General features: G+C 58.7%; 103 protein-coding genes, 1 tRNA gene, 1 pseudogene and 2 riboswitches (1 of these 107 running past the window's edge). Of the genes and pseudogenes, 34 read left to right on the forward strand and 71 right to left on the reverse strand.

Annotation, left to right across the window (positions count from 1 at the left end; all coding sequences use genetic code 11):
• The first annotated feature begins 265 nt into the window (after positions 1-265).
• Positions 266-1,225, forward strand: coding sequence for an integron integrase (locus tag G7W63_RS02690; protein ID WP_166252794.1), 960 nt, complete (start codon positions 266-268; stop codon positions 1,223-1,225).
• Positions 1,226-1,236: 11 nt separating this feature from the next.
• Here the strand turns inward: G7W63_RS02690 and G7W63_RS02695 are convergent, their stop codons facing one another.
• Positions 1,237-1,440, reverse strand: coding sequence for a hypothetical protein (locus tag G7W63_RS02695; protein WP_166252797.1), 204 nt, complete (start codon positions 1,438-1,440; stop codon positions 1,237-1,239).
• A gap of 168 nt (positions 1,441-1,608) precedes the next feature.
• Positions 1,609-2,505 carry a DMT family transporter gene (locus G7W63_RS02700; RefSeq protein WP_166252800.1) on the reverse strand — a complete coding sequence of 299 codons (897 nt, stop codon included), beginning with the start codon at positions 2,503-2,505 and terminating at the stop codon, positions 1,609-1,611.
• Positions 2,506-2,687: 182 nt separating this feature from the next.
• Between G7W63_RS02700 and yghU the strand changes: the two genes are divergently transcribed.
• The gene (yghU, locus tag G7W63_RS02705; RefSeq protein WP_166252803.1) at positions 2,688-3,566 is read left to right on the forward strand and encodes a glutathione-dependent disulfide-bond oxidoreductase; all 879 of its coding nucleotides are present in this window, start codon (positions 2,688-2,690) and stop codon (positions 3,564-3,566) included.
• 54 nt (positions 3,567-3,620) lie between these two features.
• Here the strand turns inward: yghU and G7W63_RS02710 are convergent, their stop codons facing one another.
• From G7W63_RS02710 to G7W63_RS02720, 3 genes are all read right to left on the reverse strand, one after another.
• Positions 3,621-4,190 carry a CPBP family glutamic-type intramembrane protease gene (locus G7W63_RS02710; protein ID WP_166252805.1) on the reverse strand — a complete coding sequence of 190 codons (570 nt, stop codon included), beginning with the start codon at positions 4,188-4,190 and terminating at the stop codon, positions 3,621-3,623.
• A 233-nt stretch (positions 4,191-4,423) separates the two neighbouring features.
• Entirely contained in the window at positions 4,424-5,485 is a 1,062-nt protein-coding gene (locus tag G7W63_RS02715; RefSeq protein WP_166252810.1) for a ribonucleotide-diphosphate reductase subunit beta, read from the reverse strand.
• 420 nt (positions 5,486-5,905) lie between these two features.
• Entirely contained in the window at positions 5,906-8,689 is a 2,784-nt protein-coding gene (locus tag G7W63_RS02720; RefSeq protein WP_166252813.1) for a ribonucleoside-diphosphate reductase subunit alpha, read from the reverse strand.
• Between the two features lie 167 nt (positions 8,690-8,856).
• Positions 8,857-9,053: riboswitch (cobalamin riboswitch) on the reverse strand.
• A gap of 180 nt (positions 9,054-9,233) precedes the next feature.
• Here G7W63_RS02720 and G7W63_RS02725 point away from each other — a divergent pair.
• A complete protein-coding gene (locus tag G7W63_RS02725) occupies positions 9,234-9,959 on the forward strand; it encodes a DUF3047 domain-containing protein (RefSeq protein ID WP_166252816.1) in 726 nt (241 codons plus the stop codon).
• Positions 9,960-9,986: 27 nt separating this feature from the next.
• On the opposite strand, the gene G7W63_RS02730 is transcribed toward G7W63_RS02725, so the two are convergent.
• Complete coding sequence (locus tag G7W63_RS02730) at positions 9,987-10,820, reverse strand: substrate-binding periplasmic protein (RefSeq protein ID WP_166252819.1); 834 nt, start codon at positions 10,818-10,820, stop codon at positions 9,987-9,989.
• 204 nt (positions 10,821-11,024) lie between these two features.
• Between G7W63_RS02730 and G7W63_RS02735 the strand changes: the two genes are divergently transcribed.
• Entirely contained in the window at positions 11,025-11,936 is a 912-nt protein-coding gene (locus G7W63_RS02735) for an esterase/lipase family protein (RefSeq protein ID WP_166252824.1), read from the forward strand.
• The gene (locus G7W63_RS02740; protein ID WP_166252827.1) at positions 11,933-12,229 is read left to right on the forward strand and encodes a hypothetical protein; all 297 of its coding nucleotides are present in this window, start codon (positions 11,933-11,935) and stop codon (positions 12,227-12,229) included. The genes G7W63_RS02735 and G7W63_RS02740 overlap by 4 nt, the downstream gene beginning before the upstream one ends.
• On the opposite strand, the gene nhaB is transcribed toward G7W63_RS02740, so the two are convergent.
• From nhaB to G7W63_RS02850, 22 genes are all read right to left on the reverse strand, one after another.
• A complete protein-coding gene (nhaB, locus tag G7W63_RS02745) occupies positions 12,222-13,727 on the reverse strand; it encodes a sodium/proton antiporter NhaB (protein WP_166252830.1) in 1,506 nt (501 codons plus the stop codon). The genes G7W63_RS02740 and nhaB overlap by 8 nt on opposite strands.
• Positions 13,728-14,403: 676 nt before the next feature.
• A complete protein-coding gene (locus G7W63_RS02750; protein ID WP_166252833.1) occupies positions 14,404-15,675 on the reverse strand; it encodes a D-amino acid dehydrogenase in 1,272 nt (423 codons plus the stop codon).
• A gap of 162 nt (positions 15,676-15,837) precedes the next feature.
• Positions 15,838-15,935, reverse strand: a riboswitch (glycine riboswitch).
• A gap of 141 nt (positions 15,936-16,076) precedes the next feature.
• Positions 16,077-16,541 carry a hypothetical protein gene (locus G7W63_RS02755; RefSeq protein ID WP_166252836.1) on the reverse strand — a complete coding sequence of 155 codons (465 nt, stop codon included), beginning with the start codon at positions 16,539-16,541 and terminating at the stop codon, positions 16,077-16,079.
• Positions 16,542-16,758: 217 nt separating this feature from the next.
• Positions 16,759-18,591, reverse strand: a complete 1,833-nt coding sequence (glmS, locus tag G7W63_RS02760; protein ID WP_166252839.1) for a glutamine--fructose-6-phosphate transaminase (isomerizing) — start codon at positions 18,589-18,591, stop codon at positions 16,759-16,761.
• Positions 18,592-18,656: 65 nt separating this feature from the next.
• Complete coding sequence (gene glmU, locus G7W63_RS02765; protein ID WP_166252842.1) at positions 18,657-20,024, reverse strand: bifunctional UDP-N-acetylglucosamine diphosphorylase/glucosamine-1-phosphate N-acetyltransferase GlmU; 1,368 nt, start codon at positions 20,022-20,024, stop codon at positions 18,657-18,659.
• A gap of 145 nt (positions 20,025-20,169) precedes the next feature.
• The gene (locus tag G7W63_RS02770) at positions 20,170-20,592 is read right to left on the reverse strand and encodes a F0F1 ATP synthase subunit epsilon (protein ID WP_166252845.1); all 423 of its coding nucleotides are present in this window, start codon (positions 20,590-20,592) and stop codon (positions 20,170-20,172) included.
• Between the two features lie 35 nt (positions 20,593-20,627).
• Positions 20,628-22,019, reverse strand: coding sequence for a F0F1 ATP synthase subunit beta (gene atpD, locus G7W63_RS02775; protein WP_166252848.1), 1,392 nt, complete (start codon positions 22,017-22,019; stop codon positions 20,628-20,630).
• A 55-nt stretch (positions 22,020-22,074) separates the two neighbouring features.
• Positions 22,075-22,935 (reverse strand): F0F1 ATP synthase subunit gamma, encoded by an 861-nt coding sequence (atpG, locus tag G7W63_RS02780; RefSeq protein ID WP_166252851.1) that lies wholly within the window; start codon positions 22,933-22,935, stop codon positions 22,075-22,077.
• A 68-nt stretch (positions 22,936-23,003) separates the two neighbouring features.
• Positions 23,004-24,548, reverse strand: a complete 1,545-nt coding sequence (gene atpA, locus G7W63_RS02785; RefSeq protein ID WP_166252854.1) for a F0F1 ATP synthase subunit alpha — start codon at positions 24,546-24,548, stop codon at positions 23,004-23,006.
• 28 nt (positions 24,549-24,576) lie between these two features.
• Positions 24,577-25,113: a F0F1 ATP synthase subunit delta gene (locus G7W63_RS02790; protein WP_166252857.1), complete on the reverse strand. Its 537-nt coding sequence runs from the start codon at positions 25,111-25,113 to the stop codon at positions 24,577-24,579.
• 12 nt (positions 25,114-25,125) lie between these two features.
• Positions 25,126-25,596 (reverse strand): F0F1 ATP synthase subunit B, encoded by a 471-nt coding sequence (locus tag G7W63_RS02795; protein ID WP_166252860.1) that lies wholly within the window; start codon positions 25,594-25,596, stop codon positions 25,126-25,128.
• 80 nt (positions 25,597-25,676) lie between these two features.
• Positions 25,677-25,904, reverse strand: coding sequence for a F0F1 ATP synthase subunit C (atpE, locus tag G7W63_RS02800; protein WP_166252863.1), 228 nt, complete (start codon positions 25,902-25,904; stop codon positions 25,677-25,679).
• A gap of 42 nt (positions 25,905-25,946) precedes the next feature.
• Positions 25,947-26,813: a F0F1 ATP synthase subunit A gene (atpB, locus tag G7W63_RS02805; protein ID WP_166252864.1), complete on the reverse strand. Its 867-nt coding sequence runs from the start codon at positions 26,811-26,813 to the stop codon at positions 25,947-25,949.
• A 15-nt stretch (positions 26,814-26,828) separates the two neighbouring features.
• A complete protein-coding gene (locus tag G7W63_RS02810) occupies positions 26,829-27,221 on the reverse strand; it encodes an ATP synthase subunit I (protein ID WP_166252865.1) in 393 nt (130 codons plus the stop codon).
• 260 nt (positions 27,222-27,481) lie between these two features.
• Positions 27,482-28,360 carry a ParB/RepB/Spo0J family partition protein gene (locus G7W63_RS02815; protein WP_166252866.1) on the reverse strand — a complete coding sequence of 293 codons (879 nt, stop codon included), beginning with the start codon at positions 28,358-28,360 and terminating at the stop codon, positions 27,482-27,484.
• A gap of 58 nt (positions 28,361-28,418) precedes the next feature.
• Positions 28,419-29,213 carry a ParA family protein gene (locus G7W63_RS02820; protein WP_166252867.1) on the reverse strand — a complete coding sequence of 265 codons (795 nt, stop codon included), beginning with the start codon at positions 29,211-29,213 and terminating at the stop codon, positions 28,419-28,421.
• 2 nt (positions 29,214-29,215) lie between these two features.
• A complete protein-coding gene (gene rsmG / locus G7W63_RS02825; RefSeq protein WP_166252868.1) occupies positions 29,216-29,863 on the reverse strand; it encodes a 16S rRNA (guanine(527)-N(7))-methyltransferase RsmG in 648 nt (215 codons plus the stop codon).
• Between the two features lie 4 nt (positions 29,864-29,867).
• The gene (gene mnmG / locus G7W63_RS02830; protein WP_166252869.1) at positions 29,868-31,754 is read right to left on the reverse strand and encodes a tRNA uridine-5-carboxymethylaminomethyl(34) synthesis enzyme MnmG; all 1,887 of its coding nucleotides are present in this window, start codon (positions 31,752-31,754) and stop codon (positions 29,868-29,870) included.
• A gap of 387 nt (positions 31,755-32,141) precedes the next feature.
• Entirely contained in the window at positions 32,142-34,019 is a 1,878-nt protein-coding gene (locus G7W63_RS02835; protein ID WP_166252870.1) for an MFS transporter, read from the reverse strand.
• Between the two features lie 164 nt (positions 34,020-34,183).
• Positions 34,184-37,330, reverse strand: a complete 3,147-nt coding sequence (locus G7W63_RS02840; protein WP_166252871.1) for an efflux RND transporter permease subunit — start codon at positions 37,328-37,330, stop codon at positions 34,184-34,186.
• Between the two features lie 3 nt (positions 37,331-37,333).
• Positions 37,334-38,431, reverse strand: a complete 1,098-nt coding sequence (locus tag G7W63_RS02845) for an efflux RND transporter periplasmic adaptor subunit (RefSeq protein ID WP_166252872.1) — start codon at positions 38,429-38,431, stop codon at positions 37,334-37,336.
• Positions 38,432-38,546: 115 nt separating this feature from the next.
• A complete protein-coding gene (locus tag G7W63_RS02850; protein WP_242634302.1) occupies positions 38,547-39,047 on the reverse strand; it encodes a DUF3833 domain-containing protein in 501 nt (166 codons plus the stop codon).
• Positions 39,048-39,354: 307 nt separating this feature from the next.
• On the opposite strand from G7W63_RS02850, the gene G7W63_RS02855 reads away from it, so the two are divergent.
• Both G7W63_RS02855 and thpD read left to right on the forward strand, forming a co-directional pair.
• The gene (locus G7W63_RS02855; RefSeq protein ID WP_166252875.1) at positions 39,355-41,175 is read left to right on the forward strand and encodes an acyl-CoA dehydrogenase C-terminal domain-containing protein; all 1,821 of its coding nucleotides are present in this window, start codon (positions 39,355-39,357) and stop codon (positions 41,173-41,175) included.
• Positions 41,176-41,329: 154 nt separating this feature from the next.
• On the forward strand, positions 41,330-42,265 hold the full coding sequence (gene thpD, locus G7W63_RS02860) for an ectoine hydroxylase (protein WP_166252877.1): 936 nt from the start codon (positions 41,330-41,332) through the stop codon (positions 42,263-42,265).
• A 151-nt stretch (positions 42,266-42,416) separates the two neighbouring features.
• Here thpD and G7W63_RS02865 read toward each other — a convergent pair whose 3' ends face one another.
• Positions 42,417-43,052 (reverse strand): DUF2959 domain-containing protein, encoded by a 636-nt coding sequence (locus G7W63_RS02865; RefSeq protein ID WP_207308869.1) that lies wholly within the window; start codon positions 43,050-43,052, stop codon positions 42,417-42,419.
• Positions 43,053-43,273: 221 nt separating this feature from the next.
• Between G7W63_RS02865 and G7W63_RS19925 the strand changes: the two are divergent.
• Positions 43,274-43,411: pseudogene (locus G7W63_RS19925) on the forward strand (universal stress protein); the annotation flags it as partial.
• An 11-nt stretch (positions 43,412-43,422) separates the two neighbouring features.
• Here the strand turns inward: G7W63_RS19925 and G7W63_RS02875 are convergent.
• The 9 genes from G7W63_RS02875 to rpmH form a co-directional block, all read right to left on the reverse strand.
• On the reverse strand, positions 43,423-43,893 hold the full coding sequence (locus tag G7W63_RS02875; protein WP_166252881.1) for a cytochrome c: 471 nt from the start codon (positions 43,891-43,893) through the stop codon (positions 43,423-43,425).
• A 50-nt stretch (positions 43,894-43,943) separates the two neighbouring features.
• A complete protein-coding gene (locus G7W63_RS02880) occupies positions 43,944-47,045 on the reverse strand; it encodes an efflux RND transporter permease subunit (protein ID WP_166252883.1) in 3,102 nt (1,033 codons plus the stop codon).
• Entirely contained in the window at positions 47,042-48,415 is a 1,374-nt protein-coding gene (locus G7W63_RS02885; RefSeq protein ID WP_166252885.1) for an efflux RND transporter periplasmic adaptor subunit, read from the reverse strand. The genes G7W63_RS02880 and G7W63_RS02885 overlap by 4 nt, the downstream gene beginning before the upstream one ends.
• A complete protein-coding gene (locus tag G7W63_RS02890) occupies positions 48,399-49,037 on the reverse strand; it encodes a TetR/AcrR family transcriptional regulator (RefSeq protein ID WP_166252887.1) in 639 nt (212 codons plus the stop codon). Before G7W63_RS02890 ends, G7W63_RS02885 begins: the two co-directional genes overlap by 17 nt.
• Positions 49,038-49,380: 343 nt before the next feature.
• Positions 49,381-50,745: a tRNA uridine-5-carboxymethylaminomethyl(34) synthesis GTPase MnmE gene (gene mnmE, locus G7W63_RS02895; RefSeq protein WP_166252889.1), complete on the reverse strand. Its 1,365-nt coding sequence runs from the start codon at positions 50,743-50,745 to the stop codon at positions 49,381-49,383.
• Positions 50,746-50,816: 71 nt separating this feature from the next.
• A complete protein-coding gene (gene yidC / locus G7W63_RS02900; RefSeq protein ID WP_166252891.1) occupies positions 50,817-52,538 on the reverse strand; it encodes a membrane protein insertase YidC in 1,722 nt (573 codons plus the stop codon).
• Between the two features lie 4 nt (positions 52,539-52,542).
• Complete coding sequence (gene yidD / locus G7W63_RS02905) at positions 52,543-52,842, reverse strand: membrane protein insertion efficiency factor YidD (RefSeq protein WP_207308870.1); 300 nt, start codon at positions 52,840-52,842, stop codon at positions 52,543-52,545.
• On the reverse strand, positions 52,842-53,246 hold the full coding sequence (gene rnpA / locus G7W63_RS02910) for a ribonuclease P protein component (protein ID WP_166252895.1): 405 nt from the start codon (positions 53,244-53,246) through the stop codon (positions 52,842-52,844). The genes yidD and rnpA overlap by 1 nt, the downstream gene beginning before the upstream one ends.
• A 13-nt stretch (positions 53,247-53,259) precedes the next feature.
• Positions 53,260-53,394: a 50S ribosomal protein L34 gene (gene rpmH, locus G7W63_RS02915; protein ID WP_026224022.1), complete on the reverse strand. Its 135-nt coding sequence runs from the start codon at positions 53,392-53,394 to the stop codon at positions 53,260-53,262.
• 648 nt (positions 53,395-54,042) lie between these two features.
• Here rpmH and dnaA point away from each other — a divergent pair.
• The 5 genes from dnaA to gyrB all read left to right on the forward strand — a co-directional run bounded on the left by dnaA (position 54,043) and on the right by gyrB (position 61,762).
• Positions 54,043-55,494 carry a chromosomal replication initiator protein DnaA gene (gene dnaA / locus G7W63_RS02920; RefSeq protein WP_166252897.1) on the forward strand — a complete coding sequence of 484 codons (1,452 nt, stop codon included), beginning with the start codon at positions 54,043-54,045 and terminating at the stop codon, positions 55,492-55,494.
• A gap of 59 nt (positions 55,495-55,553) precedes the next feature.
• Positions 55,554-56,657, forward strand: coding sequence for a DNA polymerase III subunit beta (gene dnaN, locus G7W63_RS02925; RefSeq protein ID WP_166252900.1), 1,104 nt, complete (start codon positions 55,554-55,556; stop codon positions 56,655-56,657).
• 99 nt (positions 56,658-56,756) lie between these two features.
• Positions 56,757-58,028, forward strand: a complete 1,272-nt coding sequence (locus tag G7W63_RS02930; protein WP_166253268.1) for an ABC1 kinase family protein — start codon at positions 56,757-56,759, stop codon at positions 58,026-58,028.
• A 127-nt stretch (positions 58,029-58,155) separates the two neighbouring features.
• Positions 58,156-59,319 carry a DNA replication/repair protein RecF gene (gene recF / locus G7W63_RS02935; protein WP_166252903.1) on the forward strand — a complete coding sequence of 388 codons (1,164 nt, stop codon included), beginning with the start codon at positions 58,156-58,158 and terminating at the stop codon, positions 59,317-59,319.
• A gap of 22 nt (positions 59,320-59,341) precedes the next feature.
• On the forward strand, positions 59,342-61,762 hold the full coding sequence (gene gyrB, locus G7W63_RS02940; protein ID WP_242634287.1) for a DNA topoisomerase (ATP-hydrolyzing) subunit B: 2,421 nt from the start codon (positions 59,342-59,344) through the stop codon (positions 61,760-61,762).
• A gap of 77 nt (positions 61,763-61,839) precedes the next feature.
• Here the strand turns inward: gyrB and G7W63_RS02945 are convergent, their stop codons facing one another.
• The 22 genes from G7W63_RS02945 to def all read right to left on the reverse strand — a co-directional run bounded on the left by G7W63_RS02945 (position 61,840) and on the right by def (position 86,226).
• Positions 61,840-62,586: a VC0807 family protein gene (locus tag G7W63_RS02945; RefSeq protein WP_166252906.1), complete on the reverse strand. Its 747-nt coding sequence runs from the start codon at positions 62,584-62,586 to the stop codon at positions 61,840-61,842.
• Between the two features lie 162 nt (positions 62,587-62,748).
• Positions 62,749-64,182 carry an NADH-quinone oxidoreductase subunit NuoN gene (gene nuoN / locus G7W63_RS02950; RefSeq protein WP_166252909.1) on the reverse strand — a complete coding sequence of 478 codons (1,434 nt, stop codon included), beginning with the start codon at positions 64,180-64,182 and terminating at the stop codon, positions 62,749-62,751.
• Positions 64,179-65,720 (reverse strand): NADH-quinone oxidoreductase subunit M, encoded by a 1,542-nt coding sequence (nuoM, locus tag G7W63_RS02955; RefSeq protein WP_166252912.1) that lies wholly within the window; start codon positions 65,718-65,720, stop codon positions 64,179-64,181. Before nuoM ends, nuoN begins: the two co-directional genes overlap by 4 nt.
• Positions 65,721-65,829: 109 nt before the next feature.
• Positions 65,830-67,701, reverse strand: a complete 1,872-nt coding sequence (gene nuoL / locus G7W63_RS02960) for an NADH-quinone oxidoreductase subunit L (RefSeq protein ID WP_166252915.1) — start codon at positions 67,699-67,701, stop codon at positions 65,830-65,832.
• A gap of 24 nt (positions 67,702-67,725) precedes the next feature.
• Positions 67,726-68,034, reverse strand: coding sequence for an NADH-quinone oxidoreductase subunit NuoK (gene nuoK, locus G7W63_RS02965; RefSeq protein WP_166252918.1), 309 nt, complete (start codon positions 68,032-68,034; stop codon positions 67,726-67,728).
• Positions 68,031-68,573, reverse strand: a complete 543-nt coding sequence (nuoJ, locus tag G7W63_RS02970; RefSeq protein ID WP_166252921.1) for an NADH-quinone oxidoreductase subunit J — start codon at positions 68,571-68,573, stop codon at positions 68,031-68,033. Before nuoJ ends, nuoK begins: the two co-directional genes overlap by 4 nt.
• A gap of 82 nt (positions 68,574-68,655) precedes the next feature.
• Complete coding sequence (nuoI, locus tag G7W63_RS02975) at positions 68,656-69,195, reverse strand: NADH-quinone oxidoreductase subunit NuoI (RefSeq protein ID WP_166252924.1); 540 nt, start codon at positions 69,193-69,195, stop codon at positions 68,656-68,658.
• Between the two features lie 46 nt (positions 69,196-69,241).
• Positions 69,242-70,219 carry an NADH-quinone oxidoreductase subunit NuoH gene (gene nuoH / locus G7W63_RS02980; RefSeq protein ID WP_166252927.1) on the reverse strand — a complete coding sequence of 326 codons (978 nt, stop codon included), beginning with the start codon at positions 70,217-70,219 and terminating at the stop codon, positions 69,242-69,244.
• Positions 70,207-72,978 (reverse strand): NADH-quinone oxidoreductase subunit NuoG, encoded by a 2,772-nt coding sequence (gene nuoG / locus G7W63_RS02985; RefSeq protein WP_166252930.1) that lies wholly within the window; start codon positions 72,976-72,978, stop codon positions 70,207-70,209. The genes nuoH and nuoG overlap by 13 nt, the downstream gene beginning before the upstream one ends.
• A gap of 19 nt (positions 72,979-72,997) precedes the next feature.
• Positions 72,998-74,365, reverse strand: coding sequence for an NADH-quinone oxidoreductase subunit NuoF (gene nuoF / locus G7W63_RS02990; RefSeq protein ID WP_166252933.1), 1,368 nt, complete (start codon positions 74,363-74,365; stop codon positions 72,998-73,000).
• Entirely contained in the window at positions 74,362-74,883 is a 522-nt protein-coding gene (nuoE, locus tag G7W63_RS02995; RefSeq protein WP_166252936.1) for an NADH-quinone oxidoreductase subunit NuoE, read from the reverse strand. Before nuoE ends, nuoF begins: the two co-directional genes overlap by 4 nt.
• The gene (gene nuoC, locus G7W63_RS03000) at positions 74,880-76,655 is read right to left on the reverse strand and encodes an NADH-quinone oxidoreductase subunit C/D (RefSeq protein ID WP_166252939.1); all 1,776 of its coding nucleotides are present in this window, start codon (positions 76,653-76,655) and stop codon (positions 74,880-74,882) included. The genes nuoE and nuoC overlap by 4 nt, the downstream gene beginning before the upstream one ends.
• 86 nt (positions 76,656-76,741) lie before the next feature.
• Positions 76,742-77,422, reverse strand: coding sequence for a NuoB/complex I 20 kDa subunit family protein (locus G7W63_RS03005; RefSeq protein WP_166252942.1), 681 nt, complete (start codon positions 77,420-77,422; stop codon positions 76,742-76,744).
• 79 nt (positions 77,423-77,501) lie between these two features.
• Positions 77,502-77,912 (reverse strand): NADH-quinone oxidoreductase subunit A, encoded by a 411-nt coding sequence (gene ndhC / locus G7W63_RS03010; RefSeq protein ID WP_166252945.1) that lies wholly within the window; start codon positions 77,910-77,912, stop codon positions 77,502-77,504.
• Positions 77,913-78,041: 129 nt separating this feature from the next.
• Positions 78,042-78,118 (reverse strand) — tRNA-Pro (locus G7W63_RS03015).
• 70 nt (positions 78,119-78,188) lie between these two features.
• Positions 78,189-78,740, reverse strand: coding sequence for a D-glycero-beta-D-manno-heptose 1,7-bisphosphate 7-phosphatase (gmhB, locus tag G7W63_RS03020; RefSeq protein ID WP_166252948.1), 552 nt, complete (start codon positions 78,738-78,740; stop codon positions 78,189-78,191).
• 8 nt (positions 78,741-78,748) lie between these two features.
• On the reverse strand, positions 78,749-80,830 hold the full coding sequence (glyS, locus tag G7W63_RS03025) for a glycine--tRNA ligase subunit beta (protein WP_166252951.1): 2,082 nt from the start codon (positions 80,828-80,830) through the stop codon (positions 78,749-78,751).
• Between the two features lie 2 nt (positions 80,831-80,832).
• A complete protein-coding gene (gene glyQ, locus G7W63_RS03030; protein ID WP_166252954.1) occupies positions 80,833-81,810 on the reverse strand; it encodes a glycine--tRNA ligase subunit alpha in 978 nt (325 codons plus the stop codon).
• Positions 81,811-81,933: 123 nt separating this feature from the next.
• Entirely contained in the window at positions 81,934-83,307 is a 1,374-nt protein-coding gene (trkA, locus tag G7W63_RS03035; protein ID WP_166252957.1) for a Trk system potassium transporter TrkA, read from the reverse strand.
• Positions 83,308-83,322: 15 nt separating this feature from the next.
• A complete protein-coding gene (gene rsmB, locus G7W63_RS03040; RefSeq protein WP_166252960.1) occupies positions 83,323-84,672 on the reverse strand; it encodes a 16S rRNA (cytosine(967)-C(5))-methyltransferase RsmB in 1,350 nt (449 codons plus the stop codon).
• Positions 84,673-85,608 (reverse strand): methionyl-tRNA formyltransferase, encoded by a 936-nt coding sequence (gene fmt, locus G7W63_RS03045; protein ID WP_166252963.1) that lies wholly within the window; start codon positions 85,606-85,608, stop codon positions 84,673-84,675.
• 114 nt (positions 85,609-85,722) lie between these two features.
• The gene (gene def / locus G7W63_RS03050; RefSeq protein ID WP_166252966.1) at positions 85,723-86,226 is read right to left on the reverse strand and encodes a peptide deformylase; all 504 of its coding nucleotides are present in this window, start codon (positions 86,224-86,226) and stop codon (positions 85,723-85,725) included.
• A 332-nt stretch (positions 86,227-86,558) separates the two neighbouring features.
• Between def and G7W63_RS03055 the strand changes: the two genes are divergently transcribed.
• From G7W63_RS03055 to G7W63_RS03090, 8 genes are all read left to right on the forward strand, one after another.
• Complete coding sequence (locus G7W63_RS03055; RefSeq protein ID WP_166252969.1) at positions 86,559-87,578, forward strand: LysM peptidoglycan-binding domain-containing protein; 1,020 nt, start codon at positions 86,559-86,561, stop codon at positions 87,576-87,578.
• A 123-nt stretch (positions 87,579-87,701) separates the two neighbouring features.
• The gene (gene dprA, locus G7W63_RS03060; RefSeq protein WP_166252972.1) at positions 87,702-88,922 is read left to right on the forward strand and encodes a DNA-processing protein DprA; all 1,221 of its coding nucleotides are present in this window, start codon (positions 87,702-87,704) and stop codon (positions 88,920-88,922) included.
• A 28-nt stretch (positions 88,923-88,950) separates the two neighbouring features.
• Positions 88,951-89,526: an L-threonylcarbamoyladenylate synthase type 1 TsaC gene (gene tsaC, locus G7W63_RS03065; RefSeq protein ID WP_166252975.1), complete on the forward strand. Its 576-nt coding sequence runs from the start codon at positions 88,951-88,953 to the stop codon at positions 89,524-89,526.
• A gap of 8 nt (positions 89,527-89,534) precedes the next feature.
• Entirely contained in the window at positions 89,535-90,458 is a 924-nt protein-coding gene (hemF, locus tag G7W63_RS03070) for an oxygen-dependent coproporphyrinogen oxidase (RefSeq protein WP_166252978.1), read from the forward strand.
• Positions 90,451-91,284, forward strand: a complete 834-nt coding sequence (gene aroE, locus G7W63_RS03075) for a shikimate dehydrogenase (RefSeq protein ID WP_166252981.1) — start codon at positions 90,451-90,453, stop codon at positions 91,282-91,284. The genes hemF and aroE overlap by 8 nt, the downstream gene beginning before the upstream one ends.
• Before the next feature lie 107 nt (positions 91,285-91,391).
• Complete coding sequence (locus tag G7W63_RS03080) at positions 91,392-92,165, forward strand: motility protein A (RefSeq protein ID WP_166252984.1); 774 nt, start codon at positions 91,392-91,394, stop codon at positions 92,163-92,165.
• A gap of 3 nt (positions 92,166-92,168) precedes the next feature.
• A complete protein-coding gene (locus tag G7W63_RS03085) occupies positions 92,169-92,999 on the forward strand; it encodes a flagellar motor protein MotB (protein WP_166252987.1) in 831 nt (276 codons plus the stop codon).
• A gap of 111 nt (positions 93,000-93,110) precedes the next feature.
• Positions 93,111-93,431: a PA4642 family protein gene (locus tag G7W63_RS03090; RefSeq protein ID WP_166252990.1), complete on the forward strand. Its 321-nt coding sequence runs from the start codon at positions 93,111-93,113 to the stop codon at positions 93,429-93,431.
• A gap of 38 nt (positions 93,432-93,469) precedes the next feature.
• On the opposite strand, the gene G7W63_RS03095 is transcribed toward G7W63_RS03090, so the two are convergent.
• A complete protein-coding gene (locus G7W63_RS03095) occupies positions 93,470-93,925 on the reverse strand; it encodes an Hsp20/alpha crystallin family protein (protein WP_166252993.1) in 456 nt (151 codons plus the stop codon).
• Positions 93,926-94,133: 208 nt separating this feature from the next.
• A complete protein-coding gene (locus G7W63_RS03100) occupies positions 94,134-94,664 on the reverse strand; it encodes a gamma carbonic anhydrase family protein (RefSeq protein ID WP_166252996.1) in 531 nt (176 codons plus the stop codon).
• A gap of 87 nt (positions 94,665-94,751) precedes the next feature.
• Here G7W63_RS03100 and prlC point away from each other — a divergent pair, with 87 nt between their 5' ends.
• Both prlC and G7W63_RS03110 read left to right on the forward strand, forming a co-directional pair.
• A complete protein-coding gene (gene prlC, locus G7W63_RS03105) occupies positions 94,752-96,797 on the forward strand; it encodes an oligopeptidase A (RefSeq protein WP_166252999.1) in 2,046 nt (681 codons plus the stop codon).
• Positions 96,798-96,856: 59 nt separating this feature from the next.
• Positions 96,857-97,171: a YheV family putative zinc ribbon protein gene (locus G7W63_RS03110; protein WP_166253002.1), complete on the forward strand. Its 315-nt coding sequence runs from the start codon at positions 96,857-96,859 to the stop codon at positions 97,169-97,171.
• A 12-nt stretch (positions 97,172-97,183) separates the two neighbouring features.
• Here G7W63_RS03110 and G7W63_RS03115 read toward each other — a convergent pair whose 3' ends face one another.
• From G7W63_RS03115 to G7W63_RS03150, 8 genes are all read right to left on the reverse strand, one after another.
• Positions 97,184-97,414: a DUF1653 domain-containing protein gene (locus G7W63_RS03115; protein ID WP_166253274.1), complete on the reverse strand. Its 231-nt coding sequence runs from the start codon at positions 97,412-97,414 to the stop codon at positions 97,184-97,186.
• Positions 97,415-97,485: 71 nt separating this feature from the next.
• On the reverse strand, positions 97,486-97,872 hold the full coding sequence (locus G7W63_RS03120; protein WP_166253005.1) for a DoxX family protein: 387 nt from the start codon (positions 97,870-97,872) through the stop codon (positions 97,486-97,488).
• Positions 97,873-97,989: 117 nt separating this feature from the next.
• Complete coding sequence (locus G7W63_RS03125; RefSeq protein ID WP_166253008.1) at positions 97,990-98,439, reverse strand: group I truncated hemoglobin; 450 nt, start codon at positions 98,437-98,439, stop codon at positions 97,990-97,992.
• Between the two features lie 17 nt (positions 98,440-98,456).
• On the reverse strand, positions 98,457-99,320 hold the full coding sequence (locus tag G7W63_RS03130; RefSeq protein ID WP_166253011.1) for a DUF3034 family protein: 864 nt from the start codon (positions 99,318-99,320) through the stop codon (positions 98,457-98,459).
• Positions 99,317-101,698: a putative bifunctional diguanylate cyclase/phosphodiesterase gene (locus G7W63_RS03135; protein WP_166253014.1), complete on the reverse strand. Its 2,382-nt coding sequence runs from the start codon at positions 101,696-101,698 to the stop codon at positions 99,317-99,319. The genes G7W63_RS03130 and G7W63_RS03135 overlap by 4 nt, the downstream gene beginning before the upstream one ends.
• Complete coding sequence (locus G7W63_RS03140; RefSeq protein ID WP_166253017.1) at positions 101,698-102,390, reverse strand: cupredoxin domain-containing protein; 693 nt, start codon at positions 102,388-102,390, stop codon at positions 101,698-101,700. Before G7W63_RS03140 ends, G7W63_RS03135 begins: the two co-directional genes overlap by 1 nt.
• Before the next feature lie 43 nt (positions 102,391-102,433).
• Entirely contained in the window at positions 102,434-103,087 is a 654-nt protein-coding gene (locus G7W63_RS03145) for a hypothetical protein (protein ID WP_166253020.1), read from the reverse strand.
• A gap of 157 nt (positions 103,088-103,244) precedes the next feature.
• Positions 103,245-104,576, reverse strand: coding sequence for an MATE family efflux transporter (locus tag G7W63_RS03150; RefSeq protein ID WP_242634288.1), 1,332 nt, complete (start codon positions 104,574-104,576; stop codon positions 103,245-103,247).
• A 344-nt stretch (positions 104,577-104,920) separates the two neighbouring features.
• Here G7W63_RS03150 and coxB point away from each other — a divergent pair, with 344 nt between their 5' ends.
• From coxB to G7W63_RS03170, 4 genes are all read left to right on the forward strand, one after another.
• Entirely contained in the window at positions 104,921-106,045 is a 1,125-nt protein-coding gene (coxB, locus tag G7W63_RS03155; protein ID WP_166253023.1) for a cytochrome c oxidase subunit II, read from the forward strand.
• Between the two features lie 93 nt (positions 106,046-106,138).
• A complete protein-coding gene (gene ctaD, locus G7W63_RS03160) occupies positions 106,139-107,725 on the forward strand; it encodes a cytochrome c oxidase subunit I (protein WP_166253025.1) in 1,587 nt (528 codons plus the stop codon).
• Positions 107,726-107,752: 27 nt separating this feature from the next.
• Positions 107,753-108,334, forward strand: a complete 582-nt coding sequence (locus tag G7W63_RS03165) for a cytochrome c oxidase assembly protein (RefSeq protein ID WP_166253028.1) — start codon at positions 107,753-107,755, stop codon at positions 108,332-108,334.
• A 16-nt stretch (positions 108,335-108,350) separates the two neighbouring features.
• Complete coding sequence (locus tag G7W63_RS03170; protein ID WP_166253031.1) at positions 108,351-109,241, forward strand: cytochrome c oxidase subunit 3; 891 nt, start codon at positions 108,351-108,353, stop codon at positions 109,239-109,241.
• Positions 109,242-109,265: 24 nt separating this feature from the next.
• On the opposite strand, the gene G7W63_RS03175 is transcribed toward G7W63_RS03170, so the two are convergent.
• A complete protein-coding gene (locus tag G7W63_RS03175) occupies positions 109,266-109,472 on the reverse strand; it encodes a twin transmembrane helix small protein (protein WP_166253034.1) in 207 nt (68 codons plus the stop codon).
• A 58-nt stretch (positions 109,473-109,530) separates the two neighbouring features.
• Here G7W63_RS03175 and G7W63_RS03180 point away from each other — a divergent pair, with 58 nt between their 5' ends.
• The 7 genes from G7W63_RS03180 to hrpB all read left to right on the forward strand — a co-directional run.
• Positions 109,531-110,256: an SURF1 family protein gene (locus G7W63_RS03180; protein WP_166253037.1), complete on the forward strand. Its 726-nt coding sequence runs from the start codon at positions 109,531-109,533 to the stop codon at positions 110,254-110,256.
• Positions 110,257-110,264: 8 nt separating this feature from the next.
• On the forward strand, positions 110,265-110,888 hold the full coding sequence (locus tag G7W63_RS03185; protein ID WP_242634289.1) for a hypothetical protein: 624 nt from the start codon (positions 110,265-110,267) through the stop codon (positions 110,886-110,888).
• Positions 110,889-110,951: 63 nt separating this feature from the next.
• Positions 110,952-111,992: a COX15/CtaA family protein gene (locus G7W63_RS03190; RefSeq protein ID WP_166253280.1), complete on the forward strand. Its 1,041-nt coding sequence runs from the start codon at positions 110,952-110,954 to the stop codon at positions 111,990-111,992.
• A complete protein-coding gene (gene cyoE / locus G7W63_RS03195) occupies positions 111,989-112,900 on the forward strand; it encodes a heme o synthase (RefSeq protein WP_166253043.1) in 912 nt (303 codons plus the stop codon). The genes G7W63_RS03190 and cyoE overlap by 4 nt, the downstream gene beginning before the upstream one ends.
• Positions 112,901-112,926: 26 nt before the next feature.
• The gene (locus G7W63_RS03200; protein ID WP_166253046.1) at positions 112,927-113,592 is read left to right on the forward strand and encodes an SCO family protein; all 666 of its coding nucleotides are present in this window, start codon (positions 112,927-112,929) and stop codon (positions 113,590-113,592) included.
• A 91-nt stretch (positions 113,593-113,683) separates the two neighbouring features.
• Entirely contained in the window at positions 113,684-114,913 is a 1,230-nt protein-coding gene (locus G7W63_RS03205; protein ID WP_166253049.1) for a YbfB/YjiJ family MFS transporter, read from the forward strand.
• Positions 114,906-115,343: the start of an ATP-dependent helicase HrpB gene (gene hrpB / locus G7W63_RS03210; RefSeq protein WP_166253052.1), read on the forward strand. 2,052 nt of this gene lie beyond the right edge of the window; only the first 438 of its 2,490 coding nucleotides appear in the window; the start codon lies at positions 114,906-114,908; its stop codon lies off the right edge, out of view. Before G7W63_RS03205 ends, hrpB begins: the two co-directional genes overlap by 8 nt.

Genomic DNA, 115,343 nt, shown 5'->3' on the forward strand with positions numbered 1-115,343 from the left:
TCACCTGATCTCGCGGGAAATCCCCCGGTCCGCTCGCTACCGCGAAGCGGTTTAGTTCAACAGCAACTAGATAGACCGCACCAATATTGCAAAAACGCGACCGTTTCGTTATTGCGTTTTTGGCACTCCATATCGGGCAGCCTAAGAATTGGAAAAACAAAAGCTTAGCCCACCGCTAACATGAATTCCATGTAATCATTTGACATCTGTGATCCACGCCCTGAATAATACTGTATGCATATACAGCATTGGCAGGAGCCACATTATGGAAGGGAAGCAACCGCGCTTGCGGGATCAGGTTCGCGCTGTTATCCGGGTGAATCACTACAGTATTCGAACGGAGAAGAGCTACTGGTATTGGATTCGCTATTTCATCCGTTTTCATAAGATGAAGCACCCGCAGGAACTGGGCCCGGGTGAAGTGAATGAATTCCTTACCTGGCTGGCGGTTCACCGAAATGTTGCTGCGTCCACCCAGGCCCAGGCTCTCAACGCTTTGGTCTTTTTGTACGATAAAGTGCTGGGCATGCCGCTTGGTGAGCTAGGTACCGTTACTCGCACCAGGAAACCTCGCAAGTTACCGGTGGTGTTAACCCATGAGGAGGCCATGAGGATTATTGACCGGCTCAGCCCGCCGAATAAGCTGATTGCATCCCTGCTTTACGGCGCCGGGTTAAGGGTTACTGAGGCCTGTCGACTGCGCGTGAAAGATGTGGATTTCAGCCTGCAAGTCATAACGGTTCGTGATGGAAAGGGTGCAAAAGACCGAACTACTCTTTTGCCTGGTACTTTGGTCAGCCCGTTACAGGACCACGTAGCCTCCCTCACACAAGCCTGGAAGCATAACAATGAAGCCTTTGTTCACCCGGTAAGTCTGCCCTATGCATTGGCGCGCAAATATCCCCGTGCCGGGCACTCCCTGGAGTGGCAATGGCTGTTCTCCTCGCCTGCTCTAACCACAGACTACCTGGGCAATGTCACCCGCCATCACCGCCACGTTTCATCGGTTCAGCGTGCGGTCCGCCAGGCAGTCGGGGAGGCGGGGGTAGGCAAACCCGCGGGTTGTCATACCTTCCGACACACCTTTGCTACAGAACTTCTTAGGCGAGGCACCGATATCCGTACGGTTCAGGACCTACTTGGCCATTCAGACCTGAGAACCACCCAGGTGTACACTCATGTGCTGGGCCAGGGCTTCGCGGGTGTTCGCAGCCCCCTGGGTTAAACCAGCCCGCCTCAACGAACAAACTTCGGCACAAACAGCAGAATCACGCCCAGAGTTAACAACGGAAGGGTTGCAGTTGTCAGGTACGGCAGCACGAGCAGTCCCAGGCCTGTATAGAGCCATACCCGTTTGCCGGGGCGGCGGCCATAGACCAGGTAGGCGATACCGATTGAGCCGAAAACCAGTGCCAGGAGCAGGGGCGTTGTCTCTGCCATGTGGTATACCTTCGGTTGTAGGTGGCTCAGCCGGAAGCCGGTTCGCCGCAGTGCTTTGCTGAAATAATAGGCAGAGGTCACCGATTTTCACAGGCACGAGCTATCACTTCTGCAGGGAAGCAGGCTGTTTTCCTGCGGTTTGAGGTTAGGTTTGGGCTTGCAGAAGAACTAACGGGCCGGGCCGGAGGCTGCGGGGACGCCAGCAGGCGCCTTCCGAAATAGCACGTAATTGCCCAGCAGGGCCAGGGCGGCACCTGCGATGGCTGTGCCGCTCCACAAGAAGCCTTCCAGCCAGGTCGAGACGCTGAGCGCGACCACGGGGAACAGCACCGTGGCATAGCCTGCCTTGTCGGCGCCCAGGGTGCGGATGACGGTGATGTAGCTGTAAAAGGCAATGATGGAGCCCGGAATTGCCAGGAACAGGGCGGCGCCCCAGAACACGCTGCTGTCGGGTACGGCCCAGCTGACGCCACTTACCAGGCACCATAGCCCCAGAAACACCGCGCCGTAGAACATGGCCCAGGCGTTGCCCGCCAGCAGGGGGATGTCGGCGGTGCGAACTTTCAGGCTGACCAGGTTACCCAGGGAAAACCAGAAGGTGCCGGCGGCGGCGAACAGCATGCCAGCGGCGGAGGCATTGCCGATCTGCAGATCGTGCCAGAACAGCAGGGTGACGCCGCTGATGCCCAGCAGTACCGCGGGGTAGATCCGGGGGCTGGGCCGGATGCCCATAAACAGGCGGCCGTTGAAGGCGTTGAACAACGCCGCCAACGAGAACACCACCGCCAGCAGGCCACTGGTCATATGTTCTGCCGCCCGGTAGATGAGCAGGAAGTTGACGCTGTAGAGGGTCAGCCCCTGCAGGATCAGCCAGCGATGCTGCCCCGGGCTGAAGCGGGGCAGCCGCCGCAATAACGCCAGGCCGCCCAGCGCCACCAGCGAGGCCAGAACAAAACGGTAGAATACCGAGATGTCCACCGGAGCCACTTCCACCTGCAGCCGAATGGCCGTCCAGGTCAGGCCCCAGATCAGCACGGTCAGGGCATAGTGGACACTGATGGGCATGGCGCTCACTCCGCAAACACAGGAAAAGGGGAATGAGAGCATAGTCGAAATCCGGAGCCCGCGCCGGGCCTTGCCAAAGCTGGTGGTCAGCAGTGGCCTGGTTCTGGTAGAACAGGGGGCAGGATGTGGCCCACCGCAATGGCGGTTGAACCACTGCGAACCAACTCAGCAAAGGTGCATACATGAGCGAATCAGAAGGCTATACCCCACCCCGAGTCTGGACCTGGGACCAGGAAAGCGGCGGGCGGTTCGCCAAGATCAACCGGCCGATTGCAGGCCCCACCCATGACAAGGAACTGCCGGTCGGCAAGCACCCGTTTCAGCTCTATTCGCTCGCCACGCCCAACGGCGTCAAGGCCACCATCATGCTGGAAGAGCTCCTGGCCATGGGCCATAAGGAGGCGGAGTACGATGCCTGGCTGATCGACATCTCCGAGGGCAACCAATTCTCCAGCGGCTTTGTGAAGATCAACCCCAATTCCAAGATTCCAGCGATGGTGGACCACAGCACCGATACCCCCACCCGGGTGTTCGAATCCGGCTCCATTCTGCTGTACCTGGCGGAAAAATTCGGTGCGCTGCTGCCAACAGAACACCACAAGCGCACCGAAGCCATGAACTGGCTGTTCTGGCAGATGGGAAGTGCGCCCTTCCTCGGCGGCGGCTTCGGGCATTTCTACGCCTATGCACCGGAAAAGATGGAATACCCCATCAACCGCTTCGCCATGGAGGTCAAACGCCAGCTGGACGTGCTCAACCGTCATCTTGCGGACAACGAGTACATGGCCGGCGACGAATACTCCATCGCCGATGTGGCGATCTACCCCTGGTACGGCGCCCTGGTGAAAGGCGTGCTCTATGAAGCCGCCGAGTTCCTGTCCGTGCACGAGTACACCCATGTGGTCCGCTGGGCCGAACAGGTGCTTGAACGCCCTGCTGTTCGTCGAGGCCAGATGGTCAATCGCGCCTGGGGCGAGCCTGCCCGGCAATTGCATGAGCGTCACGATGCTGATGATTTCAATACCCAGACCCAGGACAAGATCGGGGAGAGCCCGGAGTAATCCTACATCATGCATGAGGTAGCGGTGAGCGGTGGGGCTCCATGGAGCCACTGCTTACCGGTTGCCGGTGAGCCCGAGACCATCCAGCACTGTGTTGTGTCCGCCAAACAGAAAAACCCAGACCACCACCGTCATCCAGTGGATCAGGATTGGCCCCCAAAGTGATTTTGAGACGGCATAATTGTGACCGCAGGTGATGCCGAGCAGGGTCACAATGGCAAGAAAGGCCGGGGCCAGGAACAAACGGCGCTCTTGGGTCTCTGTCATCAGGGCAGTCAGAGGGTGCCAGAGCACATACAGAACCGTGCTCCCGGCAATGGCCAGGCCTGTCCAGAACAGACCGGATTCCCGGATCTGCCGGGGAATCAGCAGCCCGCGAAACAACCCTTCCTCCAGCAGCGAAGGGAAAACCAGCAGAGCCAGCAGCATCACCGGCGCCCAGGCCGTCAGCATCGGCTCCCAGCGCAGAAGCCCGCTGCCAAGACCGATGGCAAGGGCAACCGCAGCGTAAGCTGGCAACAGCACCCACGCCCGGGCGGAGGCCTGGAACGGCGAGGTCAGAAGCCCCGCCGCCAGGTTCCGGCGCAGATAGGCCCTAAAGCCCGATAATAGGCTGGCTGACATGCCTGTTCCCCTGCCCGGGCCACAGCCGGGCCTTCATGACTTCTGCCTGTGCTCGGCCATGAAGTGGTCATTCTCGTCATGCTCTTTTCGGAGTCGGTCCCATGCGGTAGTCCCTGCCATGAGAATCTCCCTGTTCAGTCGGGTTGGTTTCCGATGCAGCCTCGGCTACTTGTCAGGCCGCAAGTCCACCTTAACGCGACAAAACAGGAAAATCTGCCCTTGGATTGGGGAGCTCACCACTCCAGCTGTGCCCCGGTCTGGTACTCGATGACCCGGGTCTCGAAGAAGTTCTTTTCCTTCCTCATGGTGGCCTGCTCGTCCAGCCAGGGTGATACATTCTTTGCCCCCGGGAAGGGCTCCTCCATGCCGACGGTCCGGGCCCTGCGGTTGGCCACGAAACGAAACTGTTCGGTGTGGTATTCCGCCGAATAGCCCAGGATGGGGTCCCGCAGAATATAGCCAGCGTAGGCCTTTTCGGCGGCTTCGGCTTCTTCCCACATGGTCTGCACCGCCCTTGGGTCGAGGGTGATGTTTTCCTCTTCCAGAATCTGGTTTACCACCTTGAGGCCGAAGGAGAAGTGCATGGCTTCGTCCCGCAGGATGTACTGCAGCTGTTCGCCGGTGCCCCGCATCAGGCCTCGGCGCTGCAGGGCGAAGATCGGGCTGAAACCGTTGTAGAACCAGGTGCCTTCAAACACCGCCGCGAAGAACAGGTAGGACATCACGAATTCCTGCAGGTCATCGGCGTTACGCAGGTTCATGCCCGGGCGCATGGCCGCGTCCAGGCGGCGGTTGGCCAGCTGGATCTTGCCATTGATTTCCGGCACCACCCGGTAGCGGTTGTAGATTTCGCTCTGGTCGAGGTTGAGGGTTTCAATGCAGTGCTGATAGGCCCAGGTGTGCATGGCTTCCTCGTACACCTGGCGGGCCTGGTAGATCTGCAGCTCGGGGGCGCTCATCTTCTCCATCACCGCCAGCCCGATGTTGCGCATGGCCAGGATGTCCGAGGTGGTCAGGTAAGCCAGCACGTTTTCATAGACGTGTTTTTCCGGGGCGGTCAGCCGGTGGTGGTAGTCGTGGATGTCCTGGGCCATGTTCACGTCCAGGGGCGTCCAGTGGTTCTTGTTGGCGTTCATGAAGTACTCCCAGGCCCAGGGGTACTTGAACGGCGCCAGCTGGTTGATATCCGTGGTGCCGTTGACCACGCGCTTGTCGTCCACGTTTACCGGACGGGGCGCCTGGTTCTCTGCAGGTTCGGCCTGTTGGCTCTGGGGTTCGTCGTCGAAATTGAGCATTGTTGGGTCCTTTAATTTTTTGGTTGAGCTTTTTGTCCAGCCTGCTGACGTAGGTGGAGGAACCGAAGTGGGTACATTTTCCGGGACACGCCACGCAAGTACTTCCCTGTAGGGCTCGGCTGTGGCCATCCCTGGCCACAGACGGTCCCGGAAAATGTACCCACTCCGCTTCCTAGGGCTGCGGAGCTATCGCCTCCTGAAAAACCTGCTTCAGTGATTTTCTGAACGTTTTTCGCGGCAAACACCTCTCAAGCCTGCAGCGCCGGGCGGTGATGCCCTGTTCAGGACCGCCTGCAGCCAGGGATGGCTGCAGCCGAGCCCTACAGGGACGTATTCACGGGCGTGTCCTGAACAGGGCATCACCGCCCGGCACACCCGGGAACCTAAAGCCAGGAACAGGCCGCGGAGTACAAAACCGTCCTACTGGCAGGCCTCACAGTCAGGCTCATCAATGGAACACACCTGCGGTGCAGGTGCCGCCACGGGCACGGATTTTTCCGCTCCGGTCGCCCCCAGTGACCGCAGGTAATAGGTGGTTTTCAGCCCCCGCTCCCAGGCCAGCTGGTACAGGGCATCCAGCTTCTTGCCACTGGCTTCGGCCATGTACAGGTTCAGGCTCTGGGCCTGGTCGAGCCATTTCTGACGCCGGGCGGCGGCCTCCACCAGCCAGCGGGAGTCGATCTCGAAAGCAGTGGCATAGCGGGCCTTGATGTCGGCGGGTACACGGTCGATCTGCTGCACCGAGCCGTCGAAGTACTTGAGGTCGTTCACCATTACGTTGTCCCACAGGCCCAGGGCTTTGAGGTCCCGGACCAGGGCCGGGTTGACCACCGTGAACTCGCCGGAGAGGTTCGATTTGACGAATAGGTTCTGGTACGCCGGCTCTATGGACTGGGACACACCCACAATATTGGAGATGGTCGCGGTCGGGGCGATGGCCATCAGGTTGGAGTTGCGCATGCCGTGGGCCCGGACCAGCTCGCGGATGGGCGTCCAGTCGAGGCGGGCGTCGGTATTCAGGGTCAGGTCGCCGTCTTTGCGGGCGGCCTGGAGGTTGGCGATGGAATCGATGGGCAGTATGCCCTGGCTCCACAGCGAGCCGTCATAGCTCGGGTAGGCGCCCCGCTCGGCCGCCAGCCGGGCGGACGCGGCGATGGCGAGGTAGCTGATCTGCTCCATGGTGACGTCCGCAAACTCCACAGCCTCGGCGCTGGCGTAGGGCAGCTTCAGCTTGTACAGGGCGTCCTGGAAGCCCATCAGACCGAGGCCCACGGGCCGGTGGCGCAGGTTGGACTCACGGGCCTGGGGAACGGCGTAGTAATTGATGTCGATGACGTTATCGAGCATGCGCACGGCGGTGTTGATCGTGTCTTGCAGCCGGCTGACGTCCAGCTCGCCGTTGTGTATGTGGGCCGCCAGGTTGATGGAACCCAGGTTGCACACGGCGATTTCCTCCGAGCTGGTGTTCAGGGTGATTTCCGTACACAGGTTGGACGAATGCACCACGCCCTGGTGCTGTTGGGGCGAACGCAGGTTGCTCGGGTCCTTGAAGGTGATCCAGGGGTGGCCGGTCTCGAACAGCACGGTCAGCATCTTGCGCCACAGCTGCTTGGCAGGCACGGTCTTGAACAGACTGATCTCGCCCCGGGCGGCCATGGCCTCATAGGTTTCATAGCGGGCGCGGAACTCGTTGCCATAGAGATCATGAAGGTCGGGCACGTCGTTCGGGGAGAACAGGGTCCAGTCACGGTCGTTGCGCATGCGCTCCATGAGCAGGTCCGGCACCCAGTTGGCGGTGTTCATGTCGTGGGTGCGGCGGCGCTCGTCGCCGGTGTTCTTACGCAGCTCCAGGAATTCTTCAATGTCCAGGTGCCAGCTTTCCAAGTAGGCACAGACCGCGCCCTTGCGCTTGCCGCCCTGGTTGACCGCCACGGCGGTGTCGTTCACCACTTTCAGGAAGGGCACCACGCCCTGGCTCTTGCCATTGGTGCCTTTGATGTGGGCGCCCATGGCCCGCACCGGGGTCCAGTCATTACCCAGGCCGCCGGCCCATTTCGACAGCAGCGCGTTGTCCCGTACCGAGCCATAGATGCTGCCGAGATCATCCGCCACCGTGGTGAGGTAGCAGGAGGACAGCTGGGAATGCCGGGTACCGCTGTTGAACAGGGTGGGCGTGGACGACATGTAATCGAACGACGACAGCAGGTTATAGAACTCTACTGCACGGGCGTTGGGGTCGTCTTCGCCCAGGGCGAGACCCATGGCCACCCGCATGAAGAAGACCTGGGGCAGCTCCAGCCGGTGGCCGTTCCAATGGATGAAATAGCGGTCATACAGAGTCTGCAGGCCCAGGAAGCCGAACTGCAGGTCCTGCTCTGGCTTCAAGGCCTCGCCCAGGTGGGCCAGGTCAAATTCTGCCAGTGCCGGGTCCAGCAGTTCATGACCAATGCCGGTTTCGATATAGCTGGCCAAGGCTTGTGGGTAAAGCTCTGCCAGGGGCTGGTGCAGGGGCAACCCAAGCGCCAGGCTGGCCTCCAGTTTCAGTTGCTCAAGCAGCAGGCGGGCGGTAACGGCGCTGTAGTCCGGCTCCCGCTCGATCCGGCCCCGGGCGGTCATGATCAGTGCCGAGAGCACATCCTTTTCGGGAATGCCGTCATAAAGATTGCGCAGGGTGTCATCCACCAGGGTGTCGGGGTCGACGCCGTCCAGGTTGGCACAGGCCTGCTCGACCTGGTATTTCATCAGGCCCAGGTCCAGGGGCACGATCTGGCCGCCGGTTTCGGTCACCGTCAGAGTGGGGTGGGATTCCAGCGGTGCCAGCCGGGCCCGCTCCTGGGCGTGGGCCTCCCGGTAGAGCACGTAAGCCCGGGCCACCTTGTGTTCTTCCGCCCGCATCAGGGCCAGCTCCACCTGATCCTGCAGGTCTTCGATGTGGATCTTGCCACCGGCGTTCAGCCGCCGGCTTACCGCCTGCACCACCTGGGCCGTGACCTGCGCCACGCTGTGATGAATACGGGCGGAGCCTTCGGACTGCTCCCCTTCCACCGCCAGGAAGGCCTTGGTGACGGCAACACTGATCTTGGACGGGTTGAAACCCACCAGGGTACCGCTGCGCTTGATCACCTGCAGGGCAGATGTCTGGCTTGGGGAGTGAGGCTGTGAGGGGGAAGCGGAAGAAAGCGCTGCTGAAGCGGCGACGGACATCGGGTGTTCTCCTGAATACGCGTTAGGTTTCAAGCCTTCGCGTACGCAGGACGGATCGGTAGCGCAGAGCCAAAACAGCACGGCCACCCAACCGTTTGCTGCTCACCTTGAGGGCCCGGGGGCGCCATACGCGAAGGTGCAGTCGCACTGTTCCGCCAAAACGGCGTTCGAACAGCACCTCCCTGGCAGGTCTTCGGACTCAGGAGCATGGGCTTTTGCCCGGCCTTGCGTAACGACTTCCCGGCCTGAACCAGTGTCTCTTGTTACGCTCGTTCTCCAATACCGCTGCGCGTCAGTTCCGGATTCTCACCGGATTCCCGATACCTTTCTGTAGCGTCACCCAATCAGGGAACCACTACATTTGGTACCTAACCAAGGATGAACGCACTATATAGGGCAAATCACTCCGTCACAACACTTGCGGGAAAACTTTGGCCCTGGCTTTTGACGGGCTTTTTCCGGTCTCCATGTTACGCTCGTTACTGCCGTACAAGGCTTCAAAGAAGGCGCCTGTTTCCATCCGTTTCTATTGGACGTTTACCCTATGACTGGCTTCACTACTCGCTTCCTTCCATTACTTTGCTCACTGCTCGTTATAGCAGGCCCCGCGCAGGGGGAGGTCATACCCCAGTTTTCGGCTATTGATGACCTCAACGATGGCTGGGAAGCGCTGGAGTTTCCGGAAATCGAGCGCCACAGCAGCTATGAGCTGGTGACAGAGGATGGGGTTCAGGTGGTGAAAGCCCGGACCGATGACAGCGCCTCCGGCCTGATCACCATGATTCGGGTAGAGCCAGCTGAGCGCCCGGTGCTCAGCTGGCGCTGGAAAGTGAGCGGGGTCTACGAGCGTGGCAGTGCCCTGCGCAAGAACGGCGATGACTACCCGGCCCGCATCTACGTGGCGTTCGAGTTTGAGCCTGACAAGGCGGGCTGGTTTGAGCGCATGAAGCGCAAGGCGGTCTCCGCCCTGTTTGATGCCGAGCTACCCGGCAAATCCCTCAACTATATCTGGGCAAACCGGCTTGAGGTGGGAGACATCGTTCAGAACCCGTTCAGCGAGGCCACCCAGATGATCGCGGTTAACTCGGGTAATGAAAAGGCCGGCACCTGGGTCTCCGTGGAGCGCAACATAGTCGAGGATTACCGGGCAGCCTTCGGGGAGGAGCCACCGGCCATTGTGGGCATTGGCATCATGTCTGACTCGGACAACACCGGAGCGTCGGCAACCGCCTGGTATGGCGACATTAACCTGCGGCCAGCGCAAAACTGAAGGGCGGCGTCAGTGCTGGCCTGTGCGCTAGTCGGTTAGATCGATCGGGTAACCCGGGAGGGTATCGACAGGGGGGAAGTTAATGTTATGAATGACTTCCCCCCGTTCCACCAGCCGCCAGTAGGCGGTATCGAAATCAGCTTTCACATGATGCACATCCGGCTGCTTGAGGGAAAACAGCCAGGATCCATAGCGCTTACGGACGGGCGTCTGGGTCAGTCCGGAATGTTCGGAGTCGCCTTTCAACACCTCCTCAACGGGCGGCTTGTAATCCAGCAGGTAATCCCCCCGCCCGCGCCTGAGCATATTGATGGCCGCGCCATGACTGGGGGCCTCCGTTAGCCTGATGCTGGGATCTTCACGCAGGACATCGATCAAACCACCATAACTGTAGCCGGCTATGAGTATCAGCACTTTGTTCTGGAAGTCACTGAATTGCGCCGGCGGTGGCGTACTCTGGCGCGACCAGGCACTGAGCTGGACCTGGATGGGCTTGATCGAACTCTCGACTATCGAACCCTGCAGCAAATGAATGTTCGTCAGGCCCGGAAACATGTCCACGGCGCCACGCTGCAGGTAAAAGTAAACCCGACTGATGGGTACATAGATGAAACGCAACCCGTACCCGGCCTCGTCAGCAACCTTTCGGGTGAGGTCGATAAACTCACCTGCCGGGTCCCCGTTCTCATCCCGGTACTCAAATGGAGGGAATTCGACATAGCCCACCTTCAGCACCCTTTTGGACTCTTCCGAGCCCAGAACAGCACCGGCCCAGAATGAAACCAGAAGTAACAGAATCAAGGTTTTGAACGGGATCAAAATCGCTGCCAGCCGGTGTTTAGTCAGTGTTAATGTTGTCATTATCAACCAATGCCAGAAAACCCTACCTTACAATCAGGGTAACAGAGTTGTGACAGAATGCATTGCACACAATAACCAGGGCCATACAGTTTAGGAACGCTCGTAGCGCGGTATTGGTTCCCATGCCGGGAACGAACTTACCCGCAGCCAATTGTTTGTAATAAATACGGGCTACACTGATGAAAGGACTCGACAGGTAACGTTATGAATACGATCCCCAGGCACCCCGTACGTTGGCAGGACCACGCCTCTGCCATTCTCAGTGGCTTTCTTGGCGACTGGCTTGAACATCGGGCCAATCCTCTTGCGGTCGAGCTTCAGATGATGTTCGAGGGCCAGCCCCTAGATCCCGCTCAGCCGCAACTTGCCCAGCCGAGACGTACCCTGGTACTGATGGTACACGGATTGACCGAGCTGGAATCGATCTGGGATTACCCGGGCCAACCAGGGGTCAATTATGGCTCGGAACTGGCGGAAGTTTTGGGGGCCACGCCCCTTGGCCTGCGCTACAACTCGGGCCGGCCGATTTATCGCAATGGCGAGGATCTGGCCGAAGCCCTGGAAACCCTGGTCGCCGAATGGCCGGTGCCGGTCGAAAACCTGATCCTCATTGGCCACAGCATGGGTGGGCTGCTGATCCGCAGTGCCTGCCAGGCGGGGCTTGGTTCAGGCCATACTTGGACCGGACTGGTGGAGAGCTGCGTCTACCTGGGCGCGCCCCACGAAGGCTCCTGGTTGGCAAAGGCGGCCCACGGCGCAGCCGGCTTCATGCACAAAGTTCCCCGGGACTACCTGAAGGTCATTGGCGAGGTACTGGATGTCCGCAGTGCCGGTATTCGCAACCTGTCCAGGGGTGATATTCTTGAAGAAAGCGGTGCCCTGGCTCCTCTGCTCCCCAACGCCAGGCATTTTGCCATCTCCGGGTTACTGGCCCGCCAGCATGGCAATCCGGTGAACGTTCTGTTTGGTGATGCCCTGGTGCAGGAAGGTAGCGCCCGAGGTGCCAACCAGGCGGATTGGGAGCTGACGGACTACGCCTGTTTCCCTGGCATCGACCACATACGCCTGACTCATCACCCCAAAGTGTACGAAAAACTGAAGGAATGGCTTGAATGAAGAGTAACGGCCCGATTCAAACACTGGAAGATAACCGGACCGCCAGCCTCAAATGGTGGTTGGGGGCGGCGGACATCGTCGCCGTCGGCGTGGCTGAAGGCGCTTCCCGCATTGGTCGGGCTCACATTGCCATTGCCGACGAGAGCTTTAATATACTGGCGCGCTTTGAGGTTACCCGTCCGGTCAGTGAGTCTGTCCGGGTCGTTCACCACGGCATATCACGGCTGTGCTATGGCTCGGTAGGCCTGGCGGCACGGGCAGCCCAGAGGGCAACCGGCCACAAGCCTAGATAAAGTTCACCACGCACCACAGTCCCACCGAACCCATCACCACCGTGTATGGCAGCGCCATGAAGACCATGCGGCCATAAGACAACCGAACCAGCGGAGCAATCGCCGAGGTCAGCAGGAACAGGAACGCCGCCTGGCCGTTGGGTGTGGCGACACTGGGCAGGTTGGTGCCGGTGTTAATGGCAATCGCAAGCCGCTCGAAATGCGCCTGATCAATAGTGCCTGCATCCAGCGCCTGTTTGATTTCGCTGATATAGACCGTCGCCACAAACACGTTATCGCTGATCATCGAGAGCACACCGTTGGCGATAAAGAACATGCCAGGCTGCTGATCGATGGGCAATGACAGTACCAGGTTGATGATCGGGGTAAACAGGTGCTGCTCGTGAATAACCGCAACAATGGCAAAGAACACCACCAGCAACGAGGTAAACGGCAGGGCTTCCTGGAAAGCCTTGCCGATCTGGTGTTCGTCGGTAATGCCGGTAAATGAAGTGATAAGGATGATTACCAGCAGGCCGATCATGCCTACTTCTGCCAGATGAAGGGCCAGCCCCACAACCAGCACTACGGCGGCCATGGCCTGAATCCAGAGAGCGGCCTGGTCCGCCGGTGTACGTTTCTTGCGCTCGTTGTCGGCAAACTCTTCCAGCACCCGTCTGACCTTTCTGGGTAGTCGCGTGCCATAACCGAACCAGCGCAGTTTCTCGAGCAGCCAGCAGGTGGTGAGACCGGCTACCAGAACGGGCAGGCTCACCGGCAGCATGTGGGTAAAGAAGGTTGCGAAATCCCAGCCCGCGACTTTGGCAATTAGGAGGTTCTGGGGCTCGCCGACCATGGTGGCAACCCCGCCCAGGGCCGTGCCCACCGCCCCATGCATCAGTAGGCTTCGCAGGAAGGACCGGAAATTATGCAGGTCACTGCGATGCAGCTCGACCACTTCCTGGTCGCTGTTGGCGTTGTGATCCGTGTGGTGGTGCCCCTTGCCGGAGGCCACCTTGTGGTAGACCGAATAAAAACCAACGGCGACACTGATGATGACCGCAGTCACTGTCAGGGCATCAAGAAAGGCCGACAGCAGCGCCGCGGCTGCGCAGAATAGCAGGGACAGCGCCGATTTCGACCGGACCCCCACCAGAATCTGGGTGAAGGTCACCAGCAGCAGTTCCTTCATGAAATAAATACCCGCCACCATGAACAGCAGCAGCATGATCACCGGCAGGTTGGTCAGTACTTCATGGTAGACGGCGTCCGGCGTGGTCATACCGATCAGCAGGGCCTCGATGGCAATCAGACCGCCGGGCTGGAGCGGGTAGCACTTGAGCGCCATGGCTAGGGTGAAAATGAACTCGCCGACCAGCAGCCAGCCCGTGAACACAGGCCCGAACAGCCAGAGCAGAATCGGATTCGCTAACAGAAACAGCAGGATAACCTGCTTGTACCAGTTGGGGGAATTGCCAAGGAAATTGTGGGTAAAGCCGGACAACACGCTAGTGGGCATTACAGCATTCTTCTGAGTGAACGGGCGGACAACAGTGTGTGGCAACGGGCCCGAATCTTCCTTGATATTTGTGTACCTGTTTATGCTTCAAAGGTAACGGGTGAGTGCAGAGTCGGTCTTACACACAACAAGGAGGGGTGAACCGAGGACCACGCCATGAGGCTGCAGGATATTACTGAAAAACAGTGTAAGGAGCGACCAAAATTAGTCGGTGTCGGAAGGGTTTACAGGGAGGGTTCACTTACACAGGTTATAATATAACATTCGTCAGCGGGTCACTTCCGCATTTTCGTGTAATGCGTGGTCGCCGAGCAACTGGCCCTGCGCATGGCGGATCTGGAGCCCGACCAGGCCGTAGCCATCCGGGGCCGGTATATTCCGTGTCGGGTTGCCGGCCCGGTGGCTGTCTGACGATTCAGGCCTGCCAGTACGGGTTCTGCCGGCCCCGGGGAGCGGTGTTTGCGGACCTTGCCATCTCCCTCAGCCAGGCCGGCCTGTCCTGTTTCAATGGCCATGCGCTCCCGACCAGCCGGTAAGTCAGTCGGCCCACTCTTCACTACGACATACCTAGTTTTTGCTATGGCCCCGGTCGCCCCTGGCAGCACGGCAGCATTGCCCGGATCGGCCATCACCATGGCCTGGTTATTAGACTACGATCGTCCCGGCGACCCTGCCCTCAAGGAGCCTCGCTGGCAGTAGATTCTGAGCTGACTTTGTTGACGGTTTGGCTGGCCGACCCGGTTACCACGGCATCAGCCACCAACTCAGCAGTAATCGCCGACAGGGTCCAGCCCAGATGACCATGGCCGGTGTTATAGAACACCGTGGGCAGGCGTCCGGGTCCTACTCTTGGCATCATGTTGGGCAACATCGGACGCAATCCCGCCCAGGGCACGACGCGGCGTGTGCACACCCCGGGGAAACACTGCTCGACCCAGCGGGTAAGCGGCCGGATGCGGTCATCCCGGATATCGCGGTTGTAGCCGCTGAACTCTGCTGTGCCAGCGATCCGGAAACGGTCGTCCCCCAATCGGCTGGTCACGATCTTGGTGGCATCGTCCAGCAGGCTGACCGTGGGGGCCGCCTCCCGGGAGGCGTCGTCATCCAGCTGCACGGTGATGGAATAGCCCTTGACCGGGTAGATGTTAACCCGATCTCCCAGTTTCGTCGCCAGCGCCCGGCTGCCCACGCCGGCACAAACCACCACGCCGTCGAAGGTGTCACGGGTTTGCTGTTCACCGTCGTGGGCGGTTATCCAGGCATGGCTATCGTCGGCGCTGAGCTCGGTCACAGAGTGGCCGTAGCAGGTCTTGACCCCCAAGCGTATCATCGCGTCTGCCAGGCCATTGGTAAATTTGTGAATGTCACCGGTGGAGTCGCTCTCGGTAAAGAAGCCGCCGTAATAGGTGCCGGCCAGCGTGGGCTCGATGGTGCGCATCTCTTCGGGTGTCACCGGCCGGCGTTCAAGTCCTCCGGCGGCCAGAAGTCTTGAGACCCTGGCGGCGTGGTCGAAACCGGCCTTATCCCGATAGATATGCAGGATGCCCTGCTTCTTCAGATCAAAATCAATGCCTTCCTCTTGCGCCCAGGCAAACAGGTAGTCGCGGGCGGCGATGGCCAGTCGGGCTGTTTCGGTGGTGTTTTTCTCATACTGGGGAATGGCTGCGATAAACTCGGCAAACCAGCTTAGCTTATGCCAGGAGGGCTTGGGGTTGACCAGAAGGGGCGCATCACGGCGGAACATCCACTTCATACCCTTCATTACGGTCTGCCAGTTGTTCCAGACCTCGGCGTTGGAGGCTGACAACTGACCACCGTTGGCAAAGGAGGTTTCCATTGCCGCGTAACGGTGTTTCTCATAAACGGTGACATCCAGGCCCCGCTTGGCCAGGGTGTAGGCGGTGGTAATACCGGTGATGCCGCCACCAATAACTGCGATGCGCTTCATAGAGCTCTCCAGGGCGTCCAGGGTTACCTTTCTGCGCAAAATGGCAGAAAGCACCCCTTCCGTCTCTGGACCTGAGAGATTCACGCGCCACCTCAACGGAGACAGCCGCTTGCTCCTTCGGTGTGCCAACTGACGCAGCGGTCGGCAGCTCTTCGGAAAGTCTTCATGTCAGCGGTCCTTTTGCCTGAGAGTTTCCGGGGCAGTTGCTCCTTCGGCGCCGATCGCAGGGCATGCGATACAGTCTCTCCCGATGACATGTCTGGTCTGCAAGGAAACCAGCCTTCAGCAAACAATAGCAAAGATCGCTTGTTTTCGACACCGACCCCGGAACACTAAACGAGACCCAAGGGGGCAATGTCTGATAGATACCGAATGCAGCTTTACCCCGATCACCTGAAGGGTCAGTGAAGTACCCTGACACAGGCCCAACCTCCCCGTGCTGCAGGTAGCGAAGGCCAGTTCAGATAGTGCTCGAAAAACCCGTGCTGGTGAGAGCCGTCCAGCAAAGCGCTTATACATTGCTCCAGAACAGGTTGCTCCCTGGCGCAGGAGGACTCGGCTGCCTGCAAAGAGGCCAGTGCCTGAAATATCACCCGCTCTGTTCCGGTGCGATCTCCCATGTCCGCCAGCACCCGTGAAACCAGAATGGCAGCCAGGGTAAGCTCAACGTGCATGCAAAGCTTTTCATTTTCTCCGGGGAGGCAGGCGAGATCGAAGGCACTGCCAGCCAGGGAGATAACGTCGCGCCACTGCCCCTGCTCACAGCTGGCGTAGGCGTTTTCCATCCAGAACTGCCAGAGATCTTTCCGCTCTTCCAGGGGAAGCTCACTAAATTGCTTGCGATGAGTGGGGCACAGGAATTCCATGGACGCTCTCCTTGTTGGTTGCTCAAATGATAGTAATTATCATTTGCGTTAAAAACAAGGAAAAGCGATTCCGGAAAACGGCGGAGCGTGACCTCGTTACCGGTTCATGGCAAAAAGAACGCCCCCTGCCAGACTATAAGCAGAGGGCTTCTTGAGCATTGTCATGGAGCGGGGCGCAAACGGCCCGCATAAATCCTGTTACCGTTGCTGGGTAGCGTTACTCCACCGTCACACTCTTGGCCAGGTTTCGGGGCTGGTCCACATCCGTGCCCTTGAGCACCGCAACATGGTACGAAAGCAGCTGCAGCGGAATCGTATACACGATGGGCGCTGTCACGGGATGCACCTCAGCAATGTGTACAACGTGCACGCCTTCTTCGTTTTTCAATGCCGACTGGCCATCGGCAAACACAAAGAGCTGGCCACCCCGGGCCCGGACTTCCTCCAGGTTGGACTTTAGCTTCTCGAGCATGTCGTTGTTTGGCGCGACGGTGACCACCGGCATTTCGCTGTCTACCAGGGCCAGCGGCCCATGCTTGAGCTCACCCGCCGGGTAGGCCTCGGCGTGTATGTAGGAAATTTCCTTCAGCTTCAACGCGCCTTCCAGCGCGACCGGGAACAGAGTGCCGCGGCCCAGGAACAGGCTGTGGTGCTTGTCCATGAACTCACGGCTGAGCTCCGCGATTTCTTTATCCAGGGCCAGGGCTGCTGATACCTGCCCGGGCAGCAGGCGCATGGCGGTTACCAGCTCGGCTTCCCGCTCGCTGGACAGGCCGTTATGACGGGCAAGGGCAATGGAGAACAGCAACAGAGCGGTCAATTGGGTGGTGAACGCCTTGGTGGAGGCCACCCCGATCTCCGGTCCTGCCTGGGTCATGATAACAAGGTCGGATTCCCTCACCAGGGAGCTGCCGGCCACGTTACAGATCGCAAGGGCGGCCCGGAAACCGGCTTTTTTGGCCTGGCGCAGCGCCGCCAGGGTGTCAGCAGTCTCACCTGACTGGGAAATGCACAGGAACAGGGTGTCTGGCTGGATCACATGCTTGCGGTAGCGGAACTCGGACGCCACCTCAACCGAACAGGGCACCCCTGCCAGGTCCTCGATCCAGTACCGGGCCACCATGCCGGCGTGGTAGCTGGTGCCGCAGGCAATGATCTGTACGTGCCTTACATTCTCCAGCAGTTTGCCTGCCTCGGTACCCAGGGCCTGTTCCAGCACCCGGGTATCGGTAATTCGGCCTTCCATGGTGGCCTTGATCACCGTCGGCTGCTCGTAGATTTCCTTCAGCATGAAGTGACGGTATTCGCCTTTGTCGGCGGCATCCGCCGCATGTTCAAAGCGTGATGTCGGGCGATCGACGACGTTGTCGTCGCGATCCCATATCGTGATCTTGTCTTTACGGATATCGGCAATATCACCTTCGTCCAGAAACATGAAACGATCGGTGACCGGCAGCAGGGCCAGCTGGTCCGAGGCTATGAAGTTCTCGCCAATACCCACCCCGATTACCAGCGGGCTACCCTCCCGGCACACAATCAGCCTGTCGGGCTCATCCGCATGGACCACGGCAAGGGCATAAGCCCCGCGCAGACGACCGGTGGCCTGTTTTACCGCTGAGGTCAGGTCAGCGGTGGCACGGTAAAGCTGTTCGATGAGATGGGCGACTACCTCGGTGTCGGTCTGGGAGGTGAACTCGAACCCGGCGGACTTCAGTTCGTCCCGAAGCTCCTGGTAGTTCTCGATGATGCCGTTATGAACCAGTGCCAGCCGATCACCTGACATATGGGGATGGGCATTCAGCCGGGAAGGCTCGCCGTGGGTGGCCCAGCGAGTATGGGCGATGCCGACGTGACCCTTGGGCGGGGCTGACTCGATCAGCTCCGCCAGGGCGGCGACCTTTCCCAGCTCCCTGACCCTGTTAACGGTGCCATCCTGGCTCAGAATAGCCATTCCGGCCGAATCGTAGCCCCGGTATTCCAGCCGCCTCAGGCCTTCCAGGAGAATCCCTTGAACATCCCGTTCTGATACTGCACCTACGATCCCGCACATGAGTCTTTCTTCCTGTAATTCGTTAAATTCTTTGGTTTAGCCGTGCCCGATGCCCGAGCATCGGCTCAGGACTTTTTCCTGGGCTTCTGCCAGTCCGGAATATTGTGCTGCCGGCCACGGGCGACGGCCAGTTCGTCCGCTGATACGTCCCGGGTAATAGTTGAGCCCGCGCCGATGGTGGCCCCTTTCGCCACCGTGACCGGGGCTACCAGCGCCGTATTGGAGCCCACAAAAACGCCGTCTTCCAGCACGGTCTGGTACTTGTTGACGCCATCGTAATTGCAGGTGATGGTGCCCGCGCCCACGTTGACACCGGCACCCAGGGTGGCATCACCCACGTAACTGAGGTGGTTGATCTTGCTGCCCTCGCCGACCACCGCCTTTTTGGTTTCTACAAAGTTGCCCACTTTGGTGTGCGCCGCCAATACGGTACCCGGACGTAATCTGGCAAAAGGGCCTACCTGGGCATCGGCCCCAACCTCGGCACCGTCAATGATAGAGTGGGCATGAACCACTGCGCCCTTTGCTATGCGTGCATCCCTGATGATGCAGCCGGGCCCGATGGAAACCCCGTCCGCCAGCTCAACACGCCCCTCGAACACGACATTGACATCAATTATCACGTCCGAACCGACGGTGAGTTGCCCGCGTACGTCCAGCCGTGCCGGATCCATCAGGGTGGCGCCGGCGGTCATAAGTTCGATGGCCTGCTGACGCTGGTACCAGCGTTCCAGCTCGGCCAGCTGGACACGGTTATTGACGCCCTGGACCTCAAAGTCCGTCACCGGATGAGCAACCTCGACCTTCAGCCCTTCTGTTACCGCCATGGCGATAATATCGGTGAGGTAGTATTCGCCCTGCGCGTTGCTGTTGGATAGGCGCGGCAGCCAGGCCTTAAGGTGTTTGCCAGCTATGGAAAGAATACCGGTGTTAACCTCACGGATGGCTTTCTGTTCTTCCGTGGCATCTTTCTGTTCAACAATGGACTGGACCTCGCCGGCGCTGTTGCGAACGATACGACCGTAACCGTCAGGATTGTCCAGATGCACTGTCAGGATTGACAGGATGTCGTCCCGGTCGGAGACAAGTTTGGCGAGCGTGTCCGAGCGGGTCAGCGGAACATCGCCATAAAGCACCAGTACCTGGGCCTCGTCAGGAATGTTCGGTAGCGCTTGAGCGACGGCATGGCCGGTTCCGAGCTGTTCGGACTGCAAAGCCCATTGGATATCTTCAGCCGGGGTGGTAGCCCGCACCTGTTCAGCGCCGTGGCCGATGACCCCATGGATACCCGCCGCATTCAGGGTGCGGGCGGTATCGATCACGTGGTGCAACATAGGCTTGCCGGCTACCCCGTGCAGGACTTTAGGCTGGTGGGATTTCATCCTGGAACCCTGACCAGCAGCCAGAATAACGACGTGTAGAGGTAATGCCATAAGGGTAAAAGCTCCTTTCTTAAAACCCATAACAGAAAAAGCCGCACCTTCCTGACGGTTAAATCCGGATATCGGATCCAGGATTTCATTACCGTCAGTTCAGGGTGCGGCTTTAGCGATCAGCTGATGCCTGAGATCCCGGAACCTAGCGCATTTTCTTGCGCAGATTCTGGATCGTACGCAACTGAGCAGCGGCTTCCGCCAGTTCTGCCGCAGCCCGGGAGTATTCAAACTCGCCGGTCCTGTTGGCCAGGGCTTTCTCGGCTTCACGCTGGGCTTCGACAGCCGCGGCTTCGTTTAGATCCTTGGCGCGCGTCGCCGTATCAGCCATGAGAGTGACGAGATTAGGCTGGACCTCAAGGTATCCACCGGATACGTAGAGGATCTCCTCTTCTCCGCCCTGCTTAACGATCCTTACTGTACCAGGCTTGAGCTGAGTCAGCAGTGGAGCGTGGCCATACTGAACACCCAGTTCACCCTCGCTCCCGGTTGCCACCAGCATTTCAACCAGGCCAGAGAAGATCTTCCTTTCGGCACTTACCACGTCACAATGCACGGTTATACCCATTCTATTAGCCTCTATGGTCGGTCAGGAAACATGCCTTACTTCGCCTTGGCTTTCATTTCCTTCGCCTTCTCAACTGCTTCTTCAATGGTGCCTACCATGTAGAATGCCTGCTCAGGCATGTCGTCATAGTCGCCGTTGATGATTCCCTTGAAGCTGCTGATAGTCTCTTTCAGAGACACGTATTTACCCGGTGAGCCGGTGAAAACCTCGGCCACGTGAAACGGCTGGGACAGAAAGCGTTCAATCTTACGGGCCCGGGCAACGGTCAGCCTGTCTTCTTCAGACAGTTCGTCCATGCCGAGGATCGCAATGATGTCTTTCAGCTCCTTGTAGCGCTGGAGGTTGGTCTGAACGCCCCGCGCCACTTCGTAGTGCTCTTCACCGATGACCAGCGGGTCCAGCTGACGGGAGGTCGAATCCAGCGGATCGATCGCCGGGTAGATACCCTTGGAAGCGATGTCACGGCTCAGTACCACGGTCGCGTCAAGGTGCGAGAAGGTGGTTGCTGGCGACGGGTCAGTCAGGTCGTCCGCCGGTACGTATACCGCCTGGATGGACGTGATGGAACCGGTCTTGGTGGAGGTAATCCGCTCCTGCAGCTCACCCATTTCCTGGGCCAGCGTGGGCTGGTAACCTACCGCGGAAGGCATACGACCCAGCAGTGCCGATACTTCGGTACCCGCCAGGGTGTAACGGTAGATGTTGTCTACGAACAACAGTACGTCGCGTCCTTCGTCACGGAACTTCTCGGCAATAGTCAGGCCGGTCAGGGCTACACGCAGACGGTTGCCCGGGGGCTCGTTCATCTGGCCATAAACCATCGCTACCTTATCAAGGACATTGGAGTCCTTCATTTCATAGTAGAAGTCGTTACCTTCCCGGGTCCGCTCACCAACACCGGCGAATACAGACAGACCGGAATGCTCTTTGGCGATGTTGTTGATCAGCTCCATCATGTTGACGGTCTTACCAACACCCGCACCACCGAACAGACCGACTTTACCGCCCTTGGCGAACGGGCAGATCAGGTCGATTACCTTGATGCCGGTTTCCAGCAGGTCTGCAGACGCTGCCTGGTCGGCATAGCCCGGTGCCTTGCGGTGGATCGCCCAGCGCTCTTCTTCACCAATATCGCCCTGCTCATCAATGGGACGACCCAGAACGTCCATAATCCGGCCCAGGGTCTTGATACCGACCGGGACGGAAATGGGTGCGTTGGTATTTTCTGCCTTCAGGCCCCGCTTGAGGCCTTCGGTGCTGCCCATGGCGATGGTACGTACAATGCCGTCGCCCAGCTGCTGCTGGACTTCCAGGGTTGTGTCACCACCTTCAAGCAGCAGTGCGTCATACACTTTGGGAACGGAGTCACGTGGAAATTCCACGTCGATAACCGCGCCAATGATCTGAACGATGTGTCCGCTACTCATGCTCGGTTCCTCGTTATCTCTATAGTCAACAAAACCAGTAGGATCGTGGGCAGGATCAGACCGAAGCCGCGCCGCTCACAATCTCCGATATCTCTTGGGTAATGGCTGCCTGACGGGCCTTGTTATAGGCCAGTTGGAGCTCGTCGATGATGCTGCCAGCGTTATCAGTCGCGCTCTTCATGGCAATCATCCGAGCAGCCTGCTCGCAAGCCAGATTTTCCACCACTCCCTGATAAACCTGGGATTCAATGTAACGTGGCAGAAGACCGTCCAGAATGGGACGGGCGTCCGGCTCGTAGATGTAATCCCACTGGTGACCAATCTCGTCGTCTTCGCTTTCGGGCAGGGGCAGAAGCTGCTCCACCTTGGGGCGCTGAGTCATGGTGTTCACAAACTCGTTGCTCACCAGGTACAGGCGGTCGATCGTGCCTTCCTCGAAAGCGTTGAGCATGACGGTGACGTTACCGATCAGCTTCTCGGCGCTGGGGTCATCACCCAGATGCGTCAGGGCCGCCACCACATTCCCGCCATAGCTGCGAAAGAAGGAGGCACCTTTCTGACCAATCGCACAGAGATCAATGCCGACACCTTTGTTTTTCCAGTCACGCATTTCACGCACGAGCGCCTTGAACACGTTGGCGTTCAGACCACCGCAGAGTCCCCGGTCCGAGGAAATTACGATGTAGCCTACCCGCTTGACTTCGCGGTCCTGCATGAAAGGATGACGGTAATCCTGGTTTGCCTTGGCAATATGCCCGATTACCTGGCGCATCTTTTCAGCGTACGGGCGTGTAGCCTGCATGCGTTCCTGAGCTTTGCGCATCTTGCTCGCAGCCACCATTTCCATGGCGCTGGTGATCTTCTGCGTACTCTTGATGCTTCCGATCTGGTTGCGTATTTCTTTTCCGATGGCCATATGTCACTGCCTTTTCAAGTTAGACACTCATGTGGACCAAGGGGCCTGCCCGGTGCAGGCCCCTTGCCTTACCAACTCTGAGTGGTCTTGAATTTCTCCAGAGCAGCTTTCAGACCGGCAGCAATTTCATCGTTGAAATCGCCTTTCTCGTTGATCTTGGCCAGAAGCTCGGACTGCTCCGAACGCATCCAGTCCAGCAGTTGTGCTTCGAACTTCACAACCTTTTCCACCTCAACGTCGTCCAGGAAGCCTTCGTTGGCTGCAAACAGAACGGTACCCATCTCGGCAACGCTCATCGGGCTGTACTGATTCTGCTTCATCAGCTCGGTAACCCGCTGACCGTGCTCCAGCTGCTGACGAGTCGCTTCGTCCAGGTCAGACGCGAACTGGGCGAAAGCCGCCAATTCACGATACTGGGCCAGGGCCAGACGAATGTTACCGCCCAGCTTCTTCATGATCTTGGTCTGGGCAGAACCACCGACCCGTGAAACCGATACACCTGCGTTCATTGCCGGACGGATACCGGAGTTGAACAGGTTGGTCTCAAGGAAGATCTGACCGTCAGTGATGGAGATAACGTTGGTCGGTACGAATGCCGATACGTCACCCGCCTGGGTCTCAATCAGCGGCAGCGCTGTCAGGGAACCAGTCTTGCCTTTGACTTCGCCGTTGGTGAATTCTTCCACGTAGGCCGCGTTTACACGGGAGGCACGCTCCAGCAGGCGGGAGTGCAGATAGAACACGTCACCCGGATATGCTTCCCGACCCGGTGGCCGACGCAGCAACAGGGAGATCTGGCGATAGGCCACGGCCTGCTTACTGAGATCGTCATACACGATCAGGGCGTTCTCGCCGCGGTCGCGGAAGTACTCACCCATGGATGTACCGGAGTAAGGTGCCAGGAACTGCATGGCGGCAGGATCTGCAGCGCCGGCAGCGACCACAATTGTGTGGTCCATGGCGCCGTGTTCTTCAAGCTTACGGACAACCGCAGCAATGGAGGACTGCTTCTGGCCGATAGCAACGTAGATACACTTGATGCCACTGTTCTTCTGGTTGATGATCGCGTCGATGGCGACGGCGGTCTTACCAATCTGACGGTCGCCAATAATCAGCTCACGCTGGCCACGGCCGATAGGCACCATGGTGTCGATTGCCTTGAGGCCAGTCTGAACCGGCTCATCAACGGACTGACGGGCGATTACGCCCGGCGCCACTTTCTCGATGGGGGCGGTCAGGCTGGTGCCCAGGTCACCCTTCCCGTCGATGGCGTTACCCAGACCGTCCACAACACGGCCCAACAGTTCCGGACCAATCGGCACTTCCAGGATGCGACCGGTACAGCGAACTTTCTGGCCTTCAGCCAGCTCTTCGTAGTCGCCCAGAACAACCGCACCTACAGAATCACGCTCAAGGTTGAGCGCCATGCCGAAGGTACCGTTTTCGAACTCGATCATCTCGCCGTACATAACATCGGCAAGACCGTGGATCAGCACGATACCGTCAGATACCGACAGAATCGTACCTTCGTTTTTTGCTTCCGAAGAGATATCGAGTTTTTCGATTCGCTTCTTGATGATGTCACTGATCTCGGATGGATTCAGTTGCTGCATGCCATTTTCCTCAAACCTTGTGCTGAAATCAGGAGCCCAGAGCCTTGGCCATTTTGGCCAGCTTGCCGCGAACAGAAGCGTCTATCACCAGGTCACCCGTGCGAACAATTGCACCGCCAATCAGGGACTGATCGACCGAGGTTTCCAGATCTATCTTGCGCTCCAGTTTTCTGGACAATGCGTCAACGAGCTTTTTCTGCTGCTCTTCCGTCATTTCGAACGCTGAACTCACCTCTAGTCTGACGGTGCGCTCAAGATCAGCACGGAAAAGGGTGAACAGTGCCGATACTTCTGGCAGCAGGACCAACCGCTTATTTTCAGCAAGAATTAACAGGAAATTCCTGAGCGCTTCCGGCAGTGCTTGCTCGAAGCAGTCAACGAAGAGTTCAGCCTTGCGTTGCTCGGATAGCCCGGGGTTGTTCAGGATCCTTCGTATCTCTTTGTCGGCCGCAACCTGACCAGCAAACGCCAATGCCTGGTCCCAGGCATCGACGCTGTCATGATCCTTGGCTGCATCAAAAACGGCCTTCGCATAGGGTCGGGCTAACGTCGTCAGTTCTGCCATGATGACCCTCGCTTAGAGTTCTGCCGCCAGCTTGTCCAGCATCTCGCTGTGAGCTTTGGCGTCGACAGAGGTTTCCAGAATCTTCTCGGCACCGGCAACGGCAAGTGCTGCCACTTCTGCCCTGAGTGCGTCGCGAGCCTGAACACGCTCCTGTTGAATTTCAGCTCTGGCCTGCTCAATCAGCTTCTCGCCTTCCGTCCGTGCGTCAGCCTTGGAGGCTTCCACAATCTGGGCGGCGCGCTTGTTGGCCTGATCGACCAGGGCTGCAGCATCTTCTTTCGCCTTCCGCATTTCCTTGGAAGCTTTTTCTTTTGCAAGCTCCAGGTCGCGGTCTGCGCGGTCTGCGGCTGAAAGACCGTCGGCTATCTTCTTCTGGCGTGCGCTCATGGCCGCAGTAATCGGCGGCCATACATACTTGACACAGAACCAGACGAAAATAGCGAAGGCGATCGACTGCCCTATTAACGTAAGGTTGATATTCACGGCGATATACCTCTTGCTATTCGTTGCATCCCGGTGACCGGAAAATCGGACGCATCAAAAGCGCCCGCTCTTTCGGCTGATTAACCAGCGACAACGAAAATCAGGTACATAGCGATACCAACACCGATCATAGGAACAGCGTCAAGCAGACCGGCCATGATGAAGGTTTTGGTTTGCAGCTGGTTTGCCATTTCTGGCTGACGGGCTGTGGATTCCAGCAGTTTGCCGCCCAGAAGGCCAAAGCCAATGCCGGTCGCCAGAGCGCCAAGGCCGAGAATAATCGACGCTGCAATCATTACCATTTCCATTGAATACTCCTCAGTTTTCTCAGATAGTTAAGGGTTTGTGAATTAGGTTAATGTTCCGTGGTCTTCATGTGCCGCACTGAGGTAGACCACAGCCAGCGTAGTAAAGATAAAGGCCTGCAATGTTACCACAAGGATGTGGAATATGGCCCAGGGTACGCTCAGCGTCCACTGTATCCATAGTGGCAGGATGGCGATCAGGATGAATACCACTTCACCGGCGTACATGTTACCGAACAGACGCAGCGCCAGGCTGATGGGCTTCACGATAAGCACCAGCAGCTCCAGGAACAGGTTGAACGGCACCAGTGACCAGTGATTGAAAGGCGTGAACGACAGTTCGTGCAGGAAACCACCAGCGCCCTTCACCTTGAAGCTGTAGAAAATGATCAGCAGGAAGACCCCGATGGAAATACCAAAGGTACCGTTGGGATCCGTAGTCGGAACAATCTTGAAATACTCCAGCCCCATGGCGTGTGCAATGGACGGAATATAGTCGACCGGAATGAGTTTCAGGCTGTTCATCAGGAAGATCCAGACGAACATCGTCAGTGCCAGGGGCGCAATCAGCGGGTTACGACCGTTAAAACCATCGCGCACTATGCCTTCGACGAACTCGAATACCATTTCAACGAAATTCTGCAGGCGGCCGGGATTGCCACTGGTGGCACGCGTCGCTACGAAGCGGAACAGGCCCAGAAACAGCACGCCCATGGCGATAGACCAGCCAAGAGTATCCACGTGGAATGCCATGAACCCCATATCGGATGCTTCAGCTGCAGTTCTGGCGAAGGTCCAGGTGGACTCGTCCAGAACGGCGCCGTCAGCGCGCTCATAACCTTCCGGAAGCTTGCCGTAGGTCAGGTTCTGTAGGTGGTGCTTTATATATTCTACTGGGGTTTCAGCTGCCATACTGCTCTCGTCCAGTCATCGCTGTGGTTTGGAGCGTAGGAACCAGCGCAGGGCCGGACTTATCGCAACCATCACAGCAAAAGTGAATAACAGAGCCGGCACATGTACTGGCTCCATCAAGATGAAAACGGCCGCAAAAAATACTGCGGTAAGGGCAAGTTTTATACTTTCTGCCCTGAACAAGTCGCCAACCATCAGGCTGGCATTGCGAGCGCCCTGATGGCGAAATACCCGGTGTGCAAAATAAGCGCTTGGTATGACAAAAATGAGACCGCCAATGAGTGCGGAATAACCTGCCAAGCGGCTTTCCAGGCTCCATAAAAGGCTGATAACCAGTACGACCGAGCCTTCTGCTGTCAGCCACCGGACCAGTGGCAATCGGATAAGTCCAGTTCTGGTCTTGGTCATCGGAGCCACCTTTTGTCAGTACGCTGAGTCAGTACCGGCTTCCGGATGCCAGACATCGCTTGCTGTAACAGCAAGCGCGCAAAATTATATGTGTTAACGCCTGGCTGTTCAACACAACTGGTTTCAAAACCTGCCGGTGTTTTAACCAGTTTCTATAATCCAATGACGCAAACCATACAAGTTGTGTCCATCGCTACCGGTTATTACCACATGTGGTATGTCGGGACGAAACACGACTTTAGACTATAGGATCAAGGTTTCTATTTGATGTGTTCCAGGATGCCGTCAAGTTCGTCCAGTGAACCGTATTCGATCACCAGCTTGCCTTTCCCGCGCTGACCATGATCTATGGAGACCCGGGCGCCCAGGCGCTCTGCCAGATTATCCTGGAGGGCACGTATGTTAGGGTCCAGGGCGCCGGAACGGCTTGTGGCTTTACTGCTGCCCGCTTCCTGCTGGATTCGCCGAACCAGCGCTTCGGTCTGTCGGACCGAAAGGGATTTAGCCACTACCTGACGCGCTACCTGCATCTGCTGCTCCGGGGGCAGGGTGAGCATGGCGCGGCCGTGGCCCATTTCCAGGTCGCCATGTTCCAGCATCACCCGGACGTCTTCGGTCAGGCTGATCAGTCGCAGCAGATTGGTGATGGTCGTGCGCGACTTGCCTACAGCCTCCGCCACCTGGGCCTGGGTCAGGCCAAACTCTTCCTGTAACCGATGCAGGGCGAAAGCTTCTTCAATGGGGTTGAGGTTTTCCCGCTGGATGTTTTCAATCAGGGACATGGCGACGGCGGCTTCGTCGGTCACGTCCCGGATGATGGCCGGAATCCGGTCAAGTTCGGCCAGTTGGGTCGCTCGCCAGCGCCGTTCACCGGCGATCAGCTCGTAGCGTCCCTCGCTGACCGGACGCAAAACCACCGGCTGCATGACACCCTGCTGGCGAATGGAGTCAGCCAGTTCCTGCAGCGCGGCGGGGTCCATGTCCCGCCGGGGCTGGTAACGACCACGCTGGATAAGATCCACCGGGACTTCCCGGAGCTCGCCGTCATGTTCGCTCAGGTCGCGGTCCAGATTGACCTTGGAGCCTGCCAGAAGAGCTCCCAAGCCACGCTCACCCAATCCTCGTTTTTTCGCCGCCATGGTGTCCGTCATTTGGTTCGATGAAATTCAGTCAGTGATGTATGGAAAGCGCACCATCTTACACGGGTAGAGCGGTGGTTGTCTTTTGTGTGCCGTGCCGGCGCACCATTTCACCCGCCAGGGCGAGATAGGCCACCGCGCCTTTGGACACGCGATCATACTTCAGAGCCGGAATGCCATAGCTCGGGGCCTCTGCGAGGCGTACGTTGCGGGGGATCACTGCCCGGTAGACCTTGTCACCGAAAAACTCGCTAAGCTGTGAGGACACATCCAGGGTGAGGCTGTTGCGAGGGTCGTACATGGTCCGCAGGATGCCTTCCACCTTGAGCTCAGGATTCACGGTCTCCTGAATCTGCTCGATGGTATTCATCAGGGCAGCCAGGCCCTCTAGGGCGTAGTATTCGCACTGCATGGGTATAAGCACGGTATCGGCTGCTGACAGGGCGTTGACGGTGAGCAGGTTCAGGGACGGCGGGCAGTCGATCAGCACGTAGTCGTAACGGTCACGAACGCTGTTGATGGCCAGGCGCAGACGGTGCTCCCGACCGATCTCGTTCATCAGTGCCACTTCCGCGGCGGTCAGGTCGCCGTTGGACGGTAGGATATCGAATCCGGAGGCATCAGCAGGAATAATCACTTCCGCCGCCGTGGCGCGCTTGGTCAGCAGGTCATACCCGGACAGGGCAAGGGCGTTCTTGTCGATCCCGCTGCCCATGGTGGCATTGCCCTGGGGGTCCATATCGACCAGCAGGACCCGGCGCTTGGTGGCTGCCAGGGACGCGGCCAGATTGACGCAGGTCGTGGTTTTGCCGACGCCGCCTTTCTGGTTGGTGACTGCTATGACACGCGCCATGGCTAACCTCCTGTGTTTGGATCACGATCGATAATAAGCAGGTGGCGTTCGCCGGCACAGCCGGGCACCTGCAGGGGATGGTGGGCCTTCACGCGCCAGTCCGCGGGCAGCGCTGCCACTTCATCATCCGGAAACTGGCCTTTCATGGCAAGGAACTCCCCATCCACCGCCAGCAGATTCCCGCACCAGGCCACCATGTTGTCGAGGGCCGTGAAGGCACGACTGCTGATCTGAGTGTAGCGGATGGATGGGTCGCAAGCCTCGGCGCGACCGTGAATTATATCAACATTGTCCAGTTTGAGCTCCAGCACACACTGTGTCAGGAACCGGGTCTTCTTGCTGTTGCTGTCCAGCAGGCTGAAGCGTTGCTCCGGCAAGGCCACTGCCAGGGGTATGCCGGGCAGCCCGCCGCCGGCACCTACATCCAGCAGGTGCGGGGCGGTGACGAACGGCAGCAGGCTCAGGCTGTCCAGCAACTGGCGCGACACCATTTCCCCGGGGTCCCTTACAGCGGTGAGGTTATAGGCCTTGTTCCACTTGGCCAGCAGGCCGAGGAAAGCCACCAGTTGCTCCACCTGCTCCGGTGATAGACGGATATCCATGGGCTCCAGCCCCTGACTGAGCTGACTGCGCCAGAGTGTCTCGCTCATGTGCTCAGGCCGACTGCTTGCGTAACAGGTCGCGCTTTTTCAGGTGCACCAGCAACTGGGATACCGCAGCGGGCGTGACGCCCTGGATCCGGGAGGCCTGGGCAATGGTTTCGGGCCGCACCGTCTTCAGCTTCTGGCGGATCTCGTTGGACAGCCCACCAATGGCGTCGAAATCCATATCCACCGGCAAGGTGGTGTTTTCGTTACGGCGCAGGCGCTCGATTTCGTCAGTCTGGCGCGAAATGTAGCCCTCGTACTTGATCTCGATCTCGACCTGCTCGGCAACATTGGGATCGTCAGCCTGATCCCCGCCGATGGCGGCAATATGACTGTAGACAATCTCAGGCCTTCGCAGCAGTTCAGCCAGGGAGTGTTCCCGGCCCATAGGACGCTGCAAGTGAGTATCTGCGATAGCGGCACCTTCAGTGCCAGGGTGCACGAACGTGGTATTCAGGCGCTGGCGCTCGATGGCGATAGCGTCACGCTTGGCGTTGAAACGACTCCAGCGCTCTTCGTTGACCAGGCCCAGTTTATAACCGGTTTCGGTCAACCGCAGATCGGCATTGTCTTCGCGCAGGATCAGGCGGTACTCGGCACGGCTGGTAAACATGCGATAGGGCTCGGACGTACCCATGGTGATCAGGTCGTCCACCAGCACCCCAAGATAGGCCTCGTCGCGACGGGGATACCAGGCATCCTTGTCCTGGGCCTGCAGGGCGGCGTTGATTCCCGCCAGCAGGCCCTGGGCGCCGGCTTCTTCATATCCGGTCGTGCCGTTGATCTGGCCGGCAAAATAGAGTCCACCGATGAACTTGGTTTCCAGGGTATGGCGCAGATCCTGGGGGTTCAGGTAGTCGTACTCGATGGCATAGCCAGGGCGCGTAATATGGGCATGCTCGAACCCAGGAATGGTCCGTACCGCCGCCAGCTGGATATCGAATGGCAGGCTGGTGGAAATACCGTTGGGATAGAGTTCGTGGGTGGTCAGGCCTTCCGGCTCAACGAAAATCTGGTGCGAGTTCTTGTCCGCAAACCGGTTGACCTTGTCCTCTATGGAAGGGCAATAGCGCGGGCCGATGCCTTCGATATTGCCGACAAACATGGGCGAGCGGTCAAAACCGCTGCGAATGATGTCGTGGGTTTCCTCGGTGGTGCGGGTGATGTAGCAGCACACCTGCTCCGGGTGGTCGGCACGGGAGCCCAGGAACGACATCACCGGCGTCGGATCATCCCCCCATTGGGTCTGCATGACGGAAAAATCCACGCTACGGGCATCGATGCGCGGTGGTGTGCCGGTCTTCAGGCGACCGACGTTGAACGGCAGTTCCCGCAGGCGCTGGGCCAGGGCATTGGCCGGCGCATCGCCGGCTCGACCACCGGAGTGGTTCTGCATGCCGATGTGGATAACCCCGCCGAGGAAAGTGCCTGTGGTCAGAACCACGGTCCGGGCGTGAAAGCGGATACCGGTCTGGGTGACCACGCCGGTGACCCGGTCGTTTTCCACAATCAGGTCATCCGCCGCCTGCTGGAACAGGGTCAGATTGGGCTGGTTCTCCAGCACGCTACGAATGGCCGCTTTGTACAATACCCGGTCAGCCTGGGCACGGGTGGCACGCACGGCAGGCCCCTTGCGGGAATTGAGCGTGCGGAACTGGATGCCGGCCAGGTCGGTGGCCTGGGCCATCGCACCGCCCATGGCGTCGATCTCCTTGACCAGGTGGCTCTTGCCGATGCCGCCTATGGCCGGGTTGCAGGACATCTGACCCAGGGTTTCAATGTTGTGGGTCAGCAGCAGGGTGGCAGACCCCATGCGCGCGGCGGCCAGGGCGGCTTCGGTACCGGCATGACCACCACCAATCACAATCACATCGAAACGGCTCGGAAAATCCACTCAACACCTCAGGAAAGACAAAAAGGGAAACAAAAAATTCGGGCGGAAGAGTATAACGTGTCGGGGCGTCCATTGCAGTGTAAATGCGCACTTTTTAACCAAATCCGCCAGTCCGGGCCTGCCGGCCCGTTGCAAACAAGTCCCCGGCCACGGATCCTGCCTTGAAAAGCCGACGTGACTGCAGGTTAATGATGGAAACACTCTTGCTAAATCATACGCTTGGCTGAGTGACTTAATAAAATGTTTCAATAAAGTTATCCACATTTTTCACCCCCTTTGAGCAACATCAAAAACCGGGTTAAGTTATTGTTAAATTTAGTCATATTAAAAGTTACCCAGAATTTATACTGAGGTTGTTCAACAGTTTATCCACAGGCCGGGCCGGGCTTAGAGCGTTGTACCCCTCAGCTCACGCACCCGTTCTTCCAGAGCTTGGGCAGTGACATTCTCTGGTGCTACCGGCTGGCCAGCCCTCAGTTCGATACGGGACCAGAAACGGCGGGGCCAGTGTCGCATTGCCTGGCCGCCGGCATGACTGAAAAAGCTGCCCCAAAGGCCTTTCAGCGCCATTGGCACCACCACCACCGGATAACGCTGCACGATCGCCTCAACGCCGCTCCGGAAACGGTCTATTTCACCGTCTTCGGTCAGGTGACCCTCCGGGAAAATACAGACAACCTGGCCATCCCGAAGCTGCTTGTCGATAGCATCGAAAGCGCGCTCGTGAATGTCTGGCGCCTGGTTCCGGGGCGCGATGGGAATGGTCCGGGCCAGCCGGAAGACAGCCCCCAGAATCGGTGTGCGGAAAATCCGGTAATCCATGACAAAACGCACCGGTCGCCTCACCGCACCGGCAAGCACCAGAGCATCCATGTAAGTAACGTGGTTGCAGACCAGCAGTACCGGGCCTTCTTCCGGGATCTGCTCCAGTCCCTCATGGCGTACCCGGTAAATAGTATGGGACAGCATCCAGACAATGAACCTGAGGGCAAAATCCGGCATCTGCTGGTAGACGAACCCGGCTACCAGCAGGTTCATGATGGCCAGCACCAGGAAAAACTCGGGAATACTGAGGCCAAGGACACCCAGCATGACAATGCCGGCCAGGGCACTTACCACCATAAACAGAGCATTGAATACGTTCAGGGCGGCAATGATTCGGGCGCGCTTGTCGGCGGGGGTCTCATGCTGCACATAGGCATAGAGCGGTACAATGAACAGCCCGCCGGATATGCCGATACCCAGCAGGTCCAGAACGACTCGAATATACTGGCTCTCGCCCAGCATCAGCCACCAGTCGGTGGGCCCTGGGTTGGCCGGCATGTTCATGTAGAGGTCGAATCCGAACAGGCTCAGGCCGACAGAGCCAATGGGCACGATGCCCAGCTCAATTTTGTGGCCAGATAGCCGCTCACACAGCATCGAGCCTACAGCAATGCCCACCGTGAACACCGCCAGCAGCAGGGTAACGACCGTTTCGTCCCCCTGCAGATCGACTTTGGCAAAGTTGGGGAATTGGGTCAGGTAGGCCGCGCCCAGGAACCAGAACCAGGAAATGGCCATGATGCTTAACAGCACGTTGCGCCGCTCGGCGGCGATGGCAAACAGCCGCCAGGTTTCCCGCAGGGGCTGCAGCCGGATATCCAGGCCGGCGGATCCGGCAGGGGTTGCGGGAATTTTCATCGCCACCAGATAACCCACCAGGGCCATCAGCACCACACCCACCGCGGCGATACGTGCGGCCGAGTCGAAGCCCATAATGATGCCGGCCGCAATGGTTCCTAGAAGTATAGAAACAAAGGTGCCCATGCCCACCAGGGCGTTGCCCCCGACAAGCTCATCGTCATCAAGTACCTGTGGGAGGATGGCGTATTTGACGGGTCCGAAAAATGTGGATTGGGTACCCATCAGGAAGAGCAGCAGCAGTAACAGCTCATACCAGCCAAACCAGAGGCCCACCGCAGCAGCCAGCATGATGGCCACTTCCAGCAGTTTGACCCGGCGGATGACAAGGGATTTCTCGTACTTATCCGCCACCTGGCCGGCTATGCCGGAAAACAGGAAGAACGGCAAAATAAAAAGGAAAGCGGCAAGATTAACCACCACGTTGGTGGGCAGGCCAAGCAGTCCACCGGCTGTGTAGGTCACCAGCAGCAGGAGTGCATTCTTGAACAGGTTATCGTTGAATGCGCCCGCAAACTGGGTCAGGAAGAAAGGCAGGAATCGACGTTCTGTAAACAGCCGGAACTGACTCTGATCGGCCATCCAACAGGCTCCCTGGTTAGTCACTGCGATCTGGCACCTGCTGGGCCAGAACCCCTGTGCCGACTTGGCAAGAGTTCTGGGCAACCATGCGACAAACACCGGTCAGGGGCAACCGAAAGTTTCCTGGACCGCGCTATCAGGCGGGAGGATACACGCCCAGGTTCCTAGTCAGGACTATGGCGCTGCTGGGGCGCTGCGCCCAGGGTTCCTGCCGAGCCCTCGTCTCGGGCCTGCTGTTCCAGGGTTTTTTCCACATAATTGGCCGACCTGGCAAAGCGGGCAATCAGGTTGTACAGCACCGGGATAATGAACAGTGTCAGAGTGGTGGCAAAAAGAAGCCCGCCCAGCACCACCACCCCGATGGCGGCCCGGCTTTCCGCGCCGGCACCAGTGGCCAGCACCAGGGGAACCGCGCCAAAGATCGTGGAAATGGTGGTCATAAGCACCGGCCGGAAACGCAGGATGGCGCCTTCGAGAATGGCGTCATGGACGTTATAGCCCTTGTCCCTGAGCTGGTTGGCAAACTCCACGATCAATATGCCGTTCTTCGCCATCAGCCCCAGCAACATGATGATGCCGATCTGGCTGTATATGTTCATGCTGATACCGGAGAGCAGCAGGGCAATCAGGGCGCCGGTCACCGCCAGCGGTACCGAGAGCATGATGATCATCGGGTGTATCCAGCTTTCGAACTGGGCAGCCAGAACCAGAAACACGATCAGGAATGCCAGGCCGAAGGTGATGTAGATGGCCGCAGAGGATTCCTCGAACTCCCGGCTTAGCCCCTTGTAGCTTACCCGGGCCTCCGCCGGCAGGTAGTCCACCGCCAGGCCGCTGAGGTAATCCAGGGCAGACCCCAGGTCATAGCCCGGCGCCAGGGAGCCGCTGATCACCACGGCGGGCAGCCGGTCAATTCTTCTCAAATCCGGGTTGGCGCCGATTTCTGTCACATCCACCAGGGCCTGCAAAGGAATGAGTTCGCCCCCCTGCCTAGGCCTCAGGTAGATTTTCCCGAGATCTTCCGGCGAGGCCCGGTCTGCGTCGCCGGCCTGCAGGATCACATCGTATTCCCGGCCCCGGTCCAGGTAAGTAGTTACCTGGCGAGAGGCCAGCATGGTCTGCAGAGTGAGGCCCACGTCTTCCACGGTCACGTCCAGATCGGCGGCGCGCTGGCGATCAATGTTGACCCGGAGCTCGGGCCGGGTCAGCTCGAAATCGGTTTCCAGATTCTGCAGGTTCGGGTTTTCGCTGGCGCGCTCGATGATTTCCTGGCTCCAGCGCTGCACCGTCTCGTAGTCAGGCCCGCCAATGACAAACTCCACCGGCTGATTGAAGCCCCGCTGGCCCAGCCCCGGCGGGTTGATCGCTATCGACCGGACCCCAGGCACTTGTGCCAGCTTGGGAAAGAGCTCCGCCGAGATAGCCTGCTGCTTGATGTCACGCTCTTCCCAGGGCACCAGCCCCATGATCATGAAGGCTCGGTCACCCTCGCCCCGGAAGCCCACAATGGACAGCAGTCGGTTCGACACCCCTGATTCGAGGTAGGGAAGCAGACGCTCTTCGATCTTGCGAACGTGATGGTCGGTGTATTCCACGGTTGAACCCCGGGGCGCGCTGGTAGGCATGATGATGATGCCGCGGTCCTCCGTCGGGGCCAGTTCCTGGGGCAGGCGGGGGAAGATCACCACCGCGATCAGGATTCCCACCACACCCAGGCCCAGTAACAGACCAGGCTGGCGCAGGGAGAAGCGCAACATGCGCTCATAGCCGCGATTCAGTCCATTCAGCACCCGCTCGCTGAAGGCCCAGAGCCGGTGGCCTTCGGCAGTTTTAGGGCTGGGGCGCAACCATTTGGAACACAGCATGGGCGCCAGGGTCAGCGCCACGATACTGGACACCACCACGGCGGTGGCCAGGGTGAAGCCGAACTCGCTGAACAGGCGCCCGACGTTGCCCCCCATGAACGAGATAGGCACAAACACCGCGACCAGCGTCAGGGTGGTGGCAATAACCGCAAACGCCACCTGCTTGGCGCCCCGGAAGGAAGCCAGCAGAGGCGGCTCACCGTCATCAATCCGGCGCTGAATATTCTCCAGCATCACGATGGCGTCATCCACGACCAGGCCGATGGCAAGGATGATCGCCAGCAGGGTCAGCACGTTGATGGAGAAACCCAGGGCGCCCAGGCCGGTAAACGCGCCGATGATGGCGACGGGTATGGTGACCGCGGGAATCAGCGTGGCCCGCCAGGATCTCAGGAACAGGAAAATCACCAGGATGACCAGGGTGACCGATATGGCCAGGGTGATCATGACTTCCCGAATCGAGGCCCGGATGAAAATGGACTCGTCGTAGCTTTCGGCAATGGTCACTTCTGGTGGCAGGGTCTCGCGGATGTTGGCCAGCTCCGCCTGAACCGCATCGGAGACAGCCACGGTATTGGATTTGGACTGCCTGATAATGCCCATTCCAATGGCCGTCTCACCATTGGCTCGCAGCCGGCTGGTGTCGGACTCCACCCCCATCTGCACGTTGGCCACTTCACCAAGACGCAGCAGGTCGTTGCCACTGCGGCGGACCACCAGATTGCGGAACTCCTCAACAGTGGTGAGACGCCCTTCAGCGCGTACCGTAAAGTCCCGGGTTGAGGACTCGATTGAGCCCGCCGGCAGTTCCACGTTATTGGAGCGCAGTGCCTGCTCCACCTCGGCCACGGTGATATTCCGCGAGGCCAGTCGTTCCTGGTCCAGCCAGACTCGTATGGCGTACCGGCGCTCGCCGCCGATGGTGACATCCGCCACACCATCAAGAACGGACAAGCGGTCTGACAGCACCCGTTCGGCAAAGTCACTCAGCTCGGCGCTGTCCCAGACATCGCTGCGCAGGGTCACCCACATCATGGGCCGGGCGTCGGAATCTGCCTTCTGGATTGTGGGCGGGTCGGCCTCGTCGGGCAGCTGGTTGAGCACCCGGGACACCGCATCCCGGACGTCATTGGCGGCGATATCCACATCCCGGGAGGTATTGAATTCGATGGAGGTGCGCGATTCCCCCTGCTCGGTACTCGACTCGATGGAGCGGATGCCCTCGACGCCACTGATGGCACCTTCGATCACCTGGGTGATCTGAGTGTCCACCACTTCGGCGGCAGCGCCAATGTAGTCGGTGGAAATGGAGACTTCGGGGGGATCAATGTCCGGGTATTCCCGCACTGGCAATCCCATGAGCGCGGCCAGGCCGAACACCACGATCAGCAGGCTCAGAACCGTGGCGAACACGGGCCTCTTGATGGATACATCGGAAAGGAACATGGGCTACTGCCAGTGCTTCAGCGGAAAGGCATCGCTGCTGACAAGCGCATTGTCGTCTTCAACCACGGTCACTTTGTCGCCACTGCTGAGACGATCCTGACCGGTGATCACGACGGAGTCCTCTGCATTCAGGCCAGCCAGTACTTCCACCTGCCCCGGCTCCCGTGCCCCCAGCTGGACTTCCGTGCGCCGGGCCTGCTCACCATCGGTGGTGAACACGAAGGCCTTGTCTCCCTGCACCAGTACTGCCTGCTCCGGAATCACCAGCGCTTGCCGCTCCCTGAGGGTCAGGCTTACGGACATGAACTGTCCCGGGCGCAAACGCAACTCAGGGTTGTCTATCCAGGCCTTTACCGGCAGCGACCGGCTCAGGTCACTCAGCCTTGAACCAAGCTCGGCCAGGGTGCCTTCAAAGACCTCGTCGGGAAATGCTGCGGTTCGGGCAGTCAGTCCCTGCCCCTGGCTGATCTGCCCAATATAACGCTCGGGCACGGAAAAGGTCAGTTCCATGCGATCGGTGGCATCAAGGGTGGCAATGGACTCGCCAGTAGTTACATAGGCTCCAACGCTCAGGTCCACAAGACCCACAATACCGGCAAAGGGCGCCTCGATCCGGTGGTCCTCCAATCGGGTCTGGGCAGCTACCCGCTGGGATTCCAGCACAGCCATTGCCGTGCTGAGTTCATCCACCTGGGCCTGGGATATGCTGTTGTTGGAACGCAGACTCTGTGCCCGCTCATACTGTCGCCTGGCGTCGGCAAGCTGGGCTTCAACTACTTTCAGGTCCACCTGGGCCTGACGGTCGTCTAGCCGCACCAGCAGCTGGCCTTTGGCAACTTTCTCTCCCGGCCTGAAATTCAGCGCCACCACCCGGCCATTAACCTCGGAGGTCAGCTCAACCGCTTCCCGCGCCCGGAGGGTTCCCACCGCAGCCACCTTATCCCGCACCACGGCCGATGCCGGCAGCACTACATTGACCGGGCTGACGCGCTTCTGGCGTCTTTCCTGAGCGGCTTCTTCGGGTTCAAGATAAAGGAAGGCCCCGGCCCCCAGGATAGCGACTACGATGATCACCATGGCGATCAGCCACTGCTTAGCCATACTCGTTCCCAATGTTCGCCTGTGCCCGGAACCAGCCACGGGGAGGCTCAGGTTTAGTTCTAGTTTTGTGGGGCCCGATCTGGAGCCCGGCGCTCTTGTCAGCCTCCCTGGCGGCTTACTTGTCCAGCTTCTGGATCACCAGTACCAGTTCCCCGACGTCCACACCCCACTTACTCATCGTAGTCTGGTTGATCAGGGTGTCCGGCGTTACCAGGAACATCCAGTCGTCCATTCGCACGTCCAGGGTGTTATCGCCGTAGGCCAGGCGCAGCACATAGTTCATATGGATGGCATTGCCACGCCACTGCATGTGGCCGGGCTCGACCACGTCACCGGCGGTAGCCCGGTAGCCACCGTCTTCGGGGGTGAGCGTCCAGGTCCGAGTCTGGCGTTCGCCGTCATCGAAGCGGAAGACTTCGTCCAGTGTTCCCACGCCCTCGGCGTCCCAACTCGCTGAAATATCAGCATCAAAAGTTCGGATCACTTCGCCGGACCAGTCTTTGACGATACCACGGGCCATTAGTTCACCCTCAAAGAAGTCCGACGGCACCAGTGCCGGCTCGTGATCTTTATAGTCGTCCAGCCCGGGGCCGGCGCAGCCGCTCAGCCACAGCATGAGTAGTGCCAGCGTAATGATACGTCCCAACCGCGACGGTGAAACGACAAAGGCTCGTGTTTGCATGATTTTTACACTCGTCCAGGGGGCTTGAGAACACCGTACTTTATTGCTCAGATTACGCTTGAGGCGGTCACTTAGACCAACAGGACGGATTCATCCGGGCGATATTTCGGCCAGTTGTCTTTTTTGACCGCTGCCCAGGCGCTTTTCGTCAATGGAACAACGGAAGGATTGTCGTACAACTTGACTTATCCAATGAGCAGCCACTGCTGTTTCTACTGAATCCAAGCTTGCTGAGGTCGTTATGCCGGTTTACAGAGCCCCCTTGCGTGACATGAAATTCCTGCTCAACGAAGTCTTCGATTACCCGAGCCACTACGCCGGTCTGAACCAGGGGGAAAACGCAACATCGGATATAGTCGATGCCATTCTGACCGAGTGTGCACGTTTCTGCGAGGAAGTACTCAGCCCGCTATATCTGTCAGGCGATGAAGAGGGCTGTCACCTTGAGAATGGCGAAGTCCGGACCCCCGCCGGATACAAGGAGGCCTATGACCAATACGTGCAGGGCGGCTGGCAGGGGCTTTCAAGCCTGGAAGAGTTCGGTGGCCAGGGCCTGCCTGCCTCCATGGGGCTGCTGAAACAGGAAATGATGGGCACCGCCAACTGGCCTTTCAGCATGTACCCCGGGCTCTCCCTTGGCGCCATGAATACCCTGCAGCTCCATGGCAGTGAGGCCCAGCAGCAGCAATACCTCGGGCCCCTGACCGAAGGGCGATGGGCCGGTACCATGTGTCTTACCGAACCCCAATGCGGCACCGACCTGGGCCAGGTGAAAACCCGGGCTGAACTCAATCCAGACGGCTCTTACGCGTTGACCGGCACCAAGATATTCATTTCCTCCGGCGACCACGATCTGACCGAGAACATTGTCCACATCGTACTGGCCCGCCTGCCGGACGCGCCCAAGGGTACCCGCGGCATTTCCCTGTTCATCGTGCCGAAATTCCTGCCCAACGACGATGGCAGTCTTGGCGAACGCAACGGCGTCACCTGCGGCAGCCTGGAAAAGAAAATGGGGATCAAGGCCTCTGCCACCTGCGTGCTGAATTTCGACGGTGCCAGGGGGTTTTTGATCGGTGAGCCCAACGAAGGCCTGAACTGCATGTTCACCTTCATGAATACGGCTCGCATCGGTACCGCCATTCAGGGGGTGGGTCCTGCCGAGCTGTCTTACCAGTGGTCCCTGGCCTATGCCCGAGACCGGCGCTCCATGCGCGCGCTCTCTGGCAAGAAAGAGCCGGACCAGGTGGCGGACAGCCTGATTCATCACGCCGATGTCCGGCGCATGCTACTGACCCAGAAAGCCATTGCCGAGGGCGGCCGTGCAATGCTCTATTACGCCGCGCGGCTGGCCGACCACATGGTGGCCGGTCACCTGGAAAACGACCAGAAAAAGGTCGACAAGTACGACGACAAACTTGGCTTCCTGACCCCCATTCTCAAGGGCTTTCTCACCGAGCTGGGCAATGAAGCAGCCAACCTGGGCATGCAGGTATTCGGGGGCCACGGCTACATTCGAGAACACGGGATGGAGCAGATTGTCCGGGACACCCGTATTGCCACTCTGTATGAGGGGACCACCGGTATCCAGGCCCTGGACCTGCTGGGTCGCAAAGTACTGCTGATGACCCAGGGCGGGGCGGTGCGCGCCTTCACCCTCAAGATCAGCAATTTTGCCCGCAAGCATGTCAGCAACAAGGCCATGCGACCTTTTGCCTGGGATCTGCTCAAGCTGTCGGGCCAGTGGAACCTGCTTACCGTCCGGCTCATGCTGATTGCCCGCAAGGACCGGGATATCGTAGGTTCAGCGGCTAACGATTTCCTGATGTTCAGTGGCTACGTCACCATGGCCTTCATGTGGGCCCGCATGGCCGCAGTGGCCCTGGACAAGCTGGAACACGGCGGGGCGGAGTCTGAAGCCTTCTACAAGGCCAAACTGGCCACCGCCGAATTCTATTATGAGCGCCTGCTGCCCCGGGCCCAGACCCATGCCGCCAGCATGCTCAGCCCGAGCAGGAACCTGATGCAGCTGGACGCGGATCATATGGCCTTCACCGACTGAGAAGCCGGTGATTTCTGTCCCGGGCCTAGCCCGGGTTCTTTTTCCTTTGCGGCCCTTGAAAACTCCGCTTTTAACCCTAAATTTTCCTTGCTACGGCAACACAACCCAACTGACTGAAGACAGGACATATTTTTGTAAAAGTGGGAGGTACGACATGGACATTCGCACTGACGACTTCTATCCAACCCGCCTTGAGCGACCGACATCCAGTTTTGAACGCCTTGACCCGGTGGTTCACAGCACCGGCAAGCAGCGTAGTGACGGACCCCTGAGTGAAACCGGCCTGGCCCAGTACGAACGGGATGGTTTCCTGGTATTCAACCAGTTCCTTGACCAGACAATCGTCGAACGCTTCCGTGACGATCTGAGAGCCTATGAACAGGACGACGGCATCCTGCGTTCCGAGGGCACGATCACCGAGCCCGGAAAGCAGGAAATCCGTTCGATCTTCGGCATTCATGAGCTGTCCGATCGCTTCGACCGCCTCACCCGGGACCCGAAAATTCTTGCCATGGTGCATCAGTTGCTGGGTAGTGATGCCTACATCCACCAGTCCCGGATCAACTTCAAGCCGGGCTTCCATGGCAAGGGTTTTGACTGGCATTCGGACTTTGAAACCTGGCACGCAGAGGACGGTATGCCCCGCATGCGCGCGGTCAGTTTCTCGATCACTCTGACCGAAAATATGCCCTTCAACGGCCCGTTAATGCTGGTTCCCGGGTCCCACAAGACGTTTATTCCCTGTGTCGGCCGTACCCCGGAGGACAACTACCAGTCGTCCCTTAAAAAGCAGGAACTCGGAGTTCCAAACGATACCGACCTGGACCGGATGATCGAGCGTGGCGGCATCAAGGCACCCACAGGCCCGGCCGGCTCATTGATCATTTTTGAATGCAATACGCTCCATGCCTCCAACGCCAACATGTCACCCTGGCCCAGGAGCAACCTGTTCTTTGTCTATAACAGCGTGGAGAACCAGCTGGCCCAGCCATTCTGCGGCAATAAGCCACGTCCCGAGTTCCTTGGCAATCGTACCAATACCACGGCGTTGCAGGCGGCAGGCCCTCGGGAGTCGCGCCGCACAGGCTGAAGTAACAGATGGCCCAGTAAAAAGGGAAGCCCTGAGGCTTCCCTTTTTCGTTAACCCGGCGGCGGGCTTGGAGGTCTTGTCTGTGCCCGGCATAAACCCTGGCCATCTGTACCCAGCTTATTGCTCAGCCAACGACAGCCCTGGTTACCGGTCAGTCGTCTTCCCGAAACCGTTTAATAAAGGCTTCAGATTCGGCAACGGACTCCTCCATGTTCTTGATCAGGCTGTCCACATCCTGGCGTATGCGCCCAAGCTCGCTTTCCAGCGACCCGATGGCCTGGGCATTGAGGTTGTGCTTGAGAAACAACATCTGGTCCTCGAAAGCCTGCAGGACCGGTTCCATACGCTTTTCGGCCTGGTGCATGCGGGTGATCAGCTGCTCGTACTGTTGGCGGGTTTCTTTTAGCCTGCGTTCGCTACTCTGACGCAGGGAAGCGCTTTCGTAACGGTCCAGTTCGTCCTCCCATTCGTCGAACAGGTCGTCTGAAACATCCTCCACCTTATCAATACGCTCACGGACCTTTTCGGCAACAGCTTCGCTGTCCTCGTAAGCCGACCGGATCTCTTCGTATTTTTCTTTCAGCTCGGTATCCGGTGTCTCGACCGTGTTCTGGAAACGCTCGAGGGACGAACGGAAGGTCTCCTGGGCTTCGCTCTGGGAATCCCGGGCGTCTTCGACCCGATCCACCAGAATATCCCGCTTCTCGATACCGAACTTTTCCATAGTGCCGTAATAGATGGAACTGCACCCTCCCAGAACCAGGAAGGCAACCAGTAAAAACCCCATCCGGGAGCTCTGTACTGTTCGAGTCGGCGGTCTACATTTGTTCTTGGACATGGTGGAGGCTCCGTGCGTTGAGGTTCATTTCCCTATGGAATGTTGAGACGTTACTACGATATTGCTCGACGTGCATTTCTTCCGGGCCTTACACAGGTATTTTATTATTTATAGTTCTAGGAAGTTTTAACTAGAAACATCAGCGAAACCAAGCAGGCACTGCATCCCGGCACGTCTACCAGGAAGAGCACGGCATCGATGTGCTGATCATGGGCGCCTATGGCCATTTTAGAATTCGTCGTTTCCTGGTGGGTGGCACCACCACGAGAATGTTGCAAACGGCGGAAAGACCATGGGTGACACTTCGCTGGCTATTTGATCAGTTCTTGCCTGGGTTAACCGCGGGGAAACGGTCAGAAACGTATTTCCCATGGCATTCTATGCAAGTGCGCGTCATTTCATCGTAGAGATGGCGCTGCTTCTTTGTATTTTCATTTACGCCTGCTTCTGCCAGTGCTGCTGCGAGTTTATGAAACTCCTTGTCGAGCTTGATAAATCCCTTGGGGACTGCCGACATCAGGTCTTTGCGATCCTGCTCGGTCAGTTCCTGCTGCAGGATGAAGCTGTCGTGAATCTGTTGGGCATTCTCGGCAACACTCTCATGCTGCCCCATGACCATGGCGGAATGAATGGAGGCCATGCCCCCCTGCACCGCCCTCATCTCCTTCTGCAGCAGCTGGCTCAGTTTGTCCGTGAGTTTCGGAGTGACAGGTTCCGCCGCCATTGAGCTGGTTGACACTGTCAGGCCCAACAATACGGTTGCCAGCAATTTTTCGGTTCTAGCTTTCATTGTAATGATTCATTTTGTTTGCAGGTTTAAAAAACAACATAGCAGTGATGTTACTGCCTGTCAGAGCTGGGCGCTCTCGTCCAGCCAAGATCCTCGAGAATTGCGTACAGTGCCGGCAGTGCCACCAGTATCACGACAGTGGATACCAGCAGGCCAAATACCACGGATATCACCAGTGGAATAACGGCCATGGCCTGGGTGCTGGTTTCAGCCAGTAGGGGCAGCAGGCCGGCCACGGTGGTGCTGGTGGTAATCAGGATGGCCCGGAAGCGGGCCCGGCTGGCAGCACCGGCGGCTTCCCCGGCACTCATGCCCTGTTGCCGGTAGCTCTTGATGAACTGCACCAGCAGAATGGCGTTGTTGACCACAATACCCGCCAGAGAAGCCGCGCCGATCAGTGAGGGCATGGACAGGTTATAGCCCATCAGCAGGTGGCCCCACACGGCTCCCATAAAGGCCACCGGGATTGCCATCATGACAATGATCGGCTCCAGGTAACTGCGGAACTGGAACGACAGGATCAGGAAGATCCCCAGCAGCCCGATCAACAGCCCCCGGGTGATGGACTGGCCGGTTTCCCGGGAGCGGGCGATCTGGCCTTCCACTTCCAGACTGATCTCTGGCCATCGATCACGCAGCTCCGGGAACGTCCGTTCCTGCAGGTCAGTGGCAATGGCACCGGCGTTGGTTATCCGTCCGTTTACGTCGGCCGATACCGTGACGGTGCGCAGGCCGTCAATGCGGGTGATCTGTGACCATTGCCGGTCCTCGGTGATCGCGGCCACCTCCCGCAACGGAACCATCTTGCCCTCGCCGGTGGTAATTACGGTATCTTCCAGGAACCGACGGGTGTTGCGTTCAGCGCTGGTCTGGCGCACCAGGATTTCAATGTGCTGGTCACCGATCTGGACCGTATCCACGATATCTCCCAGTAGGCCGGTGCGAATCTGGCTGGCGACTTCGGCGGCATTCAGGCCAAGGGACAGGGCACTGTCTTTCAGCGTCAGGATTCGCTGGGGCTTGCCAGGGCGGAGATCATCCAGCACGTTGAACGTGCCGTTGTAGCTGGCGATGTCCTCCCCCAGAAAACGGGCCGCGGCTTTAAGTTCGTCCAGATCGGTGCCCTGCAGGCGGATTTCGATGGGAATTCCCGCCGGACCAAAACCGGGTTCCTGTATGTTCAGGGCAATCAATCCCGTAATTTCGCCAATTTCCTGGTACCAGCGATCGGTCAGGGTGGCCAGATCCACGGTGCGTTGCTCTGCGGTCAGCAAATCGGCCATGACGGTTGCCACGTGGGCACCTTTTTCGCCGGCCCCGGCGTGCTCGTTGAAGCGGGTCTGAATGTTCTGTACCAGAGCCTGCTGGTCGGGCTGTTCCGGCGTGTATTCTTCATTGAGGGTGTGCATGGCTGAAGTAATGCGGTCGGCGATGGCCCGCGTCTGGTGAAGGGGGGTGCCCTGGGGCATCAGTACCCTGGCTTCCAGCACATCGCCCTCAATCTCCGGCATGGCTTCCATGCGCACCTGGCCGCCGGCCATCAGCCCGGCTGAACCCAGGATTATCAGCATTATGGCTGCCAATACCAGGTAGCGGAAACGGATAGCCCTGTCCGCCAGTTGCCCGACTTTTTCACGGACCGTTTCAAAGCCGTTGTCGAACGCCGTGCGGAAGCGCGAAGGCGCGTGCTCGCGCTTTTTGCCCAGACCACTTTTGAGGTGGTGGGGCAGTATTAAGAAGGCTTCGATCAGCGAGGCTGCCAGGGCGGCAATCAGAACCACCGGCAGAACCTCCAGCACCGCCCCAAGTTCCCCGGAAAGAAACGCCAGCGGGATGAACACGGAAACCGTCGTCAGAAATGACGACAGCACCCCGGGCAGGATTTGCTGCGTGCCTTTGACCGCTGCTTCCAGCGGGCTGCAGCCCTGGGTTGAGCTCTGGATGATATTGTCGGTGATTACCACGGAGTCGTCCATGACGATACCAATGGCCATGAGCAGAGCCACCAGGGTGATCATGTTCAGGGACAGCCCGGTGAGGGCCATCATTACGAAGGCGCCGGCAAAGGCAGAGGGAAGCCCGAACAGGGCCCAGAACGCAAGGCGGGGGCGGAAGAACAGGGCCATCACCAGGCCCACCAGCAGCAAGCCGGTGATGCCGTTGCCCACCAGCATCTGCAAGCGGTCCCGGACGATGGATGTCATGTTCTGGGTAATCTCCAGTTCCACGGTGCCACCACGGCGGGTCTTTTCGTCATCAACAAAGGCCCTTAGCGAATCCATTGCCCGCAGGGCGTCGTCGTGCCGGTTCTTGTGGATTTCCAGAATAATTGCCCGCTGGCCGTTGAATTCCACCCGTTCCTCTTCCCGTTCATGGGCTTCGGTAATGGTGGCGAGATCGCCCAGGGTGAGCACGGCACCGGCTTCGCCGCCGATAATGGGGATATCGGCCAGGGCTTGCAGTGAGCGCCGTTCATCCACAAACCGCAGCTGGATGTTCTGGCGATCGGTTTCGATGTTGCCCAGCGGCATGTCCAGGTTCTGGCTGGAGATGGCGCGGGCAATGTCGCGCACCCCCAGGCCGTACTGACGCAGCAGATCCCGGGAGACCTCGATGTGCCATTGCCGCTGGGACAGGCCAACGGGGACGACATCGGCAACGCTATCCATGGCGAAAAGACGGTCTTCCAGCTCGTGGGTGTAAGCCTCCAGATGGGAAAAACTCATAGGCCCGTAAACCGCGATAGCAGCTACCAGGCTGGTGCGGTAAAGCTCGCGGATAATCGGGTCTTCGGCTTCCTCGGGCAGATCGGTCAGGGCTTCGATTTCGGTGCGGATGTCATCCAGGAATCGGCCCATATCGCCCTGGGGCGCCATGCTGGCAATAGTCCGGGCCTGGTTGTCTCGTGCAGTGCAGGAGATTTCCTCCATGTAGTCCACACGCTGCAATGCTTCGCCAAGGCGCTGGCAGATGCCTTCTTCCACATCTGCTGCGGTGGCACCCCGGTATTCCATGGTAATACTGACTTCCGGTGGCAGGTAGTCGGGGAATGTTTCCCGGGTCAGGTTGGGCGCGGCAAACAGACCCATCGCCAGAATCAGAATCAGCAGCAGGTTGCCCGCGGTAGGGTGGCCGGCAAACCAGCGGATCATGGCTGGTCTCCTGCGGCTGTTTTCTCCAGCCATTGACGGCTTTGTTCGTCGGCCCGGGGGCTCAGTAGCATGCCCTCAATGGCAGGAATCAGGTCGTCCAGTATCAGCCGGTCACCAGGTTCCAGTCCGCCGCTGACCACAGCAAGCTCACCCTGTTGCCAGGCCAGAGTGACCGGTTGTCGTTGCAGGCGGTTATCGTCGTCGGCCAGATATACCACGCCCTGATGAACGGCGCTGGCTGGCACTACCAGCACCGGTTCGGGCGTCGGCGCAGTGATCGTCGCCTGAACAAACATGTTTCGTACCAGCGGTGGCCGTGCCGGGGGGTCGGCTTCGCGGTATGGCTCTTCCACCGTGATCACGGCCTGAACGGTGCGTGTGGCCGGATCAAGGCTGCCGGTAACACGGGTCAGCTTACCGGGCCAGTGGCTGTCAGGTGCACCGGTAGGCTGTACCGAGACAGTCAGTGACGCCAGGGGCAATTGCTGGTGGAAGTCGGTAAAGCCCGCAGCAGCCCGGTTGTGATCTGGCAGATCAGGAACGCCTGGTAGCTGGAACAGCACGTTGCGAAACTCGGCTATCTCCAGCTGTACGGTGGCTTCGGCTGCGGTGATATCGTCTGCCACGAACAGGGTCTGGCCAGGATTTACCTGTTGGCCGGTTTCGATGTCGGACTGGTGAACCCGCATATCCCAGGGGGCTTCGAAACGGGTGTCTTCAAGGTCTTCCCGGGCATTGGCGAGGGCGGATTCACTGCGGGCCAGGCGGGCGTCCAGGGTATCCTTGCGAACGGGGATCAGGTTGAGCTGGTTTTGCAGGGACTGCACCGCCTGCTGTTGCTGCAGGGTGGCCCGCTGTTGTTCATCCAGCCGGGTTTCCGACAGGGCGCCACGACTCACCAGGATTCTGGCCCGTTCCAGTTCCCGCTGGGCCAGGTCCAGCCGACGGTTTTCCAGCGCCAGCAGCTCCCGCGTATTCCGCTGTTCCTGATCCAGTTGCCGCAGTTCCGCTTCAAGGCCGGCGATATCGGCTTTGGCCGCGGCCTCGGCCAGTTGGTAACGGGTAGTGTCAATCTGCAGCAGGTGGGTACCTGCGGCGATCAGGTTGCCGCTCTCCAGATCCGGGTGCCTCCTGGTTATGCGGCCGCCCACATTGGCCACAGCCTTCCAGCTCCGTGCGGGTAAGACCTGACCATAGCCACGGGCTTCGGTGCGGACGGTGAGGGGTGTGACTTCAAGGATCCTGGCCGGGGTTGTTGTAGCCTGTTCATCTGAGCGCTCCGGCGGTTGCTTCAGCTTTACCATTATCACCACGAAGGCGATGCCGGCGATCAGCGTCAGGGCGAGCGTAAATTTATTCTTTCGGGTCATGGCTGGTCTCCCGGAAGCTGGCGCTGAACAGCTTGAAAATTCGGGGCGCCGACTGTTCAATAGAGGCAATGTCATCACTCACCATGGCCTGTACCACCAGGCCCTGGATGGCGCCAATGTAGAGCACCGCAGCGGCTTCGATGTCGATCGACGGGCTGATACGTTTCTGTTCAATACCCAGGTGCAGTAGCGAAATCACTTTCTGCCGGTAGAAGGCCAGAGTCTGGCGGATGATGCGCTTGGCGGGTTGGTTGCCCGGTTTCTGCAGCTCACCGAGCATGAGTCTGGGGATGCCCGGATGGCGGGCAATGAAACCAATATGTGCCAGGAACATGGCTTCCAGAGCTTTGTCGGCCTGTTCGTATTGGTCTGCAACACTGAATACCCGCGTTGTCAGCTGGCCCGCTACCCACCCAGCTACTGACTCCCACAGGCTGCTCTTGTTGGGAAAGTGCTTGAAAAGAGCTCCTTGCGACACTCCCACCTTTTGAGCAATGCGGGCCGTGGTCAGGCTGGATGGGTCCTGCTCCGCACACAGATGCACCACGGCCTCAATGGTCTCGGACTGGCGTTGTTCAGTGCTTTGGTAAGTTCTTTTTACTGATTTTGAAGAAGGTATCATCTGCTCTATGCCATAAAAGAAAGTAATTAATTACTTTATATTAAACGGCACAACTTGTTTTGCAAGTTTGGCGGCATAAGTATTTTTCGTGAAAAAGGTAAAGTTCTTACCGGTTACGAAAAAGTGAGCTTATGCAGCGCAGTGACATTACGGTAATGTCCAAACATGGCTCACGTGTACAAACATTTTCTGGCAAAGGTAGAGGTCGATCAGGTCATTGTGGACAAGGAGGAGACTGAGTTCAGTCTTATTACTGAGGAGACGCCGAAAGTCAGCGATTGAATGGTTCGGTTTAGGAAAGACGGCAGGTGGGCTTTTTGATGTTAATGCAATACACCTAGTTCTACTTCCCTATACAGAAACTGCTGAATATCTTGCCCAGCAGATCGTCCGGGGTCATGGCACCGGTAATTTCCCCGAGAGCATCCTGGGCCGCGCGAAGGTCTTCCGCCAATAGCTCGCCGGCGCCATAGCCGATCAGTTGTCCTGCACCCTGGGCCAGTTGATCTCGGGCCTTCTCCAGCGCATCAAGATGTCGACGACGGGCCAGGAAACCGCCCTCAGTGGAGTTGGCGTAGCCCATGCACTCTTTCAGATGATCCCGCAGCAGTTCCAGCCCTTCGGCCGATCGCGCGGCCAGCCTGATAACAGGGCTACCAGACTCCTCCGAAACACCGACTGGTTCCCCGGACAGATCCACCTTGTTGCGAATGACCGTCAGTGGCGCCCCGGCCGGTAACTGGTGGATAAAGTCCGGCCAGATCAGGCCCGGTTCGGTTTCTGTAGTGGTGGTGGCATCAACCATAAGAAGGATGCGGTCAGCCTGGCGAATTTCATCCCAGGCCCTGGCTATACCAATACGCTCGACCTCATCCGGGCTGTCCCGTAGGCCGGCGGTATCAATCACATGCAAGGGCATGCCATCGATCTGTATATGTTCGCGAAGTACATCCCGGGTTGTTCCCTCAATGGCCGTTACGATGGCAGCCTCACGCCCGGCCAGGGCATTCAGCAGACTGGATTTACCGGCATTGGGCCTGCCGGCGATGACCACTCTCATGCCATCTCTGAGAATGGTCCCTTGCTGGGCTTCTGCCAGTATCTGTTCGAGCTCTTCACGGATGGCTTTCAGGTCCCCGGCGACCTTGCCGTCAGCCAGGAAATCTATCTCCTCTTCCGGAAAATCAATGGCCGCTTCAACGTATATGCGCAGGTGGGTCAGGCGCTCAACAAGGCTGTCGATCTGCCGTGAAAATGCACCCTGAAGGGAGCGTACTGCACAGCGGGCTGCCTGTTCGGAGCTGCTTTCAATCAGATCCGCTATGGCCTCTGCCTGAGCCAGGTCCAGCTTGTCATTCAGGAAGGCCCGTTCCGAGAATTCCCCCGGCCGGGCCAGTCTGGCGCCCATGGCACATACCAGGCGTAAAAGCATGCCAAGAATGACTGTGCCGCCATGGCCCTGGAGCTCGAACACATCCTCGCCAGTGAAGGAGTGCGGGTTGGGAAAATACAGCCCGATACCTTCATCAATGGCGGAGCCGTCGAGATCCCGGAAGGGGCCAAAATGAGCATAGCGCGGTTTCGGCGCAAAGCCGAGGATCGTTTCTGCCAGCGTCAGGGCCAGGGGTCCGGACACACGCACGATGCCAACCCCTGCCTGGCCGGGGGCGGTGGCAATAGCCGCTATGGTGTCACCGGTCTGACTCATGACTGGCCTCCTGGACGAACTCTTCATAAAAAAGGGCCCCGGAAGGAGCCCTTTAGCAACTACGGCCAGGGTCAGTGTTTTCTGCTGGCCACGTCTGCTTCGATCTTGCGGGTAATGTACCACTGCTGGGCAATGGACAACACGTTGTTGGTCAGCCAGTACAGAACCAGACCAGCCGGGAACCAGAGGAAGAAGACGGTAAAGATCACCGGCATCATCTTCATGACCTTCGCCTGCATAGGGTCCGGCGGGGTCGGATTCAGGCTCATCTGGATGAACATGCTGGCGCCCATCAGGATCGGCAGGATGAAATAAGGGTCCATGACCGAGAGATCCTGAATCCACAGCATGAAGGGCGCATGCCGAAGCTGCACACTTTCAAACAGGACCCAGTACAGGGCAATGAATACCGGCATCTGCACAAGTATGGGCAGACAGCCCCCGAGAGGGTTGATCTTCTCCTTTTTGTACAACGCCATCATTTCCTGGGACATGCGCTGACGGTCGTCCCCATACAGCTCTTTCAGGCGAGTCAGTTGCGGTGCCACTGCCCGCATTCGTGCCATGGAGCGGTAGCTGGTAGCCGAGAGCTTGAAGAACAGAGCCTTGACCACCACTGTCAGCAGGATAATCGCCACACCCCAGTTACCAACCAGGCCGTGGAGCCAGTCCAGGAGTAAAAACAAGGGGTAGGCAATAAAGAACAGGAAGCCGAAATCCACCGTCCGGTCCAGGTTCGGCGCTATGTCTTCCAGACGCTCAATGATCTTCGGACCAATATAGGCACGGGCATGGGTTTCGCCAGTCTGGCCGGGCTCAACCACGGTCGCCGGACTGACAAAGCCCATGACATAGAGACTGTCACGCCGGTTGGTCTGGAACTGGTGTGTCTGGTCCTGCTGGGGAATCCAGGCGCTCAGAAAGTAATGCTGCAGGAAGGCCAGCCAGCCACCGTTGACGTTCATCTTGATAGGATCTTCCCGAAGATCATCAAAATCATACTTTTCATAGGGATCTTCGGGAGTGCTGACAACCAGGCCCAGGAATGACTGGATACCCATCGAGTTCTGGGCGGTTTGATCGGGACTCTGATCCCTGATGATCTTGCCGGTAAAATTGCCCTGCCAGGTGCTGTCGGATTGGTTGTCTATCTGGTACCGGACATCGATTTCATAACTGTTCCGGTTCAACACGTACTGTTTGGTGACCGCCACGCCGGAGTCGCTGGTGAAGGAAAGATTGAGGGTCAGGGTGTCCTGGCCATCCTCCAGCCGGAAGCTGTCTGTTTCTGCCGTGTACACAGGCGTTGGTCCGACCCGGCGACTGTCAAAGCCGTCGCGGCCTATCAGTCCGCTCTCCATGACATAGGTGCGATTCTGGGTATTCTGAAGCAGCCTCAGGGGCTCTTCGCTGTCCAGAGTGCGGTCGTGCTTGAGCATTGCTGCTTCAACAATATGTCCGCCAATACGATCGACTTTCAGTTCCAGAACGTCGGTGGTAACCGTGATGATGCGGTTGTCTACCTGTGACCGGTCAGAGGCGGTCGCAGCGTCCGAGACGCCGGTATCAGCTGTCGCCTCTGGCGTGGAAAATTCCTCATCATCGACGGTATCCGCAGATGGTTCGCCACGGCCATCGGTTTCAGACCCGTTCCCGTTTCCATTGACGGTCTCTGCCCGTTGTTCTGTGACCTGTGATGGTCTGGGTTGGTTGTAGTCTTCATTCCAGGCCAGAACCATCATGTAACTTACGATGGCCAGACCAGCAAACAATATGATTCGTTGAATGTCCATAAACTCAGGGCGTCGTCTGGTTGGTAGCGTTTTGGGTAGCGTTTTTCCGGGTGGAGCAATGACAGTCTGTACAGGCGTTGCGAAGTTTCACAGAATCGGGAACGGGATCATAGCCCCCTTCAGCCCAGGGATGGCAACGCAACAGGCGTTTCAGCGTCAGAATAAGGCCCTTCAGTCCGCCGTGACGCTCGATGGCTTCGATGGCGTAGGCTGAGCAGGTGGGATAGTGCCGGCAATGACTGGCCATCATCGGGCTTAGGGCGTAACGATAAAAACGGATTGGCATTAGCAGAAGCTTGCGCATCAACCGTTTCCCTTGTTTGCGGCGACTGAGGACTGGTCAGTTTGCTGACTTTGCGCTGACTTCCGTATCAATCGTTGCCAGATGTCTTCCAGCATCCTGCTTACGTCGGTGTTGGCTATGTCTACCAGGCCCTGACGGCTAAGAACGACAATGTCGACAGCGGGCAACCCAGGCTGGTGCCTGAAGGTCTCGCGTACCTGCCGCTTGATGCGATTGCGCTGGACTGCGAGTTTCAGATTCTTCTTTGAGAAAACCAGGCCCACTCTGGGGTGCCCCAGATCATTGGGTGTGGCAAGAATCAGAAAATGACGATGGGGTACGCGTATCCGCACATCGTCGAAGACGCCGCTGTAATCGCGAGGGGTAAGTAACCTGGACGATTTTGGAAAGCCGGACGTCTTCACGAATCAGCGAAGATTATGCGGACAGACGTGCACGGCCTTTGGCACGACGACGGGCCAGCACCTTGCGGCCGTTAGCAGTGGCCATACGGGCACGGAAGCCGTGGACGCGCTTACGCTTCAGGACGCTGGGTTGAAACGTTCTTTTCATGGGATGCTCTCACGTGTCGAAATTGAATATCAGATATTGGCTGTAAAATGAACAGCGAAATAGGAGCGGCATTCTAGACAATGTGGCGTTCAAATTCAATGGGTAAGTATTCAGCAGTTTCAGGTAGGGCCAGGGGCAGGCTGAATGATCAGACCGGCTCCGTGTAATTACATCATTAGGTTTTCTTAAATCTTTAAGTCTTTTCTACTACTACTGTTATTACTGAGCCTGTTTTCTGTGGATAACCGTTTTTATCGCTTACTAGTCATAGACTTGGGTTAATGGCAAGCCGGTGCATGAGTGGCCTTGAGGCCTGTGGGTAACTGCCTCACGGTTTGTGGACAACTTCAGGTTCGGCTTGGCTGAAGGTTATTCATGGTTCCGTCCCGGGGTTACACACAGGGTCGGGGCCCCTTCGCGCACAGGTGCCTGTTAGTAAGTTTCTGAATGTTGTTTTCTGTACACAAGCCTGTAGGTAAGTCTGTAACATAATGAAAAATAATATTAAAAATTTCCACAGGCTGTTTATTAACTACGTTTAGGGCTTTTACTTGGGGGTGGCGGAGAGTAGAATTCTGGGTCATCTCAACTACAGGTTCGGGTAGCACCGTTCCGTGACTATTCCCACCGCATCGGAGGCAGGCTGTCGTGCCGCAAAGAATTTGGCATCAATGTCTTGAAGTGCTCAGGGATGAGTTTCCTGCCCAGCAGTTCAATACCTGGTTAAGGCCTTTGCAGTCGGATCATCGCGAAGGCCAGTTGATGCTGTTTGCGCCAAACCGGTTTGTTATGGACTGGGTTAACGAGAAGTACCTGCACCGTATTGAAGAAGTCCTCAAGGACATTGAGGGCGGTCAGGCTCCGCGGGTGAACATGAAAGTGGGTTCGGCTCCAAGGGCCGGAGAACTGGTATCTTCCTCGGAGTCCGAGAAAGTCAGGCGGTCGGTGGTGCCAGACGAAGCTGGTACCGTCAATGCTGAAGAACAGGGAATAGCGGCGAGCTCTGTGGATCGGGCGTTTCGTGCAAGCAATCAGCAGAGTGATCGTCGCTCTGTTCAGGTTGAGGGGGGAATCAAACACCAGAGCTTTCTCAACGAAGGTTTCACCTTTGACACCTTTGTGGAAGGCAAGTCGAACCAGCTGGCCCGGGCTGCCTCGATGCAGGTGGCGGAAAACCCCGGCGGTGCCTATAACCCGCTGTTTCTTTATGGCGGTGTCGGTCTGGGTAAAACCCACCTGATGCACGCTATCGGAAACGAGATCGTACGTCGGACACCTGGCGCCAAGGTGGCCTATCTCAGGTCCGAACGTTTCGTGGCAGACATGGTCAAGGCCCTTCAGCTGAACGCCATCAACGAGTTCAAACGTTATTATCGTTCGGTGGATGCGTTGCTGATAGACGACATCCAGTTCTTTGCCCGCAAGGAACGTTCCCAGGAAGAGTTTTTTCACACCTTCAATGCGTTGCTTGAAGGTGGCCAGCAAGTGATCGTGACCTGCGACCGGTTTCCAAAGGAAATCGTTGATATGGAAGAGCGCCTCAAGTCCCGTTTTGGGTGGGGCCTCCAGGTGATGGTTGAGCCGCCAGAACTGGAGACCCGGGTCGCGATCCTGATGAAAAAGGCGGAACAGGTAAACGTTCGTTTGAGCAGTGAAGCGGCCTTTTTTATTGCCCAGAAGATACGCTCGAACGTCCGAGAGCTAGAAGGAGCGCTTCGTCTGGTGATAGCGAACGCTCACTTCACCGGCTCTGAAATTACGCCGCCTTTTATTCGCGAGAGCCTGAAAGACCTGTTGGCCCTGCATGAGAAGCAGGTCAGTATTGATAATATACAGCGCACGGTGGCGGAGTATTACAAGATCAAGGTTGCCGATCTGCTGTCCAAGCGCCGGACCCGGGTGGTGACGCGACCGCGGCAGGTCGCCATGTCCCTGGCCAAGGAATTGACCAATCACAGCCTCCCGGAAATCGGCGACGCGTTCGGCGGTAGGGACCACACAACGGTTCTTCATGCCTGTAAGAAGATTGTGGAATTGCAGGGGACGGATCCCAATATAAGAGAAGACTACCAGAACTTTATGCGGCTGCTGACAACCTGATTTTCGGGCTCTGTCACATCCGGTGAACCTTCAACTCCTATATAAGAATGCTGAGTGCCATGAAACTGACGATCAGCCGAGAATCCCTGTTAACGCCCCTGCAATCCATTGCAGGTGTGGTGGAGCGCAAGCAGACCATGCCGGTGCTTTCCAATGTTCTGCTGGTCGCTGAGGAAAACCACCTCACCCTGACCGGTACCAACATGGAAGTGGAACTGATCGGTCGGGTGACGCCGGTTCATGTGGACCAGCCCGGTCGTATTACCGTTCCGGCCAGGAAGCTTTCCGATATTTGCCGGGCGCTGGGTGATGAGTCGCCCATTGAGCTGGCGCTGGAAGGCGACCGGCTGCACCTTCGTTGTGGGGCGAGTCATTTTACCCTGTCTACCCTGCCGGCCGAGCACTTTCCCAATGTGGAGGACGAGCCCGAGAGTTTCCGGCTTGAGCTGGCCCAGCGAGACCTGGGCAAAATGCTCGATGCCACCGCCTTCGCCATGGCCCAGCAGGACGTTCGCTATTACCTGAACGGGCTGCTGCTCGAAGTAGACAAGGATCACGTACGCACCGTCGCCACCGATGGCCATCGTCTTGCCATGTCCCATCTGGACATGCAGACAGGTTGCCCGGAATTGCGCCAGGTAATCGTACCCCGCAAAGGTGTGCTGGAATTGGCCAGACTGCTGGATGAAGTTGAAACACCGGTTACCCTGGTCATCGGCGATAACCATCTCAGGGCCACTGTGGGCAGCTATACCTTTACCTCTAAGCTGATCGAAGGCAAGTTCCCTGACTACAACCGTGTTATCCCCCGTGGTGGCGATAAGATCGTCCTGGCTGACCGGTCGACCCTGAAAAATATGCTGCAGCGGGCCGGTATTCTGTCCCACGAAAACATCCGTGGCGTCCGGCTGAACCTGGCACCCAATGAACTCCAGGTGTTCGCCAACAATCCGGATCAGGAACAGGCTGAGGATGCCCTGGCGGTTGAGTACCAGGGTGAACCGCTGCAGATTGGTTTTAACGTCGGCTACCTTGTCGATGTGCTGAATGCCCTGGACGATGATCAGGTCAAGCTTACGCTGGCGAACCCGAACAGCAGTGCCCTGATCGAATCCCAGAGTGATACCAGTTGTCTTTATGTCGTTATGCCGATGCGGCTATAGAGGGTCGCGGAAGTCGGTCTGGTGTTTCTCTGGCCGGGCCGGCTTCATTTATCAGTAGAAAACCAGAGCGATAAAATGGACGAACAAGGGAGTAGCCTTATGGGCTCAGTGAGCAATGGAATAAAGGGAGCGCTTCGGGTAGGGCAAACCGCAACGGTACTGGGCCGTACCGGTGTTAACTGGCTCCGCGGGGACCGTCCCCCTACCCCGCGACTGTTACGTCAGACTTTTGAGTCACTGGGTGCCACCTACATCAAACTCGGCCAGTTTATTGCCAGCTCACCGACATTTTTCCCCAAGGATTACGTGGACGAATTCCAGCAATGCCTGGACCGCACCCCGAGCCTTCCCTTTGGTGTCATGAAGCGGATTATCCGGGAAGAACTGGGCCGACCCATAGAAGAGGTCTATGCCGAGATTGATCCGGTGCCTTTGGCCTCGGCCTCCATTGCCCAGGTGCATGCTGCGAGGTTGCACAGCGGCGAGGACGTGGTTATCAAAATCCAGAAACCGGGCGTGGAAACCATCCTGTTAACGGATCTGAATTTCCTCTATCTGTCCTCCCGAATTCTGGAAACCCTGGCACCGAAGATTTCCTGGACTTCGCTCTCCGGTATTGTGGAAGAGATACAACGCACCATGATGGAAGAGTGCGATTTTATAAAGGAAGCGAACAACCTCAAGGTATTCCGGGATTTCCTTCACGACACCCATAACGAAGACGCCGCTGTGCCGCGGGTTTACGAGCACTGCAGTACCCGGCGGATCCTGACCATGGAACGCTTCCATGGGGTGCCGCTGACTGATCTCGAAAGCATTCGCGGTTACGCCAAGGACCCCGAGCGCACGCTGATTACGGCGATGAATACCTGGTTTGCAAGTCTGACCCAATGTGAATTCTTTCACGCCGACGTACATGCCGGCAACCTGATGGTACTGAAGGATGGCCGCGTAGGTTTTATCGACTTCGGGATCGTGGGCCGTATAAAACCGGATACCTGGCAGGCCGTGTCCGATTTTATTTCATCCGTGATGGTAGGCAACTTCGAAGGTATGGCGGATGCCATGATCCGAATCGGTATAACCCGTGAATCGGTCAGTTCGGAAGCACTGGCAGCCGACCTGCAACGACTCTACAAGCAGATGGACCGGATGGTCCCGGATGAAGTTCCCTACCGGCCTGATCAGGCCGAAGACGATGTGAACAATATTCTGATGGACATGGTACGGATCGGCGAAGGTCACGGGCTGCACTTCCCCCGTGAGTTCGCGTTGCTGCTGAAACAGTTTCTCTACTTCGACCGGTATGTCCATATTCTAGCGCCCGAGATGGATGTGTTCATGGATGAACGGCTGAATATGCTTCATTGAGTATTCTCAACGGTCGTGCTCGTACCACTCCGGGAAATTCAAGCGGGTCGCCACTGGCGGCCCGTTTTTGTAGACTGTTGCGGTTCGCCCGCTGTTTCTGTTTCTCCGGTTTGAGACGTTTTCACCTATGGCGCTGGTAAAGCTGCAAACGGATAACTTTCGGAATCTGATTAGCGCCCCGGCTTTCTTTTCCCCTTCCATGAACCTTCTGTATGGAGAAAACGGTAGCGGCAAAACCAGTTATCTCGAAGCCATTGGATACCTGGGACTTGGGCGCTCATTCAGGGTTAACCGTCATCAGGCCGTCTGTCGGCATGGCGAGGATCAGTTTGTGGTGTTTGGCGGTCTCGATCCGGGAGTGGCTGTTGATCGGGGTGAGGCTTCGAAACCGGTTTTTGAGTTGGGGGCGTCATCCCCGGAGCCACAAGACTTTGCCCATCGCCTGGGGATATCCCGTAACATAGTCTCGAAAGAAACCTCTCTTAAAGTGGATGGTCAGGCAGTCAGAAGTCTTTCTACGCTTGCCAAACATCTTCCCGTCTCAGTGATCGACCCCGGTGTATTTGATATTGTTGCAGGCAGCCCGGGGAAACGCCGGCAATTCCTGGACTGGGCAGTGTTCCACGTGGAACCTTCCTTTGCGTCGGCGTGGCAGCAATGCCAAAGAGTGACATCACAGCGGAATCAAACGCTCAGAAATGGTAGACTAGACGATTCACTGCTCAAGGTTTGGGACAGCCAGTATTCGGCCATAGCGGCCGCGGTCACCTCGGCTCGAAAATCGACATTTGGGTTGTTCAAGGATGCCTTTGACGTTCTGTTGGCTGAAGTTGAAGTGCCGTGGTTGTCTGGACTCAAGCTGGAATTGTATCCCGGCTGGGATTCAGCCCGGCCTCTTGAAGAGGTCCTCCGGGAGCATCGTGACCAGGAATTAAAAATGGGCCATACACTTTACGGGCCCAATCGAGCGGACATCAGGCTGAAATTCCAGGGCAGGCCCGTTGCTGAAACCTTTTCCCGGGGCCAGCAAAAAACGTTAGTGATTCTGATGAAGATTGCCCAGGGCGTGGTTCTTAGTCGAATGGGCAAACAGGTCACCTTTCTACTGGACGATATTAATGCGGAGTTGGATGGCGAGCATCGTGCCATGCTCGCCGAAAAGCTTCGCGAGTTGAAATGTCAGGTTTTTATCACCTCTATAGAACAGCCGCAGCCCGAGTCGTTGTGGCGTAAGACAATGCCCGATTTCAAAGTGTTCCACGTGGAACATGGCGGATTAACGGAAGAATGATCAGCGCTTCAGGAGCGTCCGAATGACAGTGACAGCATCGAGTTATAACTCCTCCAGTATCAAAGTCCTTAAAGGGCTTGATGCCGTTCGCAAACGGCCCGGTATGTACATCGGCGACACAGACGACGGTACAGGCCTGCACCACATGGTGTTCGAATTGGTGGACAACTCCATTGATGAAGCGCTAGCGGGCCATTGCTCCGAGATCGGTGTAGTCATCCACCCTGATGAGTCAGTGACTGTAAGGGATAACGGTCGCGGTATTCCCGTAGACATCCATGAAGAAGAGGGTGTCTCTGCTGCGCAGGTCATTATGACTGTGCTGCATGCCGGCGGTAAGTTCGATGACAACAGCTACAAGGTGTCTGGTGGTCTGCACGGGGTTGGCGTGTCTGTAGTGAATGCGCTGTCTGCCAAGCTGAAACTGACTATACGCCGTGAAAATAAGGTGTATGAGCAGCTATACACCCATGGCGTACCCAATACGCCCCTCGAAGAAGTTGGCGATACCGATCGAAGCGGCACCGATGTGCATTTCATACCGTCGCCTGAGACCTTCACACACATTGAATTTCACTACGACATCCTTGCTCGCCGGCTCCGGGAGCTTGCCTTTCTGAACAGCGGCGTCCGCATACGGTTGCATGACGAGCGTAGCGGTAAACAGGAAATCTTCGAATATGAGGGTGGCCTTCGGGCGTTCGTCGAGCACTTGAATAGCAACAAGACGCCCATCAACCGGGTATTCCACTTTATTAAAGAACGGGAAGATGGCATTACCGTTGAAATTGCCATGCAGTGGAACGACGCCTTTCAGGAAAATCTCTATTGCTTCACCAACAATATCCCCCAGCGGGACGGTGGTACTCACCTGGCAGGCTTTCGGGCTGCCCTGACACGGTCCCTTAACAACTACATCGAACACGAAGGCATTGGCAAGAAGGCCAAGGTCAGCACTTCCGGTGACGATGCTCGTGAGGGCCTGACGGCCATCGTGAGCGTGAAGGTACCTGACCCGAAATTCTCTTCCCAGACCAAGGACAAGCTGGTTTCGTCCGAGGTCAAGACAGCGGTAGAACAGGAGCTGTATCAGGCCTTTGCTGATTTTCTCCAGGAGCAGCCAAGCGAGGCACGGCTGATCGTCAACAAGATGATCGAAGCGGCCCGTGCGCGGGAAGCTGCGCGCAAGGCACGGGACATGACCCGGCGCAAGGGCGCTCTGGACATCGCTGGCTTACCTGGAAAACTGGCGGACTGTCAGGAGAAGGATCCGGCCCTCTCCGAACTGTTCATAGTGGAGGGTGACTCGGCCGGTGGCAGCGCCAAACAAGGCCGGGACCGGAAGACCCAGGCGATACTTCCGCTCAAGGGCAAAATACTGAACGTCGAGAAGGCACGCTTCGACAAGATGCTGTCTTCAGTGGAAGTTGGCACCCTGATCACAGCACTTGGCTGCGGCATCGGCCGGGAAGAATTCAACGCTGACAAGCTTCGCTATCACTCCATCATCATCATGACGGACGCTGATGTGGACGGCTCACACATCCGTACCCTGCTCCTCACCTTCCTGTTCAGGCAGATGCGGGAGATCATAGAGCGCGGTCATGTGTTTATTGCCATGCCTCCCCTTTACAAAGTCAAGCGGGGCAAGCAGGAGCAATACCTGAAGGATGAGAAAGCCAAGGAGGCCTACTTGACCCAGACCGCCCTGGAAGGTGCTCAGCTGTACGTTAATCCAGACGCCCCGGCCTTGAAGGACTCAGCCCTGGAAACCATGGTCAAGGACTACCAGGCGGTTATGGCCATGATCGACCGCCTGTCACGGGCCTACCCAGCCAAAGTATTGCAGCAGATGCTGGACAACGTAACCCTGAGCCGTGAAGACCTTGTCCATGAGGAAGTAGTTGCCCGCTGGGTGGCGAGACTCGGTGACGGGCTTGATCTGGACACCAGGACGGGTACCAAGTACACCTTCTCAGTGGAAAAGGATACCGAGCGAAACCTCTATCTGCCCAAGGTGGTCATCTATGTCCATGGTATTCCCCATACCCACGTGTTCAGCCATGATTTCTTCGAGTCATCCTCCTACGGGGCTATTGCCCGTCTTGGGGAAACTCTGGATGGCCTGATCGAGGAAGGGGCTTTTGTCCAGCGTGGCGAACGCAAACAGGCGGTGCTCAGTTTCGCCGGCGCCCTGGACTGGCTGATGAAAGAAGCCTCCCGCGGCCTCAATATCCAGCGCTACAAGGGCCTGGGTGAAATGAACCCGGACCAGTTGTGGGATACCACCATGGACCCGGAAACCCGCCGTATGATGAAAGTCACCATCGAAGACGCTTTCGCCGCGGACCAGATTTTCACCACCCTGATGGGCGATGATGTCGAGCCCCGCCGGGCATTTATCCAGTCTAATGCTCTGCAGGTAACCAACCTGGACGTATAGCCTGGTTGAAAGAGAAAGAGATATAAAAAAAGCGGCCAGACGGCCGCTTTTTTTATATCTATCAAATACTTAAACCATCAATTGGAGTTTTCTTTGGAGTCTTTCGGATGAGGTTCAATCTTAGTTGATAAAACCTCTTCAAGGGTATAGCCGGTCAAGCGCCGAATACTGCGCCAGAGGTAGTAGAATATGGCAATCATCATCACCATCGACGGTATGGCAATCATGGGGTAGCTCACCAGGGTCATCTGGCCCAGCTCTTCATTGAATGCAGTGGTGCCCGAAGGGCTGGTAACAATCCACTTGGCCAGAATATAGTTCATGATGGACGAGAACAGAAAAGTACCCGCGAACAGATAGCTGGCTTTCAGCAGGCGGGCCTCGAACACGTCCTCTGTGCCCCTCTCCACCAGCGTGCGATGGATCTTGTCCACATCGAGGACCGCTGGATTGTAAAGTAGCGTCCTTACCAGCGGATACTTGGTCCGGGTTGAAGCGAGCACGGCCAGACCAATGACCGCTGGCACGGCAGCCTCCTTGATCGCGAGCCACTGGGCATCCAGCGCCAGCAGGCCGATGCCTCCGGTCAGGCCAACGCTGATAACCCCGAGCACGGCGATAAAGTTGTATTTGCGGTATTTGATCAGTTCAAACAGCCCCCAGCCCAAAGGAAAGGCCAGACCGATGAGCAGTGCCCAGGTTGCACCAAGGTAGTCGTTACCACTGAGCTTCATGAGGATTACTGACGGGATGATGATACTGACCAGCAAGTCCACCCAAGGCCGGGGCTTGTGGGTAGGTATTTCGGTATTACTCGTGGACATAGGCAACCTGCAGTAGGGCCGGGACACCAAGTCTGGTGAAGATTACCCGGGCAATGAAACGAGGGGTTAGTATACGACGAAGCCAACCGGCACTATAACCCCGAGGTTCAATCTATAAGCCTATACTCCCCGGCTCTCCCAACCTGTCCTTAAAACTGGCCCTCACAGCCCGGCGGTCCAGTTTATAAGCGGCGTTGGGTAAAGCCCAAGCACCACCACCAGGAACGCGAGGCCGATAACCACCAGACCGCCGGCCTGCAGGCCCCAGTTCGGAGTAGCGTCCCGATGCCGCATACCCGGCTCAACCAGGAACAGCGTGACCATAACCCGGAGGTAGTAAAACAGACCAATGGCGCTGGCCGCGATTATCCCGCCCACCAGCCACCAGCGGGCGCCTTCCACCGCCAGGGCAAGAATATAGAACTTGCCGATGAAACCGGCGGTAAAGGGAATCCCGGCAAGGGAGAGCATACTCACAGTGAGAACGGCTGATAGATAGGGCCGGCGCCAGAACAGCCCCCGATAATTATGGAGCGCGGCGGCGTCCTCTCCCTGGTAGGGGCTCGACACCAGGGTAACGACCCCGAAAGCTGCGAGGGTGGCGACCAGATAAGTCACCAGATAGACCCCGGCGGTTTCTACTGCCAGGTTACTGGTGACCACCAGGGATACCAGCAGATAGCCGAAATGGGCAATGGACGAATAACCCAGCAGCCGCTTGAGGTTTGACTGTTGCAGGGCCAGGAGATTGCCGACCAGCATGGTCACCAGCGCCAGCACCGCCAGGAGCTCGCGAATCCAGTCGCCCTGGAACGCCGGCGCTGATATCACCAGCCTGAGCAGTACTACAAACACGGCAAGCTTGCTGACCGATGCCAGGAACAGGGTGGCCGGCCCCGGGCCGCCCTCATAGACATCCGGCGTCCAGAGGTGAAACGGCACGATCGATAGCTTGAAGCCAAGACCCACCAGCATCATGACGGTTCCAGTCAGCCCGATGATGCCGCCTTCGACGCCAAAGCCGGCGGCTGCCAGTCCTGGAAGATCCAGTCTCCCGGTCTGGGCATAGAGAAAGGCCATGCCAAAGAGCAGAAACGCCGTGCCCGCCGCCGAAAGCACCAGGTATTTGACCCCCGCCTCAAGGGAGCGGCGCTCCCTGAAACTGTAAGCCAGCATGCCATAGAGGGGCATCGACAGTAGTTCCAGGCCAAAGAACAGGGTCGCCAGGTGGCGGCTGGCGACCAGCACCATGGCACCTGCGGTTGCCGTCAGTAGCAGAAGGTAGAACTCTTCCTTTGGACCCTTATAGCCTTCGAGGTAGGCGTGGGCCATAGTGCCACAGGCCAGGCTCGAAACCAGGATCAGCACCCAGGAAAACAGCGTTAACGAGTCAATGGTCAGCAGCGGTGTGTCGACGGGCTCGTTGCCCAGCGCAAAGATGACAAGGATCAGTGCCAGATTAAGCCCGATGGCCGTGCCCAGAGCGCTCCCGCCGTGGTTGCGGCGCCAGGCAATCCCCAACATGACGGCGATGGCCGATGCGCTGATCAGGATCACCGGCAGCAGGGCCTGCAGATGGCTGAGGGTTAGAGTCATGGACTATCCTCCCCGCCAAGGCTGTCCGCTGGCGGACCGGCTTCCAGGAAGAGCACCTCGACCTGGGCCATTACACTGCCGGTGGTATCCAGCAGGGGTTGAGGATAAAGGCCGAAGAACAGCACCAGTGCCAGAATGCTCAGCATCATGCCGTATTCACGCCGGTCCAGCCCCGCCAGCGGCTCCGAAGCCTGGCTGGGTCCGTAGTGAACCCGCTGCATCAGTATCAGCGAATAGATGGCGGCCAGCACCAGGCCGCCGCTGGCAATCACCACCACCACTGGAGCAACGGGGAAAGTGCCGAACAGAATCATGAACTCGCCAACAAAGTTGGCGGTCCCCGGCATGCCCAGGGAGGCAACCACAAAGCACAGGGTAAAGCCGGGCAGGCTGCCCAGGCGCCCCCAGAGCCCACCCATCAGACGCATGTCCCGGGTATGCAGCCTTTCGTACAGCTGTCCGCTGAGAATGAACAGGCCGGCGGAGGAGAAGGCATGGGCCAGCATCAACACCACGGCGCCCTGTAGCGCAAGCTCTGAGCCCGAGTAGATGGCAATCAGCACAAAACCCATGTGGGAAATACTGGTGTAGGCAATCAGGCGCTTGATGTCATGTTGACCGCAGGCCAGGACCGCACCATAGAAAATACCCACCAGGCCGAGCGTCATGGCTATGGGCGCAAATTCAGCGGACGCCTCCGGAAAGAACGGCAGTGCAAAGCGCAGCATCCCGTAGGCTGCGGTCTTGAGAAGTATGCCGGCAAGATCCACGCTGCCGGCGGTGGGCGCCTGGGCGTGGGCATCCGGCAGCCAGCCGTGGAGCGGGACCACAGGGAGTTTGACCGCAAACGCGATGAAAAAGCCCAGCATCAGCCAGGTCGATGCAGTTTCAGAAAGCTCGGTCTGGCGAAGGGCTTCATAGGCGAAGGACCAGTTGCCGGTATTGGCCTGGTTGATAAAGGCCAGCGCCAGAATGGCCGCCAGCATCAGCAGCCCGCTGGCCTGGGTATAGATAAAGAACTTGGTCGCGGCGCGGATACGGGTCTTACCTTCCGACCCGCTGTGACCCCACAGCGCTATCAGAAAATACATGGGCACCAGCATCATTTCCCAGAACACGAAGAACAGGAACAGATCCAGGGCCAGGAAGACACCCACGACACCGCCAAGGATCCATAGCAGGTTCAGGTGAAAGAAGCCGACCCGACGCACGATTTCCTGCCAGGAGCAAAGCACCGCCAGCACCCCCAGAAATCCGGTCAGAGCGATGAGCACAAGCGACAGGCCGTCCAACGCCAGATGAATCTCGATCCCAAAGCGGGGTATCCAGGGCACGCGCCATTCGTAAGCCCATTGCCCGGGCTCGGTCACGGTCGTCAGGGTAAAGTCACCCACCCACCATAGCCCCAGACTGATGACCAGTACAAAGGCCATGGTTGCCAGGGCAATCCAGCGAGGAGCCTGGGGCCCCCAGCGCTCTGCCTGCCAGCACAGCAGCCCCCCCAGAAAGGGGATGAGGATCAGCCACACCAGTATCATGGGCATCCTCCGTCAATGCAGGAGAGGCTGCCGGGTTGTCCCGGCGTCCGATGTCGGGCGGTCATGGAGATTGCATCCTTATACGTGGGTCTGTTGCAGAGATGTCTCGTCATGGGCCCACCCCCCAGGTAAAGGCGAGTGTGGCAAGAATCAGCACGGTGCCCAGGGCCATGGCGCTGGCATAGTGCCTTATACGGCCATTCTGTGTTCGGCTGAGGCCCGCATTCAGAACGACCGCCAGGGCAGCGGGAAGCCTGACGACGGCATCAATAAGGTCGTTGCGCAGCCAGCGGACCAGTGTGCGGAAAGGCATGACCAGCGTCGCCGCGAAGAGTGAATCGAAATACCAGGACCGGTGCCAAAGCGCCCAAAGGTGCAGGCCGGCTCCCTCCTGGGTATGGCGCTCAAGCCACTGACGGCGCTTCAGGAAAAGCCAGAGGGCGATACCGAGTCCGATCAGGACCACCGCGCTGGCCACAAGCTCCAGGGCTGTATGACCCGCGTCACTGCCTTCACCGGGGCCTGCCGGTAGGACTCCGCCGAGCCCCGGGTAAACCCACGCCCCCAGCAGGGTCGACAGCAGAGCCAGCACTATCAGAGGCAGGTTATGGGCCAGGCCCCGGCCGGCGTGGGCAGTTCGTGCCTTGTCACTGCCTGGCTGGCCATGGAAAGTGCCAATGATCAGACGAACCGTATAAAGAGCGGTCAGGAAGGCCCCGAGCAGCCCGGCAATAACCAGCCCGTGGCGGTCCGCGGCCAAGGCCTGCCACAGAATCTCATCTTTGCTGTAGAAGCCAGCGCTGACCAATGGCAGGGCCACCAGCGCGGCACCGCCAATCACAAAGCCGCCATAAGCCAGTGGCAGCCGTCGCCAGAGGCCGCCCAGGCGTTTCATGTCCTGCTCGTGGTGGCAGCTCACGATGACAGCGCCGGCGGACAGGAACAGTAGGGCCTTGAAGAAGGCGTGGGTGACCAGATGAAAGATGGCAGCATCATAGGCTCCGACGCCCAGGGCGAGGAACATATAGCCAATCTGGCTCATGGTGGAATAGGCCAGCACTCGCTTGATGTCGGTTTGTGCGAGAGCGGCGAAGCCCGCCAGCAGCAGCGAGGCGGCGCCAATGATGCCAACTAGCAAGAGCACGTCTGGCGCCAGTTCGAACACGCCGTGCATGCGGGCGATCAGGTAGACCCCGGCGGTAACCATGGTGGCGGCGTGAATCAGGGCAGAGACCGGCGTGGGGCCTGCCATGGCATCGGGCAGCCAGGTATGAAGCGGCACCTGGGCGGATTTGCCAATGGCCCCGCCGAGGATCAGTAATGCTGCCAATTCAGCATTGGTGCTGCCCTGCTGCCAGACCTCAGGAGCTGTGGCAAGAATCTCCTGGATATTGAGGGTTCCCATGTCCCGGAACAGCAGGAACAGGCCAATGGCCAGAAAGACATCCCCTATGCGGGTAACCAGAAAAGCCTTGAACGCGGCTCGGCCATTGGCGCTGTTCTGGTAGTAGTAACCGATCAACAGGTAACTGCAGAGCCCTACCCCTTCCCAGCCGAGGAAAAGCAGCAGCAGGTTGTCCCCGAGTACCAGCAGCAGCATGCTGAACACAAACAGGTTCATGTAAGCAAAAAAGCGGGTACTGCCGGCGTCCCCTTCCAGGTACCAGCCGGCAAACAGGTGAATCAGAAAGCCCACCCAGGTTATAACCGCCATCATCACCAGCGCCAGCCCATCCGCCGCCAGGCCCATGGTGGGTTCAAAGTCACCGACGCGAATCCAGGTCCACAGGGTAAGGTTGACGGCCTCCCCGTTTCCCACGGTGAAGCCGTAAAGCACCAGCGCTGTAACCAGGGCCGCCAGGCCTATACTGACAGTTCCTACCCAGGCGCTGGCCCGGGGCCCCAGGCGCCCCCCCGAAAAGGCCAGGATGAGCGTGCCCGCCAGGGGTAACAGGAAACTCAGCGGTAGTAACTGGGTCATGGGAGCTCCGTCATCATGGTTCCGTTATCCTCGCATCCGACTGGCGGCATCGATATCCAGGGTCTTGAACCGGCGTTGCAGCTGAATCAACAGGGCAAGCCCGACGCTGGCCTCCGCCGCCGCCAGAGTGATTACCAGCAGGAACATGGCCTGGCCCTCGGGCTGGCCCCAGGCGGTACCGGCAACGATGAAGGCAAGGCCGGCGGCGTTCAGCATGATCTCCAGGCTCATCAGCACGAACAGCATGTTGCGTCGAATCATCAGCCCCGCCAGACCCAGAACAAACAGGGTAGCCGCCAGTATCAGCCCGTGCTCCATGGGTATGCCGTTCATGACCGCCCTCCGTTTTCGCTGATTTTCGAGCCGGTCTGGGCCTTCGCTGACGTTACCTTACCCACGTGGGAGGCGGTGACCAGCGCCGCCAGAAGCAGCATGGCGGCCAGTTCCACCACCATCAGCCAGGGCCCGAACAGAATCAGGGCTACAGCCTTGGCGGTCAGGAGCTCACCGGCAATTACCCGGCCCGGCTCGTCACCCATCAGGCCGGCAAGCAGCAGACCCAGCAGTACAGTCGCCAGTACCGAGGGTCCGATCCAGGTTACGGGCCGCAGCCATTGCCGCTCCTGGGCCTGGGCGTCGCGGCCCAGGTTAAGCATCATCACCACGAACACAAACAGCACCATGATGGCGCCGGCGTAGACGATGATTTCCAGCACCCCGGCAAAGGGCGCCCCCAGGGCGAAGAACACCATGGCCACCGCAATCAGGGAGATGATCAGGTAAAGCACCGCATGGGCCGGGCTGGTGCCGGTAATAACGCCCAGAGTCGCCAGTACCGCCACCAGGCCGCTGATGTAGAAAGCGATTTCCATAACACGATTCCTTCGTCGGTTGTCGCCTGTTCAGGCCCTCTGCCCTGTGCGGCCCTTTTAAGGGCGATGTTAAAGGCAGAGCCTAGGGCAACAGGGTCTTGACGTCTTTGGGCTCCTGCTCGTTCTGGGCCCTGCCCTTGTCCTTGCCACCAATAGCCATACCGGCCACTTTGTAAAAGTGATAGTCATGATCCTTGCCGGGCCCGTTGATCAGCAGGTCCTCTTTTTCGTAGACCAGTTCCTGGCGCCGGTATTCACTCATTTCGAAATCCGGTGTCAGCTGAATAGCCGACGTTGGGCAGGCCTCCTCGCACATGCCGCAGTAGATGCAGCGGGAAAAATTGATGCGGAAGAACTCCGGATACCAGCGGCCGTCTTCCTGCTCGCCTTTTTGCAGCGAAATGCAGTCCACCGGACAGGCGACCGCGCACAGATTGCAGGCCACACAACGCTCCTCGCCGTCCGGGTCCCGGGTCAGGATAATCCGGCCCCGGTAGCGGGGCGGCAGGTAGACTTCCTCGTCCGGGTAGTTGACGGTTTCCCGTTTGCGAAAGCTGTGCATGAACACCAGCCCCATGGTGCGTAATTGGGACCAGGTGCCGGTTATCAGCCACTTGAGCATAGTGTCCTCCTCCAGTTCAGTGCCCTTGCCCCGCCCATCGCTTGTCTCAGCCCGGAACGAGCAACACCACCGCCCCGGTCACCAACAGGTTCACCAGGGTCAGTGGCAGGCAGACTTTCCATCCGAAGCTCATGACGCGGTCGTAGCGAGGCCGCGGTAACGAGCCCCTAAGCAATATGAAGAAGATCAGGAAAAACCCGGTTTTGAGGGCAAACCAGACCACGGGCGGCAGCCAGGGACCGTGCCAGCCGCCAAAGAACAGGGTCACGATCAGCGCCGATACCAGCACCATGCCCACGTACTCACCGATAAAGAACATGCCGAACTTCATGCTGGAATATTCCACATGGTAGCCATCGGCCAGTTCCTGCTCGGCTTCCGGCTGGTCGAAAGGATGCCGGTGGGTAACTGCGATGCCCGCGATAAGGAACGTACAGAAGCCAAAGAACTGCGGCACGATGAACCACAGGTCAGCCTGGGCGTTGACGATCTCGCGCATGTTGAACGAGCCGGTGATGGCCACCACGCCCATGAGCGCCAGGCCCATGAACACCTCATAGGACAGGGTCTGGGCGGACGCCCGCATGGCGCCGATCAGGGCGTACTTGTTGCCGCTGGCCCAGCCCCCGAAGAGCACCGCGTAGACGTTGATACCGGCCATGGCGAAAAAGAACAGCAAGCCGATATGAAGATCTGCGATACCCCAGCCGGGGGTGATGGGAATAATAATGAACGACAGCAGCAGGGAGGCCATGGCGATGGCCGGCGACAATACAAACAGGGTGCGATCGGCGAACGGAGGTATCCAGTCCTCCTTGAAGAAGATCTTGATCATGTCGGCGACCAGCTGCAGAGAGCCAAAGGGCCCCACCCGGTTGGGGCCGTAGCGGTCCTGCCAGAGGCCCAGCAGTCGGCGCTCAATCACGGTAAGCACGGCCCCGAGCAGGACAGCGCCCAGCAGGATGACCAGGGCCTGACCCATAGCCAGCAGGTTGGCTTGCCACTGGGGCGTCAACCATTCCATGGGCGTGCCTCCCCGGCTCCGGCAGGCCTGTTATGCCGGTTGCCAGCCGGTACCAGCTCAACCATGAAACCGTTGGCCCAGCCCCCACCAATACCTCCAGACAGGCCAGCCAGACCATCGGGCCAGCCCGGGTCGACGTGAACCGGCAGGACCACTTCACCGACGTCCGCCGTGATCCCCACAGGAAGGCCCTCACTGACCCCAAGCCGCTCGGCATCCCGTTCCGACAGTGTAAGGTGCGCCGGTTCAGCCCGTTCCTGCATCGGTTCCGCCCTGCTGGAGGTTTCGTCACCGCCAAACAGGCGGGCCATCATGACCAGCTGCCAGCGGTCCGGTTGGCGTTGGAATGCGTCCGGCAAGTTCCCGGCATAGTCATGGTGGCCCGGTATCAGGGGCATGACTTTGGCGCCTGGGTCTCCGCCCCTCAGGTGGCCGCCCACTTCGTCTGTGAACTTGTTCCAGGCCTGGGGCGAATTCCAGCCCGGGGCCCAGGCAAAAGGCACCTGCTGACGGGGCCGGCCGTGTCCACTGTAACCCTCCATGGAGAAGCTAAATGGCGTGTCCGGGTCCTGCAAGGGTCTGGGTTCGGCAACGGCCTGGTCAGCCCGCATGGAGGTCCTGCCGCTGTAACGGTGGGGTTCCCGGGCGAGGCGCAGGCCTTCGATGCGGAAGTTGGCACCGGGTGCAGCCTCAACTATGCCCGCGAGCATGGGGTGGGCTTCGGCGCACCCATGGGTGACGTCATCAAGGGTGATGTCTGACGCGGGTCTACGGTGCAGACTGGCCCCCAGGGCGTGCAGCCAGCGCCAGCTTTCATGAATCCGCGATTGCGGCCGAATGTAGCGAGGGTCATAGACCTGGAAAAATCGTTGTGCCCGACCCTCAAGGTTGACCAGAGTACCGTCACCTTCGGCGAAACTGGCCGACGGCAGCGCCAGGTGGGCCCGGGCCAGAGTGCGGGTATATTGGTGGTCCAGAACCACAAGGGTCTGGACCTTGGCCAGGGCCTGATCCACCCGGTCGCGGGGCGCCCGGTCATAAAGATCGTTCTCCACGACCACCACGGCATCTGCAGACTGCCCGGTAAGCTCATCCAGTGCCCACTCGAGACTGTGCCCGCCCATCAAAGCCAGGCCGGTGCTGTTGGCTTCCGGCCTGACCAGCATGAGCCCTCCTCGGGCTGCCCGCCGGGCCAGGGCGCGGGCGATATTGCCAGCGGCGTCCAGAACCGAGGTGGAACCCAGGGAAGCGCCACTGATTATCAGTGGTCGGCTGGCGGCTTTAAGGGCCTGGGCTATGGTCCGGGCGGCCTCGGCCATGTCACTGTCAAGGTCGTCTACCGCAGGGGCGGCCGGGTCTATGGCATGGGCAACCGCAAAGCCGAGCCGGGCAATGTCGTTCGGGGCCAGGGCATGGCGCCGGACGGCGACCGGATCAAGCCCGGTAGCTGACGGGTAAGCTATGAACAGGGGATGGAGCCGGTCCTGGCCGTGGGTTTTTACGGCGTCGGTGTTCCAGGTGGGGATGCCCAATTTGCTTGCCAGGTCATGACGCCGGGCTAGGGTCGCCTGGCGGACCGACAGCCCGAGCCTGGCAGCGCTCTGGATCAGGTCTTCGCCCAGTACGAATATAGCATCGTGAGCCTCCACATCCCGCAACGATGGCGTGGGCAGGCCACAGGTACGGTTCAGCTCGGTCATCCGCTCAAGGCCGGCCTGCTCCGGGGCACTGATGCCGGTTGAGAAGTTGTCCGCCCCGACCAGCTCCCTTAACTGATGGTTGCTCTCAAGGCTGGCCCGTGGCGACCCAATGCCGATGATACGCCGGGCAGCCCGCAAGGCGGACCCGCCATGCCCGAGAGCGGCGTCCACATCCAGCTCGACAGGGTCGTCCTTGCTCTGACTCCGCCAGGCTGGTACCCGGGGCCGGTCGGTCCGGTTAACATAGCCATAGCCGAAACGGCCGCGGTCACAGAGAAAGTGACCGTTCACTTCGCCATGGTAGCGGTTCTCTATGCGGCGGATTTCACCATAACGTTCGCCGGGGCTGATGTTGCAGCCCACAGAGCACTGGTGGCAGATACTGGGGGCGAATTGCAGATCCCACTTGCGGGTGTAGTGGTCAGAGTGGGTCTGGTCGGTGAAGACGCCCGTTGGGCAGACTTCGGTCAGATTGCCGGCGAATTCGTTCTCCAGCACGCCGTCCTGGTGGCGTCCGAAGTAAATGTTGTCGTTGGCACCAAAGGCTCCGAGATCCTCGCCGCCGGCGTATTCATTGTAGAACCGGACACATCGGTAGCAGGTGATGCAGCGGTTCATTTCGTGGGCAATGAATGGGCCCAGATACTGGTTGCGGTGGGTGCGCTTGCGAAATCGGTAGCGGCGGCGGTCATGGCCGGTCATGACCGTCATGTCCTGAAGGTGACAATGGCCGCCTTCCTCACAGACCGGGCAGTCGTGGGGATGGTTGATCATCAGCCATTCCACCACACTGGCGCGGAATTCCCGGGCCTCGTCATCCTCAATGGAGATACGGGTCCTGTCGGCGGCCGGGGTCATACAGGACATCACCAGCATGCCCTTGTCGTCGTCCTCATCCTTGTACTGGCGCACCGCGCACTGACGGCAGGCCCCGACGCTACCCATGGCCGGATGCCAGCAGAAGTACGGAATGTCGAGCCCCAGGGACAGGCAGGCCTGCAGCAGGTTGTCAGCGCCATTGACCTCGTAGGCCTTGCCATCCACGTGAATCGTCGCCATGACCTCTCTCGCTCCTTGCTTAGATTTCCCCGACCGGAATCGGATCGGCGTGGGCGGCCCTTCGGGGATGGCGGATACCCTGCTCGAACTCGTGCCGGAAGTGCTTGAGGGCGGTTTCCAGCGGCATGGCCGCCCCCGGGGCGTGGGCACAGAACGTCAGGCCGGGACCGTTGTCCTTCGCCAGTTTGGCCAGCATTTCGATGTCGCCTTCCTCGCCTTCCCCGCATTCCAGCGCCTGCAGCAGCTTGACCACCCAGGGCAGGCCATCCCGGCAGGGGGTGCACCAGCCGCAGGACTCCCGGGCAAAGAACTGCTCCAGGTTACGCATCACCGACACCATGCTCTGATCCTCAGTGACGACCGTCAGCAGTCCCGTACCCAGCCGGCTGCCCTCCTTGCCCACGGTGTCGAAATCCAGCGGCAGTTCCAGATGCTCGGGTATCAGAAAGCCGGTACTGGCGCCTCCGGGCAGCCAGGCTTTCAGTTTGCGTCCGTTCCTGACACCGCCGGCCAGCTCCAGTATTTCCTGACCCGTGGTGCCCATGGGCAGCTCCCATAGGCCGGGCCTTTGCACGGGCCCCGAAACCCCATAAAGCTTGGTGCCACCGTCGTCGGTACGGTCGCCGGAAAGTTGCTGGTACCAGTCAGACCCCTTGAGCATGACCGCCGGCACGTTACACAGGGTCTCGACGTTATTGACCACCGTAGGCTTGCCCCAGGCTCCGGATTGACCGGGAAACGGCGGTTTGGCACGGGGGTTGGCGCGCTTGCCTTCAAGTGAGCTGATCAGGGCGGTTTCCTCGCCACAGATATAGCGACCGGCCCCGCTATGGAGCACGATGTCGAAGTCGAAACCGCTGCCGGCGATGTCCGTTCCCAGCCAGCCCGCTTCACGGGCTTCGGCAAGGGCCTGATTCAGGACGTGGGCGCATTCCACATACTCTCCCCGCAGGAAGATATAGCCCATTTTGGAGTTGTTGGCGTAGGCACCGATGATCATGCCTTCGATCAGCAGGTGGGGTTGCTGTTCCATCACCAGCCGGTCCTTGAAGGTGCCCGGCTCCATTTCGTCGGCATTACATACCAGGTAGCCCCGGGGCATATCGCCACCCTGCAGGGTGAGGCTCCATTTCAGGCCCGCCGAGAAACCGGCGCCGCCCCGGCCGCGTACATTGGCCTCTTTCATCGCGGCGATGACAGCCTTGGGGTCTCCCTTCAGAACCGCCTCCAGCGCTTCATAACCTTCCTGGGCCCGATAATCCTCGAGGTTCACCACGCGCCCGTCATCATGCAGTCGCCAGGTCAGGGGGTGGGTTTCGGGCCTGCGTTCGTCTTCGGACTGCAGGATACGGCTACGGTATCTCAGGGCCTTTCGGCGATCGCTCATGGGTAGGCCTCCAGCAAGTCGTTCAGGTCCTTGGGCAAAACCGGGCCATAGGTATCCTGATCAATCATCAGAGCCGGACCTCCGTCACAGGCGCCCAGGCAACAGACCGGCAGCAGGGTGAAGCGGCCGTCTTCAGTGGTCTGACCAAACTCAACGCCAAGCTGATCAACAAGCCCCTGGCGCAGCTCATCGAAACCGGTGAGAAAACAGGAACTGCTGTCGCAGACCAGGATCACGTGGCGACCCACCGGCTGGCGGAAGATCAGGCTGTAAAAGGTGGCCACACCTTCGATGGTAGCCGGGCCCAGGCCAAGGGCATCGGCTATGGCGGGAATGGCACCGTCCGGTACCCAGCCCTCCCGGCGCTGTACGATCTTCAGAGCCTCCACGCAGGCAGCCTGGGGCTGCTCAAAATGATGGAGCTCGCCCCTGATGGCCTCAAGGTCATCGGGATGAAGGCTGAACCCGTCGCCATCGGTGGCAATGGTTCTGGGGGGCATGGAGTTGGAAGGGTTCATCGGTCTACGTCCGCCATAACGAAATCAATGCTGCCCAGGTGGGCGATCAGGTCCGGTACGAATCCGCCGCGCATGAGCGCTGGTATCTGCTGCAGATGCGGGAAGCTCGGCGTCCGGATACGGGTCCGGTAGCTCATGGTGTTGCCGTCGCTGGTCAGGTAATAGCTATTGATGCCCTTGGTGGCCTCCACCATCTGCATGGACTCGTTGGGCGGCAGCACCGGCCCCCAAGACACCTGCAGAAAGTGGGTAATCAGGGTTTCAATGTGCTGCAGCATCCGTTCCCTGGGCGGTGGCGTGGTCAGGGGATGGTCGGCCTTGTAGTCGCCGGCGGGCATGTTGTTGACGCACTGCTGGATGATCCTCAGGCTCTGGCGCATCTCCTCGATACGGATCTGGCCGCGGTCGAAGACATCGCCGTTGGCTGCCAGGGGCACCTCGAACTCAAAGTTGTCATAGCCTGAATAGGGGCGCTGCTTGCGCAGGTCGAAGTTGCATCCGGTGGCCCGCAGATTGGGTCCGGTAACGCCCCACTCGATGGCTTCGCGGGTATTGAAAGGCGCAACATTGCGGGTACGCTCAAGGAAGATGGTGTTCTCCATCATGGTGCGTTCGTATTCCCGCAAACGCTTGGGCATCCAGTCGAGAAAACCCTGGACCAGCTTTTCCCAGCCGGTGGGCAGGTCCTGCATGACGCCACCAATCCTGAACCAGGCCGGGTGCATGCGGAAACCGGTGATACCCTCGATCACCTCGTAGGCCTTCTGCCGGTCAGTGAATGTGAAGAACACTGGCGTCATGGCGCCGAGATCCTGCAGGTAGGTGCCCAGGAACAGCAGGTGACTGCTGATGCGGAACATTTCGGCCATCATCACCCGGATGGTCTCAACCCGCGCTGGCACCTGGATGCCGGCGAGTTTCTCCACCGCCAGTATGTAGGGCAGGTTATTCATCACCCCGCCGGTGTAGTCGATCCGGTCAGTATAGGGAATGAAACTGTGCCAGGACTGGCGCTCGGCCATCTTCTCAGCGCCCCGGTGGTGGTAGCCGATGTCGGGCACGCAATCGATGATTTCCTCACCGTCCAGTTGCAGCACGATGCGGAACGCGCCGTGGGCGGACGGATGGTTGGGCCCCAGATTGAGGAACATGAACTCGCTCTCGCCCCGCTCCCGTTCCATGCCCCAGTCCTCCGGCTCGAACTTCAGGGCCTCCTGGTCCGCCTGCTGGCTCTCTAGGGTCATGGTGTAGGGGTCGAACTCGGTGGCACGGGCCGGATAATCGCGCCGCAGCGGATGGCCGGACCAGTTGGGCGGCATGAGTATGCGGGTCAGGTGGGGGTGGCCGGTGAATTCGACACCGAACATGTCCCACACCTCTCGCTCGTACCAGTTGGCGCAGGGAAATACCGAAACGCAGCTGGGCAGACGCAGACTGTCTTTGTCGAGTGCCACCTTGAGCATGATGTCGGCATTACGATCAATGGACATCAACTGGTAGAAAACCGTGAAATCGGAAGCGGGCAGACCCTGGCGATTATTCCGCAGGCGCTCATCGACGGCAGACAGGTCGAATAGCAGGTTGAAGGGGGCGGACATGTCACGCAGGAACTGGAGCGAGCCGATCAGGCGCTCGGCGGTTACCCATACCACCGGCATACCGGTGCGGGTGTCCTGACGCACAAAATGCTCATCGCCAAAGCGCTGGGCCAGGGCGGAGTAGATGTCGTAACCGGTATTTGCCGGTGGTGTGACAGTCGTTGCTTCATCCATGATTACGTGGCTCAACTTCTGATAAATCAGCAGCGGAACGACGGGTACTGCGTTATCCCCTCGGCGTTATCCCTCGGCTCGGGCCTTCAAAGTTTGTCCGGTGTTCGCAGTTCTGTGGTCTGAATGCGCCTGGCCCGGTGCTTCTCCCGCTGGGATGGCATGTCAGCGCGATAGACGCCCTGGTCCCCCACGACCCAAGACAGCGGACGCCGCTCTTCCTGGATGGAGTCCTGCAGCAATTGGAGGCCCTGCAGAAAAGCTTCCGGCCGGGGTGGGCAGCCCGGCACATAGACATCCACGGGCAGGAACTTGTCCACCCCCTGGACCACCGAATAGATATCGTACATCCCCCCTGAGTTGGCACAGGAGCCCATGGAAATAACCCATTTCGGTTCCAGCATCTGATCGTAGAGCTGCTGAATAACCGGCGCCATCTTGATGAAACAGGTACCGGCAATCACCATGAAATCGGCCTGCCGCGGGGAGGCCCGGATAACCTCGGCACCAAAACGGGCAATATCATGGGGCGAGGTAAACGCCGTGGTCATTTCGACATAACAGCAGGACAGCCCGAAGTTGTAAGGCCAGAGGGAGTTCTTGCGGCCCCAGTTGACGGCGTCATTCAAGACATCGCTGAGCTTGCCGGTGAATACGTTGCGCTCCAGCTGCTGCTTGACCGGGTCCTCCACCCTCTGGCGCCGCTCAAGCGGGTACTGGCTGTTGTCCTTGGCAATGGCATCGTCGGCTCGCGTCAACGTGTATGACATGAGGTTCCTCCCTAGGACGAGACATAATCCGGATGACAGCCTGACTACCCGAAAACGTTAGTTAAACTCGGCAATAGATTCAACTGCTGCGCTGGGGACGGGGCCGTGGGCTGGGAGCCCAGTCCAGCGCGCCCACTCTGGCATCATAGAGCAGCCCGGCCAGCAGAATGAAAATAAACACCGCAGCCCCCCAGAAACCGGGCCAGCCCAGCTCTTCAACCGCCACAGCCCAGGCAAACAGGAACACCGCTTCAATATCGAAAATGACGAACAGCATGGCGACAAGGTAGAACTTGACCGAAAAGCGCTGGCGCGCGCTGCCAGTACCGATGATACCGGACTCGAAAGGTAGATTCTTGCTGGGCCCCTTGCCGCGTCCGCCCAGCACGCTGGAGGCGCCAATCATGAAGGCACACAGACCCAGCACGGCAAGAATATAGAACCCGATGGCCCAGTTCTGGGCAATGCTTTGCTGGATCTGATCGGCCATTCGTCCCTCCGTTGGACTTATTGACTGAACCGGAAACTATTAAAAAACTAACAGGAGGAAAGGTCGAGAGCAAATCTGCATATTCAGAGGGGGAAGCTAAGAGCGGCAAAAACCGGGAAAATCAGGAATTGGTCGGCGTGGCAGGATTCGAACCTGCGACCCCTTCGTCCCGAACGAAGTGCGCTACCAAGCTGCGCCACACGCCGATATGCGCGGTATTATACTGAACAGTGTGATGAATACCAGTGGGCCCCGCGAACCGCGGACCAGTTCCGACTAGCTGGCATCCGCCATCACCAGATGATCCGTCAAGCTCTGAAGATCGTCAAATACGTTGACCTGGCTCAGGGGCCGCTTTTGCAGATGATACTCGGTATCACGGCCGTTTCCGGTCCGTACCAGATAGGGCCTGCAGCCCGCCGCCAGCCCCGCCTCAAGATCCTTGCGACTGTCGCCGACCATGATGCTGCCGGAAAGATTTTTCAGGCCCAGGGCATCGCGGATCTCATGGAGAAGGCCTGGCAGTGGCTTGCGGCACGTGCAGCCATCATCTGGATGATGCGGACAGAAGGCGATGTGATCTATGCAACCGCCTGCTCTGCCAACCAGTTGGTTGAGGCGTTCGTGCATGGCCCCGAGGGCATCCCGGTCGTACAGGCCGCGGCCAATACCCGACTGGTTGGTGGCCACCGCTATGCGGTGGCCGGCCCGACACAGCCGGCCAATGGCTTCAATGCTGCCGGGCAAAGGCTGCCACTGGGCCACCGAACAGATGTAGTGGCCATCGTACTGGTTAATGACTCCGTCCCGATCAAGAATGATCAGCATCGCAAACCTTAGCTTGTACCAGGCAACAACGAGATATCTGCCACCCTGAGGAACAGGTTACGCAGGCGATTCAGCAAGGCGAGCCGGTTGTTGCGTACGGCATCGTCCTCGGCCATGACCATCACTTCGTCAAAGAAACGGTCTACCGGCGCACCCAACTGCGCCAGCGAGCTCAGGGCAGCCCCATAGTCGCCCTGTTCGAACAGGGGCGCGACTTGTCCGGCCTGATGTTCGACCTGTTGTGCCAGGGCCCGCTCGGCATCGTCCTGAAGCAGGCCCGTGTCAACCTGTTCGCCGATAACATCCCCGCCCTGTTTGGTGAGAATGTTGGAGACCCGCTTGTTGGCAGCGGCCAGGGCCTGGGCTTCCGGCAGGCGACGGAAGGCCTCTACCGCCCGCACACGCTGGTCAAAGTCCAGGGGCCGTGTGGGCCTGCGGGCGTGGACCGCCAAGTAGACTTCCGCGCCAATGCCCTGCTCGTCGTAGTGGGCCCGGAACCGCTCCAGCATGTAATCGACCACGGCGCTGGCCGGGTCCCGGGCCGGCAGGTTGTCGAAGTTTTCCGCAGCCCACTCGCAGCAGACCTGCAGATCCAGGGCCAGGCCCCGTTCGACGATGATCCGCAGTACGCCAAGGGAGGCACGGCGCAGGGCGAAGGGATCGCGAGTGCCGGAAGGCGGCTGGTTAATACCGAACAGCCCGACCAGGGAATCCAGGCGATCGGCGATGGCGACGGCACAGCCGGTCAGCGTAGCGGGCAGGTCATCACCGGCAAACCGGGGCATGTACTGCTCGTTCAGGGCCTTGGCCACATCCGCATGTTCGCCGTCATGAACGGCGTAGTACTGACCCATGATGCCCTGGAGTTCGGTGAATTCCAGCACCATTTCGGTGACCAGATCGGTCTTGGCCAGCATCGCCGCCCGTTCTGCCAGGGCCGGGTCTGAACCAATGGCGTCTGCAATCCGGCGTGCAAGGGCGGCGACCCGCACGGATTTATCGTAAATACTGCCCAGCCTATCCTGGAAGACGATCGGCTTGAGCCGCTCGATCCGGTCTTCCAGCCGCACCTTGCGGTCGGTTTCATAGAAAAAGGCGGCGTCCGACAGGCGCGGACGTATGACCTTTTCATTGCCGGACACTACCTGGGACGGATCTTTGCTTTCCAGGTTGGCCACAGTGATGAACAGAGGGAGCATGCGTTCCTGGCTGTCCAGCACGTGGAAATATTTCTGGTGTTCCTTCATGGAGGAGATCAACGCCTCTGGCGGAACGTCCAGAAAGCGCTCGTCAAACCGGCCAAGCAGCGGCACCGGCCATTCGTTCAGCGCTGTGACCTCATCCAGCAGGTCGTCGTCAATCACGGCGGTACCGCCGCCCTGCTTTTGTGCGATCTCTTCGACCCCCGCACGGATTTTGGCCCGGCGCTCGGCAAAGTCGGCAATGACCCAGCCTTCCTTCTTCAGCACCACCTCATAGTCATTTGGCGTCGGGATGATGAGGGATTTGGGACAATGGAACCGGTGGCCGTGGGTCTTGTTGCCCGGAGTCAGCCCCATGATGGGATGGTCGAGGACTTTGTTGCCCACAAGCATGATGACCCAGTGCACCGGGCGGACGAATTCAGTTCTGTGAGCGCCCCAACGCATCCGCTTGGGTATGGGCAGGTTTGCCAGGGACTGCTCGATCAGGCCGGGCAGCAGTTCGGTGGTGCTCCTGCCCTGCTCAACGGTGCGATAGACCACCCAGGCGCCCTTGTCAGTTTCCAGGGTATCCAGCTGATCCGGAGCCACGCCCAGCGACGTTGCAAAGCCGGTCAGTGCCCGGGTGGGGTTGCCGGCGTCATCGAAGGCTGCCTTGACCGCAGGGCCGCGGCGTTCCACCGCTTTATCCGGCTGCGACCCGGCCAGATCACGAACCCGTATGGCCAGACGCCGGGGTGCCGCGAAAGATTCGATCCGGGCAAAGCCGATGCCGGCTTCCTCGAGACCTTTGCCAAGGCCGTCGGTAAAGGCCGCGGACAATGACTTCAATGCCTTGGGTGGCAGCTCTTCGGTACCGATTTCGACGAGAAAATCCTGTGTCGCCATGATTATGGGTTCCCTCTCTCGATTTCGGTTTCACTATCCGCCAGCATTTCCTGACGCAGATTGTCAGGTGCCATGGGGAAGCCCAGCGTCTTGCGGCTGTCGAAGTAGGCCCGGGCGACCGCGCGGGCCAGGGTCCGGACCCGAAGAATAAAGCGCTGGCGCTCGGTGACGGATATGGCGTGCCGGGCATCCAGCAGGTTGAAGGTGTGAGACGCCTTGAGCACCTGCTCGTAGGCCGGCAGGGCCAGCCCTACTTCGATCAGGCGCTGACTTTCGCGCTCGTGGACGTCAAAGCTGTGGAACAGGAACTCGGTGTCAGCCTGCTCGAAGTTGTAGGTGGACATCTCCACTTCGTTCTGGTGAAACACATCGCCGTAGGTGACAATCCCGTCGGGACCGTGGGTCCACACCAGGTCGTAGACGCTGTCCACCCCTTGCAGGTACATGGCAATTCGCTCGAGCCCATAAGTAAGCTCACCGGTGACCGGATAGCACTCCAGGCCGCCCACCTGCTGGAAATAGGTAAACTGTGTCACTTCCATACCATTGAGCCAGATTTCCCAGCCCAGGCCCCAGGCGCCCAATGTCGGCGACTCCCAGTTGTCTTCCACGAAACGGATATCATGGACCAGAGGATCGAGTCCGAGGGCGCGCAGGGAATCCAGGTAGAGCTCCTGGATATTGTCCGGTGACGGCTTGAGGACCACTTGGAACTGATAGTAATGCTGCAGACGGTTGGGGTTCTCGCCGTAACGGCCGTCGGTTGGACGCCGGCTGGGCTGGACGTAGGCGGCGTTCCAGGTCTCCGGACCGATGGCACGGAGAAACGTGGAGGGATGAAAGGTACCGGCGCCGACTTCCATATCCAGGGGCTGGAGTACGACACAGCCGTGCCTCGCCCAAAAGGTCTGCAGAGCCAGAATTAGGCCCTGAAAAGTCTCGACATTCTGATTTTTATCGAATTTTGCCTTGTCTGTCACGACGATTGCCTGCTGCGCTGTCTGTGTGTTGTGCCGGGAAATCCACCCCTGCACATCGAAGGGTCGGCATTATACGCTGCTCAGGCCGCTATTTCTAAGCAGTCGCAGAAAACCTGCCCGGCCTCAGAAAAATGTCAGGCCCACCTGGAACAGCCGTTCCACGTCCCGGATACGGGACTTGTCCACCAGGAATAGGATGACATGGTCGTCCGGCTGAACCCGGATATGGTCGTGAGCAATCAGCACTTCATTGTGGCGAACAATCGCGCCAATGGTGGTGCCTTCCGGTAGCTGGATTTCATCAAGGCGTTTGCCGACCACTTTCGAGGAGCGATGGTCCCCGTGGGCAATGGCTTCGATGGCCTCCGCCGCGCCCCGGCGCAGGGCGTGCACATTGACCACATCGCCCTTGCGGACGTGGGTTAGCAGGCTGCCGATGGTGGTCTGCTGGGGCGAGATGGCAACGTCGATTTCACCGCCCTGGATCAGGTCCACGTAGTCAGGATTATTGATCAGGGTCAGGACCTTACGGGCACCAAGGCGTTTGGCCAGCAGCGAGGCCATGATGTTGGCTTCGTCGTCGTTAGTGACTGCGCAGAAAACGTCGATGCGCTCGATATTCTCTTCTAGCAGGATGTCCTTGTTGGCGGCGTTGCCCTCCAGCACGATTGTCTTGCGCAGGCTCTCGGACAGCATCACACAGCGCTCCCGGTCCCGCTCCAGCAGCTTAACCTGATAGCGGTCCTCCAGGGTTCGGGCCAGGCGCTGGCCGATGTTGCCGCCACCACAGATGAAGACCCGCTTGTAGGGTTTTTCCAGGGGCTGCAATTCGCTCATGACCTTGCGGATGTGATCGGTGCCGGCAATGAAGAAGACTTCGTCGCCATCCTCAATCACCGTATCGCCCTGGGGAATGATGGGTCGGTCCTTGCGGAAGATGGCCGCCACCCGGGTATCGGTCTTGGGCATGTGGGAGCGTAGGAAAGCCAGCTCGTGGCCCACCAGCGGGCCACCCTTGGTGGCGCGGATGGCCACCAGCCTGACCAGGCCCTTGGAGAACTCCAGAACCTGCAACGCGCCGGGATATTCGATGAGCTGGGTAATGTGCTCGGTGACCACCTGCTCGGGACTGATCAGTACATCCACCGGGAAGCCGGAGTCCCCGAACAGCTCCTTGCGCGCCAGGTAGGCGTTGGCCCTGACCCGGCTGATCTTGGTCGGCGTCTTGAACAGGGAATAGGCGACCTGACAGGCGACCATGTTGGTCTCGTCGCTGTTGGTCACGGCAATCAGCATGTCGGCGTCTTCGGCGCCGGCCTGGCGCAGGATGGTCGGGTAGGAGCCCCGGCCCTGGACCGTGCGGATGTCCAGGCGATCCTGCAGTTCGCGCAGGCGCTGGCCATCACTGTCGATAACAGTAATGTCGTTGGCTTCGTTGGCGAGGTTTTCGGCCAGAGTCCCGCCGACCTGACCTGCCCCTAGGATGATGATCTTCATAATCCGTTACCTTGGTCAGACATCTGTTGCGTGCTCAGGGGTCGACTCTTCGCGCTCCAGTACCCCGTAGAAAAAACCGTCATGGGCCTGAGGGTCGGGTAGCAGCTGGCGTCCGTAGCCGGTGTCCGTGCCCCAGGTGACCTGGGGCTGGATCAGTCGGGCGTCGGCCTGTTGGCGAAGAAACCGCTGAATTATACGGTGGTTCTCCTGGGGGAATACAGAGCAGGTAGCGTATACAAGGCGCCCCCCGGGTTTCAGTATGCGCCAGAGATTCGCCAACAGCCCCAGCTGTATTCCGGCCAGCGGTGTAATGTCCGCTTCCCGGCGCAGCAGCTTGATGTCCGGGTGACGCCGGATCACACCGCTGGCGCTGCAGGGCACGTCGAGCAGAATGCGGTCGAACGGCTCGTTATCCCACCAGCTTTCGATATTGGCGGCATCGGCCTCGGTCAGGGTTGCGCTCAGGCAGAGGCGATCCAGGTTTTCCTGAATCCGTGGTAGCCGAGACGCAGACTGGTCAATAGCGACCACTTCGGCCAGGTCCGGCCCCTGCTCCAGAATCGCGCAGGTCTTACCACCGGGGGCTGCACAGGCGTCCAGTACCCTCTGGCCCGGCTTGAGGTCCAACAGCAGCGTACACAGTTGCGCCGCTTCATCCTGGACACTGACGGCACCGTCGCCAAAACCCGGCAGGCGCTCCACAGGCACCGGCTGGGCCAGCTGTATGCCATAGGGCGCCAGCCTGGTTGGCTGTGCTTCGATACCGGCTTCGGTAAGCCATTGCAGATACTGTTCACGACTGCCCTGCTCCGCATTCACCCTCAGGGTCATGGGAGCCTGGACGTTATTGGCTGCCAGAATGGCCTGCCAGTGCTCAGGCCAGTTGTGACGTAACTTTTCCACAATCCAGTCCGGATGGCTGAAGCGGGCGCCCGGCTTCTCCGGCTCGGGCTCGCCATCGCGCTGGGCCGCACGCAATATGCCGTTGACCAGGCCGGTGAGGTGAGGCCGCCCCAGGGTACGGCAGGCTTCCACGGTCTCGTTGAGCACGGCGTAGCTGGCCTGTTGGCTGTGGCGAAGCTGAAACAGCGCCACGATCATGAGTTGGTGGATAACCCGGTCCGACTTGCGCAGGGGGCGCTTCATACGCGGGCTCAGTTCGGCGTCCAGGCGGTGGTACCAGCGACAGGCGCCGTAGCACAGAGCCTGCAGTTCCGGTCTTTCCGAAGCGTCGACGCTGGCCTGGCCCAAGGGCAGGCATTGGGACAGGGACTGCCCGTCTTCCACCGCCTGCAGCACCATGGCGGCAGCCGCGCGAACCGGTTGCTGCGACGGGATCGACCGGTACTCGGGTGAGTTGGCCATTCAGTGCAGCTCCTGGCCCGGCAACAGCAGGGCTTTGCCACCATTGATCAGATCGCTTGCGGACTGGGGCCGGGCACCGGGCAGTTGCAGTCGCTCTATGCGAAGAATGCCCTTGCCGCAGGCGACATCAATGCCCTCCCGGGTTCGATCGATAACGGTTCCTGGAGTTGCATCGGACGAGCGGTCAAGGGGCTTCGCCTGGTGAATGCGCAGGCGCTGGTCCCCCAGGTCGGTGTAGCTTCCGGGCCAGGGATGAAACGCCCGGATCTGACGTTCGATTATATCGACGGGCTGGCTCCAATGGATCCTGCCTTCGTCCTTGGACAGCTTGTGGGCGTAGCTCGCCTGGGCATCATCCTGGGGTTCAGTTGGCAGCTCCCGGGCTTCAAGCCTGTCCAGGGCAGCAACAATGGCCCGGGCGCCCATATCGGCCAGGCGGTCATGGAGGCTGCCGCCGGTGTCATCCGGCTCAATGGCTGTAGTGGCTTTCATCAGCATGTCGCCGGTATCCAGGCCTTCCGCCATCTGCATGATGGTGACTCCGGTTTCCCGGTCACCGGCGGCAATGGCCCGCTGGATGGGGGCAGCCCCCCGCCAGCGCGGTAACAGGGAGGCGTGGATATTGAGACAGCCGTGACGGGGAATCTCCAGCACAACTTTCGGCAGGATGAGGCCGTAAGCGGCCACAATCATGACGTCGGGACTCAGGCGCGCGAGCTCGGCCTGGGCTTCGGGGTTTTTAAGGCTTTCGGGCTGGAAAACAGGCAGCCCGGATTCAAGGGCGACCTGCTTGACGGCGCTGGCTACCAGTTTGCGGCCTCGTCCGGAGGGCCGATCCGGCTGGGTGTAGACGCCAACCACTGTATGGCCGGAGCTGATCAGGGCTTTTAACGCAGTGGCTGCGAAGTCGGGTGTACCAGCAAAAACGAGGTGCACAGGGGCAGAATCTCCATGTCTTCCGGGCAGGTCCGCAGCAGGACCCCTTGGATACGAAAAGACCGGGCATGCACCCGGTCTGGAACTGAATATTATACCTTGCCCACGCTCATCTCAGGCACGGATCTTATGCTGCTTCTCCAGCTTTTTGCGAATACGGGTGCGCTTGAGCGGGCTCAGATAATCCACGAACAGCTTGCCTTTGAGGTGGTCCATCTCGTGCTGGATACAGACCGCCAGCAACCCGGTGACTTCCCGCTCGAATGGATTACCATCCCGATCCAGGGCTCTGACCAGGACATGATCGATTCGGGTAACGTCTTCATAGAAGCCGGGAACCGACAGGCAACCTTCCTGCATGTCCTGGTAGTCACCCGCAAGTACTTCGACTTCCGGATTGATCAGCACCAGCGATTCGCTGCGGTCGTCGGACAGGTCGATCACAATGATCTGGCGGTGGACATTCACCTGGGTCGCAGCCAAGCCGATGCCCGGCGCATCGTACATGGTCTCGAACATGTCATCGATGAGCCTGCGGGTCTCGTCTGTAACTTCTTCCACCGGCTTTGCAACGGTCCGTAACCGCGGGTCCGGGAATTCAAGTATGTCTAGTATCATAGCGCCTTCGGATTACCTGCTGCCTGGGTGACTGCCTGGAGAACTTTGTCCCTGAAATGCGACCGTGTACTGCGCAATTCCATGGGCCACGACTATTATTGTCGGGTCGTCTGGCCAGGTTTCAAGTTGGCTCCGTGTCGAATGAGCCTATTATCTCTCATCTTATCCATTGAGTACAAACTGAGCAGTGATAGGTAGAATTCACTGGAAGAACAAAAGATAACATCACAATCAGTCGGACTTCTTCTATAGTAGGGTATTAGGCTTCGGTAGGCGGTCTGGAATCAGCCAGCGAGTCCATCGAATAAGGCAAGCGATCAAGGACTTACACAATGCGGAAACTGCTGTACGCTCTGGCAGCCACTATGCTGCTGATAACCTCATGGGCGCAAGCGGCCAGCCCTGAATTCCGGTCTGACCATCCTGAGCGTTATACTGTTGTAAAGGGTGATACGTTATGGGATATCTCATCCCGCTTCCTGAACAATCCCTGGTACTGGCCTGAGATATGGCATGTTAACCCGCAGGTCCGGAATCCTCATCTGATCTATCCGGGCGACGTTCTGGCACTGGTCTATGTCGAGGGCGAGCAGCGGGTGACCAAGGTCAGCAGCGACAACGTCGTGAAGCTGTCACCTCAGGTCCGCTCTGAACCCATTGAAACACCCATACCGGCCATTCCCCTGGATGCCATCAGCAGCTTCCTGTCGGATACCCGTATTGTCGATCCTGAAACCCTGGAAGATGCCGCTTACGTGCTGGAAGGGGAAGACGGCCGCATTATCATGGGTGCTGGGGACAAGATCTATGCCCGGGGTGACAAGCCCGCGGACAAGGTGGGTATTTTCCGTCGCAGCAACAGCTACGTGGACCCCGAAACCGGCGAATTCCTGGGTCTCGAAGCCCGTGCCATCGCCCAGGGAAAAATCACCGAAGAAAATGGCGATGTCCTGACACTCCAGCTCAAGCGGTCCGTTGAGGAAGTTCGCATTGGCGATCGTTTGCTGGCAAGTGAAGACAGGACCATCACGGCCCAGTTCAACCCCAGCGCTCCCGGTGACCAGATCGAAGGTCAGATGATTGCCGTGGAAGGCGGGGTCAAGCAGATCGGCCAGTATGATGTGGTGGCGATCAACCGTGGTGCCCGGGAAGGCCTGGAAGCTGGCAATGTCCTGGCCGTGTTCCGCGCCGGCAATGTGGTTAAGGATCCCTACACCAATGAAAAGGTCCAGCTTCCCGCTGAGCGTGCCGGGGTATTGATGATTTTCCAGACCTACGAGAAACTCAGCTACGGTCTGGTGCTTAATGCTACCCGCCCTCTCGCCATTGGAGACATTGTGCGTAACCCCTGAACCACCGCGTTCAGGTAACAATGCATCAGTAAGACGAAATCAGAACGGGAGCCGAAACGGTTCCCGTTTTTATGTATAGACACGCAGGTTGCCAGGACGGCAACCCGATCCAAGGATGGAACCATGACCCAAGCCCCTGCTTTGCCGGCTACCGGCACTTCCCTGTTTGCGGATCCTGATGGTTGCTGGCTCCTGCTGAGCCGGTTGCCCCGAATGGGCGTCAGGCGCTGGCAGGCTGTGAAAGAAAATCTGGCCTGCCCACTTGAGTTGCTCGCCATGGACCCGGCTACACTGCGGTCCCTGGCGCTGCCGCCAGAGGCCTGTGATGCGATCGCAGCCTGGCAGGTTGCGGATGCCGGCGACGCTACGGTAGCGGAAGCGGGGCGAATCCTGTCGGCCTGCAGGGCCAAGGGCATCAGTCTTATTGGGTGGGACAGTGCTCAGTATCCGGAAGCGCTGGCCAACATCCACGACGCTCCTTTATTGCTGTACGCCAGGGGTGATACCGGGCTCCTCCAGCGCCCCCAGATCGGTATTGTCGGAAGCCGAAGCGCGACCAGGGGTGGTCTGGAACACGCCAGGCAGTTCGCGGCGGCGCTCAGTGAAAGCGGTTTTCTGGTAACCAGTGGCCTTGCCCTAGGCGTCGATGGTGCGGCTCATGCAGGTGCACTGGACGCGGGCTTTCCCACGGCCGCTGTGGTCGGCACCGGGCTTGATGTCATCTACCCTCGCCAGCACAGCAAGCTGACCGAAGACATTGCCAGCCAGGGTGTCATTGTGTCAGACCTGCCGCCGGGTACGCCGGCCCGGCCAGCGCACTTCCCCCAGCGCAACCGCATCATCAGCGGTCTGAGCCGTGGCGTTCTGGTGATCGAGGCGAGCCCGCGCAGCGGTTCCCTTATAACGGCCCGGCTGGCCCTCGAACAGGGTCGTGAGGTATTCGCCATCCCCGGCTCCATTCACAACCCCCAGGCCCGTGGCTGCCACCAACTGATCCGTCAGGGCGCGACTCTGGTCGAGTCGGTGGCGGACATCGAGGCTGAACTCAGCGCCTGGGGGGTAGTACAGAGACCGATCCGGATCCGTCCGAAACCGGAGCGCAGGGAGGACTCGGTGCCCAAGGCGCCTGTTTCCGGCGACGCCGCATCCTCGTCGTTCGCTGAGAGTAATTTGGCTGCTCGGGAAATAGTGGTGTTGAAGGCATTAGGGTATGATCCAGCCTCGACCGATCAACTGTGCGCGACGACCGCTCTGCCCGCTGAAGAGCTGATGCAGTCCCTGCTTCTGCTGGAAATGGAAGGGCTGGTTACTCCGACGCCGGGAGGATTTCAGCGGCTTGCCTGAACCGCTTTTGGCTGGATAATAACCCATCATGACCCAATCGTTTTCACCTCTGACCTCCTGGCACATCTACCAGGCCCGGTCCGCGCTCAGGCATGGCCAGGTTATTGCCTATCCCACTGAGGCGGTCTGGGGCCTTGGCTGCGATCCCTGGGATGAGGGCGCCGTCAAGCAGGTGCTTGAGCTCAAGGAAAGACCGGCCCACAAGGGCCTGATCCTGGTGGCCGGTTCCCTGGACCAGGTCAGGTTCCTACTCGATCCTTTACCGGCCGAACTCCAGGCCCGGGCCCGGGAGCACTGGCCCGGCCCGGTCACCTGTCTGCTGCCGGACGTTCAGGACCAGGTGCCCAGGCTTGTCAAAGGCCAGCATGAATCCATTGCCGTGCGGGTGAGTGCTCATGGTGTGGTCAGGGCTCTGTGCCAGGCCGCCGGCCGGCCGCTGGTTTCGACTTCCTGTAATCCCGCCGGGCATGAGCCTGCGCGCCGGTCCTGGCAGGTCAGGCGCTATTTCAGCCCGGAAGAAGTTCATCTGGTTCCGGGTGCAGTTGGCGGTGCACGTAACCCGAGCCGGATCCTGGATATTATGACCGGCCAATGGCTTCGCTAGGAGACCCTATGTCCAGCCCCGACATCGAAGCAGTACGTAAGTATTTACTTACGTTGCAGAGCAATATCTGCAAAGAACTTTCCCAGCTCGATGGAAAAAAAGAGTTTGTTGAAGAGCGCTGGAGCAGGCCCGAGGGCGGTGGTGGTATCAGCCGGGTAATAAGTGACGGCGAGGTGATCGAGAAAGGCGGCGTCAACTTTTCCCATGTCATGGGCGACACCATGCCACCCTCGGCTACTGCCCACAGGCCCCAGCTTGCCGGCGCACCCTGGCAGGCCATGGGTGTATCACTGGTTATTCACCCCCACAACCCCTACGCTCCGACTTCCCATGCCAACGTCCGGTTTTTCGTGGCGACACCGCCGGACAGTGAGCCGGTCTGGTGGTTTGGCGGCGGTTATGACCTGACGCCCTACTACGGTTTTGACGTCGACTGTGTGCACTGGCATAAAACCGCCCGCCAGGCCTGTGAACCTTTTGGCGATCGCGTATACGAGGATTTCAAGCGCTGGTGCGACGAGTATTTCTATCTGCGCCATCGCAACGAGCCGAGAGGCATCGGTGGGCTATTCTTTGACGACCATAACACCGGAGATTTTGACCGGGATTTTGCGTTTATGCAGGCTGTGGGCGATAGCTATATTGAAGCTTACAAGCCCATCCTGGCGGCCAGAAAAAACCACGACTATGGGGAGCGTGAGCGGGACTTCCAGCTCTACCGTCGCGGTCGCTACGTGGAGTTCAACCTGGTCTACGACCGGGGCACACTGTTCGGCCTGCAGTCCGGCGGGCGCACTGAGTCTATCCTGATGTCGCTGCCGCCATTGGTACGCTGGGACTACAATCGGTTGCCAGAGCCGGGCAGTGCCGAAGCGGCCCTTACCGAGCACTACCTGACCGCCCGAAATTGGCTGGAGGATAACCATGACTGATGACCTTTACGCGGTGGTGGGTAACCCCATCAGCCATAGCAAGTCGCCGTGGATTCATAGCCGGTTTGCCGCCCAGGCCGGCGAAGCAATCGAATATACAGCGATCCAGGCTCCGCTGGAAAAGTTCGCTGATACTGTCGAGGCCTTTTTCAGCCGGGGCGGTAAAGGCCTGAATGTCACCGTACCGTTCAAGCAGGAAGCCTGGGCCATGGCGACCCGGAGAACGCAAAGGGCAGAAAAGGCCGGTGCCGCCAATACGCTGTTTATTGACAGTGAAGGTTCACTTACCGCTGATAACACGGATGGCAAGGGCCTTGTGCAGGACCTGACCGTTAACAACCAGATTGAGCTGGCCGGAAAGCGGGTGCTTATTCTGGGTGCCGGCGGTGCCGTCCGGGGTGTGCTGGGGCCTGTGCTGGCCGAACGGCCGGCGGCCCTGTTCATTGCCAACCGGACCCCAACAAAGGCGGCTCAACTGGTGGAGCTGTTCCGGACCGAGGCCGGGGAAACCGTCCTGGGCGGGGGTGGATCCACCGATCCCGAAGGTGTATTTGATGTCATCATTAATGGCACCAGCGCCAGCCTTCAGGGTGACCTTCCGCCCCTGTCCTCTGAACTGGTGGGGCCAGCGACCCAAGGTTACGACATGATGTACTCCCACGAGGTCACACCCTTTAACCGGTGGATACGCGACCACGGCGGCAAGCTGGGAACCGACGGGGTCGGGATGCTGGTGGAGCAGGCGGCAGAATCATTCCACGTCTGGCGCGGCATCCGCCCCGATACTGCGCCGGTTATCGCAGCCTTGAGGTCTGGTGCAGGCTGATCGGGAATTCTTGGTCTATTCTTGAGGTCCAGATGGCCTGATATGGGTATCGGAAGGCTCCAAGAGCTCGCAGTTTCCAAGAGATATTACATGGCCAGAGGTATTACATGGACATCCTGACCCTGGTGGGCCTGATTGCCGGCATTGTTATCGTGTTGCTGGCCATGCTTGCCAACGCCAGCCTGCTCACTTTCATGAACCTGCCGGGCCTGGCCATTGTCCTGGGCGGCACCCTGGCAGTGACCCTGATCAAGTTTCGACTGCACACGGTCGTGAGTTCCTTCCGCCTGGCGTTCGCCACTGCCTTCAAGGACCGGGTGGAAAAACCGGTTGATCTCATTCAGGAAGTCAGTGCCTTGGCGCGGGTTGTCCGCAAGGAAGGTATCCTGGGCCTGGAAAGCCACCATACGGAGAACGAGTTTCTTCGCAAAGGCATTAACCTGTGCGTCGACGGTCATCCCCCTGAATTGATTACCGAAGCCCTGACCCAGGACATTCAACAGACCATGGAGCGGTATGAGGTGGCGGAGCGAGTCTTCCGCGGCATTGGCGAGTCAGCGCCTGCCATTGGCATGCTGGGCACCTTGGTTGGCCTTGTGCAGATGCTCAACACCCTTGATGACCCGGCCTCCATAGGGCCAGCCATGGCAATCGCGCTTCTCACCACGCTTTATGGCGCTTTTCTGGCGCAGCTGGTGGCTTTGCCGCTGGCGGACAAACTGCAGCTCAAGGCCGAGGACGAGCAGCGCAACCGGCTGCTGATAGCCACCAGCATCGAGAACATCATGCAGGGTCAGAACCCCCGGGTAATGACCGAATTGCTATCCGCCTTCATTACACCTGACCAGCGCATGGCCCTGGCCCGGGAGCGGGAGGCCTGAGCCATGGCGGTCCTGTTGGCCAAACGCAAGCGGAGCCCCCGGGGCGCACCCTCCTGGATCGTGACCTTTGCCGATCTGGCCACGCTGCTGCTGACGTTTTTTATTTTATTGCTGTCATTTGCTGAAATGGACATTGAAAAATATCGCGCCATGGCCAATTCCATGTCGGTGGCCTTCGGCAGCGATAATGTTCTGGCTGACGATAAGGGTGGCTCTCCCCTTACCCTGATCGAAAGCGACTCGGTTTCGTTGCCGGACCCGGGTAATGCGTTGGAAGATCAGCCCGAGTTCATTGACGAGCGGGGTGCCAATGGCCCCCGGACAAGGGTCCCTGAGGGTATTGTGGAGCTCGCCTCACGACTGATTCGGGAATTGGAGGCCGAGGTGGCCTCGGAAGCGCTGACGGTCAACTACGATACCGAGAAGGTCGTTATCCGATTCTCCGAGGACGCCACCTTTCGCTCCGGGGAAGCCGCCATCAAGCCGGAGATGATTCCCATCATTGAGCGTGTGGTGGAGGTTCTGGCGGTCTGCAGCGGCGAGGTACTGGTGGCCGGCTACAGCGACGACCGTCCGGTCGCCAGCGGGCGCTACCGGTCAAACTGGGACCTGTCAGCGGCCCGAGCGGTGTCCGTGGTCCATGAACTGGTACTCAACCGGCAGGTGTCCGCGGACCGTGTGACGGCGGCAGGTCGGGCCGAAACCAATCCCCTGGTGCCCAATGACAGCGCCGAGAACCGGGCTCGTAATCGACGGGTTGAGATCGCCATCAGGGATCCCGAGTGCATGGCTGCCACAGATACACAGAGTCCTGCGGTGGAAATTTTGCCCTGACGGGGCCTTATAGCTCAGGGTGAATACCTCAGATTCAATTCATATAACATAACATCCGGTAGCCCGTTATACTGTCGCCCCTTAATACGCAGGCGAGATGAGAGCAAGACCATGAGCGGACCGGAAAAACCGAAGGTTATCGGGGAAGAATGGAGCGATGAGCGAATAAAGAGCTTTCTCTTCCTAAGCCCCTATGACGCCCGAATCAATCCGGACTTCCATGTTCTGATCAAGGCCTACCAAGCCATGAGGGCATTTGACTTTGCTCGCTTCGTGGACTTTTTCACCGAAGCGGGTCGTGATCTCAATGCCAGAAATGAACTGGGCCAGACCATCCTGGACCATGTAAGCGAACACCGGCGAAGTGTGCAATACGCCGAGATCCTGCGGGCGGCGGGCGCGAAAAAAGCAGCAGAACTGGACCAGGCCTGACCTGATCCAGTTCTGCCAGCCAGTCACTCAGATCTGGCTCAATCCACATCCACTTCGATGGCCTTGGGCTCGGCCGGTTCCGTTTTGGCCAGGGTGAGGGTCAGTATGCCATCCCGGAAGCTGGCCTTGATACTGTCCTCGTCGACATTGTCGGGCAGCGTGAAACGCCTCAGAAATTTCCCATAAATCCGCTCTACCCGGTGCTGCCGGTCATCTGAGGTATCTTCTTCTTTCTTGCGTTCGCCCTGGATGCTCAGAACACCATCCTGAACCGTTACCTTGACGTCATCCTTGCTAAGGCCAGGAAGTTCAGCGGCGATCTCGAAATGCTCGGAATTCTCTTTTATGTCAACTGCGGGAGCCCAGTCGCTTCGGCTGAACAGATCCTTGCCTTCCCGCTCGCCATTCGGATTACTGACCCCAAAGTAACGGTTGTACCTGTCCAGCAGATCCTCGAACTCGGAAATCGGATTCCAGCGTGTGATGTTTGCCATAGTGAAACTCCTCCTAGAAGTACTGAGATCAATGTTTGATATCAGCGTTGCCCGGGGAACAGCTCCACATCTTCAGGGTAACCCCGATGCTTGCTTCCTGTTAGATGAGAGCGCGAGGGGAAAATTCAAGAGGCCGGCACAAAACAAAATTCGAGTAAAAAATATTCAAAAATAAAGGTCTGAAAACCAAAAGCTCGAAAGCCAAAAGCTATTTTAGATATTCATTTTTTAGATGGACGTAATTGGCGGCCGTATAGACAAAAAAACCACGTTCCTGGTCGGATAGCCGGCGGGCCTGACGGCACGGAGAACCCATATACAGATAGCCTGACGCCAGGGTCTTGCCTGGGGGCACCAGACTGCCGGCGCCGATGATGACTTCGTCCTCCACCACTGCCCCGTCCATTATGATGGCGCCCATGCCAATCAGTACCCGGCTGCCGATGGTGCAGCCATGCAACAGGGCTTTGTGGCCAACGGTGACGTCATTACCCAGGGAGGTGGGCCAGCCGCCAGGGTTGTAATCGCTGGCGTGGGTGATGTGGACCACGGTTCCGTCCTGAAGGCTACAGCGGGCCCCAATGCGGATTTTATGCATATCGCCCCGAATGACCGTCAGGGGCCATACCGAACAGTCGTCGCCCAGAATAACATCTCCGATCACCACAGCGCTGGGGTCCACCCAGGTGCGCGAACCGATTTTTGGCGTGTTACCCTTGTGAGTACGTAAATGTGCCATTACATATACCTTATCGATGTCCGTATGTAGAACAGATGAGATTTACACTCAAGCTACCTGACATTTAAAAGACTGAGAAGGGACCCTATGAACAATCCGTTGTTGACCGATGAGCTTCTGCCGCGCTTCGACCATGTCCGTACCGAACACATGGAGCCGGCGATTGATCAGATCCTCAGTGAGAACAGGGTCAAAATCCAGTCGCTGGCGACCCAGGAGGACCCGAGCTGGCATACCCTCGCGCTGCCGATGCAGGGTCTGGATGACCATCTGAACAACGCCTGGTCTGTGATCTCCCATCTCAACAGCGTGATGAATTCCGATGAGCTGCGTAAGGTTTACAAGAGCTGCCTCGACAAGCTGACCGAGTACAGCACCGAACTGAGCCAGAACGAAACCCTGTGTGAGGCCTACAAGAAGCTTGCAGCCCGGGACGATTTCAGTGATTTGAGCCAGGCCCAGCAAAAAGCCATCGAAAACACCCTCCGTGATTTCCATCTTGGCGGCGTCGACCTGCCCGCCGAGGATAAAGCCCGATACGCCGAGCTGAAAATGGAGCTGGCGGATCTGGGTAATCGCTTCAGTGACAATGTGCTGGACGCCACCCAGCACTGGAACCGCCATATTACCGATGCCGACGAGCTGGCGGGTCTGCCGGAAACAGCCCTGGCCGGGGCCCGGCAGGCTGCCAAGCAGCGTGACCTTGACGGCTACCTGATTACCCTGGATTTTCCCAGCTTTCACCCGGTCATGACCTACTGCGATAACCGGGATCTACGCCGGGAGGTCTACGAGGCCTTTGTCACACGGGCCTCAGATATGGGACCTGATGCGGGCACCTGGGACAATACCCCGGTTATGGCCGAGATTCTCAAGCGCCGGCATGCTCTGGCACAACTGCTGGGCTTCGATAACTACGCCCAGCGTTCCCTGGAAACCAAGATGGCCCGCACCACTGATGAGGTGCTGGATTTTCTGAACCAGCTGGCCGACAAATCTAAGCCGGTTGCGCAAAAAGACATCGAGGACCTCAAGGCCTTTGCCCGGGACGAGCACGGCGTTGACGAATTGGAAGCCTGGGATATCGGCTATTACAGTGAGAAGCTGCGCCAGCAGCGTTACGACATTTCACCGGAGACGCTGCGCCCATGGTTTCCGGCAGACAAGGTAGTATCGGGTCTGTTCAAGGTCACTGAGCGCCTGTTCGGCGTCCAAATTGAAGCCAAGACCGACTGTGAAACCTGGCACGAGGACGTGACCGCCTACTGCATCAGCCGGGACGGCGAGCCGGTGGCCTACTTCTACCTGGATCCCTTTGCCCGCCAGGGCAAGCGGGGTGGCGCATGGATGGCCGACTGCCGGGTCCGGTGGCGCAACCTGCGCGGCCATGTACAGCTGCCGGTGGCGTTCCTGACCTGCAACTTCACCCCGCCGGTCGATGGCCAACCCTCCCTGCTGACCCATGATGAGGTCACCACCCTGTTCCATGAGTTCGGCCACGGTCTGCACCATATGCTGACTCAGGTGGACGTAGCCGATGTCTCTGGCATCAATGGGGTGGCCTGGGATGCTGTGGAGCTACCTAGTCAGTTCCTGGAAAACTGGTGCTGGCACCCTGACTCCCTGGCATTGATTGCCTCGCACCATGAGACAGGCGAACCCTTGCCCCAGGATCTGCTGGACAAACTGCTGGCGGCCAAGAACTTCCAGGCTGGAATGCAGCTGGTTCGCCAGCTGGAGTTCTCGTTGTTTGATTTCCGGTTGCACGCCGAATTCACGCCCGATGCGCCGACCAATCCCCTGGATACCCATCGTCAGGTCCGGGACGAGATCGCGGTCATCAAAACGCCCGAGTTCAACCGCTTCCCGAACAGCTTTTCCCACATCTTTGCCGGAGGTTACGCTGCCGGCTACTACAGCTACAAATGGGCGGAAGTTCTGGCAGCGGATGCGTTCTCGCTGTTCGAGGAACGAGGTATTTTTGACCCGGAGACCGGCAGGTCATTTCTGGAGAACATCCTGGAGAAGGGCGGCTCCCGCGAGCCCATGGAGTTGTTCAAGGCATTCCGCGGCCGGGAGCCGAAGGTCGACGCCTTGCTCCGCCAGACCGGCATTGCCTCGGAAGCGGCCTGACCTGAACCGGGCTGGGCAAGGTAGATCTTGCCCAGCCCACTGATTATGGAGTAGTCCTCATGGCGACCCCGAAACGTTTTATAGCCGGCGCTGTCTGTCCCCGTTGCGCGGAAATGGACAAGATCACTATGTATACAACGGAGGAAGGCCAGTTCCGGGAGTGTGTCGCCTGTGGCTTTGCTGACAAGGAGGGTGAGTCGAATACGCCGGCTGAGGGTGCCACAGCGGCGGAACTGCCAGCTGCCGAACTGTCTGTTGCCGAACTATCTGTTAGCGAACTACAGACCCGCGTGAATACCCGCAAGAACACTGATGATCATACGGTCAAGCAGGTCGTGTTTTTCAAGGCAGGGGGGGACAGTGCCGATGACTGACCCGATGGTGTTCTAGCTGTCCTCGGACGCGCCGATGAAGGCAAACCGTGGCACCTGCTCCCCAGCCACCTCGACGGTTTCTCTGAACATGGCCAGCGGCCTGACCCATAGGCTGTGATCGCCATACAGGCAGCGATAGACCACCATATATTCCTCGGTTTCACTATGCCGAGCTGTTCCAATGACCTCGTAGTTTCTGCCCTTGTAGTGGCGGTAAACGCCGGGCTTCAGGTTCGCTGGCATCGCGTCTTTCTCCACAGTTTCCGCAGTTGGCAGGGTGCCGGCAATGGCTGTCACATGGCCTTTTTCATGACCTAGCTTTTAAGCTTGTAACGCCCGGGGCCCAGGAACACAAGCGCCAGTGCGATAAACAGGAAGAAACCCTGCAGTTCCAGCGACCAGCCGCCGGAGCCGGCCAGGCTCATCAACTGGTGGCCGTGTGCCAGAGCAATGGCGACCAGCATGTTGAATACGATCAGTAGGGCGCCGATCCGGGTGTGGTAGCCCAGGATAACCATGAGGGGCGCAATCAGCTCGCCAATGAAAACGCCGTAAGCGAAAAAGCCGGGAATACCATGGGCCGATAACATGGCTTCTATGCCACTGACGCCGTTAAACAGTTTGGCCACGCCGTGGAACAGCATCAGGCCGCCCAGGGTCAGCCTGATGATCAGCTTTCCAAGATCTGTATTCTCTAACAACGTGATGATTTCCTGATTTGAAAAAATGGGATGACGACTGCCCCGTGAGTCTGGGCACTATTCTGGCGGCCAAGCTTATCGTGGGCCTTGCCGCGAAACCAGCCCGGTGTCGGGACACTAGGGTGCAACAATGTCCCCATGCATGGGGGCGAGCTGTGCCAGCAACTGATTCTGGGCTGCGGTGGAGATGCCGTTGCGCTCCAGAGCCAGTACCAGGTTCTCGACCAGGGCATTGAACTGGGTTTCGGTAATGGCCATGGCCTGGTGGGATTCTGCCATGGAACGGCCCGTGTAACGGCAGGGCCCACCGGCAAGCCCACAGATCTGGTCACTCAGCCTGGAATGAAAGCGGTTCACGTCCAGGCCCCGGAACTGGAAAGCAATTCGGGTGTCATCGACGATCAGGTACATAAGGTCTTCCACAATGGCTTCTATACCTGCCCGCTGGCCCAGAGCGTCGTATAGATTAGCATCCCGTTCTGCCCCCGCTTCACCGGTGACCGGAGTCTGACAGGCCGTCAGCAGGACAGCCAGAAAACAGCCGGAAATAAGCCGTATGAACGTCACCAGAGATACTCCATCAGCTAGAAACTGCCCTGTAAGGAAAGATACACGCCGCGCTGGTCGGGTAGCCCCGCGATCCCGCCGAGATCAACAAAAGCGGCGGTCACGGCGAGTCGACGATCGGGCACCCAGGCCACAAACAGATCATGCCAGTCATCTTCTTCAGCAAAGCTGAGGTTGTCTGGTTTCTGGCGATACTCCACCCCGGCCAGCCAGTGCCGGTTCATAAACAGGGCCACACTGGCCTCCAGCATGAGTTCGTGGGCCCGGCTTCGGTCACCCCCGAAACCCAGCAGGCCCCCCTGGTTAGCCCGGGTACCACGGGCGGTCAGGTTAACCAGCAGGTTGCGGCTGGCGAGCGCTGCGAAAAACAGCTTGCTGCCACTGAGGTAGATGTCGGTGCCACTCTCATCCCGCGCCCCTACCGCGGATGGTACGGTGAAATGGCGGTTGCGTTTATGCTGAAGCCCCAGGGACCACTGGCCATAGGTGCCATAAAGGACATCTCCGGCCAGCCGGGCCTTGGCACCGAAAATATCCTGTGCCAGTTCATCCTGTCCCAGGGTGGCGCCCAGAGTACCCAGGTCCAGAGTCTGGCGGCCTGCGCTCAATTCCAGGCGGTTACGCCAGTTAACGGTGACGCCGGCAAATCCCAGGGTGAAGTCGTCCACTTCTGCGCGACTCAGCGCCAGGGTTCCGCCCCACTCCTCGTCGCTGGCATAGCCGCTGAGCAGTGCCCAGGGCACAAGACCGCCGCCGGCGGTGCCCTCAATGGTCGTTACGCCCCCCGTGGCCCACAGGCGGCTGCCGGGCGCACCTTGCACATGAGTTGCGAGCGCCAGCACCAGTATCATTGCCATAGGCAGATCCCGTGCCAGCGTCATGTACCACCACCTTCGGGCTCAGTTTCCGGCGCCAGTTCCCCGGCCCGGAGACAAAATTCGCCGGCCCAGTCGGAGAGCAGTTCCGGCTTCATGGGCCGGCCCAGATAGAAGCCCTGGGCCATATCACATCCCCACTGTTGCAGGAGATGCCAGCTCACCGGATCTTCGATACCCTCGGCCACCACACGCAGACCCAGGCGGTGGGCCATATCGATGGTGGACTGCACAATGAGCTGGTCCTGGAGCTCAGTAGCAAGCTTGAGCACGAAGGATTTGTCGATCTTGAGCTCATCAACGGGCAGGGACCGCAGTTGAGCCAGGGACGAGTAGCCGGTGCCAAAATCATCAATGGAAATCCTGAAACCCAGGCCCCGGAGTTTTTCCAGGGTCTGAATAGCGAGGCCGGCATCCAACATCACGGCACTTTCTGTTACCTCGAAGGTGATGCGCTCCCGGTGGTCCTGCCAGCTGGCGAAGGTGGAGATCACCATGTCAGCCAGAGAGCGATTGGTCAGGTCCAGAGCCGAAAGGTTAATGGCTACCCCAATATCCAGCCCCGCCTTGCGCCAGACACACGCATCATCGGCGATGCAGCGGAGGATAAAGCCGGTCAACTGGTGGATCTGGCCTGAGCGCTCGGCCAGGAGGATGAATTCGTCTGGATTGACAAAGCCCAGCTCAGGATGATGCCAGCGCACCAGAGCCTCTACCTGATGAAGCTCTACAGTCTGGAGGGTGATCTTGGGCTGGTAATGCATGAACAGATCGCCATTGGCCATGGCTGGATGCAGGTCTCTGATCAGGCGTAATTCGCGCAAATGGCTCTCATCGCCACCGGGCCGATAAAAAGCAATCTGGTGGTCGGCTTGGGGGGCGATTTCCATGGTCAGGTTGAGTCGCCGGCGGACTTCATCCGGTGTCGCGCCCTGTTCCGGCAGGCTGATGACCGCCACGTGTATCTGTAGATGTATCGGGGTGTTGTAGACCACCACACAATCTTCGGTATGGGCTTTCAGTCGCATGATCAGGTGTTCCAGCTGATCGCGGCTATGGTTGGGAACCAGTGCCATGAACTCGTTGCCGCCTGTTCGCCCGAAGTGACATTGGGGGGGTAGCTGTCCGCGCAGGCGCAGCCCGGTGGCGATAATAACCTGGTCCCCGAAGGCGAACCCGAGGGTATCATTGACAGCCTTGAAGTCCGCCAGCGCAAACGCAAGGGCGAAAACCGGCGTTTGCTGTCTGAGGAACTTGGCCAGTTGCGCATCAATGGCCTTGCGGTTCTGCAGGCCTGTCAGCTCGTCATGCAGGGCTTTGTGTTCAAGGCGGTGCTCACGCTCCCTTATCCGGAGCAGCATTTCCATAAGCGCCCTTTTCAACACGCCAAGCTCGCCGCCGGGGCTGACTTTTGGCGGAGTTGCCGGCCGTCCTTCGCCAATGGCACTGGCGAAATTGGCCAGCTCCAGTACCGGTCGCCCGAATGCCCGGGCCGTGGCCAGCACCAGAACCCCCGCCACCCCAAGCGCTGCCAATACGATAATGCCGATCTCCTTGGCCAGGGTGTAGTAGTTATCCAGGGCGGCGTCGCGACTGCTAAGCATCACAATATGAATGGCTTGGCTGGGGTCCCGGTTTACCGTCATCGACTGGCTGAAGTAAGGCCCGCTTTCAAGCAATGTCCGGGTCGAGCCGCCGCTGGTCGATCGGGCGAGGGTATCCATCAATGCGGCATCAAACGAAGCCGGCGGCAGACTGCTGGCCAGAATGTTGACCCGGTTTCCGTTCTTGTACTGGAACACCACGTCGCTGGCCGTGAGGTCGCTGATTGCCCCGGCTAGCGCATCGTCAAGCAGAAAGCCGGCGATCAGCCAGGCCTTCAGTCCGGCGCCTTGGACCGGTACCACAATCAGCTGGTACGCTCGCCCCTGCCAGAGTTGAATATCGTCGGCGTAGCCGTCGTTCCGGGCTTCTGCAAGCAGCTCCTGGAAAGGCGTCGGGGTGCCGGAGCTCATAAGATCCGGGCCAGCCACGACAAGGCCCTGGTTATTGGCCAGCACGGCCATGTCTGCCTTGGCCCGGGCGCTGTGGTTGTCCAGGGCACTGGTCATGGTGGGCAGATCACCGCTGGCGACAGCTGAGCGGAAACCAAAGTCCTCCACCAGCACCTTCAGGCGCGACGCCAGCAATTCGGTCCGGCGCGCCAGAACCTCTCTGGCGACGCCATCGGCAATGTTGAGTTGCTCCCGGGCCCTGGATTTTTCCGCTTCGAACAGATTCAGCAGCAGCAGGCCAGCGATACCGATGACGGTAATAAGCACGATGGCGAGCATGGTGATCAGCAGGCGGGCACGAAAACCCAGCAATATCCGGGGATACGGCATCACAGCTCCCGGAAGCGTTTTTGCAGGCCCTCAAGGCCGGAAATCCCTGGTTTTTTTGGAACAAGGTCCAGGACCACCCTGTGTCGAACAGGCCAGGGACCGCTCAGGACCCAGGGCTCACTGGCAGTATTGTCTGCAAGCCGCGAATGCCAGACCTTTACCTGGAGTTCGCCGGCAGAGCTCATGAGTTCTGCCGGAACCTCAAGGCGGGCAATGCCGGCGGCACCAGATCTGGCCACATGAGCGCTGTCTGTCACGACAATGAAAGCCTGCATCTGGTCGTGGATGTTGCAGCCGAGCTCAACCACTCCCGGTTTGTCGAACAGAACAGGGGCCTCCGGTTGGTCGGCATAGAGCTCGATATTAAAGGGCTTTGGCGTCGAAAACGAATACACATGGTGCTGGGTATTGTCGTTATTGGGAAAGGCCACTTCGGCGCCCTGGGGAATCACTGTCAACGCAGGATCAAACGCCCGGTTCATTTGGGACACCGTAAAGAGCCCGGGTCCGGTTGAAGCTTTGGTGTCGACTTCCCCCTGGCGGGCTCGGGAATTTACTTCAACCACGACCACAACATCAGGCAGGGGGGCGCCGGTTTCGTCTCCGAACCTAAGCTCGACAGTGCCAGCGAGACTGGGCGGGACCCAGGCAAGCATCAATCCAGACACAAAACTGCGGATGCTAAGTGACATGCATGCTCTCTTACGTACTCGCTGCGGCACGTCTTCCTTAACTTCAGGTCAGGTCCTTCGGTCCGAGATTGAACTGTATGCGGTTGCGCAGCAACAGGTTTTCCCAATATTCCCGCATCCAGTCCCAGGCTGCATGCTTAACCTGTTCTACGAAGGGATCCAGATTCAGTTCATAGTAATCGGGGGTGCCCGCTATCTGGAGTACAGTAATGGTGATCGATTGGTCTAGCTCGTTGGCGAAGGGCTCGCCTATGAGCTGGTGAGCCAGCAGGTTCGCCTGGGTGGCTTCGATGTCGACCAGCTTGCCGCTTCGGATGGAATGATTGTTGTCGTTCATCTCTTCCATCAGCCGGTGACACAGGTAAGCCCGTATGAGCAGGCCGTCCAGGCCGTCGTAACGCGCCAGCAGAACGGAAGGCTGGGTGAAATACCGGGTAGCGGCCTGAATAAAGGGTGCGAACAGCTCCAGAATATCTGCCTCGCGCGCGCAGGCCTCCACGCACTCAATGAGTCGCGGGGCCATTTCGATGTATTCCACGGCAAACTGGAACAGGCAGGTCGCGGGCTGGCTGCAGTCCACTTCGATAGTGGCAGGAAGCCCGTCTGCTTTTGCCTGAAGCTGTCGCAGAAATGTTCCCGACCTCGCCTCACGACGACGAGCCTGGTCGATGATGTCCAAAACTGCCGCTGGTGTCATGTCAGGAGATGCCGGTGTGTGCACTGAAAAGGGTCGCAACGCGCCTCCACGATCCTTAGCTGGCCAAGATCAAGCAGCCCCGTATCCCACTGATACGTTGTGCTGCCGTTTCTGAATAGTGTAGTTGAGATTTTGGCGGCTGCCCGGCCAGGGCTGCTTATGTGAACCAGGTGTCATCTCTGGTATATCGCAGGAATAGCCAGCCCATGGTTAGGGCCCGGGCGAGCATCAGGAAAATCAGCGAAAACCACAGGCCATGGTTGCCCCAGCCAGTAGTAAGCCACCAGACCGGCAGGAAAATACCCAAGGCGGACAGCAACATGGTGTTCTGCATTGCCCGGGTTCGAGTAGCTCCAATAAAGATGCCATCCAGGGCAAAGCCCCAAACCGCGGCCAGGGGCAGTGCCCACAGCCAGGGGAGATAGGCCCTCGCGGTTTCACGCACCTCCGGCATGCTCGTCAGCAGCCCGATAAGGGTGTGTCCCGCGGCTATAAAAACAATTGTGAAAAGTACAGCGCCCCAGAGCGACCAACGGAAGGTGGTGCTGAAGACCTGCTTGAGCTGGCCCCTGCTTTTCTGCCCTACCGCCTCGCCTACCAGCGCTTCAGCGGCATTGGCAAAGCCATCCAGGCCGTTTGAAATCATCAGTAGAAAGGTGAGCAGCACGGCATTTGCGGCCAGTATGACATCCCCCTGGCGGGCGCCCTGGGAAACAAAGAAGGCGATGACCAGAAGCAGCGTTACGGTGCGAACAAGTATGTAACGGTTGACCCGCAGAATCGCAGCATAGTCTGCCAGCCTGCCAAGTAATGCCCGGTCACGTTTCACGCCAGCAGGAAAACGCTTCAGCACCAGCACAAAGCCGAGGGCCGCGGCCGAGTACTCCGCGATCACAGTTGCAATGGCGACACCGGCGCTGTTCCAGCCCATCACGACCACGAAAAACACATCCAGCAGAATGTTGAGGGCGTTGGCGGTGATGAGCATCAGCATCGGACCGCGGGGAAACTGGGTGCCGATCAGCCAGCCCACCAGGGTGTACTGACACAGCACGGCTGGTGCGCTCCAGATCCGGATATGACCGTATTCAGCAGCCAGAAGCGCTACCTCAGGGCTGGGGTTCATCAATGCGATGCCGATAGCGATAAGCGGCCGGTGAAACAGAATGAGCATCAGGCCAACCGCTATGGCCAGAAGTACTGAGCGCACCAGCAGTCCAGCCTGGCCAGTCCGGTCGTTGCGGCCAAACGCCTGGGCTGCAAGCCCTGTTGTTCCCATGCGCATAAACCCGAAGGTCCAATAGAGTATGGTAAACAGGTTGGCCCCAATGGCCACCGCGCCCAGGTAAACCGGATCGTCCAGATGGCCAAGTACCGCCGTATCCACCAGCCCCAGCAGTGGCACGGTCAGATTGGTGAGCATGAGCGGCCAGGCCAGTGCCCACAGCCGGCGGTCGGTGGTCGAAACAGCTGAGCCCGGGCCTGGCATGGCTTAGGTGGCCTTTTTGATTGATTGAAAAGCGGCGTTATTACATTTAGGTCTAAGAGGCTTTGTTGTAAGTCCCTTAAATTTTACCCAATATTTTGAGACTTTCGCGGTCATCTGGCTATACTGACGCGGACTATCCGTGAGTAAAGACTTCCGGGCAGGTTTTCAGAGTGTGTGCGAGCACCTGTTAATCCCGTTTCGAGAAGCCCAACTTCCTCCAGCAGGAAGTGTCACGCAGAATTTTTCGGGCAGTAACCCACGACGCGAGTTCGCCAAGGAACGTCTGGTTAGCCGGACATCCGGTTTACTGTCACAACAAGAACAACACTCTGTGGAGACACGGTATGCACGTGCACGCTAAGCGGGCAAGCGTTTTTATGGGCGCATGTCTGGCATCTAACCAGGCCCTTGGGGACTGGACGCTCAATATGGCACCGGGAGTAACCGGTTCCAGCAATGAAATATTCGATCTCCACATGACGATTCTCTGGATCTGTGTGGTGATTGGCATAGCCGTGTTCGCGGTCATGTTCTGGTCGATCTTCGCCCACCGCAAGTCCAAGGGCTACAAACCCGCCCATTTCCATGAAAACACTGTTGTGGAAGTGCTCTGGACCATCATTCCTTTCGTCATTCTCGTCGTTATGGCCATACCCGCCACCGCCACGCTAGTGGATATGTACGACTCCAGTGAGTCGGATATCGACATCAAGGTCACCGGTTACCAGTGGAAGTGGAAATACGACTACCTCAATGAGGAATTCGGCTATTTTTCCAACATGAAGACCTCCCAGGACGAGATCTATAACCGGATCCAGAAAAACGAGCATTACCTTCTGGATGTGGATAACCCGATGGTAATTCCAGTTGGCAAGAAAGTTCGCTTCCTGTTGACTGCCAACGACGTGATTCACTCCTGGTGGGTACCTGCATTTGGTGTCAAAAAGGATGCCATCCCGGGGTTCATTAACGAAACCTGGACGCGGGTTGATGAGCCGGGCATCTATCGTGGTCAGTGCACCGAACTGTGCGGACGCAACCATGCCTACATGCCGGTAGTTGTCAAGGCGGTGCCCGAGGAAGAGTACAACGAGTGGGTTGCAGAGCAGCAGGCGTCCGCGGAACGGGAGCGTGAACTGACCGAGAAAGACTGGTCCCTGGAAGAGCTGATGGAGCGTGGCGAACAGGCTTATCAGACCGCCTGCGCCGCCTGTCATCAGGCCGATGGTAGTGGCATGCCACCGGCGTTCCCGGCACTCAAGGGTAGCCAGATGGTGCTTGAAGATGTACAGGCTCACCTGGATGTCGTGGTCAACGGTGTACCGGGTTCTGCCATGCAGGCGTTTGGCGACCAGCTGAGCGAAGTTGATCTTGCCGCTGTCATTACCTACGAGCGTAACGCCTGGGGTAACGATACTGGAGAAGTGGTAACGCCGAAGCAGGTGTTCGACTACAAAAACGAAGAATGATTGCAGTGGCGGCGCCATCGGCTCCGGCACTGACACGTTCGCCAGCTAATACACGTCGCCAATAAAGCATAACAGGGCGTCTAGGGGGTTTTCATGAGTGCGGTCATCGATACCCACGACCAGGATCATCACCACGGTCCGGCCAAGGGTTACATTACGAGGTGGTTGTTTACCACCAACCACAAAGACATTGGGAGCATGTACCTGATCTTCAGCTTTGCCATGTTCCTGCTGGGCGGAACCATGGCGATGGTCATCCGGGCGGAGCTGTTCCAGCCCGGGCTGCAGATTGTGGAGCCTGAGTTTTTCAACCAGATGACCACCATGCACGGCCTGATCATGGTCTTCGGCGCCGTCATGCCGGCCTTTGTCGGCCTCGCCAACTGGATGCTGCCGCTGATGATTGGCGCGCCGGACATGGCCCTGCCACGGATGAATAACTGGAGTTTCTGGCTGCTACCCTGCGCATTCCTGATCCTGGTTTCCACCCTCTTCATGGAAGGCGGCGCACCCAACTTTGGTTGGACTTTCTATGCGCCCCTGTCGACGACCTACGGGCCACCAAGCACCACTTTCTTCATTTTTGCAGTCCACATCATGGGTGTATCTTCGATCATGGGTGCCATCAACGTGATCGCAACCATACTGAATATGCGTGCCCCCGGCATGACGCTGATGAAAATGCCCCTGTTCGTGTGGACATGGTTGATTACCGCGTTCCTGCTGATCGCCGTTATGCCGGTTCTGGCGGGTGTGGTCACCATGATGTTGATGGATATCAACTTCGGTACCAGCTTCTTCGACGCGGCCGGTGGCGGCGACCCGGTCCTGTTCCAGCATGTCTTCTGGTTCTTCGGGCATCCCGAGGTCTACATCATGATCCTGCCGGCGTTTGGTGCGGTGTCCCACATCATTCCGGCCTTTTCCCGCAAACCCCTGTTTGGCTACGCCTCGATGGTGTACGCCGTGGGCGCCATTGCGCTGCTGTCCTTCGTGGTATGGGCTCACCACATGTTCACCGTGGGCATGCCCATTGCCGGGCAACTGTTCTTCATGTACGCCACCATGCTGATCGCTGTGCCGACCGGGGTGAAGGTCTTCAACTGGGTGGCCACCATGTTCCGGGGCTCACTGTCCTTCGAGACGCCGATGCTGTTCGCAGTTGCGTTCGTCATCCTGTTCACCATCGGTGGTTTTTCGGGCCTGATGCTGGCCATTGCACCGGCCGACTTTCAGTACCATGACACCTACTTCGTGGTCGCACACTTCCATTACGTGCTGGTTCCAGGCGCCATCTTCGGGATTTTCGCTTCGGCGTACTTCTGGCTGCCAAAATGGACCGGCCACATGTATGACGAGACTCTCGGCAAAACCCACTTCTGGCTATCATTCATTGGCATGAACCTGGCGTTCTTCCCGATGCACTTTCTGGGCCTTGCCGGTATGCCGCGGCGTATCCCGGACTACGCGCTGCAGTTTGCCGACTTCAACATGGTTTCCAGCGTGGGCGCCTTCATGTTCGGTGCGACCCAGATCCTGTTCCTGTGGATTGTGGTCAAATGTGTTCGTGGTGGTAAGAAAGCCGAGGCCAATCCCTGGGATGGTGCCGAAGGGCTGGAGTGGACGATTCCTTCACCGGCGCCGTACCACACGTTCTCAACTCCGCCGGTGGTCAAGTAGCCCTTAACCTTTAATGGAGTGCGCGCCATGGCAGAATCCCGACGTTCCAATACCCGAGTGGTGGGGTGGTGCCTGGGTGGCGTGGTTGGCATGTTTGCCTTCGGTTTTGCCCTGGTTCCCCTGTATGACGTGTTCTGCGAAATTACCGGGATCAATGGCAAGACCGGCGGGCGCTATGAAAGTACCGAGGTCGCGGTCCGAGACGAAAACCGCCTGGTAACGGTGCAATTCGTAGCCCAGAACGGTCCGGACATGCCCTGGTTTTTCCAGCCGGTCACCAGAAGCATCAAGGTCCATCCGGGCGAGCCGACAACGGTTCAGTTCCGGGCTGAGAACCCGACTGGCCAGACCATGACAGCCCAGGCCATTCCCAGCCTGGCGCCATCTGAAGGAGCGCTGTATTTCCATAAGACAGAGTGCTTCTGCTTTAATCAGCAGGAACTGAAGGCCGGGGAAGGCGTGGACATGCCGCTGGTCTTCATTGTCGATGCGGATTTGCCCGCCGGGATCCATAAGCTGACGTTGTCCTATACCCTCTACGACCAGCAGAGGTTGCAGAAGGTATCGGACGTGGATCAGGCCAACACAACAACAAATGACAACGGATAAGCCGTCGGAGACTGCGATGTCGACTAATCACCAGACTTATTACGTACCCGAACAGAGCAAGTGGCCCATTATTGCAACCGTGGGCATGGGCCTCACTTTCTATGGCCTGGCCTCGATCATGGTGAACAACTCAGCCGGCGAATCAACCACCGGCGCCTGGATTACCTTTGGCATCGGCGGCCTGATCATGGTCTACATGCTGTTCGGCTGGTTTGGGAATGTCATCCAGGAGAGCCGTGAGGGCCTGTACAGCCCCCAGATGGATCGTTCGTTCCGCTGGGGCATGAGTTGGTTCATTTTTTCAGAGATCATGTTCTTCGCGGCATTTTTCGGTGCCCTGTTCTACGCCCGGACCTTTGCCATTCCATGGCTCGGCGGTGAGGGTGATCGGGGTAGCAGCCAGATGTTATGGGAAGGTTTTACCGCCAGTTGGCCACTTCTGAATAACCCGGACCCGGAAGCCTATCCGGCACCCAAGGGCGTTATCAATGCCTGGGGTCTGCCTCTGCTCAACACCATCTTGCTGGTTACCTCGTCCTTTACCGTGACGGTGGCGCATCACGCCCTCAAGAAGAACGATCGGCGTAAGGTCAAACTGTGGTTGGGCGCGACCATTCTGCTGGCTCTGGTGTTTTTGTTCTTCCAGGCTGAAGAATACGTGGAAGCCTACTCAGAACTGGACCTGACCCTGGCTTCAGGTATCTATGGCAGCACCTTCTTCATGCTGACCGGTTTTCACGGCGCCCACGTGATCCTCGGCACCCTGATGCTTGTAATCATGTTCATAAGGATTCAGAAGGGCCATTTTACGGCCGATAACCACTTCGGCTTTGAGGCTACCAGCTGGTACTGGCATTTTGTGGACGTGGTATGGCTGGGGCTCTTTGTGTTCGTCTATATTATCTAGCGCCGGAACAGCAGTTGGTATCTGTTAATAGGGCGTGGGGTTCAGGGACAGGTCCCCATGCCAGAGCGAGATCAGAATCAGAGCCAGCAGCAACACGCTGAGCCCGACCCGAACGGCCAGGGAGTTGACCACCCGCCGGGACTTGCCCCCGTCCTTGATCAGGAAGAACAAGCCGGAGAACAGGCTGACGATCACCGCCAGTAACAGTACAACGATAATCACTTTGAGCATGCGCCAGTGTCCTTTTCCGGTTCGGGGTATGTCGATTCCTAGGCCACTATAGCAGAGCATGACGAATCACAAACCGGCAAAGACAAGACGTTGGCACTTTGACTGGCGGCTTCTGGTGTTCTCCGGGCTGTTCCTGCCACTGCTTCTGATCCTTGGGTTCTGGCAACTGGACCGGGCCGCCGAAAAGCAGGCCCAGATGGACCGTTGGCAGCAAGAGTCGGAAGCACTGACCTGGTCTGCGCAGCTCCCAGAGGATCTGGTTGAAGGTCAGCCGGTCGAAATCAGGGGTCACTATTCCAGTCGCCACCACTGGTTGCTGGACAACCGGACAAGGGATGGCAGGCCCGGCTACGAGGTTCTGACGCTCTTTTATCCTCAGGCCGGCAAGCCCGTGGTGGTGAACCGGGGGTGGGTCGCTGCCCTGAACCGTCGCCAGCAACTTCCAGCGATAACGACACCTGAGAGCGAAGTGGTCCTGGAAGGCCGCTTGAGCGAGTTTCCAGAGCCTCCGGTGCTGGCCGATTCGGCCTCAGAAACCGGCTGGCCCAAACGGGTTCAGGCGCTTTCGCCGGAGCAGGCCCGTGATACCGAAAAAGAGCTGGCGGACATGGTGATCAGGCTCGCCGGTTCCGGCCAGCCAGGTGCGTTCACAGCGGATTGGGCCCCAGACCGTATGGGCGCACAGACCCATTATGGCTATGCGGCCCAATGGTTTGCACTGGCCCTGGCCCTGGTAGTCCTGACCCTGATTGCCAGCTATAAAAAACCGGATTCAAAGGTATGACATCGAGCATGGCTGACACAAACGAACCCAGATTATCCCCAGACCAGGTGCGCCGGGGCCGGCGTATGGCCCTTATTCTTTTTGCCGTGGGGTTCGGGCCGATGATCCTGGCGACGGCGATGTATTACACCGGCTGGCTCAACCCGGATGGCTATTCCAACAAGGGCGAGCTGGTGTCGCCTGCCTACCCGGTCGCCGAACTGGATCTCAAGGGCCCTGATGGCGAGCCTCTTGAGGCAAGGTTTGGCCCGGAAGTAAGCGACCCCGACTGGCTGATGCTGGTGGTGGCAGGTATCTGTGAGATGGAGTGTCAGGAACTGCTGTATCTCGCCCGGCAGGTAAACGTTGCCTTGGGCAAGAACGCTGACAGGGTCAGCAGGGCAGCCTATCTGGAGCAGATACCAGCAGACCTGGATAATCGCTGGAGTGAAGAATACCCCTCCATGGAGCGTCTGCAGAGTACTGGCGAGCGGGTGCCCGGCTGGCCGCCCGGAGTGAGCCCGGAAGAACAGCCGCAGATTCTGCTGGTGGATCCATTCGGCAATATCATGATGCGCTACACCCCAGAGCATAGCGGCAAGAACATGCTTGAAGACCTCAAGCATCTGTTAAAACTGTCCCAGATCGGCTAACGGGACCAGGTTGAGGTAACCGGTGTGAACAGAACCACAGCATCTGCTGATCGCTTTCGGGTTATGGCCCGCTGGGCCCTGGCGGCTTCTTTGCTAGCAGTTGTCGTCGTTATGTTGGGCGCCTGGACCCGGCTGGTTCATGCGGGCCTGGGCTGCCCTGACTGGCCGGGCTGCTACGGCTTCCTGTCAGTGCCCCAGGACGCCGACAGTATCGCCATCGCCGAGGCCCGCTTCCCGGACTCACCGGTGGACGTTTCCAAGGGCTGGCCGGAAATGATTCACCGTTATGCCGCAGGCATTCTGGGGCTGGTGGTGTTCGGCCTGTCGGCGTACGCCGTTCGCCACCGGAAACTGGGCGTTCCGGTCAAGCTGTCCCTGTTCATCGCCGGTTTCATCGTCCTGCAGGGGGCATTCGGCATGTGGACTGTGACCCTCAAGCTCTGGCCTCAGGTGGTTGCCCTGCACTTGCTGGGCGGCTTCACAACCTTGAGCCTGTTGTGTCTCCTGACGTTGAGGCTTTACGGTGGTGCCGATCCGCAGCAGCCCCAGAGAGACCGTGGCCTGGCCCGGTTACGACCCTGGTTGTACGGTGGTCTGGCCCTGGTTGTCATGCAGATCGCCCTGGGTGCCTGGACGGCGGCCAATTATGCAGCCGTGGCCTGTACCGACCTGCCTACCTGCCAGGGTGAATGGTGGCCCGAGATGGACTTCGAGCATGGCTTCGACCTGACCCAGACGGTGGGCCCGAACTATCTCGGCGGCCAGCTGGTGGCGGAAGGCCGGGTAGCCATCCATCTCACACACCGAATCGGTGCTTTAGTGGTACTGGTTTACCTTGGTGCCCTGCTTGCGGCACTATGGCGCAGGGGAGATGAAGCAGGCGTCCGGGGGGCGGTTGCTCTGGCAAGCCTGGCTCTTGCCAGCCAGATCCTGCTTGGCCTGGGCAACGTGGTATTCAATGTCCCGCTGGGCATCGCGGTGGCCCACAATGCCATGGGGGCGGGCCTGTTGCTGACACTCATTTATTTGATATGGCGCCTGAAAGGTTATCGATTGGGCGTCCCTGCTCAAGCTACAACAATACGTTATGAGGCAACTGCATGAGCGAGCACATCAAAACCCTGGCCCTCGACACGGCAGAGCGCGCACCGGTGTCCTGGCGGGACTTTCTTGAGCTGACCAAGCCGAAAGTCGTGGCGTTGATGATGCTAACGGCCGTTATAGGCATGCTGCTTGCCCGCCCGGGCGTGCCCAGCTGGACGGTGCTGGTGTTCGGCAACATCGGTATTGCTCTTCTGGCAGGCGCTGCCGCAGTTATCAACCACGTTGTTGACCAGAAAATCGATACGGTCATGGCTCGTACCCGCAAGCGTCCGGTCGCCACCGGGAAAATAAGTCCTTTTGATGCCCTCATGTTTGCCGCCGGCCTCGCGCTGGCCGGGATGCTGGTCCTAGTCTGGCAGGTCAACGCGCTGACCGCCTGGCTGACCCTGGCCTCACTAGTGGGTTATGCCGGGGTCTATACCCTGTTCCTGAAGCGGGCGACGCCCCAGAACATCGTCATTGGCGGACTCGCGGGCGCCATGCCACCGTTGTTGGGCTGGACCGCGGTCACCGGCCAGGTAGAGGGCCATGCCTTATTGCTGGTGCTGATCATATTCGCCTGGACCCCTCCCCACTTCTGGGCCCTGGCCATTCACCGCAAGGAAGAGTACGCCCAGGCCGGCATTCCCATGCTGCCGGTTACCCACGGCAACCGGTACACAGAGCTGCATATCCTGCTCTATACCCTGATGCTGCTTGCGGTCAGCTTTTTGCCTTTTGTGACCGGCATGTCCGGGCCCGTCTATCTGGTGGGTGCGCTTCTGCTTGGCTTGCGCTTCCTGCAATACGCCGTGCGCCTGCTGCGGGGCGATGACCGGCGGGTGGCACTGGCGACGTTCAAATATTCAATCACTTACCTGATGGCCCTGTTCGTGGTGCTTCTGGTAGATCATTTCCTTTTCTTCTAAATGCCCAAGGCCCGGCCGGAGACTGCATGGACACTTCAATTCGTCGCACGCTGATTGTTCTGGTGCTGGTTGCAGCACTTATTTTCGGCGTGGTGGTGGCACGGCAGCTGATGCTGGCGGACGAGCAGAAGGTTGCCCCGGCCCCGGAGCTGACCCATCTGAACACCTATGTCTATGACGAACCCAGGCCCCTGGCCGACTTTCAGCTACAGGACGAAACCGGTGCAACAGTTGGACCAGACAGCCTGAAAGGCCGCTGGACCATCGCATTTCTGGGCTATACCAATTGTCCGGATGTATGCCCGGCTACCATGGCAACACTGAAGCGAACCGACAGACTTATTCCCCAGGATCTACCGCAGCCTGAGTTCCTGCTGATTTCAGCCGACCCGGAACGGGACACTCCCGAAAAGCTTCAGTCCTACCTCGGATTCTTCGGCTCTGATTTCCGCGGTCTCACCGGCGACGAAGAAGACCTCAGGATGCTGGCTAAAAGCCTCAATGGCGTGTTCGTCGAGCGCGACACTGAGGAAGACATGGTTCTGGTGGACCACAGTGCCCACCTGACAGTGATTGATCCGGAAGGCCGCATGATTGCCGTTATCCAGCCTCCCCACAAACCTGAGGAAATTGCCGAGGCGTTCGAGGAAATCTACCAGTGGGCCAGGTTACGTCACCCAAGGGCCGGCTGAACCCCGGCTGACTTTTGGACCATCGACGGCTTTCCCCCGACCGCTTAAGACTCTAGACTGACCGGCTTCTTCATAGCACGCTGGTTCCACCATGACCTCTTCGCCAGACTCGCGGTCACCGAGTTCGTTAACGACCGCTTCGGATCGAGAAACCCTTACCGTCCTGATTGCCGGCGCCACCTTGCTGCTTGTGGTCCATACCCTGGGTCGATTCTTCTTTACGCCCCTGCTGCCCTATCTGGTTGAAGATGGCCAGCTTGATGCTGGACAGGGCGCCGTTGTCGCCACCTGGAACTACCTCGGTTATCTCATGGGTGCGCTGCTGGCTATCCGCTGGCATCGGGTTGACCAGATCAGGGTGCTGTTGCCGCTGGCGTTGCTTGTCCATGTCATCACCATGCTGGCTCAGACCCAGGCCGAGGGTGTGCCGTTATTGTCAGGCTTGAGGTGGCTGAACGGCGTGGCCAACGGCGTCGTGTTTGTGCAGGCGCCAGCCCTGATCCTGGAATGGCTGGTGTTACGGAACCGGGCGGCTCTGAGCGGTCTGGTGTATCTGGGTGTGAGCTTCGGGCTGCTGCTTTCCAGCGGACTGGTTTCGCTGACTTCGGAGCTTCTGACCGGTGCTGAGCGTTGGTGGCCGGCTGCTATACTTTCCATTCCGCTGGCCTGGTGGGGTGTTCATCGTCTGAGACGCCTTGATGTCCCGGTACGGGTAGCGGGCACAGGAATCCCGACGCAAACCAAAGGCCCACTGCTGGACCGCGGCAGTCTGGCCCTCTTTTCCGCCTACGCCGGTGCGGGGCTGGGCTACATACTGCCCATGACCTTCCTGCCCCTGTTTGCCCAGGCACAGCTGGCCAAAGGCGACTGGCTGATCGATGGTTCCTGGCTCGTGGTGGCCCTGGCGACCATTCCTTCGGTTTGGCTCTGGAACCACCTTGGCGCCAGGTTCGGGGATCTGGCCGCACTCCGGGTCAATTTTCTTATCCAACTGCTGGGCGTGCTGGCAGCGGTATTGCTGCCGGGCCCCCTGGGCATCCTGCTTTGTGCGGCCCTGGTGGGCAGCACCTTTATTGGCACGGTGCTGCTGACACAGCGTATCGGCCGTGCGCTTCACCCCCATCAGGGCCCCCGGCTTTCGGCCGCACTGGTCGCCCTGTATGGCCTGGCACAGATGGCCGGGCCCTGGCTGGCGCGGGAATGGATCATGATCGGCGGCACCCTGGAGACCGCGTTCTGGATTGGTGTTGTGGCCCTGGCCTGGGGTCTGGTCTTTACGCTGATGGTGCCAGAACCGGAGGTGTGGCACAGCCGTGGATAGACCTGATCTCCCTATTGACGCCCTTTTGCCGGATCTGCTTGCGGCACTGGAATGTTGCTCCACGGTGTTACTGCAGGCGGCCCCTGGTGCCGGCAAAACTACTCGTGTGCCTCCTGCCCTGTTGACTGCGCCATGGCGTCAGGAACGGAAGATTCTGATGCTCGAACCCAGGAGGCTGGCCGCCCGGACGGCGGCGAGGTTCATGGCGCGGCAACTGGGGGAGGAGCCGGGGCAGACAATCGGCTATCGCACCAGGCTGGATAGCCGCATCTCGGCGCAGACAGTGGTCGAAGTGGTCACTGAAGGCATTCTCACCCGTCTGATCCAGGAAGACCCGGCATTGGAGAACTATGCTGCCGTTCTGTTTGACGAATTCCACGAACGCTCTCTGCAGGCCGACCTGGGCCTGGCTCTGGTTCGGGAATCCCAG

This window comes from Marinobacter salicampi (assembly GCF_011074795.1).
Classification (GTDB): Bacteria; Pseudomonadota; Gammaproteobacteria; order Pseudomonadales; family Oleiphilaceae; genus Marinobacter; species Marinobacter salicampi.

What these genes read in the sequence shown, in the direction of transcription:
- nuoN (WP_166252909.1), bottom strand. Translation starts at nt 64,182, where the DNA reads ATGACTCTAACCCTCAGCCATCTGCAGGCCCTGCTGCCGGTGATCCTG.
- G7W63_RS03185 (WP_242634289.1), top strand. Translation starts at nt 110,265, where the DNA reads ATGGCTGACACAAACGAACCCAGATTATCCCCAGACCAGGTGCGCCGG.
- thpD (WP_166252877.1), top strand. Translation starts at nt 41,330, where the DNA reads ATGGACATTCGCACTGACGACTTCTATCCAACCCGCCTTGAGCGACCG.
- rpmH (WP_026224022.1), bottom strand. Translation starts at nt 53,394, where the DNA reads ATGAAAAGAACGTTTCAACCCAGCGTCCTGAAGCGTAAGCGCGTCCAC.
- G7W63_RS03205 (WP_166253049.1), top strand. Translation starts at nt 113,684, where the DNA reads ATGACCTCTTCGCCAGACTCGCGGTCACCGAGTTCGTTAACGACCGCT.
- nuoC (WP_166252939.1), bottom strand. Translation starts at nt 76,655, where the DNA reads ATGGATGAAGCAACGACTGTCACACCACCGGCAAATACCGGTTACGAC.
- G7W63_RS02750 (WP_166252833.1), bottom strand. Translation starts at nt 15,675, where the DNA reads ATGAAGCGCATCGCAGTTATTGGTGGCGGCATCACCGGTATTACCACC.
- G7W63_RS02885 (WP_166252885.1), bottom strand. Translation starts at nt 48,415, where the DNA reads ATGACCCGAAAGAATAAATTTACGCTCGCCCTGACGCTGATCGCCGGC.
- atpG (WP_166252851.1), bottom strand. Translation starts at nt 22,935, where the DNA reads ATGGCCATCGGAAAAGAAATACGCAACCAGATCGGAAGCATCAAGAGT.
- yidC (WP_166252891.1), bottom strand. Translation starts at nt 52,538, where the DNA reads ATGGACATTCAACGAATCATATTGTTTGCTGGTCTGGCCATCGTAAGT.
- G7W63_RS02700 (WP_166252800.1), bottom strand. Translation starts at nt 2,505, where the DNA reads ATGCCCATCAGTGTCCACTATGCCCTGACCGTGCTGATCTGGGGCCTG.
- tsaC (WP_166252975.1), top strand. Translation starts at nt 88,951, where the DNA reads ATGACCCAATCGTTTTCACCTCTGACCTCCTGGCACATCTACCAGGCC.
- G7W63_RS03175 (WP_166253034.1), bottom strand. Translation starts at nt 109,472, where the DNA reads ATGCTCAAAGTGATTATCGTTGTACTGTTACTGGCGGTGATCGTCAGC.
- G7W63_RS02740 (WP_166252827.1), top strand. Translation starts at nt 11,933, where the DNA reads ATGAAGAGTAACGGCCCGATTCAAACACTGGAAGATAACCGGACCGCC.
- G7W63_RS02815 (WP_166252866.1), bottom strand. Translation starts at nt 28,360, where the DNA reads ATGGCGGCGAAAAAACGAGGATTGGGTGAGCGTGGCTTGGGAGCTCTT.
- gmhB (WP_166252948.1), bottom strand. Translation starts at nt 78,740, where the DNA reads ATGCTGATCATTCTTGATCGGGACGGAGTCATTAACCAGTACGATGGC.
- nuoF (WP_166252933.1), bottom strand. Translation starts at nt 74,365, where the DNA reads ATGAGCGATCGCCGAAAGGCCCTGAGATACCGTAGCCGTATCCTGCAG.
- yghU (WP_166252803.1), top strand. Translation starts at nt 2,688, where the DNA reads ATGAGCGAATCAGAAGGCTATACCCCACCCCGAGTCTGGACCTGGGAC.
- G7W63_RS03150 (WP_242634288.1), bottom strand. Translation starts at nt 104,576, where the DNA reads ATGCCAGGCCCGGGCTCAGCTGTTTCGACCACCGACCGCCGGCTGTGG.
- gyrB (WP_242634287.1), top strand. Translation starts at nt 59,342, where the DNA reads ATGACAGTGACAGCATCGAGTTATAACTCCTCCAGTATCAAAGTCCTT.
- hemF (WP_166252978.1), top strand. Translation starts at nt 89,535, where the DNA reads ATGTCCAGCCCCGACATCGAAGCAGTACGTAAGTATTTACTTACGTTG.
- rsmG (WP_166252868.1), bottom strand. Translation starts at nt 29,863, where the DNA reads ATGAGCGAGACACTCTGGCGCAGTCAGCTCAGTCAGGGGCTGGAGCCC.
- cyoE (WP_166253043.1), top strand. Translation starts at nt 111,989, where the DNA reads ATGAGCGAGCACATCAAAACCCTGGCCCTCGACACGGCAGAGCGCGCA.
- nuoK (WP_166252918.1), bottom strand. Translation starts at nt 68,034, where the DNA reads ATGAACGGCATACCCATGGAGCACGGGCTGATACTGGCGGCTACCCTG.
- G7W63_RS02770 (WP_166252845.1), bottom strand. Translation starts at nt 20,592, where the DNA reads ATGGGTATAACCGTGCATTGTGACGTGGTAAGTGCCGAAAGGAAGATC.
- atpB (WP_166252864.1), bottom strand. Translation starts at nt 26,813, where the DNA reads ATGGCAGCTGAAACCCCAGTAGAATATATAAAGCACCACCTACAGAAC.
- G7W63_RS02735 (WP_166252824.1), top strand. Translation starts at nt 11,025, where the DNA reads ATGAATACGATCCCCAGGCACCCCGTACGTTGGCAGGACCACGCCTCT.
- nuoI (WP_166252924.1), bottom strand. Translation starts at nt 69,195, where the DNA reads ATGCTCAAGTGGCTGATAACCGGCACCTGGTCCCAATTACGCACCATG.
- recF (WP_166252903.1), top strand. Translation starts at nt 58,156, where the DNA reads ATGGCGCTGGTAAAGCTGCAAACGGATAACTTTCGGAATCTGATTAGC.
- G7W63_RS03130 (WP_166253011.1), bottom strand. Translation starts at nt 99,320, where the DNA reads ATGACGCTGGCACGGGATCTGCCTATGGCAATGATACTGGTGCTGGCG.
- G7W63_RS03090 (WP_166252990.1), top strand. Translation starts at nt 93,111, where the DNA reads ATGAGCGGACCGGAAAAACCGAAGGTTATCGGGGAAGAATGGAGCGAT.
- G7W63_RS02695 (WP_166252797.1), bottom strand. Translation starts at nt 1,440, where the DNA reads ATGGCAGAGACAACGCCCCTGCTCCTGGCACTGGTTTTCGGCTCAATC.
- glyS (WP_166252951.1), bottom strand. Translation starts at nt 80,830, where the DNA reads ATGGCGACACAGGATTTTCTCGTCGAAATCGGTACCGAAGAGCTGCCA.
- atpD (WP_166252848.1), bottom strand. Translation starts at nt 22,019, where the DNA reads ATGAGTAGCGGACACATCGTTCAGATCATTGGCGCGGTTATCGACGTG.
- G7W63_RS02725 (WP_166252816.1), top strand. Translation starts at nt 9,234, where the DNA reads ATGACTGGCTTCACTACTCGCTTCCTTCCATTACTTTGCTCACTGCTC.
- ndhC (WP_166252945.1), bottom strand. Translation starts at nt 77,912, where the DNA reads ATGGCCGATCAGATCCAGCAAAGCATTGCCCAGAACTGGGCCATCGGG.
- G7W63_RS02945 (WP_166252906.1), bottom strand. Translation starts at nt 62,586, where the DNA reads ATGTCCACGAGTAATACCGAAATACCTACCCACAAGCCCCGGCCTTGG.
- G7W63_RS03100 (WP_166252996.1), bottom strand. Translation starts at nt 94,664, where the DNA reads ATGGCACATTTACGTACTCACAAGGGTAACACGCCAAAAATCGGTTCG.
- atpA (WP_166252854.1), bottom strand. Translation starts at nt 24,548, where the DNA reads ATGCAGCAACTGAATCCATCCGAGATCAGTGACATCATCAAGAAGCGA.
- nuoM (WP_166252912.1), bottom strand. Translation starts at nt 65,720, where the DNA reads ATGATACTGGTGTGGCTGATCCTCATCCCCTTTCTGGGGGGGCTGCTG.
- atpE (WP_166252863.1), bottom strand. Translation starts at nt 25,904, where the DNA reads ATGGAAATGGTAATGATTGCAGCGTCGATTATTCTCGGCCTTGGCGCT.
- G7W63_RS02720 (WP_166252813.1), bottom strand. Translation starts at nt 8,689, where the DNA reads ATGTCCGTCGCCGCTTCAGCAGCGCTTTCTTCCGCTTCCCCCTCACAG.
- G7W63_RS03190 (WP_166253280.1), top strand. Translation starts at nt 110,952, where the DNA reads ATGGCCCGCTGGGCCCTGGCGGCTTCTTTGCTAGCAGTTGTCGTCGTT.
- G7W63_RS03145 (WP_166253020.1), bottom strand. Translation starts at nt 103,087, where the DNA reads ATGACACCAGCGGCAGTTTTGGACATCATCGACCAGGCTCGTCGTCGT.
- G7W63_RS02875 (WP_166252881.1), bottom strand. Translation starts at nt 43,893, where the DNA reads ATGAAAGCTAGAACCGAAAAATTGCTGGCAACCGTATTGTTGGGCCTG.
- G7W63_RS02690 (WP_166252794.1), top strand. Translation starts at nt 266, where the DNA reads ATGGAAGGGAAGCAACCGCGCTTGCGGGATCAGGTTCGCGCTGTTATC.
- G7W63_RS02855 (WP_166252875.1), top strand. Translation starts at nt 39,355, where the DNA reads ATGCCGGTTTACAGAGCCCCCTTGCGTGACATGAAATTCCTGCTCAAC.
- G7W63_RS03095 (WP_166252993.1), bottom strand. Translation starts at nt 93,925, where the DNA reads ATGGCAAACATCACACGCTGGAATCCGATTTCCGAGTTCGAGGATCTG.
- G7W63_RS02865 (WP_207308869.1), bottom strand. Translation starts at nt 43,052, where the DNA reads ATGGGGTTTTTACTGGTTGCCTTCCTGGTTCTGGGAGGGTGCAGTTCC.
- G7W63_RS03005 (WP_166252942.1), bottom strand. Translation starts at nt 77,422, where the DNA reads ATGTCATACACGTTGACGCGAGCCGACGATGCCATTGCCAAGGACAAC.
- glmS (WP_166252839.1), bottom strand. Translation starts at nt 18,591, where the DNA reads ATGTGCGGGATCGTAGGTGCAGTATCAGAACGGGATGTTCAAGGGATT.
- G7W63_RS02930 (WP_166253268.1), top strand. Translation starts at nt 56,757, where the DNA reads ATGGGCTCAGTGAGCAATGGAATAAAGGGAGCGCTTCGGGTAGGGCAA.
- G7W63_RS02850 (WP_242634302.1), bottom strand. Translation starts at nt 39,047, where the DNA reads ATGCTGTGGCTGAGCGGCTGCGCCGGCCCCGGGCTGGACGACTATAAA.
- G7W63_RS03140 (WP_166253017.1), bottom strand. Translation starts at nt 102,390, where the DNA reads ATGTCACTTAGCATCCGCAGTTTTGTGTCTGGATTGATGCTTGCCTGG.
- G7W63_RS03055 (WP_166252969.1), top strand. Translation starts at nt 86,559, where the DNA reads ATGCGGAAACTGCTGTACGCTCTGGCAGCCACTATGCTGCTGATAACC.
- G7W63_RS03080 (WP_166252984.1), top strand. Translation starts at nt 91,392, where the DNA reads ATGGACATCCTGACCCTGGTGGGCCTGATTGCCGGCATTGTTATCGTG.
- G7W63_RS02790 (WP_166252857.1), bottom strand. Translation starts at nt 25,113, where the DNA reads ATGGCAGAACTGACGACGTTAGCCCGACCCTATGCGAAGGCCGTTTTT.
- G7W63_RS03110 (WP_166253002.1), top strand. Translation starts at nt 96,857, where the DNA reads ATGGCGACCCCGAAACGTTTTATAGCCGGCGCTGTCTGTCCCCGTTGC.
- G7W63_RS03165 (WP_166253028.1), top strand. Translation starts at nt 107,753, where the DNA reads ATGGCAGAATCCCGACGTTCCAATACCCGAGTGGTGGGGTGGTGCCTG.
- def (WP_166252966.1), bottom strand. Translation starts at nt 86,226, where the DNA reads ATGATACTAGACATACTTGAATTCCCGGACCCGCGGTTACGGACCGTT.
- aroE (WP_166252981.1), top strand. Translation starts at nt 90,451, where the DNA reads ATGACTGATGACCTTTACGCGGTGGTGGGTAACCCCATCAGCCATAGC.
- G7W63_RS03115 (WP_166253274.1), bottom strand. Translation starts at nt 97,414, where the DNA reads ATGCCAGCGAACCTGAAGCCCGGCGTTTACCGCCACTACAAGGGCAGA.
- dnaN (WP_166252900.1), top strand. Translation starts at nt 55,554, where the DNA reads ATGAAACTGACGATCAGCCGAGAATCCCTGTTAACGCCCCTGCAATCC.
- nuoH (WP_166252927.1), bottom strand. Translation starts at nt 70,219, where the DNA reads ATGGAATGGTTGACGCCCCAGTGGCAAGCCAACCTGCTGGCTATGGGT.
- nuoE (WP_166252936.1), bottom strand. Translation starts at nt 74,883, where the DNA reads ATGAACCCTTCCAACTCCATGCCCCCCAGAACCATTGCCACCGATGGC.
- G7W63_RS02755 (WP_166252836.1), bottom strand. Translation starts at nt 16,541, where the DNA reads ATGGAATTCCTGTGCCCCACTCATCGCAAGCAATTTAGTGAGCTTCCC.
- G7W63_RS02845 (WP_166252872.1), bottom strand. Translation starts at nt 38,431, where the DNA reads ATGGCTAAGCAGTGGCTGATCGCCATGGTGATCATCGTAGTCGCTATC.
- G7W63_RS02880 (WP_166252883.1), bottom strand. Translation starts at nt 47,045, where the DNA reads ATGATCCGCTGGTTTGCCGGCCACCCTACCGCGGGCAACCTGCTGCTG.
- nuoL (WP_166252915.1), bottom strand. Translation starts at nt 67,701, where the DNA reads ATGACCCAGTTACTACCGCTGAGTTTCCTGTTACCCCTGGCGGGCACG.
- glmU (WP_166252842.1), bottom strand. Translation starts at nt 20,024, where the DNA reads ATGGCATTACCTCTACACGTCGTTATTCTGGCTGCTGGTCAGGGTTCC.
- G7W63_RS02890 (WP_166252887.1), bottom strand. Translation starts at nt 49,037, where the DNA reads ATGATACCTTCTTCAAAATCAGTAAAAAGAACTTACCAAAGCACTGAA.
- prlC (WP_166252999.1), top strand. Translation starts at nt 94,752, where the DNA reads ATGAACAATCCGTTGTTGACCGATGAGCTTCTGCCGCGCTTCGACCAT.
- G7W63_RS03135 (WP_166253014.1), bottom strand. Translation starts at nt 101,698, where the DNA reads ATGCCGTATCCCCGGATATTGCTGGGTTTTCGTGCCCGCCTGCTGATC.
- G7W63_RS02840 (WP_166252871.1), bottom strand. Translation starts at nt 37,330, where the DNA reads ATGTTCCTTTCCGATGTATCCATCAAGAGGCCCGTGTTCGCCACGGTT.
- mnmE (WP_166252889.1), bottom strand. Translation starts at nt 50,745, where the DNA reads ATGAGTCAGACCGGTGACACCATAGCGGCTATTGCCACCGCCCCCGGC.
- G7W63_RS02810 (WP_166252865.1), bottom strand. Translation starts at nt 27,221, where the DNA reads ATGACCAAGACCAGAACTGGACTTATCCGATTGCCACTGGTCCGGTGG.
- G7W63_RS02820 (WP_166252867.1), bottom strand. Translation starts at nt 29,213, where the DNA reads ATGGCGCGTGTCATAGCAGTCACCAACCAGAAAGGCGGCGTCGGCAAA.
- G7W63_RS03170 (WP_166253031.1), top strand. Translation starts at nt 108,351, where the DNA reads ATGTCGACTAATCACCAGACTTATTACGTACCCGAACAGAGCAAGTGG.
- G7W63_RS02715 (WP_166252810.1), bottom strand. Translation starts at nt 5,485, where the DNA reads ATGCTCAATTTCGACGACGAACCCCAGAGCCAACAGGCCGAACCTGCA.
- nuoJ (WP_166252921.1), bottom strand. Translation starts at nt 68,573, where the DNA reads ATGGAAATCGCTTTCTACATCAGCGGCCTGGTGGCGGTACTGGCGACT.
- G7W63_RS02710 (WP_166252805.1), bottom strand. Translation starts at nt 4,190, where the DNA reads ATGTCAGCCAGCCTATTATCGGGCTTTAGGGCCTATCTGCGCCGGAAC.
- nuoG (WP_166252930.1), bottom strand. Translation starts at nt 72,978, where the DNA reads ATGGCGACGATTCACGTGGATGGCAAGGCCTACGAGGTCAATGGCGCT.
- coxB (WP_166253023.1), top strand. Translation starts at nt 104,921, where the DNA reads ATGCACGTGCACGCTAAGCGGGCAAGCGTTTTTATGGGCGCATGTCTG.
- nhaB (WP_166252830.1), bottom strand. Translation starts at nt 13,727, where the DNA reads ATGCCCACTAGCGTGTTGTCCGGCTTTACCCACAATTTCCTTGGCAAT.
- G7W63_RS03085 (WP_166252987.1), top strand. Translation starts at nt 92,169, where the DNA reads ATGGCGGTCCTGTTGGCCAAACGCAAGCGGAGCCCCCGGGGCGCACCC.
- dprA (WP_166252972.1), top strand. Translation starts at nt 87,702, where the DNA reads ATGACCCAAGCCCCTGCTTTGCCGGCTACCGGCACTTCCCTGTTTGCG.
- ctaD (WP_166253025.1), top strand. Translation starts at nt 106,139, where the DNA reads ATGAGTGCGGTCATCGATACCCACGACCAGGATCATCACCACGGTCCG.
- yidD (WP_207308870.1), bottom strand. Translation starts at nt 52,842, where the DNA reads ATGCGCAAGCTTCTGCTAATGCCAATCCGTTTTTATCGTTACGCCCTA.
- G7W63_RS02730 (WP_166252819.1), bottom strand. Translation starts at nt 10,820, where the DNA reads ATGACAACATTAACACTGACTAAACACCGGCTGGCAGCGATTTTGATC.
- rsmB (WP_166252960.1), bottom strand. Translation starts at nt 84,672, where the DNA reads ATGGCCAACTCACCCGAGTACCGGTCGATCCCGTCGCAGCAACCGGTT.
- trkA (WP_166252957.1), bottom strand. Translation starts at nt 83,307, where the DNA reads ATGAAGATCATCATCCTAGGGGCAGGTCAGGTCGGCGGGACTCTGGCC.
- G7W63_RS03200 (WP_166253046.1), top strand. Translation starts at nt 112,927, where the DNA reads ATGGACACTTCAATTCGTCGCACGCTGATTGTTCTGGTGCTGGTTGCA.
- G7W63_RS03180 (WP_166253037.1), top strand. Translation starts at nt 109,531, where the DNA reads ATGACGAATCACAAACCGGCAAAGACAAGACGTTGGCACTTTGACTGG.
- G7W63_RS02835 (WP_166252870.1), bottom strand. Translation starts at nt 34,019, where the DNA reads ATGGCCGATCAGAGTCAGTTCCGGCTGTTTACAGAACGTCGATTCCTG.